The 112269-nt window shown below is 72.3% G+C and carries 117 protein-coding genes, 4 tRNA genes, 3 pseudogenes and 1 riboswitch (2 of these 125 only partly in view); of the genes and pseudogenes, 103 read left to right on the top strand and 21 right to left on the bottom strand.

The window, feature by feature from the left end:
- The 8 genes from ABZ783_RS15880 to ABZ783_RS15845 all read left to right on the top strand — a co-directional run.
- Positions 1 to 68: the 3' end of an NADH-quinone oxidoreductase subunit I gene (locus tag ABZ783_RS15880; protein ID WP_073837322.1), read on the top strand. It extends 532 nt beyond the left edge of the window; 68 of the gene's 600 nt are visible here — the last part of the coding sequence; its start codon lies off the left edge, out of view; it ends in the stop codon at positions 66 to 68.
- Positions 65 to 655: an NADH-quinone oxidoreductase subunit J gene (locus tag ABZ783_RS15875; protein ID WP_357438254.1), complete on the top strand. Its 591-nt coding sequence runs from the start codon at positions 65 to 67 to the stop codon at positions 653 to 655. The genes ABZ783_RS15880 and ABZ783_RS15875 overlap by 4 nt, the downstream gene beginning before the upstream one ends.
- Positions 652 to 1059, top strand: a complete 408-nt coding sequence (nuoK, locus tag ABZ783_RS15870) for an NADH-quinone oxidoreductase subunit NuoK (protein ID WP_357438251.1) — start codon at positions 652 to 654, stop codon at positions 1057 to 1059. Before ABZ783_RS15875 ends, nuoK begins: the two co-directional genes overlap by 4 nt.
- A complete protein-coding gene (locus tag ABZ783_RS15865; protein ID WP_357438248.1) occupies positions 1056 to 2981 on the top strand; it encodes an NADH-quinone oxidoreductase subunit L in 1926 nt (641 codons plus the stop codon). The genes nuoK and ABZ783_RS15865 overlap by 4 nt, the downstream gene beginning before the upstream one ends.
- Before the next feature lie 118 nt (positions 2982 to 3099).
- Entirely contained in the window at positions 3100 to 4605 is a 1506-nt protein-coding gene (locus ABZ783_RS15860; RefSeq protein ID WP_357438246.1) for an NADH-quinone oxidoreductase subunit M, read from the top strand.
- A gap of 55 nt (positions 4606 to 4660) precedes the next feature.
- The gene (locus ABZ783_RS15855) at positions 4661 to 6124 is read left to right on the top strand and encodes a proton-conducting transporter membrane subunit (protein ID WP_357438243.1); all 1464 of its coding nucleotides are present in this window, start codon (positions 4661 to 4663) and stop codon (positions 6122 to 6124) included.
- Between the two features lie 151 nt (positions 6125 to 6275).
- The gene (gene htpX / locus ABZ783_RS15850) at positions 6276 to 7154 is read left to right on the top strand and encodes a zinc metalloprotease HtpX (protein WP_357438241.1); all 879 of its coding nucleotides are present in this window, start codon (positions 6276 to 6278) and stop codon (positions 7152 to 7154) included.
- Between the two features lie 163 nt (positions 7155 to 7317).
- On the top strand, positions 7318 to 8580 hold the full coding sequence (locus ABZ783_RS15845; RefSeq protein WP_357438238.1) for an MFS transporter: 1263 nt from the start codon (positions 7318 to 7320) through the stop codon (positions 8578 to 8580).
- A 52-nt stretch (positions 8581 to 8632) separates the two neighbouring features.
- On the opposite strand, the pseudogene ABZ783_RS15840 reads toward ABZ783_RS15845, so the two are convergent.
- Together ABZ783_RS15840 and ABZ783_RS15835 are read right to left on the bottom strand one after the other, a co-directional pair.
- Positions 8633 to 8731, bottom strand: a pseudogene (locus ABZ783_RS15840) (DUF1275 domain-containing protein); the annotation flags it as partial.
- A 160-nt stretch (positions 8732 to 8891) separates the two neighbouring features.
- On the bottom strand, positions 8892 to 9386 hold the full coding sequence (locus tag ABZ783_RS15835) for a YajQ family cyclic di-GMP-binding protein (RefSeq protein ID WP_357438236.1): 495 nt from the start codon (positions 9384 to 9386) through the stop codon (positions 8892 to 8894).
- A gap of 149 nt (positions 9387 to 9535) precedes the next feature.
- Here ABZ783_RS15835 and ABZ783_RS15830 point away from each other — a divergent pair.
- Positions 9536 to 9619 (top strand) — tRNA-Tyr (locus ABZ783_RS15830).
- 189 nt (positions 9620 to 9808) lie between these two features.
- Positions 9809 to 10462 (top strand): class I SAM-dependent methyltransferase, encoded by a 654-nt coding sequence (locus ABZ783_RS15825; protein ID WP_357438235.1) that lies wholly within the window; start codon positions 9809 to 9811, stop codon positions 10460 to 10462.
- 116 nt (positions 10463 to 10578) lie between these two features.
- On the opposite strand, the gene ABZ783_RS15820 is transcribed toward ABZ783_RS15825, so the two are convergent.
- Positions 10579 to 11139, bottom strand: coding sequence for a DUF3592 domain-containing protein (locus ABZ783_RS15820; RefSeq protein ID WP_357438233.1), 561 nt, complete (start codon positions 11137 to 11139; stop codon positions 10579 to 10581).
- Between the two features lie 407 nt (positions 11140 to 11546).
- On the opposite strand from ABZ783_RS15820, the gene ABZ783_RS15815 reads away from it, so the two are divergent.
- The 57 genes from ABZ783_RS15815 (at position 11547) to truA (ending at position 55389) form a co-directional block, all read left to right on the top strand.
- Complete coding sequence (locus ABZ783_RS15815) at positions 11547 to 11705, top strand: hypothetical protein (protein WP_357438230.1); 159 nt, start codon at positions 11547 to 11549, stop codon at positions 11703 to 11705.
- A gap of 62 nt (positions 11706 to 11767) precedes the next feature.
- Positions 11768 to 14296 (top strand): bifunctional diguanylate cyclase/phosphodiesterase, encoded by a 2529-nt coding sequence (locus ABZ783_RS15810; RefSeq protein ID WP_357438228.1) that lies wholly within the window; start codon positions 11768 to 11770, stop codon positions 14294 to 14296.
- A 96-nt stretch (positions 14297 to 14392) separates the two neighbouring features.
- A tRNA-Thr gene (locus ABZ783_RS15805) sits at positions 14393 to 14465 on the top strand.
- 25 nt (positions 14466 to 14490) lie between these two features.
- Positions 14491 to 14563 (top strand) — tRNA-Met (locus tag ABZ783_RS15800).
- 130 nt (positions 14564 to 14693) lie between these two features.
- Positions 14694 to 14861 (top strand): 50S ribosomal protein L33, encoded by a 168-nt coding sequence (rpmG, locus tag ABZ783_RS15795; protein ID WP_013288652.1) that lies wholly within the window; start codon positions 14694 to 14696, stop codon positions 14859 to 14861.
- Positions 14862 to 14988: 127 nt separating this feature from the next.
- Positions 14989 to 15435, top strand: coding sequence for a MaoC family dehydratase N-terminal domain-containing protein (locus tag ABZ783_RS15790; RefSeq protein ID WP_357438225.1), 447 nt, complete (start codon positions 14989 to 14991; stop codon positions 15433 to 15435).
- Between the two features lie 3 nt (positions 15436 to 15438).
- Positions 15439 to 15831, top strand: coding sequence for a MaoC family dehydratase (locus ABZ783_RS15785; RefSeq protein WP_357438222.1), 393 nt, complete (start codon positions 15439 to 15441; stop codon positions 15829 to 15831).
- A gap of 125 nt (positions 15832 to 15956) precedes the next feature.
- Positions 15957 to 16029: transfer RNA gene (locus ABZ783_RS15780), tRNA-Trp, on the top strand.
- A 215-nt stretch (positions 16030 to 16244) separates the two neighbouring features.
- Complete coding sequence (secE, locus tag ABZ783_RS15775; RefSeq protein WP_357438220.1) at positions 16245 to 16646, top strand: preprotein translocase subunit SecE; 402 nt, start codon at positions 16245 to 16247, stop codon at positions 16644 to 16646.
- A 35-nt stretch (positions 16647 to 16681) separates the two neighbouring features.
- Entirely contained in the window at positions 16682 to 17398 is a 717-nt protein-coding gene (gene nusG / locus ABZ783_RS15770) for a transcription termination/antitermination protein NusG (protein ID WP_073837334.1), read from the top strand.
- 184 nt (positions 17399 to 17582) lie between these two features.
- Complete coding sequence (rplK, locus tag ABZ783_RS15765; protein ID WP_073837335.1) at positions 17583 to 18014, top strand: 50S ribosomal protein L11; 432 nt, start codon at positions 17583 to 17585, stop codon at positions 18012 to 18014.
- An 83-nt stretch (positions 18015 to 18097) separates the two neighbouring features.
- Entirely contained in the window at positions 18098 to 18814 is a 717-nt protein-coding gene (gene rplA, locus ABZ783_RS15760; RefSeq protein ID WP_073837336.1) for a 50S ribosomal protein L1, read from the top strand.
- A gap of 77 nt (positions 18815 to 18891) precedes the next feature.
- Positions 18892 to 19803 (top strand): ATP-binding cassette domain-containing protein, encoded by a 912-nt coding sequence (locus ABZ783_RS15755; protein ID WP_357438217.1) that lies wholly within the window; start codon positions 18892 to 18894, stop codon positions 19801 to 19803.
- On the top strand, positions 19800 to 20489 hold the full coding sequence (locus tag ABZ783_RS15750; RefSeq protein WP_357438215.1) for a hypothetical protein: 690 nt from the start codon (positions 19800 to 19802) through the stop codon (positions 20487 to 20489). Before ABZ783_RS15755 ends, ABZ783_RS15750 begins: the two co-directional genes overlap by 4 nt.
- A 445-nt stretch (positions 20490 to 20934) precedes the next feature.
- Positions 20935 to 21480: a 50S ribosomal protein L10 gene (rplJ, locus tag ABZ783_RS15745; RefSeq protein ID WP_073837339.1), complete on the top strand. Its 546-nt coding sequence runs from the start codon at positions 20935 to 20937 to the stop codon at positions 21478 to 21480.
- Between the two features lie 55 nt (positions 21481 to 21535).
- A complete protein-coding gene (rplL, locus tag ABZ783_RS15740) occupies positions 21536 to 21922 on the top strand; it encodes a 50S ribosomal protein L7/L12 (protein ID WP_357438212.1) in 387 nt (128 codons plus the stop codon).
- Between the two features lie 572 nt (positions 21923 to 22494).
- Entirely contained in the window at positions 22495 to 25926 is a 3432-nt protein-coding gene (locus ABZ783_RS15735) for a DNA-directed RNA polymerase subunit beta (protein ID WP_357438208.1), read from the top strand.
- An 81-nt stretch (positions 25927 to 26007) separates the two neighbouring features.
- Positions 26008 to 29895: a DNA-directed RNA polymerase subunit beta' gene (locus tag ABZ783_RS15730; protein WP_357438205.1), complete on the top strand. Its 3888-nt coding sequence runs from the start codon at positions 26008 to 26010 to the stop codon at positions 29893 to 29895.
- Positions 29896 to 30059: 164 nt separating this feature from the next.
- Complete coding sequence (locus ABZ783_RS15725; protein WP_357438202.1) at positions 30060 to 30428, top strand: hypothetical protein; 369 nt, start codon at positions 30060 to 30062, stop codon at positions 30426 to 30428.
- A 587-nt stretch (positions 30429 to 31015) separates the two neighbouring features.
- Positions 31016 to 31441: a hypothetical protein gene (locus tag ABZ783_RS15720; protein ID WP_357438524.1), complete on the top strand. Its 426-nt coding sequence runs from the start codon at positions 31016 to 31018 to the stop codon at positions 31439 to 31441.
- Positions 31442 to 32020: 579 nt separating this feature from the next.
- Positions 32021 to 32395, top strand: coding sequence for a 30S ribosomal protein S12 (gene rpsL, locus ABZ783_RS15715; protein WP_007465318.1), 375 nt, complete (start codon positions 32021 to 32023; stop codon positions 32393 to 32395).
- A 1-nt stretch (position 32396) separates the two neighbouring features.
- Positions 32397 to 32867 carry a 30S ribosomal protein S7 gene (gene rpsG / locus ABZ783_RS15710; RefSeq protein ID WP_073834936.1) on the top strand — a complete coding sequence of 157 codons (471 nt, stop codon included), beginning with the start codon at positions 32397 to 32399 and terminating at the stop codon, positions 32865 to 32867.
- 75 nt (positions 32868 to 32942) lie between these two features.
- Positions 32943 to 35039 (top strand): elongation factor G, encoded by a 2097-nt coding sequence (gene fusA / locus ABZ783_RS15705; protein WP_073834935.1) that lies wholly within the window; start codon positions 32943 to 32945, stop codon positions 35037 to 35039.
- 223 nt (positions 35040 to 35262) lie between these two features.
- The gene (gene tuf, locus ABZ783_RS15700; RefSeq protein ID WP_073834934.1) at positions 35263 to 36456 is read left to right on the top strand and encodes an elongation factor Tu; all 1194 of its coding nucleotides are present in this window, start codon (positions 35263 to 35265) and stop codon (positions 36454 to 36456) included.
- A gap of 354 nt (positions 36457 to 36810) precedes the next feature.
- Positions 36811 to 37119, top strand: a complete 309-nt coding sequence (gene rpsJ / locus ABZ783_RS15695; RefSeq protein WP_007073037.1) for a 30S ribosomal protein S10 — start codon at positions 36811 to 36813, stop codon at positions 37117 to 37119.
- An 11-nt stretch (positions 37120 to 37130) separates the two neighbouring features.
- Positions 37131 to 37796 carry a 50S ribosomal protein L3 gene (gene rplC, locus ABZ783_RS15690; RefSeq protein WP_357438199.1) on the top strand — a complete coding sequence of 222 codons (666 nt, stop codon included), beginning with the start codon at positions 37131 to 37133 and terminating at the stop codon, positions 37794 to 37796.
- A complete protein-coding gene (rplD, locus tag ABZ783_RS15685; RefSeq protein WP_148793469.1) occupies positions 37793 to 38443 on the top strand; it encodes a 50S ribosomal protein L4 in 651 nt (216 codons plus the stop codon). Before rplC ends, rplD begins: the two co-directional genes overlap by 4 nt.
- Complete coding sequence (rplW, locus tag ABZ783_RS15680) at positions 38440 to 38742, top strand: 50S ribosomal protein L23 (RefSeq protein ID WP_073834931.1); 303 nt, start codon at positions 38440 to 38442, stop codon at positions 38740 to 38742. Before rplD ends, rplW begins: the two co-directional genes overlap by 4 nt.
- A 12-nt stretch (positions 38743 to 38754) precedes the next feature.
- Positions 38755 to 39594 carry a 50S ribosomal protein L2 gene (gene rplB / locus ABZ783_RS15675; protein WP_148793471.1) on the top strand — a complete coding sequence of 280 codons (840 nt, stop codon included), beginning with the start codon at positions 38755 to 38757 and terminating at the stop codon, positions 39592 to 39594.
- A 15-nt stretch (positions 39595 to 39609) separates the two neighbouring features.
- Positions 39610 to 39891: a 30S ribosomal protein S19 gene (gene rpsS, locus ABZ783_RS15670; protein ID WP_007073032.1), complete on the top strand. Its 282-nt coding sequence runs from the start codon at positions 39610 to 39612 to the stop codon at positions 39889 to 39891.
- Positions 39892 to 39931: 40 nt separating this feature from the next.
- Positions 39932 to 40387: a 50S ribosomal protein L22 gene (gene rplV, locus ABZ783_RS15665; RefSeq protein ID WP_357438197.1), complete on the top strand. Its 456-nt coding sequence runs from the start codon at positions 39932 to 39934 to the stop codon at positions 40385 to 40387.
- Positions 40387 to 41256, top strand: coding sequence for a 30S ribosomal protein S3 (gene rpsC / locus ABZ783_RS15660; RefSeq protein WP_148793473.1), 870 nt, complete (start codon positions 40387 to 40389; stop codon positions 41254 to 41256). The genes rplV and rpsC overlap by 1 nt, the downstream gene beginning before the upstream one ends.
- Positions 41257 to 41259: 3 nt before the next feature.
- A complete protein-coding gene (gene rplP / locus ABZ783_RS15655) occupies positions 41260 to 41685 on the top strand; it encodes a 50S ribosomal protein L16 (protein ID WP_073834927.1) in 426 nt (141 codons plus the stop codon).
- Complete coding sequence (rpmC, locus tag ABZ783_RS15650; RefSeq protein WP_007073028.1) at positions 41685 to 41921, top strand: 50S ribosomal protein L29; 237 nt, start codon at positions 41685 to 41687, stop codon at positions 41919 to 41921. The genes rplP and rpmC overlap by 1 nt, the downstream gene beginning before the upstream one ends.
- Positions 41918 to 42196 (top strand): 30S ribosomal protein S17, encoded by a 279-nt coding sequence (gene rpsQ / locus ABZ783_RS15645; RefSeq protein ID WP_073834926.1) that lies wholly within the window; start codon positions 41918 to 41920, stop codon positions 42194 to 42196. The genes rpmC and rpsQ overlap by 4 nt, the downstream gene beginning before the upstream one ends.
- 98 nt (positions 42197 to 42294) lie before the next feature.
- Entirely contained in the window at positions 42295 to 42663 is a 369-nt protein-coding gene (gene rplN / locus ABZ783_RS15640) for a 50S ribosomal protein L14 (RefSeq protein WP_007073026.1), read from the top strand.
- A complete protein-coding gene (gene rplX, locus ABZ783_RS15635) occupies positions 42660 to 42980 on the top strand; it encodes a 50S ribosomal protein L24 (RefSeq protein WP_172896341.1) in 321 nt (106 codons plus the stop codon). Before rplN ends, rplX begins: the two co-directional genes overlap by 4 nt.
- A complete protein-coding gene (rplE, locus tag ABZ783_RS15630) occupies positions 42980 to 43549 on the top strand; it encodes a 50S ribosomal protein L5 (RefSeq protein ID WP_073834925.1) in 570 nt (189 codons plus the stop codon). The genes rplX and rplE overlap by 1 nt, the downstream gene beginning before the upstream one ends.
- Position 43550: 1 nt before the next feature.
- Positions 43551 to 43736: a type Z 30S ribosomal protein S14 gene (locus tag ABZ783_RS15625; protein WP_007073023.1), complete on the top strand. Its 186-nt coding sequence runs from the start codon at positions 43551 to 43553 to the stop codon at positions 43734 to 43736.
- Between the two features lie 70 nt (positions 43737 to 43806).
- Positions 43807 to 44214, top strand: a complete 408-nt coding sequence (rpsH, locus tag ABZ783_RS15620; RefSeq protein ID WP_013288624.1) for a 30S ribosomal protein S8 — start codon at positions 43807 to 43809, stop codon at positions 44212 to 44214.
- Positions 44215 to 44230: 16 nt separating this feature from the next.
- Positions 44231 to 44773 (top strand): 50S ribosomal protein L6, encoded by a 543-nt coding sequence (gene rplF, locus ABZ783_RS15615; protein WP_073834924.1) that lies wholly within the window; start codon positions 44231 to 44233, stop codon positions 44771 to 44773.
- Positions 44770 to 45159 carry a 50S ribosomal protein L18 gene (gene rplR, locus ABZ783_RS15610; RefSeq protein WP_073834923.1) on the top strand — a complete coding sequence of 130 codons (390 nt, stop codon included), beginning with the start codon at positions 44770 to 44772 and terminating at the stop codon, positions 45157 to 45159. Before rplF ends, rplR begins: the two co-directional genes overlap by 4 nt.
- A 33-nt stretch (positions 45160 to 45192) precedes the next feature.
- Positions 45193 to 45807, top strand: coding sequence for a 30S ribosomal protein S5 (rpsE, locus tag ABZ783_RS15605; protein WP_073834922.1), 615 nt, complete (start codon positions 45193 to 45195; stop codon positions 45805 to 45807).
- On the top strand, positions 45807 to 45989 hold the full coding sequence (rpmD, locus tag ABZ783_RS15600; RefSeq protein ID WP_302771512.1) for a 50S ribosomal protein L30: 183 nt from the start codon (positions 45807 to 45809) through the stop codon (positions 45987 to 45989). Before rpsE ends, rpmD begins: the two co-directional genes overlap by 1 nt.
- Positions 45989 to 46432: a 50S ribosomal protein L15 gene (gene rplO / locus ABZ783_RS15595; protein WP_148793479.1), complete on the top strand. Its 444-nt coding sequence runs from the start codon at positions 45989 to 45991 to the stop codon at positions 46430 to 46432. Before rpmD ends, rplO begins: the two co-directional genes overlap by 1 nt.
- A 235-nt stretch (positions 46433 to 46667) precedes the next feature.
- The gene (gene secY / locus ABZ783_RS15590) at positions 46668 to 47996 is read left to right on the top strand and encodes a preprotein translocase subunit SecY (RefSeq protein ID WP_073834920.1); all 1329 of its coding nucleotides are present in this window, start codon (positions 46668 to 46670) and stop codon (positions 47994 to 47996) included.
- Positions 47997 to 48650 carry an adenylate kinase gene (locus ABZ783_RS15585; protein WP_073834919.1) on the top strand — a complete coding sequence of 218 codons (654 nt, stop codon included), beginning with the start codon at positions 47997 to 47999 and terminating at the stop codon, positions 48648 to 48650.
- An 89-nt stretch (positions 48651 to 48739) separates the two neighbouring features.
- Positions 48740 to 49591, top strand: coding sequence for a type I methionyl aminopeptidase (gene map, locus ABZ783_RS15580; protein WP_357438192.1), 852 nt, complete (start codon positions 48740 to 48742; stop codon positions 49589 to 49591).
- Positions 49592 to 49858: 267 nt separating this feature from the next.
- Positions 49859 to 50359, top strand: coding sequence for a DUF1707 domain-containing protein (locus ABZ783_RS15575; protein WP_357438190.1), 501 nt, complete (start codon positions 49859 to 49861; stop codon positions 50357 to 50359).
- A gap of 268 nt (positions 50360 to 50627) precedes the next feature.
- On the top strand, positions 50628 to 50849 hold the full coding sequence (gene infA / locus ABZ783_RS15570) for a translation initiation factor IF-1 (protein WP_007073013.1): 222 nt from the start codon (positions 50628 to 50630) through the stop codon (positions 50847 to 50849).
- A gap of 93 nt (positions 50850 to 50942) precedes the next feature.
- On the top strand, positions 50943 to 51056 hold the full coding sequence (gene rpmJ, locus ABZ783_RS15565; protein WP_073834917.1) for a 50S ribosomal protein L36: 114 nt from the start codon (positions 50943 to 50945) through the stop codon (positions 51054 to 51056).
- Between the two features lie 263 nt (positions 51057 to 51319).
- On the top strand, positions 51320 to 51700 hold the full coding sequence (gene rpsM / locus ABZ783_RS15560) for a 30S ribosomal protein S13 (RefSeq protein ID WP_073834916.1): 381 nt from the start codon (positions 51320 to 51322) through the stop codon (positions 51698 to 51700).
- An 18-nt stretch (positions 51701 to 51718) separates the two neighbouring features.
- Positions 51719 to 52126 carry a 30S ribosomal protein S11 gene (gene rpsK / locus ABZ783_RS15555; RefSeq protein WP_007073011.1) on the top strand — a complete coding sequence of 136 codons (408 nt, stop codon included), beginning with the start codon at positions 51719 to 51721 and terminating at the stop codon, positions 52124 to 52126.
- Positions 52127 to 52140: 14 nt separating this feature from the next.
- Positions 52141 to 52767, top strand: a complete 627-nt coding sequence (gene rpsD / locus ABZ783_RS15550; RefSeq protein WP_357438186.1) for a 30S ribosomal protein S4 — start codon at positions 52141 to 52143, stop codon at positions 52765 to 52767.
- A 99-nt stretch (positions 52768 to 52866) separates the two neighbouring features.
- Positions 52867 to 53889: a DNA-directed RNA polymerase subunit alpha gene (locus ABZ783_RS15545; protein WP_013735931.1), complete on the top strand. Its 1023-nt coding sequence runs from the start codon at positions 52867 to 52869 to the stop codon at positions 53887 to 53889.
- Between the two features lie 34 nt (positions 53890 to 53923).
- Positions 53924 to 54481: a 50S ribosomal protein L17 gene (gene rplQ / locus ABZ783_RS15540; RefSeq protein WP_357438184.1), complete on the top strand. Its 558-nt coding sequence runs from the start codon at positions 53924 to 53926 to the stop codon at positions 54479 to 54481.
- A 74-nt stretch (positions 54482 to 54555) separates the two neighbouring features.
- A complete protein-coding gene (gene truA, locus ABZ783_RS15535; protein WP_357438181.1) occupies positions 54556 to 55389 on the top strand; it encodes a tRNA pseudouridine(38-40) synthase TruA in 834 nt (277 codons plus the stop codon).
- 25 nt (positions 55390 to 55414) lie between these two features.
- On the opposite strand, the gene ABZ783_RS15530 is transcribed toward truA, so the two are convergent.
- A complete protein-coding gene (locus ABZ783_RS15530; protein WP_357438179.1) occupies positions 55415 to 56605 on the bottom strand; it encodes a hypothetical protein in 1191 nt (396 codons plus the stop codon).
- A 127-nt stretch (positions 56606 to 56732) separates the two neighbouring features.
- On the opposite strand from ABZ783_RS15530, the gene ABZ783_RS15525 reads away from it, so the two are divergent.
- The 10 genes and pseudogenes from ABZ783_RS15525 to ABZ783_RS15480 all read left to right on the top strand — a co-directional run.
- Complete coding sequence (locus ABZ783_RS15525; protein ID WP_357438176.1) at positions 56733 to 57338, top strand: methyltransferase; 606 nt, start codon at positions 56733 to 56735, stop codon at positions 57336 to 57338.
- A 41-nt stretch (positions 57339 to 57379) separates the two neighbouring features.
- Positions 57380 to 59059, top strand: coding sequence for an ATP-binding cassette domain-containing protein (locus ABZ783_RS15520; RefSeq protein ID WP_357438174.1), 1680 nt, complete (start codon positions 57380 to 57382; stop codon positions 59057 to 59059).
- A 147-nt stretch (positions 59060 to 59206) separates the two neighbouring features.
- The gene (locus ABZ783_RS15515; protein ID WP_357438171.1) at positions 59207 to 60169 is read left to right on the top strand and encodes an aldo/keto reductase; all 963 of its coding nucleotides are present in this window, start codon (positions 59207 to 59209) and stop codon (positions 60167 to 60169) included.
- A 150-nt stretch (positions 60170 to 60319) separates the two neighbouring features.
- Positions 60320 to 60427, top strand: a riboswitch (TPP riboswitch).
- On the top strand, positions 60422 to 61048 hold the full coding sequence (gene thiE / locus ABZ783_RS15510; protein WP_357438168.1) for a thiamine phosphate synthase: 627 nt from the start codon (positions 60422 to 60424) through the stop codon (positions 61046 to 61048). Its footprint overlaps the riboswitch before it by 6 nt.
- Positions 61042 to 62136 carry a glycine oxidase ThiO gene (gene thiO, locus ABZ783_RS15505; RefSeq protein ID WP_357438165.1) on the top strand — a complete coding sequence of 365 codons (1095 nt, stop codon included), beginning with the start codon at positions 61042 to 61044 and terminating at the stop codon, positions 62134 to 62136. Before thiE ends, thiO begins: the two co-directional genes overlap by 7 nt.
- Positions 62127 to 62327 carry a sulfur carrier protein ThiS gene (thiS, locus tag ABZ783_RS15500; protein ID WP_357438162.1) on the top strand — a complete coding sequence of 67 codons (201 nt, stop codon included), beginning with the start codon at positions 62127 to 62129 and terminating at the stop codon, positions 62325 to 62327. Before thiO ends, thiS begins: the two co-directional genes overlap by 10 nt.
- Positions 62324 to 63103: a thiazole synthase gene (locus tag ABZ783_RS15495; protein WP_357438159.1), complete on the top strand. Its 780-nt coding sequence runs from the start codon at positions 62324 to 62326 to the stop codon at positions 63101 to 63103. Before thiS ends, ABZ783_RS15495 begins: the two co-directional genes overlap by 4 nt.
- Positions 63100 to 63678: pseudogene (locus ABZ783_RS15490) on the top strand (thiamine phosphate synthase); the annotation flags it as partial. The gene ABZ783_RS15495 and the pseudogene ABZ783_RS15490, both read left to right, overlap by 4 nt.
- Before the next feature lie 191 nt (positions 63679 to 63869).
- Positions 63870 to 64658, top strand: a complete 789-nt coding sequence (thiD, locus tag ABZ783_RS15485; RefSeq protein ID WP_357438156.1) for a bifunctional hydroxymethylpyrimidine kinase/phosphomethylpyrimidine kinase — start codon at positions 63870 to 63872, stop codon at positions 64656 to 64658.
- A gap of 43 nt (positions 64659 to 64701) precedes the next feature.
- Positions 64702 to 64989 (top strand): annotated as a pseudogene (locus tag ABZ783_RS15480) (phosphomethylpyrimidine synthase ThiC); the annotation flags it as partial.
- Positions 64990 to 65035: 46 nt separating this feature from the next.
- On the opposite strand, the gene ABZ783_RS15475 reads toward ABZ783_RS15480, so the two are convergent.
- The 4 genes from ABZ783_RS15475 to ABZ783_RS15460 form a co-directional block, all read right to left on the bottom strand.
- Entirely contained in the window at positions 65036 to 68380 is a 3345-nt protein-coding gene (locus ABZ783_RS15475; RefSeq protein ID WP_357438153.1) for a hypothetical protein, read from the bottom strand.
- Positions 68381 to 68454: 74 nt separating this feature from the next.
- The gene (locus ABZ783_RS15470; RefSeq protein WP_148793507.1) at positions 68455 to 68763 is read right to left on the bottom strand and encodes a cupin; all 309 of its coding nucleotides are present in this window, start codon (positions 68761 to 68763) and stop codon (positions 68455 to 68457) included.
- The gene (locus ABZ783_RS15465; RefSeq protein WP_357438521.1) at positions 68760 to 69710 is read right to left on the bottom strand and encodes an LLM class F420-dependent oxidoreductase; all 951 of its coding nucleotides are present in this window, start codon (positions 69708 to 69710) and stop codon (positions 68760 to 68762) included. The genes ABZ783_RS15470 and ABZ783_RS15465 overlap by 4 nt, the downstream gene beginning before the upstream one ends.
- 2 nt (positions 69711 to 69712) lie before the next feature.
- Positions 69713 to 70507, bottom strand: a complete 795-nt coding sequence (locus tag ABZ783_RS15460) for an ABC transporter ATP-binding protein (protein WP_357438151.1) — start codon at positions 70505 to 70507, stop codon at positions 69713 to 69715.
- A gap of 285 nt (positions 70508 to 70792) precedes the next feature.
- Between ABZ783_RS15460 and ABZ783_RS15455 the strand changes: the two genes are divergently transcribed.
- Together ABZ783_RS15455 and ABZ783_RS15450 are read left to right on the top strand one after the other, a co-directional pair.
- Positions 70793 to 71824 (top strand): ABC transporter substrate-binding protein, encoded by a 1032-nt coding sequence (locus ABZ783_RS15455; RefSeq protein WP_357438148.1) that lies wholly within the window; start codon positions 70793 to 70795, stop codon positions 71822 to 71824.
- A gap of 101 nt (positions 71825 to 71925) precedes the next feature.
- On the top strand, positions 71926 to 72756 hold the full coding sequence (locus ABZ783_RS15450) for an ABC transporter permease (protein ID WP_357438145.1): 831 nt from the start codon (positions 71926 to 71928) through the stop codon (positions 72754 to 72756).
- A 189-nt stretch (positions 72757 to 72945) separates the two neighbouring features.
- Here the strand turns inward: ABZ783_RS15450 and ABZ783_RS15445 are convergent, their stop codons facing one another.
- Positions 72946 to 74127, bottom strand: a complete 1182-nt coding sequence (locus tag ABZ783_RS15445) for an ABC transporter substrate-binding protein (protein WP_357438143.1) — start codon at positions 74125 to 74127, stop codon at positions 72946 to 72948.
- Positions 74128 to 74572: 445 nt separating this feature from the next.
- Between ABZ783_RS15445 and ABZ783_RS15440 the strand changes: the two genes are divergently transcribed.
- The 4 genes from ABZ783_RS15440 (at position 74573) to ABZ783_RS15425 (ending at position 79006) form a co-directional block, all read left to right on the top strand.
- A complete protein-coding gene (locus ABZ783_RS15440; RefSeq protein WP_357438139.1) occupies positions 74573 to 77569 on the top strand; it encodes a nitrate- and nitrite sensing domain-containing protein in 2997 nt (998 codons plus the stop codon).
- Positions 77566 to 77973 carry a roadblock/LC7 domain-containing protein gene (locus ABZ783_RS15435; RefSeq protein WP_073834895.1) on the top strand — a complete coding sequence of 136 codons (408 nt, stop codon included), beginning with the start codon at positions 77566 to 77568 and terminating at the stop codon, positions 77971 to 77973. The genes ABZ783_RS15440 and ABZ783_RS15435 overlap by 4 nt, the downstream gene beginning before the upstream one ends.
- 66 nt (positions 77974 to 78039) lie before the next feature.
- A complete protein-coding gene (locus ABZ783_RS15430; RefSeq protein ID WP_073834894.1) occupies positions 78040 to 78402 on the top strand; it encodes a DUF742 domain-containing protein in 363 nt (120 codons plus the stop codon).
- Complete coding sequence (locus ABZ783_RS15425) at positions 78383 to 79006, top strand: ATP/GTP-binding protein (RefSeq protein WP_357438135.1); 624 nt, start codon at positions 78383 to 78385, stop codon at positions 79004 to 79006. The genes ABZ783_RS15430 and ABZ783_RS15425 overlap by 20 nt, the downstream gene beginning before the upstream one ends.
- An 80-nt stretch (positions 79007 to 79086) precedes the next feature.
- On the opposite strand, the gene ABZ783_RS15420 is transcribed toward ABZ783_RS15425, so the two are convergent.
- The 5 genes from ABZ783_RS15420 to ABZ783_RS15400 are packed head-to-tail and all read right to left on the bottom strand — an operon-like array spanning position 79087 to position 86848.
- Positions 79087 to 80175, bottom strand: a complete 1089-nt coding sequence (locus ABZ783_RS15420) for a uroporphyrinogen-III synthase (RefSeq protein ID WP_357438133.1) — start codon at positions 80173 to 80175, stop codon at positions 79087 to 79089.
- Positions 80175 to 80591, bottom strand: a complete 417-nt coding sequence (nirD, locus tag ABZ783_RS15415) for a nitrite reductase small subunit NirD (protein WP_357438131.1) — start codon at positions 80589 to 80591, stop codon at positions 80175 to 80177. Before nirD ends, ABZ783_RS15420 begins: the two co-directional genes overlap by 1 nt.
- Complete coding sequence (gene nirB, locus ABZ783_RS15410) at positions 80588 to 83119, bottom strand: nitrite reductase large subunit NirB (protein WP_357438129.1); 2532 nt, start codon at positions 83117 to 83119, stop codon at positions 80588 to 80590. Before nirB ends, nirD begins: the two co-directional genes overlap by 4 nt.
- 35 nt (positions 83120 to 83154) lie before the next feature.
- Positions 83155 to 84615 (bottom strand): FAD-dependent oxidoreductase, encoded by a 1461-nt coding sequence (locus ABZ783_RS15405; protein ID WP_357438127.1) that lies wholly within the window; start codon positions 84613 to 84615, stop codon positions 83155 to 83157.
- Between the two features lie 37 nt (positions 84616 to 84652).
- Positions 84653 to 86848 (bottom strand): molybdopterin oxidoreductase family protein, encoded by a 2196-nt coding sequence (locus ABZ783_RS15400; protein ID WP_357438125.1) that lies wholly within the window; start codon positions 86846 to 86848, stop codon positions 84653 to 84655.
- A gap of 146 nt (positions 86849 to 86994) precedes the next feature.
- On the opposite strand from ABZ783_RS15400, the gene ABZ783_RS15395 reads away from it, so the two are divergent.
- From ABZ783_RS15395 to glmM, 7 genes are all read left to right on the top strand, one after another.
- Positions 86995 to 87690 (top strand): class I SAM-dependent methyltransferase, encoded by a 696-nt coding sequence (locus ABZ783_RS15395; protein ID WP_357438123.1) that lies wholly within the window; start codon positions 86995 to 86997, stop codon positions 87688 to 87690.
- 153 nt (positions 87691 to 87843) lie between these two features.
- Complete coding sequence (locus ABZ783_RS15390) at positions 87844 to 88104, top strand: DUF6364 family protein (RefSeq protein ID WP_265007346.1); 261 nt, start codon at positions 87844 to 87846, stop codon at positions 88102 to 88104.
- Positions 88094 to 88387 carry a type II toxin-antitoxin system PemK/MazF family toxin gene (locus ABZ783_RS15385; protein ID WP_357438120.1) on the top strand — a complete coding sequence of 98 codons (294 nt, stop codon included), beginning with the start codon at positions 88094 to 88096 and terminating at the stop codon, positions 88385 to 88387. The genes ABZ783_RS15390 and ABZ783_RS15385 overlap by 11 nt, the downstream gene beginning before the upstream one ends.
- A 122-nt stretch (positions 88388 to 88509) precedes the next feature.
- On the top strand, positions 88510 to 89880 hold the full coding sequence (locus ABZ783_RS15380; RefSeq protein ID WP_357438118.1) for a nitrate/nitrite transporter: 1371 nt from the start codon (positions 88510 to 88512) through the stop codon (positions 89878 to 89880).
- A 190-nt stretch (positions 89881 to 90070) separates the two neighbouring features.
- Positions 90071 to 90514 carry a 50S ribosomal protein L13 gene (rplM, locus tag ABZ783_RS15375; protein ID WP_073834885.1) on the top strand — a complete coding sequence of 148 codons (444 nt, stop codon included), beginning with the start codon at positions 90071 to 90073 and terminating at the stop codon, positions 90512 to 90514.
- A 20-nt stretch (positions 90515 to 90534) separates the two neighbouring features.
- Positions 90535 to 90999 (top strand): 30S ribosomal protein S9, encoded by a 465-nt coding sequence (gene rpsI / locus ABZ783_RS15370; RefSeq protein ID WP_030501567.1) that lies wholly within the window; start codon positions 90535 to 90537, stop codon positions 90997 to 90999.
- A 119-nt stretch (positions 91000 to 91118) separates the two neighbouring features.
- Positions 91119 to 92474, top strand: a complete 1356-nt coding sequence (glmM, locus tag ABZ783_RS15365; protein WP_357438115.1) for a phosphoglucosamine mutase — start codon at positions 91119 to 91121, stop codon at positions 92472 to 92474.
- A gap of 198 nt (positions 92475 to 92672) precedes the next feature.
- Here the strand turns inward: glmM and ABZ783_RS15360 are convergent, their stop codons facing one another.
- The 4 genes from ABZ783_RS15360 to ABZ783_RS15345 are packed head-to-tail and all read right to left on the bottom strand — an operon-like array spanning position 92673 to position 96613.
- A complete protein-coding gene (locus ABZ783_RS15360) occupies positions 92673 to 93782 on the bottom strand; it encodes a beta-eliminating lyase-related protein (protein ID WP_357438112.1) in 1110 nt (369 codons plus the stop codon).
- Positions 93779 to 94966 (bottom strand): pyridoxal phosphate-dependent aminotransferase, encoded by a 1188-nt coding sequence (locus ABZ783_RS15355; protein WP_357438109.1) that lies wholly within the window; start codon positions 94964 to 94966, stop codon positions 93779 to 93781. Before ABZ783_RS15355 ends, ABZ783_RS15360 begins: the two co-directional genes overlap by 4 nt.
- Positions 94967 to 95013: 47 nt before the next feature.
- On the bottom strand, positions 95014 to 95919 hold the full coding sequence (locus ABZ783_RS15350) for an MmpS family transport accessory protein (protein WP_357438106.1): 906 nt from the start codon (positions 95917 to 95919) through the stop codon (positions 95014 to 95016).
- Between the two features lie 4 nt (positions 95920 to 95923).
- Positions 95924 to 96613, bottom strand: coding sequence for a DUF305 domain-containing protein (locus ABZ783_RS15345; RefSeq protein WP_357438104.1), 690 nt, complete (start codon positions 96611 to 96613; stop codon positions 95924 to 95926).
- Positions 96614 to 96912: 299 nt separating this feature from the next.
- On the opposite strand from ABZ783_RS15345, the gene ABZ783_RS15340 reads away from it, so the two are divergent.
- A complete protein-coding gene (locus ABZ783_RS15340) occupies positions 96913 to 98688 on the top strand; it encodes a hypothetical protein (protein ID WP_357438102.1) in 1776 nt (591 codons plus the stop codon).
- A 247-nt stretch (positions 98689 to 98935) separates the two neighbouring features.
- Positions 98936 to 100849 carry a glutamine--fructose-6-phosphate transaminase (isomerizing) gene (gene glmS / locus ABZ783_RS15335; protein ID WP_073834880.1) on the top strand — a complete coding sequence of 638 codons (1914 nt, stop codon included), beginning with the start codon at positions 98936 to 98938 and terminating at the stop codon, positions 100847 to 100849.
- Between the two features lie 65 nt (positions 100850 to 100914).
- On the opposite strand, the gene ABZ783_RS15330 is transcribed toward glmS, so the two are convergent.
- Together ABZ783_RS15330 and ABZ783_RS15325 are read right to left on the bottom strand one after the other, a co-directional pair.
- Positions 100915 to 102624, bottom strand: a complete 1710-nt coding sequence (locus ABZ783_RS15330) for an alpha/beta hydrolase (protein ID WP_357438098.1) — start codon at positions 102622 to 102624, stop codon at positions 100915 to 100917.
- A complete protein-coding gene (locus ABZ783_RS15325) occupies positions 102621 to 102917 on the bottom strand; it encodes a type VII secretion target (RefSeq protein WP_357438096.1) in 297 nt (98 codons plus the stop codon). The genes ABZ783_RS15330 and ABZ783_RS15325 overlap by 4 nt, the downstream gene beginning before the upstream one ends.
- Before the next feature lie 222 nt (positions 102918 to 103139).
- On the opposite strand from ABZ783_RS15325, the gene ABZ783_RS15320 reads away from it, so the two are divergent.
- From ABZ783_RS15320 to ABZ783_RS15270, 11 genes are all read left to right on the top strand, one after another.
- The gene (locus ABZ783_RS15320; RefSeq protein WP_073834878.1) at positions 103140 to 103508 is read left to right on the top strand and encodes a holo-ACP synthase; all 369 of its coding nucleotides are present in this window, start codon (positions 103140 to 103142) and stop codon (positions 103506 to 103508) included.
- A 56-nt stretch (positions 103509 to 103564) separates the two neighbouring features.
- The gene (locus ABZ783_RS15315; protein WP_357438093.1) at positions 103565 to 105034 is read left to right on the top strand and encodes an NAD(P)H-hydrate dehydratase; all 1470 of its coding nucleotides are present in this window, start codon (positions 103565 to 103567) and stop codon (positions 105032 to 105034) included.
- 111 nt (positions 105035 to 105145) lie between these two features.
- On the top strand, positions 105146 to 106264 hold the full coding sequence (alr, locus tag ABZ783_RS15310; RefSeq protein ID WP_357438091.1) for an alanine racemase: 1119 nt from the start codon (positions 105146 to 105148) through the stop codon (positions 106262 to 106264).
- A 106-nt stretch (positions 106265 to 106370) separates the two neighbouring features.
- Positions 106371 to 107462, top strand: coding sequence for an alpha/beta hydrolase (locus ABZ783_RS15305; RefSeq protein WP_357438089.1), 1092 nt, complete (start codon positions 106371 to 106373; stop codon positions 107460 to 107462).
- A 13-nt stretch (positions 107463 to 107475) separates the two neighbouring features.
- Entirely contained in the window at positions 107476 to 107958 is a 483-nt protein-coding gene (gene tsaE / locus ABZ783_RS15300) for a tRNA (adenosine(37)-N6)-threonylcarbamoyltransferase complex ATPase subunit type 1 TsaE (RefSeq protein ID WP_357438086.1), read from the top strand.
- 59 nt (positions 107959 to 108017) lie between these two features.
- Positions 108018 to 108719, top strand: a complete 702-nt coding sequence (gene ung / locus ABZ783_RS15295) for a uracil-DNA glycosylase (RefSeq protein ID WP_357438084.1) — start codon at positions 108018 to 108020, stop codon at positions 108717 to 108719.
- Between the two features lie 118 nt (positions 108720 to 108837).
- Positions 108838 to 109689 carry a maleylpyruvate isomerase N-terminal domain-containing protein gene (locus ABZ783_RS15290; RefSeq protein ID WP_357438082.1) on the top strand — a complete coding sequence of 284 codons (852 nt, stop codon included), beginning with the start codon at positions 108838 to 108840 and terminating at the stop codon, positions 109687 to 109689.
- Between the two features lie 81 nt (positions 109690 to 109770).
- Complete coding sequence (gene tsaB, locus ABZ783_RS15285) at positions 109771 to 110448, top strand: tRNA (adenosine(37)-N6)-threonylcarbamoyltransferase complex dimerization subunit type 1 TsaB (protein WP_357438079.1); 678 nt, start codon at positions 109771 to 109773, stop codon at positions 110446 to 110448.
- Positions 110445 to 110897: a ribosomal protein S18-alanine N-acetyltransferase gene (gene rimI, locus ABZ783_RS15280; RefSeq protein ID WP_357438077.1), complete on the top strand. Its 453-nt coding sequence runs from the start codon at positions 110445 to 110447 to the stop codon at positions 110895 to 110897. Before tsaB ends, rimI begins: the two co-directional genes overlap by 4 nt.
- A gap of 5 nt (positions 110898 to 110902) precedes the next feature.
- Positions 110903 to 111949: a tRNA (adenosine(37)-N6)-threonylcarbamoyltransferase complex transferase subunit TsaD gene (gene tsaD, locus ABZ783_RS15275; RefSeq protein ID WP_357438074.1), complete on the top strand. Its 1047-nt coding sequence runs from the start codon at positions 110903 to 110905 to the stop codon at positions 111947 to 111949.
- Between the two features lie 15 nt (positions 111950 to 111964).
- Entirely contained in the window at positions 111965 to 112219 is a 255-nt protein-coding gene (locus tag ABZ783_RS15270) for a hypothetical protein (RefSeq protein WP_073834870.1), read from the top strand.
- Between the two features lie 36 nt (positions 112220 to 112255).
- On the opposite strand, the gene ABZ783_RS15265 is transcribed toward ABZ783_RS15270, so the two are convergent.
- A protein-coding gene (locus tag ABZ783_RS15265) for a hypothetical protein (RefSeq protein WP_357438071.1) crosses the window boundary here: on the bottom strand, positions 112256 to 112269 show its 3' portion. 283 nt of this gene lie beyond the right edge of the window; 14 of the gene's 297 nt are visible here — the last part of the coding sequence; its start codon lies beyond the right edge, outside the window; its stop codon occupies positions 112256 to 112258.

The following is a 112269-nucleotide window of genomic DNA, read 5'->3' as shown; positions in this document are numbered from 1 at the left end:
CGCGTCCGGCCCCGTCCCGGGTACGCCCGGAGCCCGGCACCGAGCAGGGCGGAGGCGCCGCGTCATGACCGGTGCGGACGTGCTGCTGGTGGCCCTCGGCGCGGTGGCGGTCGGCGCCGGCGCGCTGGTGGTGGGCACCCGGCACCTGGTCCGGGCCGGCCTCTGGCTGGTGGTCTGCCTGGGCGCGCTGGCCGGCGACTACCTGGTGCTCACCGCCGAGCTGGTGGCCTGGGTGCAGGTGCTGATCTACGTCGGCGCGGTGGTGGTGCTGCTGCTCTTCGCGGTGATGCTGACCAGGGCCCCGATCGGCGCCTCCGACGACCTGGACCGGCCGGGCTGGCCGGCCGCGCTGATCGGCGGCGGCAGCGGGTTGGGGCTGGCCGTGCTGCTGGTCCACGCGTTCCGCTGGTCCCGGGTCGACCTGCCCGCCGCGGGCACCGCCGACCGCCTGGGCGAGCAGGTCTTCCGCTCGTGGGTGCTGCCCTTCGAGCTGCTCTCGGTGCTGCTGCTCGCCGCCCTGGTGGGCGCGATCGTGCTGTCCCGCACCGACATCGGCCGGCCCGGCGCGCCCGGCGCCCAACGCCGACCGGCGGACGGCCCGCCGGCCCGGCCCGAGCCGGCCGGTGTGGTGGCTGACGAGGGCGGGCGCGCGTGAGGCCGGTCATCCCGTACGTCACCGCCGCGCTGCTGTTCGGCCTCGGCGTCTACGGCGTGCTGCGCCGCCGCAACGCCGTCCTCGTGCTGATGGCCGTCGAGCTGATGCTGAACGCGGTGAACCTGATCCTGGTCACCGCCGACACCACGGTCCGGGCCCAGCTGCCGCACTCCGGCCAGGTCTTCGCGCTCTTCGTGATCGTGCTCGCCGCCGCCGAGATCGGCGTGGGGCTGGCCATCGTGCTTCAGCTCTACCGGCTGCGGGCCAGCGTGACCGTCGACGACGTGCCGTTGACCGAGGTGTCGGTGCCCGTGCCTGCCGGCGCGACGGTCGAGCGGCCCACCGGCCCGGCGGGCCCGCCGTCGGGCGGGCCGGCCACCGACGCCCCGGAGGGGGAGAAGTGACCGGACTGCTCGCGGCGGCGCTGCCGGGCGTACCCCTGCTGGTGGGTCTGGTCGGGTTGCTGCTGCCGCCGTCGCCCAGGGGCGCGGCGACCGGAGAGGACCGGGCCCGGCGGGTGGCGATCGCGCTCGGCGTGACCGGCGCGGCGCTGGCGCTGCTGGCGGCGGTGGCCCTGCTGGTCCGGGTGGACCGCCCGGTCGAGGGCGCCACCACCTGGATCGACCTCGGCGGACTGACGGTCACCCTCGGCTACCGGCTGGACGGGGTGGCGGTGCTGGTCGCCACGGCGGTGGCCGCGGTGGCCCTGGCCGTGCAGGTCTACTCGATCGGCTACCTGAAGCGCGGGCCGCACGACGACGTCGAGGTGGACCACCGCTACCCGCCGTACGCGGCGCAGATCAGCCTGTTCACCGCCGCGATGCTGACCGTGGTGGTCTCCGGGGACCTGATCCTGCTGCTGGTCGGCTGGGAGGTGATGGGCCTCTGCTCCTACCTGCTCATCGCCCACGACCGGCGGCTGCCCGAGGCGCCGGCCGCCGCGGTGAAGGCGTTCCTGGTCACCCGGGTGGGGGACGTCGGCTTCCTGCTCGGCATCGCGCTGCTGGGCGTCGGCGCGGGCAGCTTCCGGATCGCGGACGTGCTGGCCCACGACTACTCCACCGCGACGCTCACCGCCGCGTGCCTGCTGCTGCTCGCCGGGGTGGCGGGCAAGAGCGCCCAGTTCCCGCTGCACACCTGGCTGCCGGATGCGATGGCCGGTCCCACCCCGATCTCCGCGCTGATCCACGCCGCCACCATGGTCGCCGCCGGCGTGTACGCGGTCGCCCGGCTCTTCCCGCTGTTCGAGCGGGCCCCGATCGCGCTGGCCGTGCTCGGGGTGATGGCGGCGATCACGCTGCTGCTCGGCGCGTTCGCGGCCACCGCCCAGGACGACATCAAGCGGGTGCTGGCCTGGTCGACGGTCTCCCAGATCGGCTACATGACCGGGGCGCTCGCCGTCGGCGCGCCCGCGGCGGCGCTGTTCCACCTGCTCACCCACGCCGCGTTCAAGGCGCTGCTCTTCCTCGCGGCCGGCGCGGTGATCCACGCCGTCGGCACCACCCTGATGTCCCGGATGGGCGGCCTCCGGACGGCCATGCCGGTGACCTTCTGGTGCACGGTGATCGGCCTCGGCGCGCTCGCCGGGCTGCCGCCGCTGTCCGGCTTCTGGAGCAAGGACGGCGTGCTCGCCGCCGCCGAAGCCGCCGCGCTGGAGGGCGGCGGCCCGAGCTACGCCTGGGTCGGCTGGCTCGTCTGGCTGGCCGGGCTGCTCGGCGTCGCCGTCACCGCCTGGTACGCCACCCGCCTGCTGCTGCGCGCCTTCCTCGGTACGTCCCGACTCCCGCTGGCCCATCCGCACGACCCGCCGGCGGTGCTGCGCTGGCCGGTGCTGCTGCTCGCGGTTCCCGCCGCACTGCTCGGGCTGGCCGCCTTCGCGCCGTGGTTCGCCGACCGCCTCCGCGAGCCGGCCGACCGCACCGGGGAGGCCGTCGAGCTGGTCCACCTCGCGCCGAACCTGCTGCTGCCGCTGGTGTTGCTGCTGGTCGGGGCGGGCGTCGCCTGGGCCGGCTGGCGTCGCGACCCGGCCGCCGACCCGGCCCGCTTCCTGGGTCCGCTGCGGCCGGCCTTCGCCCGGGCGTTCCGGCTCGACGACGTCCAGCACGCCCTCGTGGTACGCCCGACGACCGCGCTCGCCCGGGCTGTGCGTACCGGTGACGAGGTCGGGGTGGACGGCCTGGTGGAGGGGAGCGGCCGGGCCGCCGTCGAGTTGGGCGGCGGGCTGGCCGCCCTGCACCGGGCGGCGCTGCCGCGCGCGGCGGCCGGCGTGCTGGCCGGCGCCCTGCTCATCGGCCTCGCCGTGGCACTGATCGGGGTGTTGCCGTGAGCGCGAGGAGTGAGCCGGGTTTGCGAGCCCCGCAGTCGCGAACTGAGGGGGCGTCGGTGAGCGCGAGGAGTGAGCCGGGTTTGCGAGCCCCGCAGTCGCGAGCGGAGAGGCCGCCGGCATGAGTTTCGGAGAGTTCCTGCTGGTCGCGGTCCTCGCGCTGCCCGCGCTGGGCGCGGTCGCGGCGGCCGCCACCCCCGGCGACCGGGCCGGGCGCCTGGTCGGCACCGCCGCCGCGGCGCTGACCCTGCTCGCCGCGCTGCCGCTCCTCGGTGGGGACCACGGCTGGTTCGGCTACGGGCCGTCGCCCGCGGTGCAGCCCTGGCATCAGCTCGACCTGCCCTGGGTGCCCGGCCTGGACCTGCGCTTCCACCTCGGGGTGGACGGGATCTCCTGGCCGCTGGTGGTGCTGACCGCGCTGCTCACCCTGCTCTGCTGCGGCTACACGCTGTGGCGGGTGCCCGAGGGCGGTGGCAGCGGCCGGGCCCTGGTCGCGCTGCTGCTGGTGGTCGAGGTGGGCATCCTGGGCACCTTCCTCGCCCTCGACCTGGTGCTCTTCTTCCTCTTCTTCGAGGTCGTCCTCCTCCCGATGTACGCGATCATCGCCGGTTGGGGTGGCGAGGACCGGCGGCGGGCGGCCCGCAAGTTCGTCCTCTACACCCTCTTCGGTTCGGTGCTGCTGCTGGTCGGCGTCTACGTGGTGGTCGCCGCCGCGGGCACCGCCGACCTGGTGGCGCTGACCGGCGGGTCCGGGCTCTCCCGGGGCACCCAGCTCGCCGCGTTCACTCTGCTGGCACTGGCGTTCGCGGTGAAGAGCCCGCTCTGGCCGCTGCACTCCTGGCTGCCCGATGCGCACACCCAGGCGCCCACCGTCGGCAGCGTGATCCTCGCCGGGGTGCTGCTCAAGATGGGCACGTACGGCCTGATCCGGGTGGCGGTCGGGGTGGCCCCGGAGGGCGCCCGTTGGGCCGCCCCGGTGCTCGGGGTGCTCGCCGTGGCGGCGATCCTCGTCGGGTCCCTGGTCTGCCTCGCGCAGGACGAGTTGAAGCGGCTGATCGCGTACTCCAGCGTGGGGCACATGGGCTTCGTGCTGCTCGGGGTGGCCACGCTCACCGCCACCGGCCTGCAGGCCGCGCTGATCGGCAACATCGCGCACGGCGTGATCACCGGGCTGCTCTTCTTCCTGGCCGGGGCGATCAAGGACCGTACCCACACCGGGTCGCTCGCGGACCTGTCCGGGCTGCGCGAGACGGCGCCCCGGCTGGCCGGGCTGCTCGGCTTCGCGGCGGTCGCCTCGCTGGGGCTGCCCGGACTGGCCGGATTCTGGGGCGAGGCGTTCGCCGTGATCGCCGCGGTCCGGCGCGGTGGCGGGCTCTGGACCACGCTCGCGGTGCTGGCCGCGCTCGGCGGGGCGCTGACCGCCGCGTACTTCCTGCGGCTGCTGCGCCGGGTCAGCCACGGGCGGCCCAGTCCGGCGGTGGGGCGGCTCGCGCCGGGGCTGGCCGGGGCGGAGCTGACCGCCTGGGCACCGCTGGTGCTGCTCGCCCTCGCCGTCGGCCTGGCCCCGGCCCTCGTGCTGTCCTACGCCACCGGCCCGGTCAACGCCCTGCTGGCGGTCTTCGATTGAGCGCGGGGAGTGCGGCGGAGCGGAGCCCCGCAGTCGCGAACGAAGGTGAGCCCGGATGAGTCTGGTGCAGAGCGTGGATCACGTGGCGCTGCTGCCGGCGTACCTGGCCGCCGGCACCGCCGTACTCGTGCTCCTGGCCGACCTGCTGGTGGCGCGGGCCGCCGTCACCGTGGCCGTCGCCGCCACCGGCGCGGCGGCCACCGCGCTCGGCGCGGCCCTGGTCGGTACGGGGGACGAGCGGCGCACCTTCTGCGTCGGCCCTGACTGCTCGTACGTGTTCGGCGGGCGGGCGGCCCTGGTCGCGGCGGTCGTCGCCCTGCTCACCCTCGGCGTGCTGGCGTTGTCGGGTCCGCTGCTGCGGGCCGGCCGGATTCCGGTGGGGGAATACTGCTTCCTGCTCGCCTGCGCGATGACCGGCGGCGTGCTGCTCGGCGCGGCCGGCGACCTGATCACCCTGGTGGTGGCGCTGGAGACGCTCACTCTGCCGCTCTACGTCCTGGTCGGGCTGCGCCGGGGCAGCTTGGCCGGTGCCGAGGCGGCGGTCACCTTCTTCGTGGTCAGCGTGGTGGCGACCGCCCTGACCCTGCTCGGCGCGGCGCTGCTCTACGCGGTGACCGGCAGCCTGCACCTGGACCGGCTCGGCGCCACCCTCACCGCCAGCGCCGAGGTCCGCGATCTGCCGCTCACCACGGTGGCCGTGGCGCTGGTGGTGGTCGGGTTGGCGTTCAAGGTCGCCGCGGTGCCGTTCCACGCCTGGGCCCCGGCCACCTACGACGGCGCGCCGCTGCCGGTCGCCGCGTACCTGTCGACGGCGTCGAAGCTGGGCGGGGTGGTGGCCCTGCTCGCGGTGGTGCAGCGCGCCCTGCCGGCCACCGTCACCGGGCCGGTGCTCGCCCTGCTCGCCGTGCTCACCATGACCGTGGGCAACCTGGTGGCGCTGCGCCAGCGGCGCACGGTCCGGCTGCTCGCCTGGTCCTCGGTGGCCCAGGCCGGCTACGTCCTCGCCCCGCTGGGCGCGTTGGCGCTGGCCGCCGGCCGCACCGCCGACGCCCGCACCGCGGCGTACGCGGCGGCCGTCGCCTATCTCGTCTTCTTCGTGCTGCTGGAGCTGGCCGCCTTCGCGGCGGTGGTCGCGCTGCGGCCGGCGGACGGCGACGGCGGCACCCTCGCCGACCTGCGCGGGTTGGCTCGCCGCCACCCGTGGGTGGGCGGGGCGTTCGCGCTCGCGCTGGTCGGGCTGGCCGGGCTGCCGCCGGGGCTGGCCGGCCTGTTCGCCAAGGTGACCGTGGTCCGGGCCCTGCTGGCCGGGCACGCCGGTTGGCTGGCTCTGGTGGTGGCGGTGAACGCGGTGCTCGGCCTGGCCTACTACCTGCGCCTGGTGGCCACCCTCTACGCGGCACCCGGCGCGGCCACCGCCCGGCCGGCCCGGACGGTGGTCGCGGCCCTCGGGGTGGCCACCGCCCTCGCCGTGATGGTGGGCTTCGCGCCGCAGCTCGTGCTGGACCTGGCCGCCCGCTGAGCGGCGGTTTGTCCCTCGGTGCCCAGCCGGCACAGCCGTCGCACAGGAATCCTCAGCCAACTTTCAGTAATGGGCGGGATGGTTGACGGGTACCGGTGGTGTTGAACCGGTCAGCGGGCCCCGCGTGGATCCGCGCACCGAAGGAGCGATCGTGCATCACAACCGTCTCAAGACCGCAGCACTGCTCGGCCTGTTGACCTCGCTGATCCTCGCGGTCGGCTATTGGTTCGGCGGGAGCGGTGGCCTCGTCATCGCCGTCGTCGTCTCGTTGCTGATGAACGGCGTGACCTACTTCTACTCGGACAAGCTCGCACTGCGCTCGATGGGGGCGCAACCGGTCAGCGAGGCACAGTTCCCCGAGCTGTACCGGATGGTCCGTGAGCTGTCCACCCAGGCGGGCCAGCCGATGCCCCGCCTGTACGTCAGCCCCACCGCCCAGCCCAACGCCTTCGCGACCGGGCGTAACCCGCAGAACGCGGCGGTCTGCGTGACCCAGGGGATCGTCGAGATCCTCGATTACCGCGAGCTGCGCGGCGTGATCGGGCACGAGCTGTCCCACGTCTACAACCGGGACATCCTGATCTCCAGCGTGGCGGCCGGTCTGGCCGGCATCATCACCATGCTGGCCAACATCGCCTGGTTCATCCCGCTGGGCTCCTCCGACGACGAGGACGGCCCGAACCCGGCGGTGCTGCTGCTCACCCTGATCCTCGGCCCGATCGCGGCCACCCTGATCCAGTTGGCGATCAGCCGGAGCCGCGAGTACCAGGCCGACCAGTCCGGCGCGGAGCTGAGCCGGGACCCGCTGGCCCTGGCCAGCGCCCTGCGCAAGATCCACATGGGTACGCAGATGCGCCCGCTGCCGCCGCAGGGCCAGCTCACCAGCACCGCCCACCTGATGATCGACAACCCGTTCAAGCGGGGTGGCGGCATCGCCGCCATGTTCGCCACCCACCCGCCGATGGAGCAGCGGGTGGCCCGCCTGGAGCAGATGGCCCGCAGCGCCGGGCCGGTGCAGTTCCAGCGCTGACCGCGCTCGTCTCCGCCCGCGTCCCCGCCGGGACGCGGGCGGAGCCGTCTTCGGCCCCGCCCTGCCGGGCGATGTGAGCGAACCGACCATCCCCACCGCGAGTCGCGGCGTTAGGGTCAAAGGGGCTTCCGCTCATTACCTGTCTCCCCCCGGAGGTGCCTCCTTGGCCGCACTGCGCCAGTACCTGGGCGTCTGGCGGGTCCCCGGTGCACCGATGCTGCTGATCCTCGGCATCATCGGCCGCCTCGGGATCGGCATGACCCCGCTCGCGCTGCTGCTCGTGGTCGAGGCGGTGACCCACCGTTACTCCCTCGCCGCGGTCGCCGGCGGCATCTACGCGCTCGCCGGCGCCGCGCTCAGCCCGATCGCCGGGCGGATCGCCGACCGGGTCGGCCCCACGCCGGTGCTGCTGGCCACCGCGGTCGCCCACCCGCTCGCCCTCTTCGGCCTGCTCGCGGCCAGCCGGTCCGGGGCAGGCAACCTCGCCCTGATCTACCTGGCCGCCGGCACTGCGGGGGCCACCTACCCGCCGCTGACCGCTGCCATCCGGGGCGCCTGGAACGACCTCACCGCCCCCGCCACCGGCCGGGCCCACCTGCGCAACACCGCGCTCGCCGCGGAGACCTCACTCTTCGAGATCGTCTTCGTGCTCGGCCCGCTGCTGGTGGCCGGCTTCGTGCTGGCCGCCGACGCCGCCGCCGCGCTGGTCGGGTCCGCCGTGGTCACCCTGGTCGGCACCACCGCCGTCGCACTCGGCCGGGTGATGCGCGGCTGGCGTCCGCACCCGCAGGAGCACCAGGCGAAGGGCCTCGGCCCGCTGCGGGTCGGTGGCTTCCCGGCCCTGCTGCTCTGCGTCGCCAGCCTGGGCATCGCCTTCGGCGCCGCCGGCGTGATCGTCCCGGCCTTCGCCGGGCAGGCCACCGCCGACGACCCGGAGAGCCTGGCCGGGGTGCTGCTCGCCGTCTGGGGCATCGGCAGCGCGGTCGGGGGTTTCTGGTTCGGGGTACGCCGACCGGCAGTCAACATGACCCGCCAGTTCGCCTGGCTGCTCGGCGCGGTGGCGGCCAGCTTCGCCGTGTACGCGGTGATGCCGGCCCCGCTGGCGCTCGGCATCGCGCTGGTGCTCGGCGGGGCCACCATCGCCCCGGCGCTGACCCTGGAGAACACCCTGGTCGGCCGGATCGCCCCGGCCGGCATGCTGAACGAGGCGTACACCTGGGTGGTCACCATGTCGGTGGCGGCGAGCGCGGCCGGGGGATCGGTGGCCGGGCTGATCGTCGACCACGCCGGCGGCGTGCCCTGGGCCTTCCTGTTCGCCGGGGCAGCCGTCGCCGTCGGGGCCGCCGTCGCCGCACTGCCCGCCGGCCCCATCGCCCGCGCCGAGGCCACGGCCGTACGCGCCGAGCACGCGGCGGTCGCCGCCTGAGCGGTCGACCCTCGCGGGGATCGAAGCGGCGCCAGGCGGGTACAGCGCTGGCATGTTCGTCTTCTTCTCGAACCGGATCGGCTGCGTCGGCTCGATCCTGATCAGCGCGATCGTGACGGTGATCCTGCTGCTGATCTTCACCCGCTGAGCGGATCCGCTCCGCTATTGCTCGCCTGATATTGGACAGGTTGCGGCATTCCGGCGGGTCGGACGGCGCGACATCCGGGATCTGGTGCCGCTGGCGGCCGCCGATTCGGGCGCGGCGGTGTACGGCGGGCCGGCCGGCCCCGGAGCGGGGCCGGCCGGGATGCTCAGCGGTAGTTGGTGAACTGAAGGGCGACCCCGAAGTCCTCGCCCTTGAGCAGCGCGATGACGGCCTGGAGGTCGTCCTTCTTCTTGCCGGTGACCCGCAGTTGGTCGCCCTGGATCTGCGCCTGGACGCCCTTCGGGCCGTCCTCCCGGATCTTCTTGCTGATCGCCTTGGCCTTGTCCGAGTCGATGCCCTGGATCACCTTGGCGTCGATCTTGAAGACCTTGCCTGAGGAACGCGGATCGCCGGCGTCCAGCGACTTGAGCGAGATGTTCCGCTTGACCAGCTTCTCCTTGAAGACGTCCAGGGCGGCCCGGACCCGCTCCTCGGTCTCCGCCTGGAGGCTGATCGCCTCCTCCCCCGACCAGGAGACCTCCGCGCCGGTGCCGCGGAAGTCGAACCGCGTCGCGAGCTCCTTCTCCGCCTGGCGGAGGGCGTTGTCGACCTCCTGCCGGTCGACCTTGCTCACGATGTCGAAGGACGGGTTCGCTGCCATGCTCATGCTCCTGCTGTCCGGCGGTCTGTCCTGTTCCGTCCCCCGCTGACCAGCGGTGGGACCCCCTGACGGTACCCGGTTGCGGCGGCCCGGGGGGCAACCGCTATCCTTGCTACCGCTGCCGCGCGATAGCGTGGTGGTAACGCCCTGGCGGGTTGCCCGAGCGGCCAATGGGAGCGGACTGTAAATCCGTCGCGAAAGCTACAGAGGTTCGAATCCTCTACCCGCCACCAGGGATCGGCAAGGCCCTCAACCTACGGAAACGTCGGTTGGGGGCCTTCGTCGTCTCCTACCCGTGATGATCGTTGTCGCCCTTGGTCATCCGTCGGGCACGTACGGAGGCTGGGGTGGGGCGACCAACAGGCCCTTCGCGCCGACTCGGAGCCACGGGTCCAGGTCTTCCCGGAGGCGAGGAGGCGTCCGTGCACGACAACGAGCTGACCGACCGGTTGTCTTCTGCGGCCACCACCGAGGGCGATCCGGCCGGCTGGTTCGAGCGGCTCTACGCCGACGCCGAGCGGGGCGAGGCGGTCGTCCCGTGGGACCTCGACCGGGCGCATTCCCTGCTCAGCGAGTGGACCGACCGGACCCGGCCGGACGGATCTGGTCGGCGCGCCGTGGTCGTCGGGTGCGGCTTCGGCCGCGACGCCGAACATCTGGCCCGCCTCGGCTTCGCCACCGTCGCCTTCGACATCTCTCCCACGGCGGTACGGGAAGCCCGCCGCCGCCACCCGGACTCCCCGGTCCGGTACGAGACCGCCGACCTGCTCGACCCGCCGCACGACTGGCTGGGCGGGTTCGATTTCGTGCTGGAGAGCATGAACGTGCAGGCACTGCCGGTCGAGCTGCGGAAGCGGGCGATCCCGGCGGTCGGCCGGCTGGTCGCGCCGGGCGGGACGCTGCTGGTGATCGCGGCCGGCCGGCGGAACGACGAGGTCGTCGAGGGCCCGCCCTGGCCGCTGGCCCGGGCCGAGGTCGACGCCTTCGCGGCCGGCCCGCTGACCCCGGCCCGGGTCGAGGAGATCGTCGCCCCCGACGGTGGGATCCGTTGGCGCGCGGAGTTCCGCCGCGCCTGAGGTTGGCAGACGGGACGGGCATCCGGGCCGGAAGCACTCCTGCGGAAACGCAGGTCAAGGGCCTTCGTCGGGTCGGTGACCTGCCGAGGCCGTGGCGCCACCCGTGCCGGGGCCGGTCAGCGTCGGCTGCTCCGCTTGTGCTTGGAACGGCTGGTGAACCTGCCACTGCCCCCGATCCGGGCACTGGACCGGCGTGGCGGCGTACGCCGCGGGAACCAGTGGTCGAACGGGAGGCGGGAGAGCAGCAGCGGCACCGCCACGACCAGGATCCCGAACCCGACCACGCCCAGCCCGCCCTGAATGCGGCCCCGGTGTCCGCTGAGTTGGTCGAAGTCGGTGACGAAGTCTCCCGGATCATCGGGATTCACCCAGATCCTCACCTCGTCGCCGGGCGACCAGCACACCTCGACGCAGCCGACCTCCTGTTCGTACGTCCGGCCGGCCAGCTCGTATCGGAAGTACATGGTGGTTGATGCGCTCGTCCGGTTGCCGCCGGACTTGGTGACCCGGTCGTAGACCTTTGCGTTTGCCGGTGTGCCGCTGCCCCGCAGTTCCTTCTCCCAGTCGTCGAGCGCGTGCTGGGTGTGGAACGGCAGCCAGAGCAGCGCGCCGCCGGCCACGACCAGCAGGACGGCGCCGAGGGCCGGCCACACCGACGAGGGGCGTTGCGCGATCACCCGATCATCGTGGCCTGCCGGCGCAACTCTCGCCGGGTCGAGCGGGGTGACGGAAAGATGACGTCAGGGGTCTGGATTTCGACTCCACGCATGTATGGTGACCTATGGCCGGCGGTCCGGGGTGGCGCCAGGGGGAAGGGGCTGCCGACCTGCCGGGGGAGGCTACGGACGATGACCCCGGGGGCCGATGATCGATTTGCGGTTTAGGTCGGAATCCACAGTGAGCGAAGCGTTTCACCGGTCCGGGGCCGCCCTGATCTGGCCGGGTGTGCCGCAGGGCGTGGGCCGAACGGTGGAAGGAGTCCACCGCACGGGCCCGCCCGGCTGCCGGCGCTTTCCTATGTGCGAGCCCTGTGGCACGATCGTGGAACCCTAACCCCTGTGACGCCCCCCCGACAGGAGTAATCATGTCTGGTCAACGGTTGGGCCGACTGCTTGGCTCGGTCCTCGCGATCGCCGCCGCCGCGGCCATCGGGTTCAGCTTCGGGCACTACAGCGACACCGCTGGCGACCGCGCGAATGCGGACATCATCTGGACCGTCGCCCCCACCGACGGTGGTTACTGACTGACACGGGAAACATCTGACGGGCAAGGAGCCTGAGCAGCCCGAAGCCCGTAGGGAGCGCCATGGCTGGCCGTGAACGGTCGCGACGGAGATCCATCGATCACGCCTGGCTCATCACCGGACCGCTGGCTCTGTTCGCCGTCGTCTGCGCCACGATCACCGGGTTGGTTTCAGACGAGCCTTCCGGCGAGTGGGGGCTGGCTGCCGCATTGCTGGCGATCATGATCGCAGTTGGCATTCCGGTGCTCAACTTCGTGGTCCGGCGCCAGTCGTTCGGCATGACGCTGACCGAGATCCCACTCGTCGTGGCGCTCTTCCTGCTGCCGCCCCTGACGGTTGTGGTGATCTACACCGTCGCGTCGATGGTCACCCAGACGCGGCATCGCCTGCCGCCGGCAAAGTTCTGGTTCAACGTGGCCAAGGCGGCCGCCGGCACCTCCCTGGCCGTGCTCGTCCTCCAGGCCCTACCGCCCATGCGGGGGGTGGGGCCTGGCACGTGGATGATCCTGTTCACCGCCGTCGCCTCGGTCATCGTCGTCAGCTTCGCCGCCGTCGCCGGTGTGCACACCCTTCTCCAGGGGTGGCAGGCCGGGCGAGACGCGCTCCGCAGCGCCCCGGCCCCGTTGCTCACCGCCGCGATCAACACCTCGATGGGTCTGATGATCCTGATCGCGGTCAGAACCACGTGGTGGTCGGTGCTGTTGCAGGCGGCGCTGGCGGCGGCGCTGGTCCTGGTATACCGGTCCTACGCGCGGTTCTTCCGGCAGCACCGCACCCTCGCCCAGATGTACGACCTGACCCGGGCCACCGCCGAGCGCGGTCAGGACGGCACGCTTGCGGACGCCCTCCTCGGCCGGGTGCGAGCACTGATGCAGGCCGAGTACGCCACGCTCTGGTTGCCCGCGCAGGGTCGGCATCCCGAGTTGCTGCTCACCGCCCGGGTCGACGACCAGGGTCTGCTCGACGTGGTCTACACGCCCGCGGTGCTGCGGGAGCGGGCCGCGACGGAAGGCCGCACGGTGGCGGTCGGCCGTGCCTTCGGTGCGGAGCAAGAGGCCCGCCGGGCGGCAAGTGACGCCAACGTCAAGGACGTCATCGTGGTGCCACTGCGTTCTGGTCAGGCGGTCATCGGCACGCTTGAGGTCGTCAACCGGCTGAGCGACGTGGGCCACTTCACCCAGAGCGACATACCGGTCTTCGAGACGGTCGCCGCGCACGCCGCGGTCGCCCTGGAAAACTCCCGCCTGGTCGACCGGCTGCGGCACGACGCCAACCACGACGCGCTGACCAAGCTCGCCAACCGGCGCCGGGTCACCGCGGCGGTGGCCGAGGCGGTCAAGATCGCCGCACCGGGCGAGGTGGTGGCGCTGCTGCTGTTCGACGTCGACCGGCTGCGCCAGGTCAACGAGTCGCTCGGCCACGCGGCCGGCGACAAGGTCCTCGTCGAGGTCGCCGAGCGGCTGCGCGCCTGCGCGCCCTCGTCGGCCCTGGTCGGTCGCGCCGGCGGCGACGAGTTCCTGGTGACCCTGCGGCTGGAGAGCGCCGAGGCGGCGTTGGAGCTGGCCGGGCAGTTGCGGGAGCAGATCCGCGACGAGATGGTCTTCGACGCGCTCACCCTGGACGTGGACACCGCGGTCGGGGTGGCCGTGCACCCGGACCACGGCAGCGACGCGGTGACCCTGCTCCAGCGGGTGGACCTGGCGGCGACGGCGGCGAAGTCCGTGCCAGGCAGCGTGCAGCTCTACAGCCCGGCGCTGGAGTCCCGGTCGTTGCGCCGGCTCGGTCTCGCCAGCGACCTGCGTCGCGCACTGGACGCCGGTGCGCTGGAGGTCTATTTCCAGCCCAAGGTGACGCTGCGGGACCGGCGCCTGGTCGGGGTGGAGTGCCTGGCCCGCTGGGAGCACCCGGCGCACGGCACGGTGGCGCCGGACGACTTCGTGGCGGTGGCCGAGCACACCGGCCAGCTGGGCCGGCTCACCGAGTTCGTGCTCCGGGAGAGCCTGCGCCGCAGCCGGGACTGGAGCCACGGCGAGCGGGCGCTCGCCGTGTCGGTCAACCTCGCCGCCCGTACCCTCACCGACCAGCATTTCCCCACCCTGGTACGCGAGCTGCTGGACGAGTACGGCGTGCCGCCGCAGCGACTCACCCTGGAGATCACCGAGGCCGGGGTGCTGGACGGCACGGAACGTCCGATACCCACCCTGCGGCGGCTACGTGATCTCGGCGTCCGGCTCTCGGTGGACGACTTCGGCACCGGCAACTCGTCCCTGGCCCAACTGCGCCGGCTGCCGGTGCACGAGGTGAAGGTCGACCGTTCCTTCGTGCAGGGGATGGCGACCGATCCGGGTGACCTGGCGATCGTGAACGCCGTGGTGACGCTCTCCCAGCAGTTCGGCCTGGCCGTGGTGGCCGAGGGGGTGGAGAGCGAGCTGACCCTGGAGCTGCTCCAGGACATCGGCTGCGAGATCGGCCAGGGCTTCCTGTTCAGCCGGCCCCTGCCGTACGAGCGGCTGGAGGCCTGGTTCGGTGCCCAGGTCGAGCCCGAGACGATCTCCGTCGGTGACCTGCCGCGCCTGCGAGCGGTGCCCTGAGCTGTGGAAACGCGGCAACGGGGGATCCGATTTCACCTCGCGGGCGAGGTCGTGTACTGTTTCCCCTGCGCGGCACCCCACGGGGTGCTCGGGTAGGCCCCCTTAGCTCAGTCGGCAGAGCGTCTCCATGGTAAGGAGAAGGTCTACGGTTCGATTCCGTAAGGGGGCTCAAAGGGTCCGGCTGGACCCGCCACGGCGGTGTAGCTCAGATGGCAGAGCAAGCGGCTCATAATCGCTGTGTCGCCGGTTCAAGTCCGGCCACCGCTACTCTCGTCCTCCGGGTCACCCGGTGGTCGGTGGGATGGGCGCCACAGGCGCCCACTTTGCATGTCTGCGCCGTCAACGCGTAGGCTCATGCGCCGTAGTTGTTACCCGTTAGCGAGGAAGGCACTCCGCCGTGGCGAAGGCGACCGATGTCCGGCCGAAGATCACTTTGGCGTGTGTGGAGTGCAAGGAGCGCAACTACATCACGCGCAAGAACCGTCGTAACGACCCGGACCGCATCGAGCTGAAGAAGTTCTGCCCCCGGGACGGCAAGCACACGGTCCACCGCGAGACCCGCTGACCCACGGCCGGCTCCGCCGGCCCGGTCCCGCAGCATCTCCGAAACGCCGATCCGCACGGACGGACGGCGGCCCCGAGCCGCCAGCCCGCGCGGATCGGCGTTCGTGCTTTCCGTGTAGGTTCGCGACATGTCTCTGGACCCGTCCTTCGTCGGCCGGACCTACCCGCCGACCGCCCCCTATCAGGTGGGCCGAGAAAAGATCCGCGAGTTCGCCACCGCCATCGGTGCCACCGACCCGGCGTACCACGACCCCGAGGCCGCCCGGGCGCTCGGCCACCCCGACGTGGTGGCGCCGCCGACCTTCCCGGTGCTCGTGACCATGGCCGCCAGCCGGCAGATCATCGAGGACCCGGCGCTGGGCGTCGACTACAGCCGGGTCGTGCACGGGGACCAGCGGTTCGCGTACACCCGGCCGGTGGTGGCCGGCGACGAGCTGGTCTGCGTGAACACCATCGAGGAGATCACCAACCGGGGCGGGCACGGCTTCCTGACCACCCGTACCGACGTGAGCACCGCCGACGGCGAGCCGGTGGTCGCCGCCTGGTCCAAGATCGTCGTACGCGGGGAGGCCTGAACCGTGGAGCTGCCCACCCAGACGTTCCGGGTGACCCGTGCGGACCTGGTCCGCTACGCGGGCGCCTCGGGCGACTTCAACCCGATCCACTGGAGCGACCGGACCGCCACCAAGGTGGGCCTGCCCGGCGTGATCGCCCACGGCATGTTCACCATGGCGCTGGTCGGCCGGGCGGTCACCACCTGGGCCGGCGCGCCGGACGCGGTGGTCGACTTCGGCGTCCGGTTCACCCGGCCGGTGGTCGTGCCGGACACCGACGAGGGCACCGAGATCGAGGTCAGCGCGGTCGTCAAGGAGGTCACCGAGGACGGCCTGACCAGGCTCGAAGTCACCGCGACGTGCCTGGGGGAGAAGGTCCTGTCGCAGGCTCGGGCGACCGTCCGGACGCCCCGCTGAGGGGTCTGTCGACGCGCGAGGGGCAGACCGGTTGGGAAAGTCGCACGACTACCCGTACACTGGTCCGCCGTGGGGCAGTGACCCCTGCCCGGCACTGCGTGTCCGGGTGGGGTGAGTTGCCGCACAGGGGTGTAGCTCAATTGGCAGAGCAGCGGTCTCCAAAACCGCAGGCTGCAGGTTCAAGTCCTGTCACCCCTGCGCCTCAGGCCTGACCGTTCCCGTGGGTCGCGCCGTCCGCAGGGCGGCGTCCGGCCCGTGGTGGTGGCATCGGCGGGGTTGGTTCCGAGGCATTCGGGGCCCTCCCGGTCGGTCCGCCGGCCGCGGCCCGTCGCGGGACGGTTGGTCCGGCCGGCGTGACCACACGCCGCGCACGCCCATCGGCGTGCGACCCGACATCCCGCACGGAGGGCGAAGTGGCCGAGAACAAGCGGCGCGGCGAGGACGCCGACGACGAGCGTCTGCGTGACGACGCGGTCGTCGACGAGGCCGACGGCGAGGCCGAGGACGACGCCACCGACGCGGACGAGCCGGTCTCCAGGGGCGGCACCGCCACCCGCAAGCGGGCCCGCGCCGAGTCGACCGAGGGCCGGAAGACCCGGAAGGACACCGAGCGGATCGGGCTCTTCGCCCGCATCGCGCGGTTCTTCCGCGAGGTCGTGGCCGAGCTGCGTAAGGTCATCTGGCCGACCCGCAAGGAGCTGCTGACCTACACGGCTGTGGTGGTCACCTTCGTCGCGGTGATGCTGGCGATCGTGGCCGGCCTGGACTACGGCTTCGCGAAGGCGGTGCTGTGGGTCTTCGGCAACCCCAGCTGACCGGCTACCAGCGAGACAGACGGAAGTGAGCGAGCGTGCCTGAGTACGACGAGACCGCCGAGACCCGGGACGAGCAGTCTCCGGTGGCGACGGCGGCCAACGATGAGTCGGTCGAGGCCGCCAGCGCGCCGGAATTCCCGACCACCGAGCCGGAGCAGGAGTTCGACCCGGTCGCCGAGCTGCGCCAGAAGCTGCGCTACGCCCCCGGCGACTGGTACGTGGTGCACTCGTACGCCGGCTACGAGAACAAGGTCAAGACCAACCTCGAGACCCGGATCACGTCCCTCGACATGGAGGACTACATCTACCAGGTCGAGGTGCCGACCCGGGAAGAGGTCGAGGTCAAGAACGGCAAGCGGTCCCAGGTCCAGGCGAAGGTCTTCCCGGGCTACATCCTGGTCCGGATGGAGCTGACCGCGGAGTCCTACTCCTGCGTCCGGAACACTCCGGGTGTGACCGGCTTCGTCGGCGCGACCGACCGGGCCGACCGGCCGGCGCCGCTGAGCCTCGACGAGGTGCTGAAGTGGCTGGCCCCGGCGGTCGAGACCGAGCAGAAGAAGGCCAAGCCCGAGGTCAAGGTCCTCGACTTCGAGGTCGGTGACTCGGTCACCGTCACCGACGGCGCCTTCGCTTCGCTGCCGGCGACGATCAGCGAGATCAACGCCGACCAGCAGAAGCTCAAGGTGCTGGTGTCGATCTTCGGCCGGGAGACTCCGGTCGAGCTCAACTTCAACCAGGTCGCCAAGATCTGACGTACGTCGGCACCGGCGGGGGCCCCTGGGCCTGCCGCCGGTGCGTCGTTTCGCCGCCCCGCCGCACCTCGGCGGAGGGGCGACGGACGTCTGCGCTACCCTAGAACGTCGCCGTTGTCGCACCGTGCTGACCGTGCGCGCCCGCGGCCGGCGAGAATCCCAGTTCCAAGCCCCAGGAAGAGACATGCCTCCGAAGAAGAAGCTCGTCAAGACGTTCACGCTTCAGCTGCCGGCGGGCCAGGCCACCCCGGCGCCGCCGGTCGGCCCCGCGCTCGGCCAGCACGGCGTGAACATCATGGAGTTCTGCAAGTCCTACAACGCGCAGACCGAGTCGCAGCGGGGCGACATCGTCCCCGCCGAGATCAGCGTCTACGAGGACCGGACCTTCACCTTCGTGCTGAAGACCCCGCCCGCCGCCCGGCTGCTGATCAAGGCTGCCGGCGTGCCCAAGGGCTCGGGCGTCCCGCACAAGGAGAAGGTCGGCAGCGTGACCCGCGCCCAGGTGCGGGAGATCGCGGAGAAGAAGATGGCGGACCTCAACGCCAACGACCTCGACCAGGCTGAGAAGATCATCGCCGGCACCGCCCGGTCGATGGGCCTGAACGTCACCGACTGACCTCGGTCACCGCCCCACCCGATCAGTTCGTGGGAGGGCCTGCGGACGCCGCGGCCCGCCATAGACCACAGGAGTTACGAGAAATGCAGCGCAGCAAGAGCTACCGCAAGGCCGCCGAGGTCATCGACCGGTCGAAGCTCTACTCTCCCGCCGAGGCCGTCAAGCTGGCCAAGGAGTCCACCTCCGTCAAGTTCGACGCCACGGTCGAGGTCGCGATGCGCCTCGGCGTCGACCCCCGCAAGGCGGACCAGATGGTCCGCGGCACGGTCAACCTGCCCCACGGCACCGGTAAGACCGCCCGCGTGATCGTCTTCGCCGCCGGCGCGAAGGCCGAGGAGGCCGCCGCCGCGGGCGCGGACGAGGTGGGCACCGACGAGCTGGTCGCCCGTATCCAGGGCGGTTGGCTGGACTTCGACGCGGCGATCGCCACCCCGGACCAGATGGCCAAGATCGGCCGGATCGCGCGGATCCTGGGCCCGCGCGGCCTGATGCCGAACCCGAAGACCGGCACGGTGACCATGGACGTCGCCAAGGCCGTCTCGGACATCAAGGGCGGTAAGATCACCTTCCGGGTGGACAAGCACTCCAACCTGCACCTGATCATCGGCAAGGCCTCGTTCACCGAGTCTCAGCTGATCGACAACTACGCGGCGGTGCTGGACGAGGTGCTGCGGTCGAAGCCGTCCGCGGCCAAGGGCAAGTACCTGAAGAAGGTCACCCTCACCACCACCATGGGCCCGGGCGTCCCGGTCGACCCGAACGCGGTGAAGAACCTGACCGAGGCTCCGGCCGAGGCCTGAGCACGACAGCCCTGACGGGGCCCCGCCACTCACCTGGCGGGGCCCCGTTCGTCATTCCCGTATGGCAGGCTCGCCGCATGCGGCTGGAGGACGTCTGGTTGCGCTACCACCGGCGCGGTCCGTGGGTGCTGCGCGGCGCGGAGATGCGGATCGGCCCGGGCGAGGTGGCGGTGGTGCTCGGGCGCAACGGCGTCGGCAAGTCCACCCTGCTCCAGCTCGCCGCAGGCGTGCTCCGGCCGACCCGGGGTCGGGTGGTCGACCGTCCTGCGGCCGTCGGCTGGGTCCCGGAGCGGTTCCCCGCCGACCAGCCGTTCACCGTGGGTGGGTACCTCACCGGGATGGGGCGGCTGGCCGGTCTCTCCGGTCCGGCGGCCGACCGGGCGGTGCGGCACTGGGTCGACCGGCTCGGCCTGGCCCGGTTCCACGGGGTCAGGCTGCCCGAGCTGTCGAAGGGCACCGCCCAGAAGGTCGGGCTGGCCCAGGCGATGCTGCGCCCGCCCGGCCTGCTCGTCCTCGACGAGCCCTGGGAGGGGCTGGATGCCGCCGCCCGCGAGCTGGTGCCGGAGCTGATCGGCGAGGTGCTGGCCGGCGGCGGCGCGGTGCTGGTCAGTGACCACCGCGGCGAGACGGTGCGGCTGCCCGGCGCAGCGCGCTGGACGGTCGCCGACGGCGCCGTCACCGCGCAGGCGCCGACCGAGGGTGCGGCCATGGTGGTGGTCGAGCTGGCGGTACCGGCCGCGGGGGTGGCGGACGCCGTCGCCCGGTTGCGCGCCGCCGGCCACCACGTTCTCCGGGTACGCGACCACGCCGCCCCGCCTCCCGCCGCGCGGCCCGGTCACGACTCCCCATCCGCCCCGGCCGAACCAGCGTGCGACGGCGCGGGTGCACGACCCGACCGGGTCGCCGGCCCCGGTGCGCCGGTCGACGCCATGGCGACGCCCGGCGGCGGGACTGACGATGCCGGTCCCGCCCCGGAGGTGGCCCGGTGACCGCGCTGGTCCGACTGCGGCTGGCCGGCTTCCTGCGTACCGGACGGGCGCTGGCACCGGTGCTGGCCGGCCTGCTGGCCCTCGGCGTCCTCTACGGCGGCGGCCGGGCCCGGCCGGCGGAGGCGTACGGCGTCTCGGCGGTGGTGCTGTTCCCGGTGCTGGCCTGGCAGACCAAGATCCTGCTGGACGTCGAGCCGGACGTGCAGCGCCGGCTGGCCCGGGTGGTGATGGGCCCGGTCCGGGAGCGGGCCGCCGGCCTGCTGGCGGCGGCCGTGGCCGGGCTCGGCACGGTGGCCGTCGCGCTGGTCTTCCCCTGGTTGGTCGGCGGGGTGACCGGCGAGACCGGGCCGGGGGACCGGTCAGTGGCCGCCGGAGTGGCCCTCGGCCTCTGGGCCCACCTGCTCGCCCTGCCGGCGGCCGTGGCGCTGGGCGCCCTGGCCAGCCGGGCGATCACCCGCAGCGCCGGGTACGGCGTGGCGGTGCTCTCGGTCGGCGCGGTGGGTGCCCTGGTGCTGGGGCTGAGCGACTCGGTGCTGCCGTGGCTGGCGCCGCCGGTGATGCCGACCGCCCGGGCGCTGACCGGCGACCTGACCGCCTCGGCGGCGCTGCTCCTGAGCGCCTGGGCGCTGGTCTGGGCGGTGGTGGCCCTGGCCGGCTACGCCTGGGGCCGCCGTACCCGCGCCTGACCCGCCCGCCGGTCCGAGCCCCGAGCGGGCATGCTCGCCCTGATCACTCGGTGTGCCGCACACCGGCCTGTCCCGCCCGGGCGATGGCGCAACGGGCCGTACCCCGGGGTGGGTCATCAACCCGGGGTGAGGGTGACCGGGGGCACTCCGGGGGCGATTTGGAAGTAGCGGGACACGTCGCGTAACCTTGTCCCGTAGTTCCACCCAGAGACCGCTGGTCACCGTGCCCTGGCACGGTCGAAGGTCCCGCGATGACGGGCGACCCGCGTAGGGCGGCAAGCGAAAATCGGCGCTGTGCGTGGTCCGCCGACCATGCGCGTTGCTCCGGCCCTCGCCCCGTGCGCCCTGCGCCGGGGCTTTTCTCGTTGTCGTGATGCCTCCGCCGCCGTCGCGAGCGTCCGCTCGTCGCCGGCGTACCAGCTCCGAGTAACGAGAGAGGAGGGACATGGCGGACAAGCCGATCCGGGCCGACAAGGCCACGGCCGTCGCCGAGCTGACCGAGAGCTTCCGCAACGCGGGGGCGACCGTGCTGACCGAGTACCGCGGACTCACGGTTTCGCAGCTCACCCAGCTGCGGCGCTCGCTCGGCAAGGAGACCAGCTACACGGTCGCGAAGAACACGCTGGCCAAGCGTGCGGCGACCGAGGCGGGCATCTCCGGCCTCGACGAGCTGTTCTCCGGTCCTACCGCGCTGACTTTCGTTTCGGGCGACGTCGTCGAGGCGGCGAAGGGGCTTCGCGACTTCGCGAAGGCCAACCCGAAGCTCGTCATCAAGGGCGGTGTCTTCGAGGGCAAGGCCATTTCCGCGGCCGAGGTCACGAAGCTCGCCGACCTGGAGTCCCGCGAGGTGCTGCTGGCGAAGCTGGCCGGCGCCATGAAGGGCAACCTGAGCAAGGCCGCGGCCCTGTTCCAGGCTCCGCTCGCCAAGACCGCGCGTCTGGCGGCCGCCCTGCAGGACAAGCGCGAGAAGGAGGGCGCCGAGGCGGCCTGAGGCCCCGCGGCGCACCCACGTTCTTAGTTAAACCATTCAGGAAAGGACGCCAGACATGGCGAAGCTCAGCACCGACGAGCTGCTCGACGCGTTCAAGGAGATGACGCTGATCGAGCTCTCCGAGTTCGTGAAGCAGTTCGAGGAGACCTTCGAGGTCACCGCCGCCGCTCCGGTCGCCGTGGCCGCGGGCCCGGCCGCCGGTGGCCCGGCCGCCCCGGCCGAGGAGGAGAAGGACGAGTTCGACGTCATCCTCGACGCCGACGGTGGCAAGAAGATCCAGGTCATCAAGGTCGTGCGTGAGCTGACCGGCCTGGGCCTGAAGGAGGCCAAGGACCTGGTCGAGGCCGCGCCGAAGGCGGTCCTGGAGAAGGTCAACAAGGAGACCGCCGAGAAGGCCAAGGCCAAGCTCGAGGGCGAGGGCGCCAAGGTCACCCTCAAGTGACCTTGCGTTGACCTGACGCGCGTCCGGCTCACGTGAGCCGGGGCACACCGCGTCGCGGCGGGCGGTGATCCGGGAACGGATCGCCGCCCGCTGTGGTTGGTGGCATCCGGTGGGAGCGGCGTGAGCAGGGCGTCCAGGTCGTTCGCACCGGGTTCACAGCGGCGCCTGCCGGTAGCCCGTCGGTGGGAAAGACACCCCGAACGGTAACCGGCCCTTGACGCGGCACCGGGCTGCCAGGCACGCTGACACCAGCAAGACCTTCCGCGCTTGCAACGGCCACCTCTCGGGTATGGCAGCGGCAGCACCATCGCCGTGACACCCGAGCGGCCCGGCAGGAGCGTCGCGTTCCGAGCGGCCCGGTAGACCTGGTTTTCGAGGTCCCGAGGCAAGTTCCGCGACGATCCTGCGGGGTGGGCTGGACAGCGGTTAGCCTCTCGGCTACACTGCTAGTTTGCGCTGCCTTCCGACTTGACCCCTGCTCGGAAATGTCCGTTTGCGGATATTTCTGGTGGGGTCATTGGAGTGCACGCGTACCAGCCGTTCTGCAGCACCGGTCCTCGGAAGGACGCATCTTGGCAGCTTCCCGCCCTGCGAAGACCAGTCGTACGTCGAGCGCTTTTGCGCCCCGCCGAGTTTCTTTCGGCAGGATCACCGAACACCTCGAGGTCCCCAACCTCCTCGCCATCCAGAACGAGTCCTTCGACTGGCTCGTCGGCAACGAGGCTTGGCAGGGCCGGTCGGCGGACGACCCGCACGCACGCTCGGGTCTCGCGGAGATCCTCGACGAGATCAGTCCCATTGAGGACTTCTCCGGCACCATGTCGCTTTCCTTCTCGGCTCCGCGCTTCGACGAGGTCAAGGCCTCGATCGAGGAGTGCAAGGAGAAGGACCTGACCTACTGCGCCCCGCTGTTCGTGACCGCGGAGTTCACCAACAACACCACCGGCGAGATCAAGAGCCAGACGGTGTTCATGGGTGACTTCCCGATGATGACGCCGAAGGGCACCTTCATCATCAACGGCACCGAGCGCGTCGTGGTCAGCCAGCTCGTCCGCTCGCCGGGCGTCTACTTCGACAAGCAGCCGGACAAGACCTCCGACCGCGACCTCTCCAGCGTCAAGGTCATCCCGAGCCGGGGTGCCTGGCTGGAGTTCGACATCGACAAGCGCGACACGGTCGGCGTCCGCATCGACCGCAAGCGCCGGCAGGCCGTCACCGTCCTGCTCAAGGCCATCGGGTGGTCGGCGGAGCAGATCCGCGAGAAGTTCGGCTGGTCCGAGCTGATGATGACCACGCTCGAGAAGGACCACATCGGCGGCCAGGACGAGGCGCTGCTGGACATCTACCGGAAGCTCCGCCCGGGCGAGCCGCCGACCCGCGAGAACGCCCAGACCCTGCTCGACAACCTCTTCTTCAATCCGAAGCGGTACGACGTCGCCAAGGTCGGTCGTTACAAGTTCAACAAGAAGCTCGAAGTGGACGTGCCGATCACCACCGGCACGCTGACCGAGGACGACATCGTCGCCACCGTGGAATACCTCTGCCGGCTGCACGCCGGTGAGGAGGGCTACGAGGCCGACGACATCGACCACTTCGGCAACCGTCGCCTGCGTACTGTGGGCGAGCTGATCCAGAACCAGGTCCGGGTCGGCCTGTCCCGGATGGAACGCGTCGTCCGTGAGCGGATGACCACCCAGGACGTCGAGGCGATCACGCCGCAGACCCTGATCAACATCCGCCCGGTGGTGGCGGCGATCAAGGAGTTCTTCGGTACGTCGCAGCTGTCCCAGTTCATGGACCAGACCAACCCGCTGGCGGGCCTGACCCACCGGCGCCGGCTGAGCGCGCTCGGCCCGGGTGGTCTGTCCCGGGAGCGGGCCGGCTTCGAGGTCCGCGACGTGCACCCGTCCCACTACGGCCGGATGTGCCCGATCGAGACGCCGGAAGGCCCGAACATCGGTCTGATCGGCGCCCTGTCCACCTTCGCCCGGGTCAACCCGTTCGGCTTCATCGAGACGCCGTACCGGAAGGTCGTCAATGGTCGGGTCACCGACCAGATCGACTACCTGACCGCGGACGAGGAGGACCGGTTCGTCAAGGCGCAGGCCAACGCCCCGCTGAAGTCCGACGGGTCGTTCGCCGAGGACCGCGTCCTGGTCCGCCGTAAGGGCGGCGAGACCGAGGACGTGCCGCCGGAGGCCGTGGACTACATGGACGTGTCGCCGCGGCAGATGACCTCGGTCGCCACCGCGATGATCCCGTTCCTCGAGCACGACGACGCCAACCGCGCGCTCATGGGCGCGAACATGCAGCGCCAGGCGGTGCCGCTGGTCAAGGCCGAGTCGCCGCTGGTCGGTACGGGCATGGAGTACCGCGCGGCCGTGGACGCCGGTGACGTCGTCGTCGCCGAGGTCGGCGGTGTGATCGAGGACCTCTGCGCCGACTACATCACCGTCCACCAGGACGACGGCCACCGCCGGACGTACCTGCTGCACAAGTTCCGCCGCTCCAACGCCGGCTCCTGCGTCAACCAGAAGCCGGTCGTCTTCGAGGGCGACCGCGTCGAGGCCGGTCAGGTCATCGCCGACGGTCCGTGCACCGACGAGGGCGAGATGGCGCTCGGGCGCAACCTGCTCGTGGCGTTCATGACCTGGGAGGGCCACAACTACGAGGACGCGATCATCCTGTCGCAGCGCCTCGTGCAGCAGGACGTGCTCACCTCGATCCACATCGAGGAGCACGAGGTCGACGCCCGGGACACCAAGCTGGGTCCGGAGGAGATCACCCGCGACATCCCGAACGTCAGCGAGGAGATGCTCGCCGACCTCGACGAGCGCGGCATCATCCGGATCGGTGCCGAGGTCGTCCCCGGCGACATCCTGGTCGGCAAGGTCACCCCGAAGGGTGAGACCGAGCTGACCCCGGAGGAGCGGCTGCTCCGCGCGATCTTCGGCGAGAAGGCGCGTGAGGTCCGGGACACCTCGCTGAAGGTGCCGCACGGTGAGACCGGCACGGTCATCGGCGTGCGTACCTTCTCGCGGGAGGACGGCGACGAGCTGCCCCCGGGCGTCAACGAGCTGGTCCGGGTCTACGTGGCCCAGAAGCGCAAGATCCAGGACGGTGACAAGCTCGCGGGCCGCCACGGCAACAAGGGCGTCATCTCCAAGATCCTGCCGATCGAGGACATGCCGTTCCTGGAGGACGGCACCCCGGTCGACATCGTGCTGAACCCGCTCGGCGTGCCGTCCCGGATGAACATCGGCCAGGTCCTGGAGACCCACCTCGGGTGGGTGGCCAAGACCGGCTGGAGCGTCCAGGGCGACGACGAGGAGTGGAAGCGCCAGCTCCGTTCGATCGACGCGCACGAGTCCGAGCCGGACACCAACGTGGCCACTCCGGTCTTCGACGGTGCCCGCGAGGAGGAGATCGCCGGCCTGCTCGCGTCGACCCTGCCCAACCGGGACGGCGACCAGCTGATCGGGCGTACGGGCAAGGCGCGGCTGTTCGACGGTCGCTCCGGCGAGCCGCTGCCGGACCCGATCGCGGTCGGCTACATCTACATCCTGAAGCTCAACCACCTGGTCGACGACAAGATCCACGCCCGGTCGACCGGCCCGTACTCGATGATCACGCAGCAGCCGCTGGGTGGTAAGGCGCAGTTCGGTGGCCAGCGCTTCGGTGAGATGGAGTGCTGGGCGATGCAGGCGTACGGCGCCGCGTACGCCCTGCAGGAGCTGTTGACGATCAAGTCCGACGACGTCCTCGGCCGGGTGAAGGTCTACGAGGCGATCGTCAAGGGCGAGAACATCCCCGAGCCGGGCATCCCCGAGTCGTTCAAGGTGCTGCTCAAGGAGCTGCAGTCGCTGTGCCTCAACGTCGAGGTGCTGTCCAGCGACGGCGTGGCCCTGGAGATGCGCGAGACCGACGACGAGGTGTTCCGGGCCGCGGAGGAGCTGGGCATCGACCTGTCCCGGCGCGAGCCGAGCTCGGTCGAAGAGGTCTGAGGTGATGGTTCGGGGGCCGGTTCGCCGGCCCCCGAACCCGCCCGTTAGCTAGGCAGTACAGACGACGACATAGGGGACATAGTGCTCGACGTCAACTTCTTCGACGAGCTGCGCATCGGCCTCGCCACCGCCGACGACATCCGTCAGTGGTCCCACGGCGAGGTCAAGAAGCCCGAGACCATCAACTACCGCACCCTGAAGCCGGAGAAGGACGGGCTCTTCTGCGAGAAGATCTTCGGTCCGCAGCGGGACTGGGAGTGCTACTGCGGTAAGTACAAGCGGGTCCGCTTCAAGGGCATCATCTGCGAGCGCTGCGGCGTCGAGGTGACCCGCTCCAAGGTTCGCCGGGAGCGGATGGGTCACATCGAGCTGGCCGCTCCGGTGACCCACATCTGGTACTTCAAGGGCGTGCCGAGCCGGCTGGGCTACCTGCTGGACCTCGCCCCGAAGGACCTCGAGAAGATCATCTACTTCGCCTCGTACGTCGTGACGAGCGTGGACGCCGAGGCGCGTCACCGTGACCTCTCGACGATCGAGAACGAGATCCTGGCCGAGAAGCGGCAGGCCGAGAACAGCCGCGACTCGGAGATCGAGAAGCGGGCCGCCAAGCTCGAGGCCGACCTGGCCGAGCTGGAGGCCGAGGGCGCGAAGGCGGACGTCCGGCGCAAGGTCAAGGAGGGCGGCGAGCGCGAGATGCGCCAGATCCGCGACCGGGCCCAGCGCGAGATCGACCGCCTCGACGAGGTCCTCGACACCTTCCGCAAGCTCGAGCCCAAGCAGCTGGTCACCGACGAGCTGCTCTACCGCGAGCTGCGCGACCGCTTCGGCGAGTACTTCACCGGTGCCATGGGCGCCGAGGCCATCAAGGCGCTGGTCCAGAACATGGACCTCGACGCCGAGGCCGAGAGCCTGCGCGAGACCATCCGCACCGGCAAGGGCCAGCGGAAGATCCGGGCGCTCAAGCGGCTGAAGGTCGTCGCGGCGTTCCAGAACACCCGCAACTCGCCGCTCGGCATGGTGCTGGACTGCGTCCCGGTCATCCCGCCGGACCTGCGTCCGATGGTGCAGCTGGACGGTGGCCGCTTCGCGACCTCCGACCTGAACGACCTGTACCGCCGGGTGATCAACCGGAACAATCGCCTCAAGCGGCTGATCGACCTCGGCGCGCCCGAGATCATCGTCAACAACGAGAAGCGGATGCTCCAGGAGGCCGTCGACGCGCTGTTCGACAACGGCCGCCGCGGCCGGCCGGTCACCGGTCCGGGTAACCGCCCGCTGAAGTCGCTGTCCGACATGCTCAAGGGCAAGCAGGGCCGGTTCCGCCAGAACCTGCTGGGCAAGCGCGTCGACTACTCCGGCCGTTCGGTCATCGTGGTCGGCCCGAAGCTCAAGCTGCACCAGTGCGGCCTGCCCAAGCAGATGGCGCTGGAGCTGTTCAAGCCGTTCGTGATGAAGCGGCTGGTCGACCTCAACCACGCGCAGAACATCAAGTCCGCCAAGCGGATGGTCGAGCGGCAGCGGCCGGTCGTGTGGGACGTGCTGGAAGAGGTCATCGGCGAGCACCCGGTCCTGCTGAACCGGGCGCCGACCCTGCACCGGCTGGGCATCCAGGCCTTCGAGCCGCAGCTGGTCGAGGGCAAGGCCATCCAGATCCACCCGCTGGTCTGCACCGCGTTCAACGCCGACTTCGACGGTGACCAGATGGCGGTGCACGTGCCGCTGTCCGCCGAGGCCCAGGCCGAGGCGCGGATCCTGATGCTGTCGTCGAACAACATCCTCAAGCCGGCCGACGGCAAGCCGGTCACCATGCCCACCCAGGACATGGTCATCGGCCTCTACCACCTCACCCACCTGACTCCGGGTGGCCAGGGTGAGGGCCGGGCGTTCAGCTCGGACGCCGAGGCGCGGATGGCGTTCGACAACGGCGAGCTGCACCTGCAGGCTCCGGTCAAGATCCGGCTGCGGGACGTCGTCGGGGTCGACAACGGCGCCGGCGCCGAGCCGTGGGTCGCGCCCGAGGGCTGGGTCGAGGGCGAGCCGGTGACGGTGGAGACCACCCTGGGCCGGGTCCTGTTCAACGAGACGCTGCCGCCGGGCTACCGCTTCGTGAACTACGAGATCCGCAAGGGCCAGCTCTCCGCGATCGTCAACGACCTCGCGGAGCGCTTCCCGAAGGTGGCTCTCGCGGCCACCCTCGACGGACTCAAGGAGGCCGGTTTCCACTGGGCCACCTGGTCCGGCGTCACCATCGGCATGGAGGACGTCATCGCTCCGCCGCGCAAGCGGGAGATCCTGGAGCGGTACGAGAAGGAAGCCGACCGGATCGACAAGCAGTACCAGCGTGGTCTGATGACCGCCGAGGAGCGCCGCGGCGAGCTCATCGAGATCTGGACCAAGGCGACCAACGAGGTCGCCAAGGAGATGGACACCGCGCTGCCGCAGGAGAACCCGCTGTGGAAGATGATCAACTCGGGTGCCCGCGGTAACCTGCTCCAGCTCCGGCAGATCGCGGCGATCCGTGGTCTGGTGGCCAACCCGAAGGGCGAGATCATCCCGCGGCCCATCAAGGCCTCGTACCGGGAGGGTCTGTCCGTGCTGGAGTACTTCATCTCCACGCACGGTGCCCGTAAGGGTCTCGCGGACACCGCCCTGCGTACCGCCGACTCGGGTTACCTGACCCGGCGTCTGGTGGACGTCTCGCAGGACGTCATCATCCGCGAGGAGGACTGCGGCACCGACCGCGCCATCCCGATGCAGATCGGCGAGCGGATCGACGGCAAGCTGGTCGTGCACGAGCACGCCGAGACCAGCGTGCACGCCCGTACCCTGGCCGACGACATCAAGGGGCCGGACGGCACCGTGGTGGCCGAGCGGGGTCAGGACATCAACTCGATCCTGGTCGACCGGATCGTCGCGGCCGGGGTGGAGAGCGTCCGGGTGCGCAGCGTGCTCACCTGCGAGTCGAAGCTGGGCGTCTGCGGTGCGTGCTACGGCCGCTCGCTGCCGACCGGCAAGACGGTGGACGTCGGCGAGGCGGTCGGCATCATCGCCGCCCAGTCGATCGGTGAGCCGGGTACGCAGCTGACGATGCGTACCTTCCACACCGGTGGTGTCGCGGGTGAGGACATCACCCAGGGTCTGCCCCGGGTCCAGGAGATCTTCGAGGCCCGGGTCCCGAAGGGTAAGGCGCCCATCGCCGACACCCCGGGTCGGATCCGGATCGAGGACGGCGAGCGGTCGCGGAAGATCATCGTGGTACCGGACGACGGCAGCGACGAGATCGTCTACGACAAGATCTCCAAGCGGGTCCGGCTGCGAGCCCACGACGGCGACCACGTCGAGGTCGGCGAGAAGCTCACCGAGGGCACCATCGACCCGCACGAGCTGCTGCGCATCCTCGGCCCGCGCGCGGTCCAGGTCCACCTGACCCAGGAGGTTCAGGAGGTCTACCGCTCGCAGGGTGTGCTCATCCACGACAAGCACATCGAGATCATCATCCGCCAGATGCTCAAGCGGGTGACGGTCATCGACTCCGGCTCGACCGAGTTCCTGCCGGGTGTGCTGGTCGACCGGGCGCTCTTCGAGTCGGAGAACCGCCGGCTCGTCTCCGAGGGCGGCGAGCCCGCGGCGGGTCGCCCGGTGCTGATGGGTATCACCAAGGCCTCGCTGGCCACGGACTCCTGGCTGTCGGCGGCCTCCTTCCAGGAGACCACCCGGGTGCTGACGGACGCGGCGATCCACGCCCGCAGCGACTCGCTGATCGGCCTCAAGGAGAACGTGATCATCGGTAAGCTCATCCCGGCCGGTACGGGCATCAGCAAGTACCGCAACGTCCGGGTCGAGCCGACCGAGGAGGCGAAGGCCAAGGTCTACTCGATGACCGGCTACCCGGAGACCGACTACGGCTTCGGGCCGGCCAGCGGCCAGGCGGTGCCGCTGGACGACTTCGACTTCGGGTCGTACCGCTAAGCACCAGCAACGACGAGGCCCCCGGCACCCGCCGGGGGCCTCGTCGCGTCCGCGGCCAGGTCTCCCGTCGGGCGTGGTGCCGGTGCCCGCGACCCGCCGGCGACCGGTTGACGGTCTGCTCCTCCTGAGTGTCGGGTGCGGCGGGCCGGGGCATGATGGACGGCATGACGACCGCGCCCGGGCAGGTGCCCGTCGCCCAGCAGGGGCCGCGCCATCCGCTCGATCCTGAGCCGGTCCGCTCGACGAAGGCCCGCGCCGTCTTCGCCCTGGGGCTGATCGGTGGGCTGACCGGGCTGTTCATCGGCGGGGTGGTGCCGTCGACCATCGCCCTGTGGCTCGCCCGCCAGGCCCGGCGGGAGGCGTACGCCTCGGGCGGGTTCCTCACCGGTGCGGACTGGCTACGGCGCGGGGAGCGGCTGGCCTGGACGGGCCTGGTGCTGTGTGCGGTCGCGGTGGTGGTGGCCGTGGTGATCGGAGTGGTCCGGCTCGCGGACAGTCCCTTCGGGCACGACTACCCCCAGAACGTCGACTGACCGGGCGGGGGAGCGGCTCCGCGCCCGGGCCCGGCGGCGGGACCCGCGACGGTAGCCTGGCCGGTGTCCGCCGCGCGGCGGGTGAGCCATGTCGACAGGAGGACCACGTGACGGAGCCGGCCCCACCGCCGGGAGACGACCCGACCCGGTCCGTCGCCGGGCCAGCGGCCGCCGCGCCGACGCCGGGCCCGGACCCCACCAGCCCGTGGGCCGCGCCGAGGGTCGGGCCGGACGAGGGGCCGAGCGCGTCGCCGGAGGTCGCCAGCCCGGGGTACGCTCCGCCGCCGGCCGCCCCGCAGTCCTCCCCGCCGGGGCCGTGGCCGCCCGACGGCCCGTACCCGCCGGTCGGGGCGTCGGCCCCGGGTGCCTCGCCCGGCCAGCGGCCGGCTCCGCCCCATGTCGGACACCCCCTTCCGACCGGCCCCGGACCGCACCACGGGCCGCCGCCCGCCCCCGCCAGCTGGACGGGGCCCGGAGCGTACCCGGGAACCCCGCCGGTGCCCGCCCGCGGGTGGGCGGGCCCGGGCAGCGTGCCGCCCGGCGGCGCCTGGGCCCCGACGCCGCAGGCAGCCGGTCCGCGGCCGGGGGTGCTGCCGCCGCCCCCGCAGGAGGCCCCGCGCCCGCCGAAGCGGGTCGACCCGGTCCCCGGCACCCCGTTCGGCGTGGTCCACCTGGACGTGCCCCCGGTGACCTCGGGGCTCGCCATCGGCTCGTTGGTCTCCGGGATCGCCTCGATCCTGGTCTCGCTGCTGGTCTTCTGCTTCGGCATCGCCGGGCCGAACCTCGGCGGCGCCTGGGCGGCCGGGGCGTTCACGGTGCTCGGCGCGCTCGCCGGCGGCGCCGCCATCGTGACCGGGTTGCTGGCCCGCCGGCAGATCCGGCGCCCGGCACCGCCGCCGGGGGTCCGGTTCACCGGGCGGGGACTGGCCGTGGCCGGTCTCAGCTGCGGGGGAGTCGGGCTGCTGCTCAGCCTGCTCGGGCTCGGGGTGGCGCTGGTGGTGCAGCTCACGTGATCCGGTAGGCGGACGGGTCGAACAGCCGCCGCCAGGACACGATGGCGCCGAGTCCGGCGACCGGTCCGCCGGCCGACGAGGGAAGACCGCCGCGGTGGGGGGTCCGCCGGCCGGGCGGAACCGGGGCCCCCGGGTCGATGCGGGGCGAAGCCGGTACACTTGTCGCCGTGGTGCCCGTCGTGGGCGGGCAGGGAAGAGACGATCGGCCGGCGGACCGCGAGGCGGTTGAACCGGACCGCTCCGTTTTGACCTGCGCGGCTGTGGTAGGTACCCTTTCCCCTTGTGCCCGGGCATGCCCGGGCAATGCGTGCGTGCGCTGGCACCGGGATTCCGGTGATCGTGCGGCGGCACGACCAAGTCCAAGATCCGGTGTTTGGAATTTCCTGCGCCGGTGACAGAAACCCGGTACGACGCGCGAGCGGCGCACCGGGGCCGTGACCCGGGCGACACGCCCGACCGCGGGTGCTGGGACCCCCGTCAGGTGGCCCTGGTTGGAATGTAGGAGAGCCGTCCATCAGGTCGGCTAACGAGCAGACAGCGCGGTCGCCTCGCAGCGGCCGAAGGGAGCGGAGAAACCCGGTGCCCACCATCCAGCAGCTGGTCCGAAAGGGCCGCCAGGCCAAGACGACCAAGACCAAGACCCCGGCGCTGAAGGGGTCCCCCCAGCGGCGCGGCGTGTGCACCCGCGTGTACACCACCACCCCGAAGAAGCCGAACTCGGCGCTGCGCAAGGTCGCTCGTGTCAAGCTCAGCAGCCAGATCGAGGTGACCGCCTACATCCCGGGCGTCGGCCACAACCTGCAGGAGCACTCGATCGTGCTCGTCCGCGGTGGCCGGGTGAAGGACCTCCCCGGCGTGCGGTACAAGATCGTTCGCGGTTCGCTGGACACCCAGGGTGTCCGCAACCGCAAGCAGGCGCGCAGCCGCTACGGCGCGAAGAAGGAGAAGAGCTGACATGCCGCGTAAGGGACCCGCTCCGCGGAAGCCGCTGGTCGCTGACCCGGTGTACAACTCGCCGCTGGTCACCCAGCTGGTGAACAAGATCCTGCTGCGCGGCAAGCGCCAGCTCGCCGAGAGCATCGTGTACGCCGCCCTCGAGGGCTGCCGCGAGAAGTCCGGCACCGACCCGGTCGTCACCCTGAAGCGGGCGATGGACAACGTCAAGCCGACCCTCGAGGTGCGCAGCCGCCGCGTCGGTGGCGCCACCTACCAGGTCCCGGTCGAGGTCCGGCCCGCCCGGGCGACCACCCTGGGCCTGCGCTGGCTGGTCACCTACTCCCGCGCCCGGCGCGAGAAGACCATGGTCGAGCGGCTGATGAACGAGCTGCTGGACGCGAGCAACGGCCTTGGTGCCGCCGTCAAGCGGCGCGAGGACACGCACAAGATGGCCGAGTCCAACAAGGCCTTCGCGCACTACCGCTGGTAACACCTTGGTTCCGGCGCCCACGAGGCGCCGGAACCGCCACCAGTTGTGTCGAGACGACGATAAGTAGGGATTGAAGTGGCCGCCGCAGACGCGCTCGCCAACGTACGCAACATCGGCATCATGGCGCACATCGATGCCGGTAAGACCACTACCACCGAGCGGATCCTGTTCTACACCGGTATCACCTACAAGATCGGTGAAGTCCACGAGGGCGCTGCCGTCATGGACTGGATGGAGCAGGAGCAGGAGCGCGGTATCACCATCACTTCCGCCGCCACGAAGTGCGAGTGGAAGGGCCACACGATCCAGATCATCGACACGCCCGGCCACGTCGACTTCACGGTCGAGGTGGAGCGGTCGCTGCGGGTCCTGGACGGTGCGGTCGCGGTCTACGACGGCGTCGCCGGCGTGGAGCCGCAGACGGAGAACGTCTGGCGCCAGGCGGACAAGTACAACGTCCCCCGGATGTGCTTCGTCAACAAGCTGGACCGGACCGGTGCCGACTTCTTCCGCTGCGTGCAGATGATGATCGACCGGCTCAACGCCACCCCGCTGGTCCTCCAGATCCCGATCGGCGCCGAGGCCGACTTCATCGGTGTGGTCGACCTGATCGAGATGCGCGCCCTCACCTGGCGCGGGGAGACCCAGAAGGGTGAGGACTACGCGATCGAGGAGATCCCGGCCGACCTCGCCGACTCCGCCGCGGAGTGGCGCGAGAAGCTGATGGAGACCCTCGCCGACGTCGACGACGCGGTGATGGAGAAGTACCTGGAGGGCGAGGAGATCTCCGTCGAGGAGATCAAGGCCGCCATCCGCCGGGCCACCATCGCCGGCAAGGCCAACCCCGTCTTCACCGGCACCGCCTTCAAGAACAAGGGCATCCAGCCCATGCTCGACGCGGTCGTCGCGTACCTGCCGTCGCCGCTGGACATCCCGGCCATCGAGGGCACCGCGACCGACGGCGAGACCCCGATGCAGCGGAAGCCGTCCACCTCGGAGCCGTTCTCGGGCCTGGCCTTCAAGATCCAGACCGACAAGCACCTTGGCAAGCTCACCTACGTCCGGGTCTACTCCGGCGTGGTCGAGTCCGGGACCCAGGTGGTCAACTCCACCAAGGACCGCAAGGAGCGGATCGGCAAGATCTACCAGATGCACGCCAACAAGCGGGAGGAGCGCAGCTCCGCCAAGGCTGGCGACATCATCGCGGTGCAGGGTCTCAAGCAGACCACCACCGGTGACACGCTGTGCGACCCGGCGAACCCGGTCATCCTGGAGTCGATGACCTTCCCGGAGCCGGTCATCGAGGTCGCCATCGAGCCGAAGACCAAGGCCGACCAGGAGAAGCTCAGCACCGCCATCCAGCGGCTGGCCGAGGAGGACCCGACCTTCCGCGTCAAGCTGGATGAGGAGACCGGCCAGACGGTCATCTCCGGCATGGGTGAGCTGCACCTGGACATCCTGGTCGACCGGATGCGCCGCGAGTTCAACGTCGAGGCGAACATCGGTAAGCCGCAGGTGGCGTACCGCGAGACCATCCGCCGCACGGTGGAGAAGGTCGAGTACACCCACAAGAAGCAGACCGGTGGTTCCGGCCAGTACGCCCGCGTGATCGTGAGCATCGAGCCGCTGCCGCTGGACAACGACTCGCCGACCTACGAGTTCGCCAACGCCGTCACCGGTGGCCGCATCCCGCGGGAGTTCATCCCCTCGGTGGACGCGGGTGCCCAGGACGCGATGCAGTACGGCATTCTCGCCGGCTTCCCGCTGGTGGGTGTCAAGCTGACGCTGCTGGACGGCCAGTACCACGAGGTCGACTCGTCGGAAATGGCATTCAAGATCGCCGGTTCGATGGTGATGAAGGAGGCGGCCCGCAAGGCCGACCCCGCGCTGCTCGAGCCGATGATGGCTGTTGAGGTCACCACTCCGGAGGAGAACATGGGTGACGTCATCGGCGACCTCAACTCCCGGCGCGGCATCATCCAGGCGATGGAGGAGCGTCACGGCGCCCGCATCGTCCGGGCCCTGGTGCCGTTGTCGGAGATGTTCGGCTACGTCGGCGACCTGCGGTCGAAGACCCAGGGCCGGGCTAGCTACAGCATGCAGTTCGACTCCTACGCCGAGGTTCCGCAGAGCGTGGCGAAGGAGATCATCGCCAAGGCGACTGGTGAGTGACGCTCACCTGAGCTGATCCGATGAGCCGGGGCTGGTCGCGGGAGGGATCTCCCGCCCGCGGCCACCTCGGGCGAGTTGTGTGAATCCGGGCCTGTAGGCTTCATCGCCGCAGAACCCACAAAGGCTCTCCGGCCGTCAGGTCGGAAAGGCTGTCGACAGAGTCCTAAGCGCCGACCCGGCGCACCGGGGCGAACGAACCAAGAAAGTCCACAGGAGGACACCAGTGGCGAAGGCGAAGTTCGAGCGGACTAAGCCGCACGTCAACATCGGCACCATTGGTCACATCGACCACGGTAAGACGACGCTGACGGCGGCCATCACCAAGGTCCTGCACGACCAGTACCCGGACCTGAACCCGTACACGCCGTTCGACGAGATCGACAAGGCGCCGGAGGAGAAGGCCCGCGGCATCACGATCTCGATCGCGCACGTCGAGTACCAGACCGAGGCGCGTCACTACGCGCACGTCGACTGCCCCGGTCACGCCGACTACATCAAGAACATGATCACCGGTGCCGCCCAGATGGACGGCGCGATCCTGGTGGTGGCGGCGACCGACGGCCCGATGCCGCAGACCCGCGAGCACGTGCTGCTGGCCCGTCAGGTCGGCGTGCCGTACATCGTCGTGGCGCTCAACAAGAGCGACATGGTCGACGACGAGGAGCTCCTGGAGCTCGTCGAGCTCGAGGTCCGCGAGCTGCTCTCCTCGCAGGAGTACCCGGGTGACGACCTGCCGGTCGTCCGGGTCTCGGCGCTGAAGGCCCTCGAGGGCGACCCGGAGTGGACCGGGAAGCTCCTGGACCTGATGAACGCCGTCGACACCGCGATCCCGCAGCCGGAGCGCGAGACCGAGAAGCCGTTCCTCATGCCGATCGAGGACGTCTTCACCATCACCGGCCGCGGCACCGTGGTCACGGGTCGCGCCGAGCGCGGCATCCTCAAGCCGAACGAGGAGGTGGAGATCGTCGGCATCCGCGAGAAGTCGATGAAGACCACCTGCACCGGCATCGAGATGTTCCGCAAGCTGCTCGACGAGGCCCGCGCGGGCGAGAACGTCGGTCTGCTGCTCCGCGGCATCAAGCGCGAGGACGTCGAGCGCGGCATGGTCGTCATCAAGCCGGGCACCACGACCCCGCACACGGAGTTCGAGGCGACGGTCTACATCCTCTCCAAGGAGGAGGGTGGCCGCCACACCCCGTTCTTCCAGAACTACCGTCCGCAGTTCTACTTCCGGACCACGGACGTCACCGGCGTCGTCACGCTGCCCGAGGGTACCGAGATGGTCATGCCGGGCGACAACACCACGATGACCGTGAAGCTGATCCAGCCCATCGCGATGGAGGAGAACCTCAAGTTCGCGATCCGGGAGGGTGGCCGTACGGTCGGCGCGGGTCGCGTCACCAAGATCATCAAGTGAGCTGGGTAACCCCGATTAGCGTCGCCGCCGGTCGTGCGGCATACTAGTCAGGTTGCGTAACGACGGTCAGTCGCCTGCGTCCGGTGTCTGCTGGACCTCCGGGTGACCGACAGTCTCGCGTAGGGTGGTTGATCGCCCCTGGCGGTCAACCACCCTCGCGCGGCGTCCAGGTCGCGGTAACGCGATCGGCGCCATGACCCACCGCGTGGTCGGAGAACCGCTCCGGAGTCCCGGGGCGGAGCCCGGCCCACGGGCGCGACACGCCCGACCGCGGGGGTCGGCGGAAGTGGGCCTGTGCCAGCCGGTACAGGCGCCCGCAACACAGCGGCATCGAGAGAAGGAACAGAAGCCACCATGGCGGGACAGAAGATCCGCATCCGGCTCAAGGCCTATGACCACGAGGTCGTCGACTCCTCGGCTCGGAAGATCGTCGAGACGGTGACGCGTACCGGGGCGCAGGTCGCTGGCCCGGTGCCGCTGCCCACGGAGATCAACCGTTTCTGCGTTATCCGCTCGCCGCACAAGTACAAGGACTCGCGCGAGCACTTCGAGATGCGCACGCACAAGCGGCTGATCGACATCATCGACCCGACCCCGAAGACGGTCGACTCGCTCATGCGCCTCGACCTGCCGGCTGGCGTCGACATCGAGATCAAGCTGTAGGGACCGGACAAATGGACAGGCAAGTCAAGGGGATCCTGGGCGCCAAGCTCGGCATGACCCAGGTCTGGGACAACAACCGCGTTGTCCCGGTGACCGTGGTTCAGGCCGGCCCGTGCGTCGTGAGCCAGGTTCGTAGCGCCGACAAGGACGGCTACTCCGCGGTCCAGCTGGCGTACGGGGCCATCGACCCGCGCAAGGTCAAGAAGCCGATCGCCGGGCACTACGCCAAGGCGGACGTCGCGCCGCGCCGGCACATCGTCGAGCTGCGCACCGTCGACGCCGCGGACTACTCGCTGGGCCAGGAGGTCACGGTCGAGGAGTTCCCGGCCGGCGTCACCATCGACGTCACCGGCAAGACCAAGGGCAAGGGCTACGCCGGCCCGATGAAGCGGCACGGCTTCCACGGTCTGCGCGCCAGCCACGGTGTCGAGCGCAAGCACCGCTCGCCGGGCTCCATCGGCGCGTGCGCGACCCCGGGTCGCGTCTTCAAGGGCACCCGGATGGCGGGTCGGATGGGTGGCGTGCGCTACACCGTCCAGAACCTGACCGTCCAGGCGGTCGACACCGAGAACAACCTCCTGCTCGTCCGTGGCGCCATCCCCGGCCCCAAGGGCGCGCTGGTCCTGGTCCGTACCGCGGCCAAGAGCAAGGCGAAGAAGGGCGGTGCGGCCAAGTGACCACCGTTGACGTCCTCAGCGTCGAAGGCACCAAGAGCGGCTCCGTCGAGCTGCCGGCCGACATCTTCGACGCCCAGGCCAACATCGCGCTGATGCACCAGGTCGTGGTGGCTCAGCTCGCGGCGGCCCGGCAGGGCACGCACAAGGCCAAGACCCGCGGCGAGGTCTCCGGTGGAGGCAAGAAGCCGTACAAGCAGAAGGGCACCGGTCGTGCCCGCCAGGGCTCGACCCGCGCGCCGCAGTTCGCCGGCGGTGGCGTGGTCCACGGCCCGGTGCCGCGCGACTACAGCCAGCGCACCCCGAAGAAGATGAAGGCCGCCGCCCTGCGTGGCGCCCTCTCCGACCGGGCCCGCGCCGGCCAGGTGCACGTCGTCGAGGCGTTCGTCTCGGGCGAGAAGCCGTCGACCAAGGCCGCGCTGGCCACGCTCGCGAAGCTGACCGACGCCCGTCGCGTCCTGGTCGTGCTGAGCAGCACCGACGAGCTGAACTGGGTGTCGCTGCGCAACGAGCCGCGGGTGCACCTGATCGAGGCCGGCCAGCTCAACACGTACGACGTGCTGGTCGCCGACGACGTGGTCTTCACCAAGGAGGCCCTGGACGAGTTCCTGGGCGTTCCCGCCGAGACCACCGAGGAGGGTGGCAAGTGAGCACGATCGCCGATCCGCGCGACATCATCGTCGCGCCGGTCGTCTCGGAGAAGAGCTACAGCGAGCTGAACCGCAACTGGTACACCTTCCTGGTGCACCCGGACGCGAACAAGACCGAGATCAAGATCGCTATCCAGCAGATCTTCAACGTCCGCGTCCTGACGGTCAACACGCTCAACCGCGAGGGCAAGCGCAAGCGCACCAAGACCGGCTTCGGTCAGCGCAAGGCCACCAAGCGGGCGATCGTGAAGCTGGCTGACGGTGACCGTATCGAGGCCTTCGGCGGCCCGGTCAGCTGAGGGGTGTAGACAATGGCTATCCGTAAGTACAAGCCGACGACGCCGGGCCGGCGTGGCTCGAGCGTCGCCGACTTCGCCGAGATCACCCGGTCGACGCCCGAGAAGTCGCTGCTGGCCCCGCTGCCGAAGAAGGGCGGTCGCAACGCCCACGGCCGGATCACCACGCGGCACCACGGTGGCGGCCACAAGCGCCAGTACCGTCTGATCGACTTCAAGCGGGTCGACAAGGACGGCGTGCCGGCGAAGGTCGCGCACATCGAGTACGACCCGAACCGCACCGCGCGGATCGCGCTGCTGCACTACGCCGACGGCGAGAAGCGTTACATCATCGCGCCGAAGGACCTGAAGCAGGGCGACGCGGTGGAGTCGGGCCCGAGCGCCGACATCAAGCCGGGCAACAACCTGCCGCTGCGCAACATCCCGGTCGGTACCACGATCCACAACGTGGAGCTGCGTCCGGGCGGTGGCGCCAAGCTGGCCCGCTCGGCCGGCGTCGGTATCCAGCTGCTCGGCCGTGAGGGCGCGTACGCGACCCTCCGCATGCCGTCCGGTGAGATCCGGCGGGTCGACGTGCGCTGCCGGGCCAGCATCGGCGAGATCGGCAACGCCGACCAGTCGAACATCAACTGGGGTAAGGCCGGCCGGATGCGGTGGAAGGGCAAGCGCCCGACTGTCCGTGGTGTCGCGATGAACCCGGTCGACCACCCGCACGGTGGTGGTGAGGGTAAGACCTCCGGTGGTCGCCACCCGGTCAACCCGCAGGGTAAGCCCGAGGGCCGCACCCGTCGTAAGGGCCAGCCGAGCGACCGGCTGATCGTCCGCCGCCGCTACGCCACCCGCAAGCGCGGCTAACAGGAGAGCTGACAGATGCCTCGCAGCCTGAAGAAGGGCCCGTTCGTCGACGACCACCTGCTCAAGAAGGTGGAGACGCAGAACGACAAGGGCTCGAAGAACGTCATCAAGACCTGGTCGCGGCGCTCGACGATCATCCCCGAGATGCTCGGGCACACGATCGCCGTGCACGACGGACGCAAGCACGTCCCGGTGTTCGTGACCGAGGCCATGGTCGGGCACAAGCTCGGCGAGTTCGCGCTGACCCGCACGTTCAAGGGTCACGAGAAGGACGACCGGAAGAGCCGCCGGCGCTGACGCCGCGGGCATACGGATAGAGGAACAAGGGGTTACAGCGATGCCAGGAAAGGGCGACGCTCCGGTGCTTCCGGGCGCGCGGGCGGTTGCGCGGCACGTGCGCATCTCGCCGATGAAGGCGCGCCGGGTGGTCAACCTCGTCCGCGGCCTGCCCGCGAAGGAGGCGCTCACGGTGCTGCAGTTCGCGCCGCAGGCTGCGAGCGAGCAGGTGTACAAGGTGCTCGCGAGCGCGATCGCCAACGCGGAGAACAACGAGCGGCTGGACCCCGACGCGCTGCTCGTCAGCGAGGCGTTCGTCGACGAGGGCCCGACCATGAAGCGGTTCCGGCCGCGGGCGCAGGGCCGGGCGTACCGGATCCGCAAGCGCACCTGCCACATCACCGTGGCGGTCGAGGCGGTGGCGCCGGCCGCGCCGAAGAAGTCGGCGAAGAAGGCCGCTCCGGCCAAGCAGGCCGCGGCCGCCGAGGGGCAGAGCACGACGGAGGGTGCCGAGTAATGGGTCAGAAGGTTCACCCGACCGGATTCCGGCTCGGCATCTCGACCGACTGGAAGTCCCGCTGGTTCGCGGACAAGCTCTACAAGGACTACATCGGCGAGGACGTCAAGATCCGCCGGATGATGTCCAAGGGGCTGGAGCGCGCCGGCATCTCCAAGGTAGACATCGAGCGCACCCGGGACCGGGTCCGCGTCGACATCCACACCGCCCGGCCGGGCATCGTCATCGGCCGTAAGGGTGCGGAGGCCGACCGGATCCGGGGCGAGCTGGAGAAGCTCACCGGCAAGCAGGTTCAGCTGAACATCATCGAGGTGAAGAGCCCCGAGTCGGACGCGCAGCTGGTCGCCCAGGGCGTCGCCGAGCAGCTGTCCAGCCGGGTCAGCTTCCGTCGGGCCATGCGCAAGGCGATGCAGTCCGCGATGAAGAACCCGGTCTGCAAGGGCATCCGGGTGCAGGTCTCGGGCCGTCTCGGCGGCGCCGAGATGAGCCGGACCGAGTTCTACCGCGAGGGCCGGGTTCCGCTGCACACGCTGCGGGCCAACATCGAGTACGGCTTCTTCGAGGCCCGTACCACCTTCGGCCGGATCGGCGTGAAGGTCTGGATCTACAAGGGCGACGCCGTCCCGGGCCGGGAGGCTCCGGCCGAGGCCGGTCCGTCCCGCCCGCGCCGTGAGCGCGGCGAGCGTCCCGAGCGGCCGCGCCGTGGCCGGTCGGGTTCGTCCGGCACGACCGCCGGCGGCACCGAGGCCGGCCGGGCTGCCGCGACCACCATCGCGCAGCAGGCCGAGACGCCGAGCGGCGAGCCGATCGACAGCGGTGCTGTCGCCGCGGCCGCGTCGACTCCGGCAGAAACGCAGCAGGAGGGCTGACAGATGCTGATGCCGCGCAAGCCCCCGAAGGGCTTCCGCAAGCCGCACCACCCGGACCGCCACGGCGCGTCCAAGGGTGGTAACCGGGTGGTGTTCGGCGAGTTCGGGATCCAGGCTCTCGAGCCGGCGTACGTGACCAACCGCCAGATCGAGTCGGCGCGTATCGCGATGACCCGGCACATCAAGCGTGGTGGCAAGGTCTGGATCACGATCTTCCCGGACCAGGCCCTCACCAAGAAGCCGGCGGAAACCCGGATGGGTTCCGGTAAGGGTTCGCCCGAGTGGTGGGTCGCCAACGTCAAGCCGGGGCGGGTCCTCTTCGAGATGTCCTTCCCCAACGAGCAGATCGCGCGAGAGGCGATGCGTCGCGCGATCCACAAGCTCCCGATGAAGTGCCGCATTGTTACGCGCGAAGTGGGTGAATCCTGATGGCAGCGGGCGTCAAGGCCTCCGAGCTGCGTGAGCTCTCCGAGGAGGAGCTGGTCACGAAGCTGCGTGAGGCGAAGGCGGAGCTGTTCAACCTCCGCGTGCAGGCCGCAACCGGGCAGCTGGACAACAACCGGCGGCTGCAGGTCATCCGTCGGGAGATCGCCCGGATCTACACGATCATGCGTGAGCGTGAGCTGGGTCTCTCGGCCGCGCCGACTGAGGTGACTGCATCATGAGTGAGAACACCACCACCGCCGCCGCGCGGGCCCGCCGCAAGGTGCGTGAGGGCCTCGTGGTCAGCGACAAGATGGAAAAGACCGTCGTGGTCGAGGTCGAGGACCGGGTCAAGCACGCGCTGTACGGCAAGATCATGCGCCGGACCAGCAAGCTCAAGGTCCACGACGAGCAGAACTCCGCCGGGATCGGCGACCGGGTCCTGATCATGGAGACCCGGCCGCTGTCCGCCACCAAGCGGTGGCGGCTCGTGGAGATCCTCGAGAAGGCCAAGTAGCGAAGGCTCGAGCTCGGCCGGCATCGGTCGGGCGCAGGTTCCGCCAGGCTCCGGCCGCCTCTGGGCGGCCGGAGAACCGGCAGACATAGGAGATAGACGTGATTCAGCAGGAGTCGCGACTGCGCGTCGCCGACAACACGGGTGCCCGGGAGATCCTGTGCATCCGGGTTCTCGGTGGCTCCGGTCGGCGCTACGCGAGCATCGGCGACGTCATCGTGGCCACGGTCAAGGACGCGATCCCCGGTGCCGGTGTGAAGAAGGGCGACGTCGTCAAGGCCGTCGTCGTTCGCACCGCCAAGGAGAAGCGGCGGCCGGACGGCTCGTACATCCGCTTCGACGAGAACGCCGCCGTCATCATCAAGGACGGTGGGGACCCGCGCGGTACCCGTATCTTCGGCCCGGTGGGCCGGGAGCTGCGGGACAAGCGGTTCATGAAGATCATCTCTCTCGCGCCGGAGGTGTTGTGACCGTGAAGGTCAAGAAGGGCGACACGGTCGTCGTCATCGCCGGCAAGGACAAGGGCGCCAAGGGCAAGGTCATCGCGGCCTACCCGCGGCAGGACAAGGTCCTGGTCGAGGGCGTGAACCGGGTCAAGAAGCACACCCGCATCAGCACCACCCAGCGTGGCGCCAAGACCGGTGGCATCGTCACCCAGGAGGCCCCGATCCACGTCTCGAACGTGCAGGTCCTGGACTCCGACGGCAAGCCGACCCGCGTCGGTTACCGGATCGACGAGAACGGCCAGAAGGTCCGCATCGCGCGTAGCACCGGTAAGGACCTGTGATGACCACGGCTACCGAAACCAAGACCATGCCGCGCCTCAAGGAGCGGTACCGCAACGAGATCGTGGCCGAGCTGCAGAAGCAGCACAACTACGGCAACCCCATGCAGGTGCCGCGGTTGGTCAAGATCGTCGTCAACATGGGTGTCGGCGAGGCCGCTCGGGACGCCAAGCTGATCGACGGCGCGGTTCGCGACCTGGCCACCATCACCGGCCAGAAGCCGCAGGTGCGGCGGGCGACCAAGTCCATCGCGCAGTTCAAGCTCCGTGAGGGCATGCCGATCGGCGCGAAGGTGACCCTGCGCGGCGACCGGATGTGGGAGTTCCTGGACCGGCTGCTGTCCATCGCGCTGCCGCGTATCCGCGACTTCCGCGGCCTCGACGGGCGCAAGCTCGACGGGCACGGCAACTACACGTTCGGTCTGACCGAGCAGTCGGTGTTCCACGAGATCGACCAGGACAAGATCGATCGCCAGCGGGGCATGGACATCACGGTGGTCACGACCGCCACGACCGACGACGAGGGCCGGGCGCTGCTCAAGCTCCTGGGCTTCCCGTTCAAGGAGAACTGAGATGGCCAAGAAGGCGCTGATCCTCAAGGCGGCCGCGAAGCCGAAGTTCTCGGTTCGCGCGTACACCCGCTGCCAGCGGTGCGGGCGTCCGAAGGCGGTCTACCGCAAGTTCGGTCTCTGCCGGGTGTGCATCCGGGAGATGGCCCACCGCGGTGAGCTGCCCGGCGTGTCCAAGGCTTCCTGGTAATAGCTATTGCTCTTCGCCGTAGGCCCCGGGCGTGCCCGGGGAACCGCGGCGAGAAAGGCTGACGAATTCCATGACGATGACCGACCCGATCGCAGACATGCTCACGCGTCTGCGTAACGCCAACCAGGCGTACCACGACCGGGTGACGATGCCCTACTCGAAGATCAAGGCGAACATCGCCGAGGTCCTCAAGGCCGAGGGTTACATCGCCACCTGGTCGGTCGAGGAGCCCGAGGAGGGCGCCGTCGGCAAGCGACTGGTCGTCGAGCTGAAGTACGGCCAGAACCGGGAGCGGAGCCTGGCCGGCATCAAGCGCGTGTCCAAGCCCGGTCTGCGGGTTTACGCCAAGTCGGACGGGCTCCCGCGGGTGCTCGGCGGGCTGGGCGTGGCGATCATTTCGACGTCCCAGGGGCTGCTCACCGACCGGCAGGCCCGCAAGCGGAGCGTTGGCGGGGAAGTCCTCGCCTTCGTCTGGTAACGGGAGACAGGTAGAAATGTCGCGTATTGGACGTAAGTCGATCCCGGTGCCAGCCGGCGTCGACATCACGATCGACGGCCAGACCGTCAAGGTCAAGGGCCCGAAGGGCGAGCTGACCCACGTCCTCGCCGAGCCGATCACGGCGGAGCGGGGCGAGGACGGCGCGCTGCACGTCAACCGGCCGAACGACGAGCGCAAGGCCAAGGAGCTGCACGGCCTGAGCCGTACGCTGGTCGCCAACATGATCGTCGGCGTGACCGAGGGCTACCGCAAGAGCCTCGAGATCGCCGGCACCGGTTACCGCGTCACCGCCAAGGGCAAGGACCTCGAGTTCGCGCTCGGGTTCTCGCACCCGGTGCTCGTGCCGGCGCCGGAGGGCATCACCTTCACGGTGGAGAAGCCGACGCTGTTCCACGTGGCCGGCATCGACAAGCAGCAGGTCGGTGAGATCGCCGCCAACATCCGGAAGATCCGCCCGCCGGAGCCCTACAAGGGCAAGGGCGTCAAGTACCAGGGCGAGGTCATCCGCCGCAAGGCTGGAAAGGCAGGTAAGAAGTGAGCGCCACGCTGCTCAAGCGCCGCCGCGGCGTCGCCGCCAAGCGTGCCGTCGGGCGTGCGCGTCGGCACTTCCGGGTCCGCAAGAACATCAGCGGCACCGCCGAGCGTCCCCGCCTGGTCGTCACCCGCTCCCTGCGGCACATCGTCGCCCAGATCGTGGACGACACCAAGGGTCACACCCTGGCGTCGGCCTCGACCCTGGACGCCTCGCTGCGCGGCGCCGAGGGCGACAAGAGCGCCCTGGCCGGCAAGGTCGGCGCCCTGCTCGCCGAGCGGGCCAAGGCCGCCGGCATCTCGAAGGTCGTCTTCGACCGCGGTGGCAACCGGTACGCGGGGCGGGTCGCCGCGCTTGCCGACGCCGCCCGCGAAGCCGGGCTCGAGTTCTAGAAACCCCGTCACGAGAGAGAAGGAAGGCTGCTGATGCCAGGTCAACAGCGCCGTGGCGGCGGGTCCGGTGGCAACGAGGGTGGTCGCCGCGACAACCGCCGTGAGGGCGGCCGCGGAAACGCGCCCGTCGAGAAGACCCCGCACCTTGAGCGGGTCGTCGCGATCAACCGCGTCGCCAAGGTCGTGAAGGGTGGTCGTCGCTTCAGCTTCACCGCCCTGGTGATCGTGGGCGACGGCGACGGCACCGTCGGCGTGGGCTACGGAAAGGCCAAGGAGGTGCCCGCGGCGATCGCCAAGGGTGTCGAGGAGGCCAAGAAGCACTTCTTCAAGGTGCCGCGGATCGGCGCCTCGATCCCGCACCCGGTGCAGGGCGAGGACGCGGCCGGCGTGGTGCTGCTCAAGCCGGCCTCGGCCGGTACGGGCGTCATCGCCGGTGGTCCGGTGCGCGCCGTGCTGGAGTGCGCGGGCATCCACGACGTGCTCTCCAAGAGCCTCGGCTCGTCCAACCCGATCAACATCGTGCACGCCACGGTGGCGGCCCTGAAGGCGCTCGAGTCGCCGGAGGCGGTCGCGGCCCGTCGTGGTCTGCCGGTCGAGGACGTCGCGCCGGCCGCGATGCTGGCGTCCCGGGCGGGGGTGGCTTCCTGATGGCGCGCCTGAAGGTCACCCAGGTCCGGTCCGAGATCGGGACCAAGAAGAACCAGCGTGACTCGCTGCGTTCGCTCGGTCTCAAGCGGATCAACGACGTGGTGGTCAAGGAGGACCGGCCGGAGATCCGCGGCATGATCTTCGCGGTCAACCACCTCGTGAAGGTCGAGGAGGTCGAGTAATGACGATCAAGGTCCACCACCTGCGTCCGGCGCCGGGGGCCAAGACCGAGAAGACCCGGGTGGGTCGCGGTGAGGGCTCCAAGGGCAAGACCGCCGGCCGCGGTACCAAGGGTTCGAAGGCCCGGAAGAACATCTCGCCGGCGTTCGAGGGTGGGCAGATGCCCATCCACATGCGCCTGCCGAAGATGAAGGGCTTCAAGAACAAGTTCAAGGTCGTCTTCCAGGTGGTCAACCTGGACCGGCTCGCCGAGCTCTTCCCGAACGGCGGCCAGGTCGGCCCGGTCGAGCTGGTCGAGGCCGGCGCGGTCCGCAAGGGCCAGCCGGTCAAGGTGCTCGGCACCGGCGACCTCGGCGGTGTGGCCCTCCAGGTGTCGGCGCACGCGTTCAGCGCGTCGGCCAAGGAGAAGATCACCGCTGCCGGTGGCTCGGTCACCGAGCTGTAAGGCACGACACATGGCGCCCGCTCAGGTCCGCGTGACTGGGCGGGCGCCATGGTCTACCTGGCGAATGTGCGCCGGGTAACATCGGATTCGTTTTATGTAGCCGGGCGCATCTGCCCCGACCGGGATCGGGCTGTTAGAGTCCCATCCCAGCTATGGATATCGGGCACTCGCCCGGCACCCACCCCGGATCCGCCAGGAATCAGACCGGCGGCCCGCGTCGCGCAGGAGGAAGAAGTTGCTGTCCGCCTTTCTCAGTGCGTTCCGTACGCCTGACCTGCGCAAGAAGCTGCTGTTCACAGTAGGCATCATCGCGGTCTACCGGCTCGGCGCCACTCTGCCCAGCCCCGGCGTCTCGTACGGCAACGTCCAGAAGTGCCTCGACGCCATCCAGGGCGGCGGCACCGGCGTGCTGAACCTGCTGGACCTCTTCAGCGGTGGCGCGCTGCTGCAGCTCTCGGTCTTCGCGCTGGGCATCATGCCCTACATCACCGCGTCGATCATCCTGCAGCTGCTGACCGTGGTCATCCCGCGGCTGGAGCAGCTCCGCAAGGAGGGCCAGGCCGGCCAGGCGAAGATCACCCAGTACACCCGCTACCTGACCCTGGGTCTGGGCATCCTCCAGTCCTCGGCGTTCGTGGCGCTGGCCCGCTCCGGGCAGCTCTTCCAGAACCGCTGCGACCAGTGGCCGATCGTCCCCCGAGACACCGGCATCCCGGACTGGCTGACCCTGGGCATCCTGGTCATGACCATGACCGCCGGCACCGGTGTGGTGATGTGGCTCGGCGAGCTGATCACCGACCGCGGCGTCGGCAACGGCATGTCCGTGCTGATCTTCACCTCGATCGCCGCCCGGCTCCCCAGCGAGGGCTGGAAGATCAAGACCACCAAGGGCTGGGGGATGTTCCTCCTCGTCATCGCCCTGGTGCTGGTGGTCATCTGCGCGGTCACCTTCATCGAGCAGGCCCAGCGCCGGATCCCGGTGCAGTACGCCAAGCGCATGATCGGCCGGCGGATGTACGGCGGCACCTCCACCTACATCCCGCTGAAGGTGAACCAGGCCGGCGTCATCCCGGTCATCTTCGCCTCGTCGCTGCTCTACCTGCCGACGCTCGCGCTCCAGTTCTTCGACCAGACCAACCCGGGCAAGACCCAGGCCTGGATCCAGAACCACATCGTGAAGGCGAGCGCGCCGGAGCACATCGCGATCTACTTCCTGCTGATCATCTTCTTCACGTACTTCTACGTGTCGATCACGTTCAACCCGACCGAGGTCGCGGACAACATGAAGAAGTACGGCGGCTTCGTACCGGGCATCCGCCCCGGCAAGCCGACCGCCGAGTACCTCGACTTCATCCTCAGCCGGATCACCCTGCCGGGTGCGCTCTACCTGGGCATCATCGCGATCCTGCCGAACTTCTTCTTCATCTGGCTCGACAACCAGCAGTTCCAGAACTTCCCGTTCGGCGGCACCGCTGTGCTCATCATGGTCGGCGTCGGTCTGGAGACCGTGAAGCAGATCGAGAGCCAACTCATGCAGCGGAACTACGAAGGGTTCCTGCGGTAGATGCGACTCGTTCTGGTTGGCCCGCCGGGCGCGGGCAAGGGCACACAGGCGGAGTTCATCGCCGCTCACCTGTCGGTGCCGAAGATCTCGACCGGGGACATCTTCCGGGCGAACGTCTCCCAGGGCACCCCGCTCGGCGTCGAGGCCAAGCGATACATGGACGCCGGCAAGCTGGTCCCGGACGAGGTCACCATCAACATGGTGCGGGACCGGCTCGCCGAGCCGGACGCCAGTGAGGGCTTCCTGCTCGACGGCTTCCCCCGTACCACCCCGCAGGCCGCCGCGCTGGACAAGCTCCTCGCCGACCTCGGCACCGCGCTGGACCTGGTGCTGGAGCTGGTCGTCGACGACGACGAGGTGATCCGGAGGCTGTCCGGCCGGCGTACCTGCCGGGGCTGCGGCAAGATCTGGCACGTCGAGTTCGACGCCACCACCCGCGAGGGGATCTGCGACCGCTGCGGCGCCGAGCTGTTCCAGCGGGACGACGACAAGCCGGAGACCATCGCCGCCCGGCTCCGGGAGTACGCCGAGAAGACCGCGCCGCTGGTCGACTACTACGGCGCCCAGGGCAAGCTCGTCGGCATCGACGCGACCGGGCCGGTGGAGGACGTCACCGTCCGCGCCATCGACGCCCTCCGTTCCTACGGCGGCTGACGTCCCGCCGGCCTCTGGCGGATAGAGTGCGAACAGCGGGGTACGTGCGACGTGCCCCGCTGTTCCGCGCAACGAAAGGTAACGCCTCCATGCGTCGTCCCCAGCTGGACATCCAGCTGAAGACCCCCGACCAGATCGAGATGATGCGGGCTGCCGGTCTGGTGGTGGCCCGCGCGCTGCGTCGGATGCGGGAGGCGGTTGCCCCCGGTGTGAGCACGGCCGACCTGGACGCGATCGCCGAGGCCACCATCCGGGAGGCCGGTGCCGTGCCGTCGTTCAAGGGCTACCACGGCTACCCGGCGTCGATCTGTTCCTCGGTCAACGAGCAGGTGGTGCACGCCATCCCGTCGTCCAAGCAGGTGCTCCGCGAGGGTGACCTGATCTCGATCGACTGCGGCGCGGTGCTCAACGGGTGGCACGGCGACGCCGCGATCACCGTCGGCGTCGGCGAGGCCGACCCGGCCCTGCTGAAGATGGCGGCCGTGGCCGAGGACGCGATGTGGGCCGGGATCGCCGCCGCCGCCCGGGGTGCCGCCGGCGGGAAGGGCCGGCTCACCGACATCTCCCACGCGGTGGAGCACGCGGTCCGCAAGGCCGGCCGCTACGGCATCGTCGACGGGTACGGCGGGCACGGCATCGGCACCGAGATGCACCAGGACCCGCACGTGCTCAACCACGGGCGCCCCGGCAAGGGCCCCCGGCTGGTGCCCGGCATGGCGCTGGCGATCGAGCCGATGATCACCATGGGCTCGCCGCGTACGGTCGAGCAGGCCGACGGCTGGACGGTGGTCACCCGGGACGGCTCCGTGGCGGCGCACGTCGAGCACTCGATGGCCCTGCTGAACGACGGTGTGTGGGTGCTTACCGCGGAGGACGGCGGCCGGGCCCGGCTCGGCGACCTGGTCACCGCCCGCCAGCCGGCCGACTCGCCTGCGGTCTGACGGTTTCCGGGTGTCGGCCGCGCCGACCCTGCCTTCGCTAGGCACGTGTGAACGAGTCGGCGGCCGGGCGGTGGCGCCGGCGACACCTCGGGCTGCTGGCGGTTGCCCAGGCGGGGTGACGCCGGCCGGCGGGGAGTCCGATCCGTTCGCGGCATCCGGTTCCCAGCGTGCCGATTGGGCGTTCTCGGTCGATCGCAGGCCGCCTGCGCCGATCGTTCGGGCAGGGGCGTTACTGCGAAGTGGCCCGGCGCTGTCATGCTTGCCTTCATGGACGGGGAGAGGGAGATGCGGGCGGCCGACACCGACCGGCAGGCGACGGCGGAACGGCTCCGGACGGCCCTGGAAGAGGGCCGGCTCGACCTGCACGAGTACGACGAGCGGTTGGGCCGGACGTACGGCGCGAAGACGTACGCCGAACTGGCCGAGATCGTGGCCGACCTGCCGGGTCCGGCGCCAGCGCAGCGATCCGCCCTGGCGCCCGCACCGCCCGGCCCCCTGCCGGCGAGCGAGGGAGGGGCCGCCGCGGCGGCACGCCCGTCCGGCTGGCTGCTCGGGATCTGGTCGCCCTGGTTGCGGGTGGCCGCCGTGCTGATCCCGATCTGGCTGATCGTCTCGATCGGCTCCGGCAACTTCTCCGGCTACTGGCCGGCCTGGGTGCTCGGCCCTTGGGGCGCCCTCCTGCTGTTGCGGACGGTGGGCGTGTCCGACGGCGGGCCGCACCCGACCCAGCGCCGCCAGGCACGGCGGGAACGGTGGCGGGGCCGGTGACCGACGTGCTGTGGCCAGCGCCACAGCACGTCGCCGAGGCCGGATGGATTTCCACCGTCGAGTGGCCGGATGCGCGGCCGGTTTGGCGACGGCGCGCAGGCGGGCGTACACTTTCTGATCGGCGCACAGCGTCCACTCCGGCATGCCCACCCAGCGCTTCGGTGGGAGCTGGAGCCGCGGCTGGCGCGGGTTTCCTGATCTTGGTCAGTTCACCCGTGTAAGACGTTGTGGGCCGTCCGGAGCAACCGACGTCAGGACAGCGGAGGACATGCCGAAAAAAGACGGAGCCATCGAGATCGAGGGTCGGGTCATCGAGCCCCTGCCGAACGCCATGTTCCGCGTGGAGCTCGCGAACGGCCACAAGGTGCTGGCTCACATCAGCGGCAAGATGCGGCAGCACTACATCCGCATCCTGCCGGAGGACCGGGTCGTCGTCGAACTCTCGCCGTACGACCTGACCCGCGGGCGCATCGTCTACCGCTACAAGTAAGCCTGACGACGGCCGGGAAGTCCCCGTGTCCGTCTTCGACGTCCGGCGTCGCGCACCGTCGCGTCTCCGGGCCAGATGGGAAGTAAGGCAACCGTGAAGGTCAAGCCGAGCGTCAAGAGGATCTGCAACAAGTGCCGGGTGATCCGCCGGCACGGCCGGGTCATGGTCATCTGCCAGGACCCGCGCCACAAGCAGCGCCAGGGCTGAGCCGTTCCCGCCGACCGTGACGAGCGGCGGCGGAACAGGCCCGGGCGGCAGATCCCGACAAACACATCACCAGCTCGTCCCAGCCGCGAGCGGTACGCAGCGCGTACCCCCTCGTGGTGGACCCCCGGTCGGAGGCCGGGGCCCGCTCGGGCAGCGACCGATCCCGGTCGCCGGCGCGTGACGCCGGAAGGACAGGGACGGTCGGTAGCGGGGTGGGACGGGTCCACACCTCCGCCACAACATCACGAGGAGTACGCCCGCACATGGCACGTCTAGTCGGCGTGGACCTCCCCCGCGAGAAGCGGATGGAGATCGCGCTCACCTACATCTTCGGGGTCGGCCGTACCCGCGCCCTGGAGACGCTCGCCGCCACCGGCATCTCGCCGGACAAGCGCGCTCGGGACCTCACGGATGAGGAGCTGGTCCAGCTCCGTAATCACATCGAGGGCAACTACAAGGTTGAAGGTGACCTGCGCCGCGAGGTCGCCGCTGACATCCGCCGCAAGGTCGAGATCGGCTGCTACGAGGGCATCCGGCACCGCCGGGGCCTGCCCGTGCGTGGCCAGCGGACCAAGACCAACGCGCGGACCCGGAAGGGCCCGAAGCGGACCGTCGCCGGCAAGAAGAAGCCCGGCAAGAAGTAACTAGGAGCGCACAGACTTATGCCACCGAAGGCTCGTGCCGGAGCCGCCGTCAAGAAGGTCCGGCGCAAGGAACGCAAGAACGTCGCCCACGGGCAGGCGCACATCAAGAGCACCTTCAACAACACCATCGTGTCCATCACGGACCCGACCGGTGCGGTCATCTCCTGGGCTTCCGCGGGCCAGGTCGGCTTCAAGGGCTCGCGCAAGTCGACCCCGTTCGCCGCGCAGCTGGCCGCCGAGGCCGCCGCGCGTCGGGCCATGGAGCACGGCATGCGCAAGGTCGACGTGTTCGTCAAGGGCCCCGGCTCCGGCCGGGAGACCGCCATCCGCTCGCTGCAGGCCGTGGGCCTCGAGGTCGGTCAGATCTCCGACGTCACCCCGCAGCCGCACAACGGATGCCGTCCGCCGAAGCGTCGCCGGGTCTGAGAGGTTAGAGAGAGATGGCTCGTTACACCGGTGCTGACTGCCGCCGTTGCCGGCGGGAGAAGATGAAGCTGTTCCTCAAGGGCAGCAAGTGCGATGGTCCGAAGTGCCCGTTCGAGTCCCGGCCGTTCCCGCCCGGGCAGCACGGCCGCGGCCGCACCAAGGAGACGGAGTACCTGCTCCAGCTCCGTGAGAAGCAGAAGGCCCGCCGGGTCTACGGCGTGCTGGAGAAGCAGTTCCGCGGCTACTACGAGGAGGCCGTGGGCAAGCAGGCCAAGACCGGTGAGGTCCTCCTGCAGATCCTCGAGTCGCGGCTGGACAACGTGGTCTACCGGGCCGGCTACGCCAAGTCCCGGGACATGGCCCGTCAGCTGGTCAAGCACGGTCACTTCACGGTGAACGGCAAGAAGGTCGACATCCCGTCGTTCCGGGTCAAGGAGCACGACATCATCGAGGTGCGTGCGAAGAGCAAGGAGCTCACCCCGTTCCTGGTGGCGCAGGGTGAGGCCGGCTCGCGGACCGTCCCGGCGTGGCTGGAGGCCATCCCGAGCCAGCTGAAGATCCTCGTGCACTCGCTCCCGGCCCGCCAGGTGATCGACACCCAGGTCCAGGAGCAGCTGATCGTCGAGCTCTACTCGAAGTAAGAGCTCGTTGCGGTGGCCCGCCCCCTCGGGGGGCGGGCCACCGGAACAGTTTGTGTCGTGGGCGTCATATGGCGGGCGCCCCGGAAGAGAAGAGAAAAGATGCTCATCAGCCAGCGACCGACCCTCTCCGAGGAGTCGATCAACGAGACCCGGTCCCGGTTCACCATCGAGCCGCTGGAGCCGGGCTTCGGCTACACCCTGGGCAACTCGCTGCGGCGTACGCTGCTGTCGTCCATCCCCGGTGCGGCCGTCACCTCGATCAAGATCGACGGCGTGCTGCACGAGTTCACCACGATCCCCGGGGTCAAGGAGGACGTGGTCGAGCTCGTCATGAACATCAAGGAGCTCTGCGTCAGCTCCGAGCACGACGAGCCGGTCAGCATGTACCTGCGCAAGCAGGGCCCGGGCGACGTGACCGCCGGTGACATCCAGCCCCCGGCCGGTGTCTCCGTGCACAACCCGGACCTGAAGCTCGCCACCCTGAACGGCAAGGGCCGGCTCGACATGGAGCTGACCGTCGAGCGGGGCCGGGGCTACGTCACGGCGGCGCAGAACAAGCAGGCGGGCGCGGAGATCGGCCGGATCCCGGTCGACTCGATCTACTCGCCGGTGCTCAAGGTGACCTACCGGGTCGAGGCGACCCGGGTCGAGCAGCGGACTGACTTCGACCGGCTGATCATCGACGTCGAGACCAAGCCGTCGATGGGCCCGCGTACCGCGCTGGCCTCGGCCGGTTCGACGCTGGTGGAGCTGTTCGGGCTGGCCCGGGAGCTGGACGAGACCGCTGAGGGCATCGACATCGGGCCGTCCCCGCAGGACGCCCAGCTGGCGGCCGACCTGGCTCTGCCGATCGAGGAGCTGGACCTCACCGTCCGCTCCTACAACTGCCTCAAGCGCGAGGGCATCAACTCCGTTGGTGAGCTGATCGGGCGTACCGAGGCGGACCTCCTCGACATCCGGAACTTCGGTCAGAAGTCGATCGACGAGGTCAAGATGAAGCTCGCCGGGATGGGCCTGGGGCTGAAGGACTCCGCCCCGAACTTCGACCCGGCGCACGTCGTGGACGCCTTCGGCGAAGCCGACTACGACACCGACGACTACCGCGAGACCGAGCAGCTCTAAGTCCGGCTGCCGCCACATCTGAGGAGCACCAACAATGCCCACGCCCACCAAGGGCCCCCGCCTCGGCGGCAGCCCCGCGCACGAGCGGCTGATGCTGGCCAACCTGGCCACCTCGCTGTTCCAGCACGGCAAGATCCAGACCACCGAGACGAAGGCCCGGCGGCTGCGTCCGCTGGCCGAGCAGCTGATCACCAAGGCCAAGCGGGGCGACCTCGCCTCGCGTCGGCGGGTGCTGGCCGTCGTCAAGGACAAGGACGTGGTCTACACCCTGTTCGACCAGATCGCGCCCCGGTACGCCAACCGCAACGGTGGCTACACCCGGATCGTGAAGACCGGCCCGCGCAAGGGTGACGCCGCTCCGATGGCGATCATCGAGCTGGTGGAGGAGCTTCAGGTCGCCGAGCCGAAGGCGAACAAGAAGACCGCCGCCCGCAAGGCCGCGCAGCAGGACAAGGTCGAGGCCCTGGCCCCGGCCGAGGAGACCCCGGCGTCGGCCCCGGCCGACCAGGACTCCGAGCCGCCGGTGCACGTCTCCGGTGACACCGCTGCCGCCCGCGAGGACAGCGACGAGGCCAACGAGAACAAGGCCTGAGCAGAGGCAGCATCGTCGGGCCCGGCATCCCTTCGTGGGGTGCCGGGCCCGACGCCGTCAACGGGAGGTACGAGGTGGACGAGCGGACCCGGCTGCGGCTGGACGTCTCGTACGACGGCACCGGCTTCTCCGGCTGGGCCGCCCAGCCCACCCGGCGCACCGTCGCCGGGGTGCTGGTCGAGACGCTGGACCTGATCCTCGGCGCGGGCACCGCGACCGGGTTGACCGTGGCCGGCCGCACCGACGCCGGCGTGCACGCCACCGGGCAGGTCTGCCACCTCGACCTGCCGACCGCCGGGTGGCGGCAGCACGAGGGGGGCCTGCTGCGCCGCCTGGCCCGGCTGCTCCCGCCCGACGTGCGGGTACGCGCCATGACCGAGGTTCCGGCCGACTTCGACGCCCGCTTCTCGGCCACCTTCCGCCGCTACGAGTACCGCGTCACCGACGCTCCGTGGGGTGCCGAGCCGTTGCGCCGCACCGACACCCTCGCCTGGCCGAAGGCGCTGGACCTGGCGGCGCTGAACGCCGCCGCCGCCGGCCTGGTGGGGGAGCACGACTTCGCCGCGTACTGCCGGCGCAAGGAGAACGCCACCACGCTGCGCGAGGTGACCCGGCTGGACTGGCGGCGCGACCCGGACGGGATCCTGGTCGCCACGGTGCAGGCCGACGCGTTCTGCCAGGCGATGGTGCGTAGCCTGGTCGGCGCCATGCTGGTCGCCGGGGACGGTCGCCGGCCGGTGGAGTGGCCGGCCAGCCTGCTGAGCCGGCGAGAACGGTCCAGCGAGGTGACCGTGGCCCCGGCGCACGGGCTGACCCTGGTCGCCGTCGGCTATCCGGACGACCCCGCCGAGTACGCCCGCCGCGCCGATCTCACCCGCCGGCTCCGGGTCCCGGTCGCCGAGGGCTGACGTCCTTCCGGCGCCGGGCCGCCGGTCAGTTGTTGCGGGGACTCCGCTGGTCGGTCGCGTTCTGGCCGGCGCTGTCGTCGGTCTGCGGCTGGGTGGGCTGGCTGGCCACCCCGCCGTTCGCCCGGCGCTCCAGCACGCCGCGGTTCAGGTGGACCTCGATCAGGTCGTACAGGATGTCGCGCGCGTTGGCGTCGGTGGAGCTGATCCGCTGCCCGTCCGCGCGGGTGACCAGGCAGTAGGCGAGGTAGTGCCCGCGTACCTGCCAGCCCACCCGGGCGGCGGCCTTCGCCACGGCTTCGGTGCTGTTGTCGACCGACATGCCCTGCAGCCGGCCCTGCCGTTCGTCGAGCAGCTGCCGCATCCGGTCCCGGGCCCGCTGGGCGCTGGCCACGTCGGTCAGGTTGAACAGGCCGGCGGTGATCAGGTAGTCCCCGTCAGGGGAGCGGAGGGTCGCCCGGACCACCTGGTTGCAGCCGAGGCGGACGAGCAGGTCGGCGATCTCACCGGTCGCCGCGACCGCGCAGCTGCCGCTGGACTGCGACTTGAGCACCTGGTAGGCCGGCTGGCCGCTGGCTACCACGAGCTGCCGGCCCGGGAAGACCTCCTTGGCGGTGAGCGCCGACTGGTCGGTGTCCCGGGAGTCCAGGTCCTTCCCGTCGGCCGCGGCCGACTGCTCCACCACGGGCTGCCCGGTCTGCTGGCCGGCCTGCGGGTTGCCGGTCCGCTCCTGCAGCAGGGCGGCGACGGCCAGGCCGCAGAGCGCGAGCAGCACCAGCACGGCGGCGCCGCCGATCAGCACCTGCCAGGTCCGGCCGCCGCCGCGCCTGCGGATGGGCCTGGCGGGCTCGGCCAGGTCCAGCTCGTCGGCCGGGTGGGTGACGGGGGGCTCCGCGGCCGGCGCGGATGGGCGGCCCGGGGTGGTGGACACCGGCGGCGCTGCCTCCCGATGCGGTGCGGCGGTGGACGTCGGCGGCGGCGTCGGCCCGGTGGCCCGGGTGGCGACCGGAGCGGTCGCCTGCCGGGCCGCCGCCGGGGCCGGGGCCGGGGTGACGTCGACGGGCGGTCGGGTGCGCCGCACCGGCGGGGGCAGCGACGGAGTGGGGAAGCGGGACGGCGAGGGGCCCGCGGGTGAAGGTGCCGCGGGTACGGACGGCTCCGACCCGGGCCTCGGGTACTCCAGGAAGCCGTCCTCATCGGACTCGTACCGATACACCATGTGCGTTACCCTAGGACCCATTGTCCCTTTCGGGGGTAATATCGGGAAAATCAAGCGAAGTGGTGTCGCATCTACTTCGCCCACACCGTCGGCGGTGCCGTCCGGGGCCGGTGCGACAATGCCGGACGTGACCGGCGACCACTACTTCACCGCTGAACCCACGAGCGCCGCCCAGCCGCGCGAGGTCCAGTTCTCCGTCGCCGGGCGCGACTACACCCTCGCCTCGGCCGGCGGGGTCTTCTCCGCCGACCGGCTCGACCCCGGCACTGCCGTCCTGTTGCGCAAGGCGGAGCTGCCCACCGCCGCCACCACCGGCCCGCTGCTCGACGTCGGCTGCGGGTTCGGGCCGATCACCTGCGTACTCGCCACCAGCGCGCCGGCCGCCACCGTCTGGGCGGTCGACGTCAACCAGCGCGCGCGTGAGCTCACCGCCGCCAACGCCGCCCGGGTCGGGGCCGCCGATCGGGTCCGGGTCGCCGCGCCGGACGGGGTACCAGCCGACGTCTCCTTCGCCCAGATCTGGTCCAACCCTCCGATCCACATCGGCAAGTCGGAGCTGCACGGGCTGCTGCTGCGCTGGCTGCCCCGGCTCGCCCCGGACGGGGTGGCGTGGCTGGTGGTCGCCCGGCACCTCGGCGGCGACTCGCTGCACCGCTGGCTCGTCGAGCAGGGCTGGCAGGTCGAGCGGCACGCCAGCCAGAAGGGCTACCGGGTGCTGCGGGTCACCCGATAATCGAGTGTCGCCCGTGCCGTCCCCTCGGGCAGGATGCCCGCGTGGGATACGTGGACGTGGCAGGGGTCGGGCACTTCCTCCCGGACGGCCGGGAGCTCTTCGCCGAGGTGTCGTTCCGGGTCGGTGAGGGCGCCAAGGTGGCCCTCGTCGGGCCCAACGGCGCCGGCAAGACCACCCTGCTCCGGATGGTCGCCGGCGACCTGCCGGTGAAGACCGGCGCGATCGCCCGCTCCGGCGGTCTCGGCGTGATGCGGCAGTTCATCGGCATGATCGGTGACGACTCGGCGCTCGCCGACCTGGCCCTCGCGCTCGCCCCGCCGGCGTTGCGCGACGCCGGCCGCCGGCTCGCCGAGACCGAGGCGGCCATGCGGGCGGCCGAGGTCCGCGGCAAGTACAGCACCGCCGCCGGCAAGGCCCAGCTCGCGTACGCGGACGCGCTCGCGGCCTGGGGTGAGGTCGGCGGGTACGACGCCGAGGTGCTCTTCGACACCGTCACCACCATCGTCCTCGACCTGCCGTGGGATGCCGCCCGGGACCGCCCGGTGCGGACCCTCTCCGGCGGCCAGCAGAAGCGCTTCGCCCTCGAACTGCTGCTCCGGGGCACCGACGAGGTGCTCCTCCTCGACGAGCCGGACAACTTCCTCGACGTGCCGGGCAAGCGGTGGCTGGAGGCACGGCTGCGCGAGTCCGGCAAGTCGGTGCTCTACGTCTCGCACGACCGGGAGCTGCTGGCGCAGACCGCCGACCGGGTGGTCGCCGTCGAAGGTGGCAGCGCCTGGGTGCACCCGGGCAGCTTCGCGAGCTGGCACGAGGCGCGGGTGGCCCGGCACGCCCGCCTCGACGAGCTGCGCAAGCGCTGGGACGAGGAACACCAGAAGCTGCGCGAGCTGGTGCTGATGTACAAGCAGAAGGCCGCGTACAACTCCGACATGGCCTCGCGTTACCAGTCGGCGCAGACCCGGTTGCGCAAGTTCGAGGAGGCCGGGCCGCCGCCCGTACCCCCGAAGGACCAGGACATCCGGATGCGGCTGACCGGCGGGCGGACCGGCAAGCGGGCCGTGGTCTGCGAGCAGCTCGAGCTCGACGGCCTGACCTACCCCTTCGACCTGGAGCTCTGGTACGGCGACCGGGTCGCCGTGCTGGGCGCGAACGGGACGGGCAAGTCGCATTTCCTCCGCCTGCTGGCCCGCGGCGGGAGCGACCCGGACCCGGCCAACGCGCCGGTCGACGGCGCGGCCGCGCTCGCCCCCGTCGCCCACGGCGGGGTGGTACGACTCGGCGCCCGGGTCCGGCCCGGGCACTTCTCGCAGACCCACGACCGGCCGGAGCTGCTGGAGAAGACGCTGGTCGACATCCTCTGGCGGGGCGACGAGCACCGGGCCGGGATGGACCGGCACGCGGCGATGGCGGCGCTGTCCCGGTATGAGCTGGCCGGGCAGGGCGACCAGCGTTTCGGCACCCTCTCCGGTGGCCAGCAGGCCCGCTTCCTGGTGCTGCTGCTGGAGCTCTCCGGGGCCACCCTGCTGCTGCTCGACGAGCCGACCGACAACCTCGACCTGGCCTCCGCCGAGGCGCTCGAAGCGGGGTTGGCCGCGTTCGAGGGGACGGTGATCGCGGTGACCCACGACCGGTGGTTCACCCGCTCCTTCGACCGGTTCGTGCTGTTCCGCGGCGACGGCGAGGTGGTGGAGACCCCCGAGCCGGTCTGGGACGTCGGCTGACCGGGCCGTGCCTTCGCCCCGGGTCCGCCGCGAGTTCGGCGCGGCGGACCCGGGTGAGCGCCGCTGTGGAGCTGATGTCGTGACCGACTCACCGGGTCGTCCCCGACCTCGGGGCTCGACCAGTTGCGTTCCCCGCCCGGGCATAGGGTGGATCTCGTGAGTGAGATGACGTACCGCCGGCTGGGCGACTCCGGGCTCGTGGTGTCCGTGGTCGGCATCGGCTGCAACAACTTCGGCCGCAAGCTCGACCTCGACGGCACCCGGGCGGTGGTCGAGGCCGCCCTCGACGCCGGGATCAACTTCTTCGACACCGCCGACATCTACGGCGAGCCGCAGGGCAGCTCCGAGGAGCTGCTCGGGCAGGCGCTCAAGGGCCACCGCGACGACGTGGTGGTCGCCACCAAGTTCGGCATGGACATGCACGGCCTGAACGGGCCGGACTTCGGTGCCCGGGGTGCCCGCCGCTACATCGCCCGCGCGGTCGAGGCGTCGCTGCGCCGGCTCGGCACCGACCACATCGACCTGTACCAGATGCACGAACCCGACCCGGACACCCCGATCGACGAGACACTTGCTGCCCTGGACGACCTGGTCCGTGCCGGCAAGGTCCGCTACCTCGGCAACTCGAACTTCGCCGGCTGGCAGATCGCCGACGCCGACTGGACCGCGTCGTCGCAGGGCCGCACCCGCTTCATCTCCGCGCAGAACCACTACAGTCTGCTGGAGCGGAGCGTCGAGGCCGAGGTCATCCCGGCCTGCGAGCGGTTCGGCCTGGGCATGCTGCCGTTCTTCCCGCTGGCCAACGGCCTGCTCACCGGCAAGTACCACCGGGGCGAGGCGCCGCCCGCCGGCAGCCGGCTCTCCGGCGGCGGCCGGTACGCCGAGCGGCTGGCCGCGGCGGACTGGGACACCATCGAGGCGATCGAGGCGTACGCGGCGAAGCGTCGGATCTCGATGCTTCAGGTGGCCATCGGTGGACTCGCCGCCCGCCCGGCGGTGACCTCGGTGATCGCCGGTGCCACCACGCCCGAGCAGGTACGCGCCAACGCCGAGGCGGGTGCCTGGCAGCCCACCGACGAGGACCTGGCCGCCCTCGACGCCATCCTCTGACCCGGCTTTCCGCTGCCCCGGCGCCGTCCCACGGCACCGGGGCAGCGTGCTGTCCGCTCCGGCCTGCTGGCGGCACCCGTGGCGGCGGTGGGTGGGAAAAGTGCCACCCGGCCTTGGCGTGCCCGCGGCGGACGTCGTACGGTAGGCCACAAGTGACCCACGGGAGCCCGGTGCACCGGGCTGAGAGGGGGGCTGCAGCCCCCGACCGTCGAACCTGATCCGGGTAATGCCGGCGCAGGGAGGAGTGTTGCCGTGCCGTCCCTGGGACGTCTGCATCTGATCACCGACACCCGGCCGGGCCGGGATCCGCTCGCCGTGCTGCGCGCCGCCCTGCCGGTGGCCCGCGCCGAACTGGTCGTCCAGGTCCGGGTGGCGGACGGCGCCACCGACCGGGAGGCGTACGAACTGGCCGCCCGGGTGGTCGCGCTGTGCCGGCTGCACGGGGCGACCTGCCTGGTCAACGACCGGCTGCACGTGGCGCTCGCGGTGGACGCGGCCGGTGGCCACGTCGGCGCGGACGACCTGCCCGTGGCAGCCGCCCGCCACGTGCTCGGCTCCACCGCCGTGCTCGGCGCCACCGCTCGGGAACCGGGGGCCGCCGTCGCGGCGGTCGCCGCCGGAGCCAGCTACCTGGGCGTGGGCCCCTGCCACGCCACCGCCACCAAGCCAGGGCTGCCCGACCCGATCGGCCCCCAGGGGGTACGCGCGGTCGCCGGGGCGGTGGACGTACCGGTGATCGCGATCGGCGGGGTGACCGCCGCGCGGGTGCCGGCGCTGCGGGCCGCCGGGGCGTACGGGGTGGCGGTGGTCGGGGCGCTGTCCGAGGCCGCCGACCCGGCCCGGACCACCGCCGAACTGCTCGGGGCACTGGCGTGCTGACCCGGCCGGACGTCGCCATCGTGGGGGCGGGACCGGTCGGGCTGGCGATCGCGTGGCGGTGCGCGCAGCGCGGGCTGCGGGTGGTCGTCCACGATCCGGCACCGGGCTCCGGGGCGTCGCACGTGGCGGCCGGGATGCTGTCGCCGGTGGCCGAGGCGTACTTCGGCGAGCACGAGCTGACCAGGCTGCTCGCCGACTCCGCCGCCCGCTGGCCGGCCTTCGCCGCCGAGCTGACCGAGGACGCCGGCACCGACGTCGGGTACCGCACCGACGGCACGCTGGTGGTCGGGTTGACCGCCGACGACCTGGCCGAGGCGCGCTGGCTCTGGTCGTACCAGCAGGGGTTGGAGCTGCCGATCACGCCGCTGCGTCCCTCCGCGCTGCGGGACCGCGAGCCGGCGCTGGCCCCCCGGGTGCGCGGCGGCGCGGTCGCCCCCGGCGACCATCAGGTCGACCCGCGCCGGCTGGTGGCGGCGCTGCGCGCGGCGGCCGAGCTGGCCGGCGTCGCGCTCCGCCCCGCCCCGGTCGCCCGGCTCTCCGACGTGGACGCCCGGTTCACCGTGGTCGCCGCCGGGTGCGGCGCGGCGGCGCTCACCGGGCTGCCGGTCCGGCCGGTGAAGGGGCAGGTGCTCCGGCTCCGCGCGCCCGGTGGCGGCGCGCCGGGCTTCCGGCACGTGATCCGGGGGTACGCCGACGGCGAGTCGATCTATCTGGTGCCCCGGGACAGCGGCGAGGTGGTGATCGGGGCGACCGTCGAGGAGCGCACCGACACCGAGGTGACCGCCGGGGCGGTGCTCCGGCTGCTCCGCGCCGCCGTCGACCTGGTTCCCGAGCTGGCCGAGTACGACCTGGTCGAGGCGTCCGCCGGGCTGCGCCCCGGTACGCCGGACAACGCGCCGATCATCGGGCCGCTGCCCGGCCGGCCGGGCGTGCTCGTCGCCACCGGCCATCACCGGCACGGCATCGTGCTCACCCCGGTCACCGCCGACCTGATCACCGAGCTGATCGTCACCGGCGAGCCGGACCCGCTGCTCGCCCCGTTCATCCCGGACCGGTTCGTACCCGAGGAGGAGCCCAGATGGAACTGATCGTCAACGGCGCCGGGCGGAGCGTGCCCGGCGGAGCGACTGTCGCCGACGTGGTCCGGGAGGTCACCGACCAGCGGCGCGGCCTGGCGGTCGCGGTCAACGGCGAGGTGGTGCCGCGCGGCGGCTGGTCGGCGACCGCCCTGCACGACGGCGACCGGGTCGAGGTGCTCAGCGCCGCCCAGGGCGGGTGAGCGCCATGGCCCTTGAGATCGGCGGGACCGCGTTCGGCTCCCGGCTCATCCTCGGTACCGGCGGGGCGGCCAACCTGCACGTGCTGGAGCAGGCGATCCGCGCCTCCGGCACCGAGCTGGTCACCGTGGCGCTCCGCCGGGTCGACACCGCACCGGGCAGCGGCGGCGGCCTGCTCGACCTGCTCGACCGGTGCGGCGTACGGGTGTTGCCGAACACGGCCGGCTGCCACACCGCGTCGGAGGCGGTGAAGGTGGCCCAGCTGGCCCGGGAGGCGTTCGACACCGACTGGGTGAAGCTGGAGGTGATCGGCGACGAACGCACGCTGCTGCCCGACGGGGTGGAGCTGCTGCGCGCCGCCGAGGAGCTGGTGGCGGACGGGTTCACCGTGCTGCCCTACACCTCGGACGACCCGGTCCTGGCCCGGCGGCTGGCCGACGTGGGCTGCGCGGCGGTGATGCCGGCCGGCGCGCCGATCGGCTCCGGCCTGGGCGTGAGCAACCCGCACCACATCCGGCTGATCCGGCAGAGCGTCGACGTGCCGGTGATCCTCGACGCCGGCATCGGCACCGCCTCGGACGCCGCGCTCGCCATGGAACTGGGCTGCGACGCGGTGCTGCTGGCCAGCGCGGTCACCCGGGCCGCCGACCCGGTGGCGATGGCCACCGCCATGCGGTACGCGGTGGAAGCCGGGCGGCTCGCGTGCGGGGCGGGCCGGATCGCCCGCCGCTTCCACGCCCTCGCCTCCACCCCCGACGAGGGAAGGCCGGACCTGTGACCGCACCGTCCGGCCTGGTGGTGCTGACGGACCGGCGGGTGGCGCGGAAGCCGCTGCCCGAGGTGATCGCAGCGGCCGTGGGCGGGGGAGTGCGCTGGGTGGTGCTACGGGAGCAGGACCTGCCCCGCGCCGAGCGGGCCGCCCTCGCCGGCGAGCTGCGGGCGATCCTCGCCGAGGCGGGCGGCACCCTGGTCGTCGCCGGCTCCGACCCGCTCGACGGCGACGCCATCCACCTCCCCGCCGCCGGCCCGTATCCACCGCCGGTCGTCGGCCTCGTCGGCCGCTCCTGCCACGACGAGGCGGAGCTGCGCCGACTCACCACAGAGGACTACGTGACGCTGTCGCCGGTCTGGGCGACCAGAACCAAGCCGGGCTACGGCCCACCCCTGCTCCCGGGGCGACTCGCCGACCTGATTGAGCTCAGCCCGGTGCCGGCCCTGGCCCTCGGCGGCATCGAGACGCCCGAGCAGGTCACCGCGTGCCTCGAGGCGGGCGCCGTCGGGGTGGCGGTGCTGGGTGGCGTCATGCGCGCCGAGGATCCCGGCGTGGCGGCCGCCACGCTGACCGAGAGCTTCCACGAGGCGGTCACCCGGCCGACCGAGAACTATCGCGAGACAGTCACCCCCGTGCCGCAGAGCTGGCACGCCCCGACGGAGGTCTCCACGACGGGGCTGCGGCCGACCGTGCCCACGGAGGGATCAAGCCTGACCGCCCGGAGTGGGCACGGTCGGCCGCAGCCCTCAACAGCAACCACCCTGGGGGAGACGTGACACCGCGGACAGTCCTCACCATCGCCGGATCAGACTCCGGCGCCGGCGCGGGCATCCAGGCCGACCTCAAGGTCTTCGCCGCCCTCGGCGCGTACGGCACCAGCGTGATCACCGCGATCACCGCGCAGAACACCGGGGGCGTCGACGCCGTCCTGCCGCTGCCCCCGCAGACCGTCCGGGACCAGCTCGACAGCGTGCTCGGGGACTTCGCCGTGCGCGCGGTGAAGACCGGCATGCTCGGCACCCCGGCGGTCGCCGATGCGATCGCCGAGGCGGCGGAGGCGGGGCGACTGCCCCGGCTCGTCGTCGATCCGGTGCTGGTCGCCACCAGTGGACACCCGCTCGGGGTGGTGGAGGCGGTGCAGCGGCTGCTGCCGTACGCCGAGGTGGCGACACCGAACTGCGCGGAGGCCGCGGCCCTCACCGGACGCCCGGTGACCACGGTCGAGGAGATGGTCACGGCGGCCGAGGCCCTCGCGGCCGCCGGCCCGGCGCACGTGGTGGTGACCGGCGGCGACGTGGACGCCGCGGGTGAGTCGGTGGACGTGCTGGTCGGCGGCGGGGCGACCAGGCTGCTGCGGGGGCCCCGGGTGCCCACCCGGCACACCCACGGCACCGGCTGCTCGTTCTCGGCGGCGATCGCCGTCCGGCGGGCGGCCGGCGATCCGGTCCCGGTCGCGGTCACCGCCGCCAAGGAGTACGTCGCCCGCGCGCTGGCCGGCGCGCGGGACTGGGAACTGGGCGCGGGGTCCGGCCCGCTGGACCACTTCGGCTGGTCCGCTTGAGCCGACAGGAGGCTGCCATGCTGGCACGACCCAAGGTCTACGTCGAGGAGGGGCGCAGGCCTGGGCCGACGCGCTGTCCCGAGCCCGGTTCGAGTTCCGCTGGGAGGACCAGTTCAACCTCGCGCTCGATCCGGAGACAGCGCGGTCATACCACGACGCGACGCTCCCCGCCGAGCCGGCGAAGACCGCGCACTTCTGCTCGATGTGCGGGCCGAAGTTCTGCTCCATGAAGATCACCCAGGAACTGGCGGACTACGCGGCGCGCGGCATGCAGGACAAGTCCGCCGAGTTCCGTTCGGCCGGTTCCCGGGTCTACCTGCCGCTGGCCTGAGCGCCCCCGGTCCGGACCCGCCAGGTGGCCGGCCCGGACCGGAGGGTCAGTCGCGGTGGTGGCGGCCGCCGCGTAGCGTAGGGATGTCCTGCCCGTCGTCCGAGGCGAGTCCGGCGACCCAGTCGACGTACTCCTCGTCCTGCGCCAGCGACTCGGACTCGCGGCCCACGTCACCCGGCGTGCCCTTGGCCCGGTTACGCCGGAACAGGCCACGGAGCTTCGACCGTCCGTCACCCGGCTCCCCGCCCTCCTCGCCTGCGGTCGGGGATCCGGTGGTGTCGGCGTGCCGGCCGCCGGCCTGCGGGGCGTTCGGCAGGACGGGGGTCGCCTGCCGGGCGTTGGCGAAGGCGTCCCACCGGGCGTCCCGGCCCAGGTCCGGCAGGGCCCGGTGGCGGGGACGCGGCATCGGCTCGATCCGGGTTGCCCCGGTCGGCGCCTCCGTCCGGTCCGGAGTGCCCGTCGTGCTGCCGGTGGCACCGGTCGGGTCGCCGCCGCCGCTGCCCGGCCCGGCACCGTCCCGTGGGCCGACCGGTTGGCTGGGCGGGACTGCCACCGGGCCGGTCGGCAGGGCTTCGTCCGGCCGATCCGTCACGTCCTCGAAGATCGGGAAGCGCGGGCGCGGCGACGCCGGTGCGTCGGCCGGCCCGGGCAGGCCGGTCGCCGCAGGCTCGTCGTCGGAGAAGAAGTAACTCCGGGTCCGGCGTCCACCCTCGTTGGTCTGGGGATCCGCCGTGGCGTCGGCCGGCTCGGCACCGAACAGCGGCGTCCGGCCGCCGGGCAGCTGGTCGACGTCGCCGGCCGCCCGGGGGGCCGGCGGCGCCGCCGGAGACGCCGAGCGCGCCGGTACGTCGACCGCCGGCGCAGCCGGGTGCGGGTCGGCCGGGGGCACCTCCGGCGTCGCCCGGGCGTGCGGCGCCTCGATCGGGGCCGGCTGGGCCGGGTCCGCCTCGATCCGGGGCGCGCGGTCCGGGGCCGCCTCGGGCGAGGCCGTCCGGGCTGGCCTCCGGTGGGCCCGGGTCGCTTGGGCCGGCTTCGCCTCGGTGGGGGTCGCCGCGCCGGGCGTGCCTTCGGCCGGTTTCGCCTCCGTCGAGGCCGCCGCGGCGGGCGTGCCTTCGGTCGGCTTCGCCTCGGTGGAGGCCGCCGAGCTGGGTGCCGCCTCGGCTGGGGTCGCCCCGGTCGACGGGGCCGGGACGGGGCTCGCCGCGCCGGCCGGGGACGTTGCGGTTGCCGGGCCGGTACGGGTCTTGCGTCCGCGCCTGGATCGGCTGCCCGGGCGGGTGCTCGTCGAGCCCGGATCGCCGGCACCGGCCGCCTCCTCCGCCGCCGAGGGGTTCGCCGGCGCGGCTGCGGCCGGCTCCTGCCCGACCTGGACCGGCGCGGCGGCGTCCACGGCAGGCGAACCCGTTCGCGGGCCCGTTTGGGCGTCGGCCAGCCTGCCGCTGACCGCTTCGGCTGGGACCGCCTTGGCCGCGGCCGGCGCCGGTGGCGGTTGCCGGCGGGACCGGCGGCCGGCAGTCGGTCGCGCGGCGGGTGCGGGGGTCGCCGAGTCGTCTCCGTCCGCCCGCGCCGGCGCCTCGTGGTCGGGCCGGCCGCCGCCCGGTGGAACGGTGGGCGACGTCGTGGCTGCCTCCCCGAGTGGCGTGCTGTGGTCCGGCTGCGGCTCGGCCGGCGTTTCGGCCCGCGGCGACGGCGCCGCGCCCGCGAGCGCCGCGACGTCCGGCGACGGCACCCGCTCCGGAAGCGTCGCCGGGGCCGGGGCCGGGGCCGGGGCCGGGGTCTGGGCTGGGGCTGGGGCTGGGGCGGCGGCGGTCGACTCGTGCGGCTTGACCGCCTGGTCCGGTGCCGGGCGGCCGGCGGCGAGCACGTCGATGGCGGCGGTGCGCCGCCGCGGGGGCAGCAGCCCGGGCACCGGCAGAGTCTGCGTCAGGTCGTCGGCGTCCCGCACAGCCCCGGGCACATCACTGCCGGCGTCGCCGGCCGGGCTCGGCGAAGCCTCCGGCTCCGGCCCGGCAGCGGCGGCCCCGGCGAGGGAACCCGGCTCGTCAGCGGAGCTGCGCTCGTCGGCGCCACTCCGGCCGGCCGGGGTGGCGGGCTCAACGGAGGCGGCGTGGTCGGCGGCAACGGTGTGGTGGCCAACGCCGGCGCGGTCGGCGGAGGTGCTGGAGCCCTCGATCTCGATGGGCCCGGCCGGGGCCGGGCGGTCCTCGAACGCGGTGTGCTCGGCAGAAACCGTGCGGTCGTCCGGGCCGGTGCGGTCGGGGGTCGTCCGGTCGGCCCGGAGCCGGTGGGCCGGCCGGGGCGACGGCGTGAGAGCGGAGGCCCGCGGCCAGTCCCAGTGGGCGGGCGTGGGGGCGCCGGCACTCCGGGGGGTCGGCTCCCGTCCGGCCTCGCGAAGGCTCGACTGGACGGCCGTACCTTCGGCAGCCGCCAGGGAGTCGGTGGCCGGCTCCGCAGCGAAGCCCGGGTCGCCGGGACCGGCGGGCGACGACGGCAGGGGCTGGAGGATGTCGGTCGGCTCGATCGCGGTGGTTTCGGTCTCCGCGACCGGCCGGCGCAGCACCGTCGTGGCGGCCGAGCCGAGCGCGCCGGCGGCCACCGCGACCAGCGCCCCGTAGTAGGGGGCGAGCTGGTAGTGGTCGGTCGCGACGCCGGGGCCGGCGGTTAGGTACGCGAAGGCCAGCAGGACCGGGCCGGCCGCCCCGGCCGCCCCGCCGACGAGCGGGGAGTGCCCGCGCCGGCGGGCCAGCGCCCCGACCGCCGCGCCGGCCAGCAGGGCCACCGTGGGCATGATCAGCGCGGCCAGGCGTTGCGCCGGCGCGGGGTCCAGCCAGGACGGTTCGAGGACCCCCAGGCGTACGCTGAGCAGCGGCCCGGTCGAGGCCACCGACGGCGCGGCGGAGACCAGCGCGAGCAGCCAGACGGCCCCCGCGGAAAGCGCGATGTTCCAGCCCAGCGGCGGCTTGAGCAGGACGGCGATCGCGGCGCCCGCCCCGACCACCGCGCCGAGGATCGCGCAGATGCCGACCGCCCACACCGGCTCGATGGTGCCGCCGAGTTCGGCCGCGCGGGCCGGCTGCATGCACAGTGGTGCGACGACGATCGCGCCCAGGGCGGCGGCACCGGCGACGGCGAGCTGTTCGCTGGTGCCGCCGGGCAGCCCGTCCCGCCGGGCGAACCGTTCGGTGAGGACGGCGCCGGTCACCGCGGCGATCGCCGCGAACCAGGCGACCCAGACGAGCTGGGCCGGCCACCGGTTGACCGAGCCGTCGATGAACGCGCCGTTGAGGCGTACGACGCCGAACCCGTATGCGATGCCGAGCTGGCCGGCCCCGGCCAGCAAGCTCACCACGAGCGCCGTGAGCAGCAGCCTGCCCCACGTCCGAAAGGCCATGTCCGGCACGTTACGGGCAGGTGGGGTCGATCGCCACTTACCACTCTGGGTGCGGCGCGCTGGTGTCGGGGTGGTTACTTCAGCTCGACGAGGCGGGCCAGGTAGGTGGTGTCGCCGACGTTGGTCAGCATGTGCACGGCGCCGGGGTCGCGATAGACCACCCCGCCGGTCGGCTCGTCGGCATCGATGGTGGTGCCGTCGATGGTCTGCACCACGTTCTTCGCGCCCTGGATCGCGACCACCAGGTACGGGTGGTCGTGCCGGTGCAGCGGCTGCCGCTCGCCCGGCTCCAGGCGGATGTGCCAGACCCGCACCTTGTCGTTCTCGAAGACGATCTCCTGGCCCACGGGGCCGAGTTCGAGGTCGGCGGAGAGGTCGGTCATCGGGTTCCGTCCAGTTGGGGGAGCACCTCGGCGGCGATGAGCTCCAGGTGGTCGAGGTCGTCGAAGTCGATCAGGCGCAGGTGCACCCGGGTGGCGCCGACGGCGGCGAACTCGCCGAGCCGGTCGACGAGTTGGGCGGGGGAGCCGATCACCGGATCCTCCGGGGGGAGGGCGCTCTTGACGTGCAGCGGCGCCGCCCGGCGCTGCGCCTGCGCGTCGGTACGGCCGATGGCCACCACCACCCCGGCGGAGAGCACCAGCGGCGACCGCCCCGACTCGGCGCGCCCGGTCCGGTCGCACGCCTCGCGTACCCGGTCGTATGCGGCGGCCGTCTCGGCGACGGACTTGAACGGCAGGTTGAACTCGTCGGCGTACCGGGCGGCCAGCTCCGGGGTGCGCTTGGGGCCGCGCCCACCGACGATCACCGGCGGGCCGGGCCGCTGCACCGGCTTGGGCAGCGCGGGCGCGTCGAGGAGCTGGTAGTGCTGGCCGGCGAAGCTGAACGTCTCGCCCGCCGGGGTACGCCACAGCCCGGTGATGATCTCCAGCTGCTCGGCCAGCCGGTCGAACCGCTCCGCGACCGGGGGGAACGGGATGCCGTACGCGGTGTGCTCCCGCTCGTACCAGCCCGCGCCGAGGCCCAGCTCGACCCGGCCGCCGCTCATCTGGTCGACCTGGGCGACCAGCACGGCCAGCGGCCCGGGCAGCCGGAAGGTGGCCGAGCTGACCAGCGTGCCGAGCCGGATCCGGGAGGTCTCCCGGGCCAGCGCGGCCAGCGTCAGCCAGGCGTCCGTGGGGCCGGGCAGGCCCGGGTCGTCGCCCATCGACCGGTAGTGGTCGGCCCGGAAGAAGCCCTCGAAACCGGTCTCCTCCACCCGCCGGGCGAAGCGGATCTGGTCGTCGTAGCTGGCTCCGCGGTGCGGCTCGGTGAACACCGACACCCGCATGGTCACTGCCGGGCCGTCCCGGCCGGCTCCGGCTGCGCGGGCGCGTCCCGCTCCATCAGCAGCTCGTGCAGGTCGGCGCTGATCCGGGCCACGTCGGCCAGGTGCGCGTGCCGGCCGAGGGTGCGCGGCCGGGGGACGTCCACCTCGACCACCTTGCGGATCCGGCCGGGGCGCGGGCTGAGCACGACCACCCGATCGGCGAGCAGCACCGCCTCGTCGATGGAGTGGGTGACGAAGACGATGGTCGCCTTCGTCTCCATGTGCACCCGCTGGAGTTCGCCGGAGAGTTCCTCCCGGGTGAGCGCGTCGAGCGCCGAGAAGGGCTCGTCCATGAGCATCACGCGCGGTTCGCCGATCAGCGACCGGCACAGCGAGACCCGCTGCTGCATGCCGCCGGAGAGTTCGTGCGGCAGGCGCTTCTCGAAACCGCCGAGCCCGGCCATCGCCAGCAGCTCGCGGGCCCGGTCCCGGTGCTTCGTCCGGCTCCAGCCGAAGATCTCCACCGGCAGCAGGACGTTGTCCAGCACCGAACGCCAGGGCAGCAGCGCGGGCCGCTGGAACAGCATGGCGATGTCCCGGCGGGGCTTGGTGATGGGCGTCCCGGCCACGGTGATCTCGCCCGCGGTGGCCGGGAGCAGGCCGGCGATCATGCGGAGCAGTGTCGACTTGCCGCAACCGGAGCGGCCGAGGATGGCGACGAACTCGCCTTCCGCGACGTCGAGGTCGATGCCGCGCAGGGCTTCGACCCGTCCCGAGCGGCCGTCGAAGGTGCGGGACACCCCGGACAGTCGGATCATCTCCCGCCGGCTCCCTTCCACGTCGCGAACGTGAGCCGGGCAAGCGTAGCGGGATCGACTTCGCGTAGCACCGTCCGGGGTAGACGGCAGTCCGCTTTCCGTCAGGCAACTTCGTTTCCGTTCCGCAACCCGGACGCCCGACTGAGGTCAACCAGCTTCTCGTACGCTGTTGCGCGCGAATAGTCCCCTCACGACGGACCGGTCGGCTGTCCCCTCCGGCCGGCACCGTCGAACCACGACCCGCCCAGGCAGATATGGCCTGGTCGGAAAGGACATGGTGCATAAATGAGAAGGCTGACCCGTACGGTCGCCGCCGCCGCGCTGGCCACCGCCCTCGCCCTCGTCGCCGGCTGCAGCGGCGACTCGGACAAGTCCGCGGACACCAAGAACGCGGCCAGCGGCACCCTGCAGAAGGTGACCTACCTCACCTCGTTCGGCAACTTCGGGCGTGACTCGTACGCCTGGGTGGCGAAGGAGAAGGGCTTCTTCAAGGAGGCCGGCTTCGACGTGGACATCAAGCCCGGCCAGGGCACCGGCCAGGTCATCCAGACCATCACCGGCGGCCAGGCCGACTTCGGCCCGATCGACCTGACCGGCGGCATCCTCCAGATGGGCAACGGCGAGGCCAAGGACTTCGTCGCGGTGGCGGCGATCCAGCAGCGCACCATGGCCGCCATCGTCTCGGTCGAGGGCAAGAACATCGCCACGCCGAAGGACCTGGAGGGCAAGCGGCTCGCCGACACCAAGTTCTCCGTCGTGTACAACCTCTTCCCGACGTACGCCAAGCTGGCCGGGATCGACGCCAGCAAGGTGACCTGGGTCAACAATGACGCGCAGGCGCTGATCGGCATGCTGGGCTCCGGCTCGGTCGACGGCATCGGGCAGTTCGTCGTCGGCCAGCCGACCGTCGCGGCGGTGACCAAGAAGACGCCGGTCGTGCTGCCGTACAGCAACGTCATGCAGGACCTCTACGGCAACGCGCTGATCACCTCGGCGAAGATCGCCAAGGAGAAGCCGGAGATGGTCAAGAAGTTCACCGCGGCGCTGCTCAAGGGCCTCGAGTACGCCCTCGCCAACCCGCAGGAGGCGGCGGACATCCTGAAGAGGAACGTGGACGCCACCAACCCGGCCGCGGCCAAGGCCGAGCTTGAGCTGATGGCCGCGTACGTCCGGTCCAGCAACTCCGGCACCGCGATCGGCACCCTGGACAGTGGCCGGGTGGCCAAGTCCATCGCGCTGCTCCAGGGCGCGGGCGCGCTCAAGCAGAACATGACCCCCGACCAGATCATCGACTTCAACCTCGCGCCGAAGGCCTGACCGGGCCAGCTCGGACTACGGGGGTGCGCCTCGCCGGGGTTCCGGCGAGGCGCACCCCCTTCGCGTGCCGGTCGGCTGACCGGCCGAGAGAGGAGGACACCTTGACGCAGTTGACGGAGGCAGGGCCGGGGGCGCCAGCGCAGACCCCGCCCGTCCCGCGCCGGTCGGCCGTACGCCCGACCATGGTGCTGCTGCCCGCGCTCGGGCTGGTGATCACGCTGGCCGCCTGGTGGCTGGTCACCTCGCTGCACCTGATCCACCAGGCGGTGCTTCCCCCGCCGCAGTCGGTGTGGCGCTCGCTGACCGGGTCGGCGCACGTGCTGCTGCCGGCGCTGGGGATCACCACCTGGATGACCCTGCTCGGCTTTCTGCTCTCGTCGGCCGTCGGGGTATTGATCGGCATGGCCCTGGCCGCCTCCCGCCGGGTGGAGCGGATGTTCGCGCCGCTGCTGGTGGCGGTCAACGCGGTGCCGAAGATCGCCTTCGGGCCGCTGCTCGTGGTCGCCGTGGGCTGGGGGGAGAAACCCATCCTGACCATGGTGTTCCTGCTCTGCTTCTTCCCGATCGTGCTGTCCACCGCGACCGGGCTGACCACCACTCCGGCGGACCTCGCCGAGCTGGGCCGGTCGCTCAACGCGTCGTGGTGGCAGGCGTTCCGGAAGGTGCGCTTCCCGGCCGCGCTGCCGCAGATCTTCGTCGGGCTCAAGGTGGCCATGCCGCTCGCCGCGATCGGCGCCGTGATCGGGGAGTTCTACTCGGACCAACCCGGGCTGGGCCAGCAGATCATCCAGTACAACGGCACCGGCGACTACCCGACGGCATGGGCGGCGATCGTGCTGGTGGCGCTGATGAGCATCGTGCTCTACTCCGCCCTCACCCTGCTCGAGCGCCTGGCCCTCCCCTGGGTCAGAGCCACCACCTCCGCCAGGTAACCACCACAAGGCACGCACGCGATTCACAACGCCGACAGTGGACCGGACGCCGACCGTAGACACCCGAGATCAACCAAGCGGGGGCGGACGGCGCGGAACCAGCGACGGTGTGGCCCCAGCGCAACCGGCGGAGGGATCAAGCCTGACCGCCCGGAGCCGGTTGTGCTGGGGCCACACCCACCAGAGCGACTAACCAGCGAGCCGCCAACGCCCACCCCGAGCCACCAGCGTCGTCAGCGCCTGCGGCATCAGCCCGGAGTGGTTGTCCGGCGTCATCCGGATCGGGCCGGAGAGGCCGTCGAGCTGCGAGGTCTCCAGGACGTCGCGCAGGGCGTCCCGGTTCACCTTGCCGGCCGCGCTGCCGGAGCGCAGCTCGGCGTCCGCGATGAGCTGCACGGCGTCGGCCGCGAACGAGGAGATGCCGTGGTAGCCGCCGTAAAGGGCGGTGTAGCCCTGGAACCACTGTCGCCGGGCCGCCTTGGCGGGGGTGGTGGCGATGACGTCGTCGATCACCATGGTCTGGGTGAAGATCAGCGTCGCCTGTTCCGTCGACTTGGCCGAGGCGCCGAGGAAGAGGTCGCCCGCCGCCGCGGCGTCGAAGAAGAGCGACCCGGGGTAGCGGTTCTCCCGGGCGTTGTCGGCCGCGAGCGAGGCCTGCTCCGGTGACGTCCAGATGACCAGTGCCTGCGGCTTCTTCGCAACCAGTTGCGAGACCTGGCCGCTGACGTCGGTGTCGGTGGGCCGTACCGCCTCGGCACGGAGCAGCCGGATGCCGGCCTTGCCGAACTCGCGGCGCAGCGCGGTCAACCCTTCCTGGCCGGACTGGTCGGCGCTGTGCAGCACGGCCACCTTGCGGAGGCCCTTCCGGGCCAGTTCGGCGGTGAGCGCGGCAGCGCTGTCGCCGGCGTTCGGCGCCAGCTTGAAGACGTATTTGCGCTCGGCGACCGGTTCGGTGACGGCGCTGGCGGACGCCAGCGCGATCGTGGGAATGCGCTTCTCGCCGATCGTCCGGGCGGCGCCGACCGCGCAATCGTTGCAACCGCCCATGATGACAGCGCTGATCCGCGAGTCATTGGCGAAATCGTTGATGTTGCGCAAGGATTCGGCGGCGTCCGAGCGGTTGTCCTTCACCTGGAGCTCGATCTTTCGGCCGCCGAGTGCGCCGGAGGAGTTCAGCTGGTCCACCTTCAGTTTCAGCGCGCGTTGGTACACCTTGCCCACCGGCGCGGAGCCGCCGGACAGTTCGAGGTCCGCCGCGATGACGATGGGGCCGATGTCCTGCTGCTCCCCGCCGAACTGGCAGCCGGTGAGCGTGGTGGCCAGCACGGCCGATGCGAGCGCCGCGATGCTCGCGGAGCGGATGGGGCTCAACTCAGTCCTCCAGGTGCGGCGTGGGCGCGGGCCCGATCACCGCCGCTTGTCCGTCCTCAGTGGAGAAACGGGATTGGTCTGCCGTACGGTGTGCGCGAAGCCTGCAAAACCTTGCCAATGCCAGGCCCTGTGGTCAAGCGCGCTGCCGGGAGTTGCGTGGGACGGTCGTCCCACATGCTGGGGGCACGGACCGTTAACCGGTAATTACTGCGCAGATACGAATGACCACCTTGGAGTTACATGCCCTGTTCAGGGGCTTGAGGAAATGAAGGTAATAGTTGACCGGATCAGGGGTTGGGCCGCCGCCGACCGTTTCCTGTCTCACTGCGGCTTCCCAAGTCGGATCTCTTCTGATGAAATTCCGCCCGTGCCGCGCGTGGCGCTGGCCGCTGCACCAGGCACGGGTCGGCGGGTCAAGCGTGGAAGAAACGACGGAGGCGATGTCGTGAGCACCGGACCTACGACCCTGCCCGAGAGCACTGACGCCGATCAGCGGAACCGGCGACGGAGGCTGCCTCGGCTGCGAGACGCGCGGATCCGTTCCAAGCTCGCTCTCATCCTGGTTGTTCCGGTGGCAGCCGTCATCGCACTGGCGACCATCCGACTCGTCTCGATCGGCGAGGGCGCGTACGACGCCACCCGGATCCGGTCGCTGACCGCGCTGTCGATCGACGTGTCGGCGCTGGCCCAGGACCTGCACAAGGAGCGGATGGCGGCGGCCGCGTACCTGGCCGGGGCGGAGCAGAAGCCGGACGACTACAACCTGCGGGTACGGAGCACCGACGAGCGGATCGCGGCGTACCAGGAGGAGCGGATCGGGCTCGGCGACGTGCCGGCCTCGGTCCGCAGCCGGCTCAAGGTCATCGACGACCACCTGGCCGCCCTGAACGGCACCCGGCAGGAGGTCCTGGACCGGCAACAGATGCCGGTGGCAAAGGCGACCCTGCGCTACGGCATCATCCTCGGCGACCTGGTCGCGTACGGCGACACCCTCGCCCAGCAGCCCGGCGCGGAGGGCATCGCCGATGCCCGGCGGGCGGTGGCCGCGTTCGCCCACGCCAAGGCGGAGGTCGCCGAGGAGCAGGCGGTGGTCTTCACCGCGCTCGCCGCCGGCCGGATCGACGAGGAACAGTTCTCCTCCTTCGTCGGCACCCTGACCGCCCAGCAGGAGGCGCTGATCGCCTTCTCCCAGGCCGCCGAGCCGGCACAGCGTGCCCTGGTGGACAGCACGGTCTCCGGTGACGCGGTGCAGCTCGCCGACCGGGTCGCGAACGACGTGTCCCGTTCGGTCAACAAGGCCCCGCTGGTCGGTCGGGACGACGCCTCGGCCGCCATGGGTGCGGTCAACGACCTGATGCGGTGGGCCGAGATCCAGCTCCAGAACCAGCTGCTCGCCGACGCCGACGGGGTCCTGTCGGCCGTCATCCGGCAGGCCGTCGTGGAGAGCCTGATCGTCCTGCTCACCCTGTTCATCGCGGTGACCCTGGCGGTGGTCCTGGCCCGTTCGCTGAACGAGTCGCTGCGCCGGCTGCGCGAGGGCGCCCTGGCGGTGGCGAACCACGACCTGCCGGACGCGGTCAACCGGCTGCAGAACGTCAACGCCATCGGCGACGGTGGCGTGGACGAGATCGTCCAGCAGGTCCGGGACCCGATCCAGCTGACCAACCGCGACGAGGTCGGCCAGGTTGCGGCGGCCTTCAACGTGGTCCACCGGGAAGCGGTCCGGGTGGCGGCCGAGCAGGCGGCGCTGCGGACCAGTGTCTCGGCGATGTTCCTCAACCTGGCCCGGCGCTCGCAGAACCTGGTCGACCGGATGATCGGCGAGCTGGACGCGATCGAGCGGGGCGAGGAGGACCCGAAGCGGCTGGCCCAGCTCTTCGAACTCGACCACCTGGCCACCCGGATGCGCCGCAACGACGAGAACCTGCTGGTGCTGGCCGGCGCCGACTCGGCCGTGCCGCGCCGGGACGACGCGCTCCTGGTCGACGTGCTGCGGGCCGCCCAGTCCGAGGTGGAGCTCTACAACCGGATCGAGTTCGGCACCGTCGACACCGACATCTCGGTCGCCGCGCACGCGGTCAACGACGTGGTCCGCCTGGTCGCCGAGCTGCTGGACAACGCCACCCGGTTCTCGCCGCCGAACACCACGGTGGTCGCGGACGGCCGACGGATCCGGGACTACGTGCTGATCCAGGTCGAGGACCGCGGCCTCGGCCTCAGCGACGAGCAGCTCGACTCGCTGAACCGGCGGCTGGCCGCTCCGCCCACGGTCGACGTGGCCGCGTTCCGGCTGATGGGCCTGGCCGTGGTCAGCCGGCTCGGCGCCCGCTACGGCATCCGGGTCGAGCTGCGCCGCAACGTCGAGGGCGGCACCGTCGCCCAGGTGACCCTGCCGAACTCCACCGTGGTGCTGCCGGCGAACCGCGGCCCGGCCCAGCTGAGCCGGCCGCGCCAGCCGCTCGCCGTCGAGCAGGCCCCGCTGAATCCGGTGGGCCACGCCGCGGAACCGCTGGCCGGCGCGGGGCGGACCACCACGGCCACGCTCACCGACCAGTGGCGGACCCCCACGCCGCCTGCCCGCTGGCAGTCGCTGGACGAGGCGCGGGACACCGGCCCCGCCGTGCAGGTCGGGGGCGTGACGGGCGCGCTGCCGCCCGTGCTGCCGCCCGCCCCGGCGACCCCCGTCTCCGGTGCCGGCTACGCGGTGGGTGGACCCACCCTCGGGTACCCCGCGCTCGCCCCGCTGCCGAAGCGGACCCCGGGCGGGGAGGTGGCCGCAACCAGCGCGCCGGCCACGCCTCCCGGCCCCACCTCCGCGCCGCCGGCGTACCCCGCCGTGTCGGCGTACCAGCCGCTCGCGTCGGCCCCGCCGGTTGACATCGCCAAGCCGGCCCCGGCCGCGCCACTGGCGGCCCACCCGACCGAGGCGCCGATCTTCCGGGAGATGGAGGCGGTCTGGTTCCGCTCGCACGGCGAGGACGAGACCACGATCTTCGCCCGGCCCCGGTTCGACGACGACCCGCCGGCCGCCCCGAAGCGATCCGCCACCGCGCCGCCGCTGCCGACCCGTACCCCGGGCGCCCAGGCGTCGGCGATGGCCTCGCCACCGCCGTACACCCCGCCGCCCGCCGCCGTGCCCCCGCCCGCGCCGCCGGCGATCGACCCGGACGCCTGGCGGACGGCGGCCGACGACGGTTGGGCGCGGGCCAGCCAGGCCGCGGAGCCCAGCACCGGCGGGATCACCCGCTCCGGCCTGCCGAAGCGCGTGCCGCAGGCCCAGCTCGTTCCCGGTGGCATCGAGCCGAAGGGCGGCCGGTCCCGCGCCAAGCGCACGCCGGATGAAGTACGCGGTCTGCTGTCGGCCTACCACCGTGGTGTGCAGCGGGGGCGGACGGCCGGCGCGGACCTGAACAGCAACTCGACCAAGGAGACGAACCGATGAACAGGCCAGCGGCCATGCAGGACATGGGTTGGCTGCTCACCAACTTCGCCGACAGCGTGGCGGGCATCGCCCACGTGGTGGCGGTGTCCGCGGACGGGCTGCTGCTCGCCTCCTCCCGCGACCTGCCGGCGGACCGAGCCGACCAGCTCGCCGCGATCACCTCCGGCGTGGTGAGTCTGACCGAGGGCGCCGCGCGGATGTTCAGCGCCGGCGGGGTGCTCCAGACGGTCATCGAGATGGACAGCGGATACCTGTTCCTCATGTCGATCAGCGACGGCTCCTCGATGGCGGTGCTGGCCGCCCGGAGCTGCGACGTGGGCCAGGTGGGCTACGAGATGGCGCTGCTGGTGGAGCGGGTCGGCCAGGCGCTGGTCCCGCTGCCGCGGGATGCTGTCCGGTCCTGACCGGCGTTCGATGTGACCTGGTGACCGGGAGCCGACCGGCTCCGTACGGAGGGAGGTGATCGCGAGATGGAACCACGGCGGGATCCGCGTGGGGCGCTGGTGCGACCGTACGCGGTCACCCGCGGCCGCACCGAGCCGTTGCAGAACATCGCGTTGGAGGCGGTGCTCTCCTGCACGCCCACACAGTCGGCCGAGGCGCGGTTCGCCGGGCACGACAAGTACCGCATCGCGCTGGTCTGCGAGGGCCGGGCGCAGTCGCTCGCGGAGATCGCCGCGTACACCCGGATGCCGCTGGGCGTCACCCGGGTGCTGGTCGCCGACCTGGTGGCCGAGGGCCTGCTGACGCTACACACTGCCGCTCCCGCGACGGGGTTCCAGGAGCGGATGAACTTGCTGGGAAGGGTGCTAAGTGGACTTCGCGAACTATGACCCCGCCGGGGCGAGCCGCAGCCGGGAGATCATCTCCGCGAAGATCGTGGTCGCGGGTGGCTTCGGGGTGGGCAAGACCACCCTGGTCGGCGCGATCTCCGAGATCACGCCGCTGACCACCGAGGCGCTGATGACCGCGGCCGGGGTGGGCATCGACGATCCGTCGAAGGTGCCCGGCAAGGAGACCACCACGGTCGCCATGGACTTCGGCCGGATCACCATGGCCCAGGACCTGATCCTGTATCTCTTCGGCACGCCGGGCCAGACCCGTTTCTGGTTCATGTGGGACGAGATCATCCGGGGTGCGGTGGGCGCCACGGTGCTGGTGGACACCCGGCGGATCAGCGACGCGTTCGCCCCGCTGGACTACTTCGAGAACCGCAACCTGCCGTACGTGGTGGCGCTGAACCGGTTCGACGGCGCCGCGCAGTACGAGCTCGAGGAGGTCCGCGAGTCGCTGGCCATCTCGCCCGACGTGCCGCTGGTGATGTGCGACGCCCGGCAGCGCGAGTCGGTCAAGCAGGTGCTGGTGACCGTGGTCGAGCACGCCATGCTCCGGCTGCAGGCCGAGCACGACCGGGGCTACCCGGCCTCGGTCGGCTGACCGCCCGCCCGTCCCGTCCGTAGCCGGACCGGACGGGCGGCTCGGCCGGGTCGGTGCGCCGAAGGCAGCCCCCGCTGCCGTCAGTCCACGCGGAGGCGGTAGCCGCGCTTGACCACGGTCTGCACCACCCGGGGCGCCGTCAGTCCGACCCGCAGCCGGGCGACCGCCATCTCCACCGCATGCTCGTCCGCGCCCCGGGGCAGGGTACGCAGCAGGGCGGTGCGGGACAGCACCTTGCCGGGCGACGCGGCGAGCGCCCGCAGCACCGCCATCGGGGCCGGCGCGAGCGGCCGCAACTCCCCGTCGACCACGGCGGCGTGCCCGCGCAGCGTCAGCTGGTGCCCGCCGGCCCGCACGGTCACCGTCCGGCGGGGCAGCTCGTCCACGATCGTCCGCACCAGGGCGCCCAGCCGGGCCCGGCTCGGGGCGGCCACCGGCACCCCCCGCCGGACCAGCGGTTCGGCGGTGACCGCGCCGACGCAACCGGCCAGCACGTCCCCCCGCAGCGCCGCCAGCACCGTCTCGGTGCGGTCCCCGGCCGCCCGCAGCAGCGCCTCCGCCGCCGGGGCGGAGGTGAACGTGACCGCGTCGACCATCCGCCCCGCGACCAGGTCGATCAGCCGGTGCAGCGGAGCCGGGTCGGTCGGCGGCGCCCACCGGTAGACCGGTACCTCGAGCACCGTGGCACCGGCCGCTTCCAGCGCTTCGGTGCACTCCGGCTGCCGCTCGCCGTGCAGTTGGAGAGCGACGACCTGGCCGGCCACGCCGCGCCGGACCAGGTGGTCGATCACCTCGTCGCAGCTCTCCGAGGCCGGGGACCAGTGCTCGCGCAGCCCGGCGGCCCGGATCGCGCCGGTCGCCTTCGGGCCGCGGGAGACCACGTAGGACTGGGCGAGCGCGGCACGCAGGGGCTCGCCCAGGCCCCACCCCTCGGCCGCCTCCAGCCAGCCGCGCATCCCGATGCCGGTGTTGGCCATCAGCACGTCCGGCGGGCGGTCGAGGCAGGCCCGGGTGGCCTCGCGCAGGTCGGTGTCGTCGGCCAGCGGCACGATCCGCAGGGCCGGGGCGAGCACCACCCGCGCGCCGCGCCGCTGCAACAGCGCGGCCAGCTCGTCGCGTCGCCGGTCGGCGGTGACCCCGATGGTGAAGCCGGCCAGTTCCTCCCGCATCACTCCTCCTGCCGCAGCCGCACCTCGACCTGCCCGTCCCGGCAGCGCACCTCGTGTCGCCGCAGCGCCACGTCCGGGAGGTCCAGGCACCACCCGGTCCGTAGGTCGTAGACCTGCTTGTGCAGCGGGGAGGCCAGCGTCGGCACGCCGCCGCGGCTGCCGACGATCCCCCGGGACATCACGTACGCGCCGCCGACCGGATCGAGGTTGTCGACCGCGTACAGCTCGCCGCCGGTCCGGACGAGCGCCACCTGCACGCCGTCGACCAGCGCGGCCATCCCGCGATCGGGGTCCAACCGGTCGAGCGGGCAGACCGACGTCCAGTCGAGCCTCCTGGTCGCGTCACCTCGCTGCGCCCGGCGTCGCGACGAGGTCAAGAGGCTGGGCGGACCAATTCGCTCGCTGCGCTGGCTCATCGGCGTACCTCCGGAAGGCCGAGCGCCACGGGCTGGCGGCGGCGGTCGGCGCCGGCCGCCGGTGGTGCGCCGCGCGCGGGCACCGGCTGGCCGCGTTCGACGGTGAACGTGATGGACGGATCGGGCACGTCGGGGGCGTTGACGAACGAGGTGAACCGGCGCAGCCGCTCCGGGTCCGCCAGCACGTCCCGCCACTCGTCCGAGTACGACGCGACGTGCCGCGCCATCGCCGCGTCCAGTTCGGCGCAGAGCCCGAGCGAGTCGTCCACCAGCACCGAGCGCAGGTGATCGAGCCCGCCCTCCATCGCCTCGAGCCAGGCGGCGGTGCGCTGCAACCGGTCGGCGGTCCGGATGTAATAGATCAGGAAGCGGTCGATCAGCGTGACCAGCTCGTCGGTGCTCAGGTCGGTGGCGAACAGGTCGGCGTGCCGGGGCCGGAAGCCGCCGTTGCCGCCGAGATAGAGGTTCCAGCCCGTCTCGGTGGCGATGACGCCGAAGTCCTTGCCGCGCGCCTCGGCGCACTCCCGGGCGCAGCCGGAGACCGCCGCCTTGAGCTTGTGCGGGGCGCGTAGTCCCCGGTAGCGCAGCTCCAGCGCCACGGCCAGCCCGACCGAGTCCTGCACCCCGTACCGGCACCAGGTCTCACCGACGCAGGACTTCACCGTGCGCAGGGCCTTGCCGTACGCGTGGCCGGACTCGAAGCCGGCGTCGATCAGCCGGCGCCAGATCTGCGGGAGCTGCTCGACCCGGGCCCCGAACAGGTCGATCCGCTGCCCGCCGGTGATCTTGGTGTACAGCCGGAAGTCCCGGGCCACCTCGCCGATCACGATCAGCTTCTCCGGGGTGATCTCCCCGCCCGGGATCCGGGGCACCACCGAGTAGCTGCCGTCCCGTTGCAGGTTGGCCAGGAAGTGGTCGTTGGTGTCCTGGAGGGACGCCTGCTCGCCGTCGAGCACGTGCCCGGTGCCGAGGGAGGCGAGGATCGAGGCCACCACCGGCTTGCAGATGTCGCAGCCGCGCCCCCGCCCGTGCTCGGCGATCAGCTGCGAGAAGGTGCGGATGCCGCGGACCCGGACGATGTCGAACAGCTCCTGCCGGCTGGCGTCGAAGTGCTCGCAGAGCGCGGTGGACTGCCGCACCCCGGCCGCGTCGAGGAGCTGCTTGAGCATCGGTAGGCAGGAACCGCAGCTCGTACCGGCCCGGGTGCACGCCTTCAGCGCTGGCACGTCCCCCGCCCCGCCCGCGATCGCCGCGTCGATGTCCGCCCGGGTCACCGCGTTGCAGGAGCAGACCTGGGCCGCGGCCGGCAGCGCGCCGACCCCGGCGGGCGCGCCGCCGGCCGGCGCCAGCAGGGCCAGCGGGGGAGCGGGCAACGGCCCGCCGACACTCGCCCGCAATGTCGGGTACGCGCTGGCGTCGCCCACCAGGACGCCGCCGAGCAGCGTGCGCGCGTCGTCGGAGAGGACCAGCTTGGCGTACGTGCGGGTGGCCGGGTCGGTGAAGGTGACGTCGAGGCAGCCCGGGGTGGTGCCGTGCGCGTCACCGAACGAGGCCACGTCCACCCCGAGCAGCTTGAGCTTGGTCGCGGTGTCCGCGCCGGGGAAGGTGGCCGCCCCGCCGAGCAGACGGTCGGCGACCACCTCGGCGGTCGCGTACCCGGGAGCGACCAGGCCGTGGCAGGTGCCGTCCACCGCCGCGCACTCGCCGACCGCCCAGATGCGTTCGTCCGCCGTCCGGCAGGTGGCGTCGACCAGCACCCCGCCCCGGGGCCCGAGCGGCAGGCCCGCCGTCCGGGCCAGCTCGTCCCGCGGCCGGATGCCGGCGGCCACCACGACCAACTCGGCGTCGACCGTACGGCCGTCGGAGAGCTCCAGCGTGGCGACCGCGCCGTCCGGGCCCGGGCGCAGCGCGGTGGTGGCCACCCCGAGGTACGGGGTGACGCCGAGCTCCTCGACGTAACGGCGGAGCATCGCCCCGCCTGCCTCGTCCACCTGTACCGGCATCAGCCGGGGTGCGAACTCGACCACGCTGGTGGACAGGCCCAGCAGGCGTAGGGCGTTCGCCGCCTCCAGGCCGAGCAGGCCGCCGCCGATCACCGCCCCGGTCCGCCGGCCCCGGGCGTGCTCCCGGATCGCGGCCAGGTCGTCCAGCGTCCGGTAGCCGAACACCCCGGGCAGGTCGGCGCCGCCGACGGGCGGCACGAAGGCGTACGACCCGGTGGCCAGCACCAGGGCGTCGTACGGGTGGCTGCCGGTCGCCGTGGTCACCACCCGCCGCGTCCGGTCGATCCCGGTGGCCGGCTCGTCCAGGTGCAGCACCACCCCCTCGTCGGGAGTGTGCAGGTTCAGCTCCGCCGCGCCGACCCCGTCGAAGAAGGCCGAGAGCCGGACCCGGTCGTACGCCGGCCGCCGCTCCTCGGCGAGCACCGTCACTCGCCAGCGCCGGTCGTGGTCCCGGGCCCGCAACGCCTCGACGAAGCGTTGCCCGACCATGCCGTTGCCGACGACCACCAGATTGCCGCCCCGCATGCCATCACCTCCGCTTTCCCGTCCCCGCACTCCGTTCATCGCGTCACCGCCACCGGGTCCGCCTCGGCGAGCCAGTCGGCGATGCCGGCCACCGCGTCCCGGCAGCCGCCGCAGCCCGTCGCCGCCCGGGTCGCCGCCGACAGCTCCTCGACGGTCCGGGCGCCGGCACGCCAGCACGCCACCAGCGCACCCTTGTGGACGTCGTTGCACTGGCACACCGTGGCCGCGTCCGGCATCAGCGCCGGGGACGCGGCGGGGGTGGCCGGGGTGGCGCCGAACGCCCGCCCGAGCAGTAGCGCCCGGCGGTCCGCGGGCACCGGGTCACCCCGGTCGAAGAGCTGCACCACCGTGCCGACGGCCGGGTTGTCGCCGAGCAGGATCGCCCCGGTCAACCGGCCGTCGCGGATCCGCAGCCGGGCGTACGTGCCGCGGGTCGGGTCGGCGAAGGTCAGCTCCTCGACCGGTCCGCCGTCATCCGGGGCGGTGCCGGCGGGCGGTGTGCCGTCGGCGGTGTCACCCATCGCGGCGAGGTCGATGCCGGCCGCCTTGAGCCGGGTCACCACCGGCCGCGGCCGGTACCGGGCGAGCGGGTCCTCGCCGCCCAGCACCTCGGCCACCACCCGGGCCTGCGCCCAGGCCGGGGCGACCAGCCCGGTCAGCGCCCCGGCGTGCTGGGCGCAGTCGCCGATCGCCGAGATGTGCCGGTCGCTGCTCCGCAGCCGGTCGTCCACCAGCACGCCCCGATCCACGGCCAGCCCGGCCGCGGCGGCCAGGGCGGTGTCCGGGCGTACGCCGCAGGAGAGCACCAGCAGGTCGGCGTGGAGCGAGCGGCCGTCGGCGAGGTCGAGGCGGACCCCGTCGGCGTCGGCGGCCACCCCGGTCGCCGGGACGGCCAACGCGGTCCGTACGCCCAGCCCGGCGAGGGTGCCGGCGAGCACCGCCCCGGCGGTCGGGTCGAGCTGTCGTTCCATCAGCCATCCGGTCGGGTGGACCACGGTCACGTCCAGCCCCCGGGCGGCGAGCCCGCGCGCGGCTTCCAGCCCGAGCAGCCCGCCGCCGAGCACCAGGGCGCGGCGGGCGCCCCGGGCGGCGGCGAGGATCCGCCGGCAGTCGTCCAGGGTGCGGAACGGGACCACCCGGTCGGGCAGCGGGTCGAGCCCGGGCAGCGGCGGCACCACGGCCCGGCTGCCGGTGGCGAGGACCAGATGGTCGTAGCCGTGGCGATCGCCGTCGGCGGTGCGTACCTCCCGGGCGGCCCGGTCGATCGCGGTGACCGCCAGCCCGGTCCGGACGTCCACGCCCTGCCCGGCGACCTCGGCCAGCTCCACGTCCGGCTCGTCGATCTTCCCGGCCAGCAGGGCGGAGAGCATGATCCGGTTGTACGCCCGGTGCTGCTCCGCCCCGAGCACGGTGACCTTCCGGTCGCCGTCCCGCGCGTGCAGCTCGGCGGCGAGCCGCGCGCCCGCCATCCCGTAGCCGACGATGACCACTCTCACGGCGACTCCGCCGCGCTGTGCCGGATGATTCGCTCGCTCATGCCTTCTCCACCCGGACCGCGCAGATCTTGAATTCCGGCATACCGGAGACCGGGTCGACGGCGTCGTTGGTGACCGAGTTGGCGCGGGCCGCGCCCGGCCAGTGGAACGGCGCGAAGACGGTGTCCGGCCGGATCGTTGGGCTGAGCCGGGCCGGCGCCCGCAGCTCGCCCCGGCGGGAGACGACGCGCACCTCGTCGCCCCCGGCCACGCCAAGCCGGTCGGCCAGGTCCGGGTGCAGCTCGACGAAGCCCTCCGGGGCGGCCCGGCGCAGCGCGTCGACCCGCCGGGTCTGCGCGCCGGACTGATAGTGGGCGAGCACCCGGCCGGTGGTGAAGTGCAGCGGGTACTCCGCGCACACCTCCTCCGCGGCCGGTCGGTGCGTCACCGGGTGGAACCGGGCCCGCCCGTCCGGGGTCGGGAAGGACTCGGTGAAGAGCCGGGGGGTGTCCGGCCCGTCCGGGTCGGGGCAGGGCCAGAAGACACCCTCGTCCCGTTCGACCCGCTCCCAGGTCACCCCGGCGTAGTCCGCCGGCCCGCCGGCCGAAGCCCGGCGCAGTTCCTCGAAAACGGCGCGCGGATCGGCCGGGAAGCCGTGCCCGCCGGCCGCGTTGCCCCCGCCGCTGGCAGCGGGCCCGGGCGTTGGGAAGGGGTCAGTGCGGTGCGGAGTGCGATGACGAAGGGCCCCAGCGTGCAGTCGGGCGGCCAGGCCGGCGAGGACGGCCAGGTCGGTGCGGACCCCGGGCGGCGGCTCGCGCAGCGCCCGCCGGCGGAGCACTCGACCCTCCAGGTTGGTCATCGTGCCGTCCTCCTCGGCCCACTGCGCGACGGGCAGCACCACGTCGGCCAGGTCGGCCGTCTCGGAGCGCACGAAGTCGGCCACCACGAGCAGGTCGAGGGCGCGCAGCCGGGACTCGACCCGGGCCGCCCGGGGCGCCGACACCACCGGGTTGGAGCCGAAGACCAGCAGCGCCCGGGGGCCGGTCGCGGTGCCGAGCGAGTCCAGCAGGGCGTACGCGGGCACCCCGGGCCCGGGCAGGTCGTCGGCGGGTACGCCCCAGACCCGCGCCACGTGCTCTCGGGCCGCCGGGTCGTCGATCCGCCGGTACCCGGGGAGCTGGTCGGCCTTCTGCCCGTGTTCCCGCCCACCCTGGCCGTTGCCCTGCCCGGTGAGGCAGCCGTACCCGGAGCCGGGGCGGCCGGGCAGGCCCAGGGCGAGCGCCAGGTTGATGAACGCGCTGACCGTGTCGACGCCCTTGGCGTGCTGTTCCGCGCCCCGCGCGGTGAGGATGATCGCGCGGTCCACGGTGGCGAGCGCCCGAGCGGTCGCCTCCAGGTCGGCCACCGGTACCCCGGAGAGGCGTTCCACCTCGGCCGGCCAGTACCCGGCCACGGTCCGCCGGACCTCGTCGAAGCCGCTGGTCCGGTCGGTCACGTACGTCCGGTCGAGCCAGCCCTCGGTGAGCGCCACGTGCAGCAGTGCGTTGGCCACCGCCAGGTCGGTGCCGGGCAACGGCTGCAGGTGCCGGTCGGCCTGCCGGGCGGTGGCGGTGAGCCGGGGGTCGACCACGATCAGTTGGCCGCCCCGGGCGCGCTGGTCGGCGAGGTGCCGCAGCAGCGGCGGCATGGTCTCGGCCGGGTTCGCGCCGACCAGCAGCAGGGTGTCCGCCCGGCCGAGGTCGGCGAGGGGGAAGGGCAGCCCCCGGTCGACGCCGAAGGTGCGCAGCCCGGCCGCCGCGGCCGAGGACATGCACCAGCGGCCGTTGTAGTCGATGTGCCGGGTACGCAGCGCCACCCGGGCGAACTTGCCGAGCGCGTACGCCTTCTCGTTGGTCAGCCCGCCACCGCCGAAGACCGCGACCGCGTCCGGCCCGTGCCGGTCCTGGACGGCGCGGATCCCGGCGGCCACCCGGTCGAGGGCCTCGTCCCAACTCGCCGGGCGCAGCGGCGCGCCGGGCCGGTCCCGCAGCAGCGGGGTGGCCAGTCGGTCGGGGTGGTCGAGCAGTTCGGCGGCGGTCCAGCCCTTCTGGCACAGCCCGCCCCGGTTGGTGGGGAAGTCGCGGGGCACGACCTCGATCCGCCCCTCGGCCTCGCGCAGCACCATGCCGCACTGGAGCGCGCAGTACGGGCAGTGCGTGGCGACCTCCCGGCGATGAACCCCCGGTCGCGTCGTCACGCGGGCACCCTGTGTCATGCCGGGAAAGCGTGCCGGCGGGCGGTTTCCGGTCCGGGTCCCGTCTGTTTCGGTCCTGTCAAGAGCGCCTCACACCGCACGGGAGTGACGGACCGGATGGTCAGGTTTAGAATATGAGACGGAAATCCTGAATAATGGGAGGCGCGATGAGTGTGGCGGACGCGTTCGACGCGGTGGCGGGGAGCTACGACGAGGCCCGGCGCCGGCTGGTGCCCTGCTTCGACGCCTTCTACGGCACCGCGGTCCAGGTCGCCGCACCGCCGCTGCGGGCGGCGCACGCGTCGGGGCGTACCCCCGAGGTGCTGGACCTGGGCGCGGGCACCGGCCTGCTCTCCCTGTTGGTCGCCGCGGCGGTGCCGGGCGTCCGGCTGACCCTGGTCGACGCCGCCCCGGGCATGCTCGCGGTGGCCGCCGGCCACCTGGCCGCCCGGGGGGTGCCGCACCGGACGGTGCTCGCCGATCTGACCGACCCGCTGCCCGCCGGCCGCTACGACGCGGTGGTCTCGGCCCTGGCCATCCACCACCTAGCCGACGACGGCAAGCGGGCGCTCTACCGGCGGGCGGCCGAGACGCTGGTGCCCGGTGGGGTGTTCGTCAACGCCGAGCAGGTCGCCGGCCCGACCCCGGCGCTGGACCGGCGCTACGACGAGGTCTGGACGGCCCGGATCACCGAGCTGGGCTCGGACGCCGAGGAGATCGCCGCGGCCCGGGAGCGGATGCGGCACGACCGGCCGGCGCCGGTGACCGACCAGTGCCGCTGGCTCACCGACGCCGGCCTGGCCGACGTGGACTGCTTCTTCAAGGAGTGGCGGTTCGCCGTCTTCGGCGGCCGCCGCCCGTGACGGTCGGCGCGGCTCGACCGCCGCGTCGAGGCCGGCCAGCCTGAGTGCCCACGGGGGGTGTCCCGTCCGCCCCGCCCGTGCCCCGGTGTCCGGTTCGCCGACGGGCGCGAGTGGGGATGACTGCTGGTCATACCAGTGGGTAATCTGTCCGGCATGACCGCCAAGGTGACGTTGTCGTTCTCGGACGAGACGATCGAGGAGGCGCGCCGGTTCGCCAAGCGGGAAGGGCTCTCCCTCTCCGCCTGGATGGACCAGGCCGCCCGGGAGAAGGCGCTGCGCGAGGTCTTCACCGCGCACGCCGCCGCCGTCGGCCGCGCCGGCCTGGATCTGGAGTCCGCGGCCCTGGCCGACGCCCAGGAGGCCGCGATGGTCGACGACGCCCTCTTCGGCGGCGGACGTCCGCGTGCTGCGTAGGGGAGAGATCTGGCGCATCTCCGGCGCCCGGGAACGGCTCGGACTGGTGATCAGCTCCGACGTCTACAACTCCACCGACGTACCGATCGTGATCGTGGCCGAGGTGGTCGAGGAATCGTTGCTGCGGGACTCGCCCCTCGCGGTGGCCATGGGCGGTTACGTGGTGATGCCCGACCGGCTCTCGTCGCCCATGAAGAAGTGGTTCACCGAGTGCGTGGACGTCGCCGACACCGAGACCATGCAACGGGTCGGCCGGGCGCTGCGCATCCTCCAGGAGCTCTGACCGGCTCACCGCCGGCTCCCGGCGGACGTGCGGTCTCCGTTTCCGGCCCGACCCGGGACGGGCACGGCCGGGAAACCAGGCGTTCCTAGCGTCCCCCTCGTCATCGACGAGGAGGAGTCGCCGTGAGCACGCTCGCTTCCCCCCGGGCCCCGGCCCCCGACGCCGGGCGCCGGCGGTCGATCACCGACTGGCGCCCCGAGGACCCCGGGTTCTGGGACACCGCCGGGGCCCCGATCGCCCGCCGCAACCTGTACGTCTCGATCTTCGCCGAGCACGTCGGCTTCTCCGTGTGGAGCCTCTGGTCGGTGACGGTGCTCTTCCTCGGCCCGGAGTACGGTATCGACCCGGCCGGGAAGTTCCTGCTCACCGCCGTGCCGGCCGCGCTGGGCGCGGTGCTGCGGCTGCCGTACACGCTGGCGGTGGCCCGGTTCGGCGGGCGGAACTGGACCGTCGTCAGCGCGCTGCTGTTGCTGGTGCCGGCGGTGCCGATGGCGCTGCTGATCGAGCCGGGGGTGTCGTACTCGACACTGATGGTGCTGGCCTGCCTGAGCGGGGTCGGCGGGGGCAACTTCGCCTCGTCGATGGCGAACATCAACCTGTTCTTCCCGGACCGGCTCAAGGGCCGGGCGCTCGGGCTCAACGCCGGCGGCGGGAACCTCGGCGTGCCGGCGGTGCAGCTCGTCGGGCTGGCCGTGCTGGCCACCGCCGGGGCCGCGTACCCCCGGCTGGTGCCGGCGGTCTACCTGCCGCTGATCGTGCTCGCGGCGCTCGCCGCGGCGCGCTGGCTGGACAACGTCCCCGGGGCGCGCAACGAGCCGGGGGCGCTGCGCGCCGCCGCCCGCGACCCGCACACCTGGGTGATGTCGCTGCTCTACGTGGGCACCTTCGGCTCGTTCATCGGCTTCGGGTTCGCCTTCGGCCAGGTGCTCCAGCTCCAGTTCCACGACCGGTTCCCGACTCCGGTCGACGCCGCCTGGCTGACCTTCCTCGGGCCGCTGATCGGCTCGCTGATCCGGCCGGTCGGCGGCCAGCTCGCCGACCGGCTCGGCGGAGCCCGGGTCACCTTCTGGAACTTCGCGGCGATGGCCGTGGGCGCCACGCTGGTGCTGTACGCCGCGCGCGAGCGGTCGTTCCCGCTCTACCTGGTCGGGTTCCTGGCGCTCTTCGTGTTCTCCGGGATCGGCAACGGGTCGACGTACAAGATGATCCCGGCGATCTTCCGGGCCCGGGCCGCCGCCGAGGCGGAGCGGACCGGAGAACGGTCGGCGGCCGAGCGCCGCAGCCGGCGGCGGTCCGGGGCGCTGATCGGCATCGCCGGGGCGGTCGGCGCCTCGGGCGGGGTGCTGGTCAACGTGGCCTTCCGGCAGTCCTTCCTCGCCGCCGGGACCGCGGACGCGGCCTACCTGGCCTTCATCGGCTGGTACGCGCTCTGCTTCGCGGTGACCTGGGTGGTGTACCTGCGGCCGGGGCCACGTAAGCTGTCCGGCGTGTGACCTGCGCCATGGTGGAAGCGCGGGCCGCGCGGGGAGCACCCCGTTTTGACCTGCCGCCGGGCGGCCGGGTATCGTTGCCTGCTGTTGTACGACATTCAGAGGCGTGCCGCATCAGGTACGCTTGGTCGTTCGTGCGCGCCTGGTCACCTCGGCGCGCGACCCCAGACCGACGACGAGACAAGGTAGACCTGTGCGTACGTACAGCCCGAAGCCGGGTGAGATCGAGCGTCAGTGGCACGTCATCGACGCCTCTGATGTCGTGCTGGGCCGCCTCGCGACCCACGCCGCCACGCTGCTGCGTGGCAAGCACAAGCCGACTTTCGCGCCGCACGTCGACACGGGCGACTTCGTCGTCATCGTGAACGCGGGCAAGGTCGCGCTGACCGGCAACAAGCGCCAGCAGAAGATCGCTTACCGCCACTCCGGTTACCCGGGTGGTCTGAAGCAGGTCGGCTACGAGGAGCTGCTCACCAAGCGTCCCGAGCGGGCCATCGAGCTGGCCGTGAAGGGGATGCTCCCGCACAACAAGCTCGGCCGTCAGATTCTCAAGAAGCTGAAGGTCTACGCCGGTGCCGAGCACCCGCACGGCGCGCAGCAGCCGGTGCCGTTCGAGATCAAGCAGATCGCGCAGTGAGCGCGGGCGAAGGAAGCAGCATGACCGACATCACCGCCACCGAGGTTGCCCCTGAGGCCACCGAGGCGCCGGCGCCCGTCGCCCGCGCGCCTCGTGGCGACCGCCCGATCCAGACCGTGGGTCGGCGCAAGGAGGCCATCGTCCGGGTTCGCATCGTCCCCGGCAGCGGCAAGATCACCTGCAACGGCCGTGACCTCGAGGCCTACTTCCCGAGCAAGGTGCACCAGCAGCTGATCAAGGACCCGCTGGTGACCGCCGAGAAGGCCGAGGCGTTCGACGTGATCGCCAACCTGCGGGGTGGCGGCACCACCGGCCAGGCCGGCGCGCTGCGCCTCGCCATCGCCCGGGCGCTGATCGTCAGCGAGCCGGACGACCGCCCGGCCCTGAAGAAGGCCGGCTTCCTGACCCGTGACGCCCGGGTCAAGGAGAGCAAGAAGTACGGCCTCAAGAAGGCCCGTAAGGCTCCTCAGTACTCGAAGCGCTGATCATCAGCAGCGCCTTGTACTTCTGACGGACGGCCGGGTCCGCCTCCTCTACGGGGAGGTGGCCCGGCCGTTCGCTTTTCCTCTCCTCGCAACGGCAGTTCCTTCGGAGGTTGGCGGGTATGGGTCGGTTGTTCGGCACGGACGGCGTACGCGGGCGGGCGAACGCGGATCTCACCCCGGAGTTGGCGCTCGCGGTGGCGGTCGCCGCCGCGCACACACTCGCCGAGTCGGACAAGAGCCATCCGCCGCTCGCCGTGGTCGGCCGGGACACCCGGGCCAGCGGCGAGATGCTGGAGGCCGCGGTGGTGGCCGGGCTCACCAGCGCCGGCGCCAACGTGGTACGCGTCGGCGTGCTGCCCACCCCGGCGGTGGCGTTCCTCACCGCGGAGGCCAAGGCCGACCTGGGCGTCATGCTCTCCGCCTCACACAACCCGATGCCGGACAACGGGATCAAGCTCTTCGCCGCCGGCGGGCACAAGCTGCCCGACGAGATCGAGATGCGGATCGAGGCGGCGGTCGAGGCGAACGCCACCACCGCCTGGGAGCGGCCGATCGGCGCCGGGGTGGGCCGCGTGCACGACCTGCTCGACGGCGCCGACCACTACGTCCAGCACCTGGTCGGCACCGTGCCGCATCGGCTGGACGGGATCAAGGTGGTGGTCGACTGCGCCAACGGCGCGGCCGCCGAGGTCGCCCCGGTGGCGTACCAGGAGGCCGGCGCCGAGGTGATCGCGATCTGCGCCGAGCCGGACGGGCTCAACATCAACGACGACTGCGGCTCCAACCACCTGGACGCGCTGCGGGCCGCCGTGGTGGAGCACGGCGCGCACCTGGGCATCGCCCACGACGGCGACGCCGACCGGTGCGTGGCGGTCACCGCCGACGGCGACGAGGTCGACGGCGACCAGGTGATGGCGATCCTCGCCCTGGCCATGCGGGAGGCCGGCGCGCTGACCGAGGACACCCTGGTCGCCACCGTGATGAGCAACCTCGGCCTGAAGCTCGCCATGTCCGCCGAGGGCATCCGGCTGCTCGAGACCAAGGTCGGCGACCGGTACGTGCTGGAGGAGCTGCGCGCCTCCGGGCTGGCCCTGGGCGGCGAGCAGAGCGGCCACATCGTCATGCCCGCGTACGCCACCACCGGCGACGGGGTGCTCACCGGGCTGCACCTGATGTCCCGGATGGCGGCCACCGGCAAGTCGCTCGCCGAGCTGGCCGCCGTGGTCACCAAGCTGCCGCAGGTCCTGATCAACGTGCCGGTGGGCGACCGGACCGTGGGCTCCGCCGCGCCAGCCGTCCGGGCCGAGGTGGAGCGGGCCGAGGCCGAGCTGGGCGAGACCGGCCGCGTGCTGCTGCGCCCCTCCGGCACCGAGCCGCTGGTCCGGGTCATGGTCGAGGCGGCCACCGAGACCACCGCCCGGTCCGTGGCGGAGCGGATCGCCGAGCAGGTACGCACCGCCAGCCCGGCCGGCTGACCGCCGTTCCGGCCTCGCTCAGGGGGCCGGGCGGGCGCCGGCTGACACCGCTGTCTGTCTCCTGTGGAGCCGAGTCGTTGACGACATCAGCTCCAAAGGGAGAGAGGGGCGATGGTCCCGGCGGCTCGGGCCATCCTGGCGACCAGCTCCAGCCGGGCGGCGAGCAGGTGCCCCCGCCGCGCCCGGGACGCCCGGTGGTCAGCGCGGCGGCAGCCGGCGCAGGAAGCGGTCGGCCAGGTCGACCACCTGGTCGGCGTCCAGTTCCAGCGCCGGGGCGGCCACCGTCACCTCGGCCAGCGCGATGCCGGGCACCTCGGTGTCCCGCCAGCCGCCGACGAACCAGGCCTTCTCCTCCTCGGCGAGCGCGAGGTTGGCGGCGTTGAGCGCGTCCGCCGGGTGCGGCAACCAGAGCCGGAACTGGTGCGTGTGCGGGGGCGCCGGGTGCACCCGGGCGCCGGGCAGGGTGGCCAGCGCCGTCGCGACCACCTCTGCGTGCGCCACGTAGCCGGCGAGCCGGGGCAGCTCGTGGGTGAGGCCGGCGAGCGCGGCCAGGGCGGCCGGCGACTGCTGGAAGAGGTTTCCGCCGTAGCGGTGCCGCCAGGCCCGGGCGTAGCGGACCAGCTCGGCGGAGCCGGCCAACGCCGCACCGGAGTGCCCGCCGAGGGACTTGTAGAACGAGACGTACGTGCTGTCGGCCAGGGCGGCGACCTCGGCCGGTGAGCGTCCCAGGTGGACGGTGGACTCCCAGAGCCGGGCACCGTCCAGGTGCACCCGGGCGCCCCGTCGCCGGGCCGCCTCGACCACCGCGACCAGCTCGTCCCAGGTCGGCAGGACGAACCCGGCGTCACGCAGCGGCAGCTCCAGCAGCAGCGTGCCGATCGGCTCGTCGAGCCCGGCGATCTCCTCGGCGGTCGGGTTGCGCGGCGCGTCCGTGGTGCGTACCGGCCGCAGACCGCCGAGCACGGCGGGCGCGTCCCGCTCGTGCAGCATCGGGTGACTGAGCGGGTGCAGGCCGACGCCGTTGCGTCCGGTCAGCTCGGCACCGTACCGCATGGCGACCTGCTGGGCCAGCGTGCCGGTGGGGAAGAAGGCGACGGCCTCGGCGCCGAGCAGTTCACCGACGCGGCGTTCCAGCTCCTCGACCGCCCCGCCCTCGCCGTAGAAGTCGGGCAACAGGTCGTCGGTCGTGATCGCCCGGAGCGCCTCCAGCTGCTCGGCCACGGAGGCCGGCGGCCTGCCGGAGAGCACCGTGTCGCAGCTGCGCTGCGCCGCCATCCGGCGTAGCCGGCCGGCGTTCGGGTCGGTCATCGGTTCCCCTTCAGTTGGCGCAGCCGGTCCACCGCCTCGGTCAGCACCTCCGGGCGCTTGCAGAAGGCGAACCGGACCAGCCGCCGCCCCGCCTCGGCATCGTCGTAGAAGACCTGGTTCGGCACGGCCACCACACCGCAGCGCTCCGGCAGCGATCGGCAGAACTCGACCCCGTCCCGGCCGCCGAGCGGGGAGACGTCGGCGGTGACGAAGTATGTGCCCTCGGGGGCGAGCACGTCGAACCCGGCGTCGGTGAGCCCGGCGACGAGCTGGTCCCGCCGTCGCTGCAGGCCGTCCCGGAAGTCGGTGAAGTAGGCGTCGGGCAGGCCGAGCGCCAGCGCGACGGCCGGTTGCAGCGGCCCGGCGTTGACGAAGGTGAGGAACTGCTTCACCCGCAGCACCGCGGAGACCAGTGGGGCGGGCCCGCTCACCCAGCCGACCTTCCAGCCGGTGCAGGAGAAGGTCTTGCCGGCCGAGGAGATGCGCAGCGTCCGCTCCCGCATCCCGGGAAGCGTCGCCAGCGGTACGTGCGGGGCGGCGGCGTCGGTGAAGACCAGGTGCTCGTACACCTCGTCGGTGACCGCGTACGCGCCGTGCTCCTGGCACAGCTCGGCGACCAGGGCCAGCTCGTCGCGGGTGAACACCTTGCCGGTCGGGTTGTGCGGGGTGTTCAGCAGCACCAGCCGGGTACGCGGCCCGAACGCGGCGCGCAGCTCCGCCGGGTCGACGGCGTACCGGCCGTCGGCGGCGGGACGGAGCGTGACCGGGCGGCGGACGGCACCGGCCAGCGCGATCGAGGCCGCGTACGAGTCGTAGTACGGCTCGAAGCAGACCACCTCGTCACCCGGCTCGCAGAGGGCGAGGATGCTGGCGGCGATCGCCTCGGTGGCGCCGGCGGTCACCACGATCTCGCCGTCCGGGTCGTACGTCAGATCCCAGAAGCGGCGCTGGTGGGCCGCGACGGCTGCGCGCAGCGCCGGGATCCCCGGGCCCGGCGGGTACTGGTTGTGGCCGGAGCGGAGTGCCTCGGCGGCCGCCGCGAGCATTTCCGGCGGGCCGTCGGTGTCCGGGAAGCCCTGGCCGAGGTTGACCGCCCCGGTGCGCACGGCCAGCGCGGACATCTCGGCGAAGATGGTGGTGCCGAACGGCCGCATCCGGGCCACCAGCGGATCGGTCGTCGTCACGCGGGCCAGCCTACGGCCCGGCGCCCGCGTCGCACGACTCGCCGGTCTCACCACCCGAAGCAGGTCGCTATCGCTCCCGACGAGCTCGAATCCCGGGAGACGACCTTCCCGTCGATGGTGATCTGGCAGGTGATCGGGTCGCCGCCCCGGTTGGCGGGCAAGGCGACGATCTGCACCCGCTGCCGGTCGTTGGCGGTGAATGCCAGCCGCCACGGCGACTGCACCTCGTCGACCTGGAGGAAGTCGCCGTTGGCGTCGTAGAACTGGACGTTCACCGCTTCGGTGCCGGTCACCTCGTACACCACCTCGAACCGGCCCGGCCCGCCCGACGGGGTGGTGGCGGGGCTCGGTTGCCCGGCGGTGGCGTCCTCCTCCGGCTCGCCGTAGCCCGGGTCGCCGTAGGGCTCCCCGGACGTCACCGGATCACCGAACGAGTTGCCGAGCACGCCCAGGCCGACACAGCCGCAGAAGAGCAGCACCAGGACGGTTGCCACCCCGACGATGATCGCCGCGATCTTGCCGCCGTTCGTCCGGGTCGGCGGCATCCCCGGGTACGCGTACGGCGGCGGGTAGCCGGCCGGGGGCCAGCCGGGTGCGGCGTACCCGGGCCAGGGGTGAGCCGGCGGCGGGACCGGGGTGACGGGCGGGACGGCCGGTCGCGGCGCGTCGGCGGAACCCGGCGGCCCGGTGCGGGCCGGGTCGGCGGTCGCGTCCGGCTGGCCGGTGTTGCCCGGCGTCCCGATGCCGCCCGCCGTGCCCGCCCCGCCCGTCGGGCCGGGTGTGCCGGTCGAGCCGGGCGACCAGGGGGTCGGCGACCACGGCGCCTGCGGCACCCAGGGCTGGGGGCCGGCGAGCGGATCGGGTGGTGTCCAGGGCGCGGGCGCCGGTGGGGTGGTGGGATCGGTGTGGCCCCCGTCGGCCGACGGCTGGGGGGTCGGCGTTGGCTCGGACATCAGGTCAGCTCGCAGGGGGACGGGTGCCCAGCGCCTCGCGCATCCGCTTGATCTCAGCGCCCTGCTCCACGGTGACACTGCTGGCCATCTCGTTGAGGACGCCGTCGACTCCGAGCGCCAGCACCTCGCCCGCCATGTCGATCGCGCCCTGATGGTGCTCGACCATCATGGTGACGAACATCCGGTCGAACTCGGCGCCCCGGGCGGCGGTGAGCTGATCCAATGCCTCCGCTGACTGCATGCCGGCCATGCCGTGCTGGTGGCCGGGGCCGGAGTTCCGGTTCAAACCCCGGTCCGTCAGCCAGGTCTCCAGTGTCTTGATCTCCGGTTCCTGGGCCGCCAGGATCCGGTCCGCAATGATCTTGAGCTGCGGGTTCTTTCCCCGGTCCGCCACCAGCTTGGCCATCACGAGCGCCTGCTCGTGGTGCGGAATCATCATCGTCACGAACCGGACGTCGGCGTTGTTGTACGACGGGCGCGGCACGGGCGGCATCTCATTTGCCGGGAGGGTCTTCGCCGGCTCGCCGGGAGCCCCGGGCAGCAGCACCGGTGCGGTTGCCTTCGGCAGGCCGGGCAGGGCGAGCGATTCGGGCGGGCTCGCCTTCGCCGCCGGTTTCGGCTGGTCGTCGGGCCACCAGACGACCGCCGCGGCCCCGGCGGCCACCATGGCGAGCACGGCCAACTCGACCAGCACAATCGCCCGCGACCGTCCAAAAAGAGATCGGAACCGTACACCTAGCACAACTCGACTCCCGCCGTCCGCCCGAGGATGGCCGGGATCGTAACGCGGCGTTGACCTGCACCGGGAAGATCGCGGGCAGCGAAAAGGTTCGATTGGTCCCACCTGCGGTTATTCGTGCCGTCGCACCGCCACCACATTCACTGAACCGTGACCACAAGCGAGCGTTTAGTGTGAGCTGGGTCACAATCTTGTCTCGAACGCCAGGTTATCGTCCCGACACCCTGCTCAACCCGATGACGAAGGGTGTCCATATGTTCCAAGCAACCCCACGAGGGAGCCGAAGGCTGACCGTCAGCCTTGCCGCCACAGGCGCCCTTTTCCTGACCACCGTGGTGGCTGCGGCGCCGGCGAGCGGCGCCACCGATTCCACCGAGAACACCGACATCTGCGAATCGTTCCGGGCGGCCGGGGACAACTTCGCCGAGTACTGCATCGGCGAGGAGGCGGCCAACGACGTGGCCGCCACCAACACCATCCCGGGCGTCGACGAGATCGCCAGCACCGCGAACCTCCGGCAGATCGCCAACATCCCGAAGTTCGGCGGGTTCGCCAGCGAGGGGACGTACAACTCGGACCTGGCGTTCCAGGGCAACTACGTCTTCGCCGGCAACTACGCGGGCTTCAACGTCTTCGACGTCAGCAACCCCAGCTCGCCTCAGGTGGTCAGCCAGGTGGTCTGCCCCGGCTCGCAGGGCGACCCGTCGGTCATCGGCAACCTGCTGTTCTTCGCGGTCGACCAGCCGAGGACCGACGACTCGTGCAGCAGCGCGGTCGGTTCGGTGAGTCAGGAAAGCTCCTGGGAGGGCGTCCGGATCTTCGACATCAGCGACAAGGCGAACCCGCGGTACATCAAGTCGGTCCGGACCGACTGCGGTTCCCACACGCAGACGCTGGTGCCGAGCAAGGACGGCAAGAACGCCTACATCTACGTCCAGTCGTACGGCCCGCCCTCGAACGGCAGCGGGGCGTACTGCAAGCCGCCGCACGACAAGATCTCGATCATCAAGGTGCCGCTGGACAACCCGACCGCTGCCGCGGTGGTGGCCACCCCGGTTCTCTTCCCGGGAGCCACCGGCGCCAACTCCACCAGCGGCTGCCACGACATCACCGCCTACCCGGAGCTTGACCTGGCCGCCGGCGCCTGCATGGGCGATGGCGTCCTGATGGACATCTCCGACCGGGAGGCGCCGCGGATCATCAGCCAGGTCCGGGACACGAACTTCGCGTTCTGGCACTCGGCCACGTTCAACAACGCCGGCAACAAGGTCATCTTTACCGATGAGCTCGGCGGCGGCAGCAGCGCGATCTGCACCAGCAGCTACCGGACCAACCAGGGCGCGGACGCGATCTACGACATCGTCGGCTCCGGTGCCGACCGCAAGCTGGTCTTCAAGAGCTACTTCAAGATCCCGCGGCTGAACACCACCCGAGAGAACTGCGTTGCGCACAACGGCTCGCTGATCCCGGCCATGGGCCGCGACATCATGGTCCAGGCGTGGTACCAGGGCGGCATCTCGGTGATCGACTTCACTGACTCGGCCAACCCGGTCGAGCTCGCCTACTGGGAGCGGGGCCCGCTCTCGGAGACCCGCAACATCCTCGGTGGGGCCTGGTCGACGTACTACCACAACGGATACATCTACTCGAACGACATCCAGAAGGGCCTCGACGTCCTCAAGCTGGACGACCCGCGGACGAACAACGCCCGGGCGGTCGCGTTCGAGGAGCTGAACGTGCAGACCCAGCCCAGCTACCCGGCCTGCACCACCGTCCTGACCAACAGGCAGAACGGTGGGCTCGACATCAAGTCCGGCATCACCTGCCTCGACGGGGTGACCGTCAACGGCGCCACCAAGGTCGCGCCGGGCGCCGGTCTGATCGCCTTCAACTCGACCCTCAACGGCTCGGTCGCCGCGACCGGCGCCTCCGTGGTGTCGATCGTGGAGAGCAAGGTGAACGGCTCGGTGGACGCCATCGGCGGCACCGTGCGGGACAGCGCGGTCACCGGATCGGTGAAGACGAGCTGACCCACCGGCACACTCAAGGCACGACAGCTCCGGCCCGGCGGCTCCGCCGGGCCGGAGCCCTTTTGTTTCCGGCCACTGGCCGTGGCGCCCGAAGCGGGGGGCTGGCGGGTGGGCCCTCCCATGCGTCGCTCGTTGGTGGGGATTTGTCCGATCCTTGCCCTCTGACCATCAGTTCGCTCAGATTCAGTGATTGTTTACCCGGCTTCCGAGCACGCGTGGTGAGCGAAACTGGGTTAGGCTGCGGACCATGTGTGGAATCGTGGGTTACGCCGGCGCGCGCCCGGCGCTCGGCATCGTGCTGGACGGACTGCGGCGGCTGGAGTACCGCGGCTACGACTCGGCCGGGGTGGCCGTCGTCTGCGACGACGAGCTGCTGATCGAGAAGAAGGCCGGCAAGCTGGCCAACCTGGAGAAGGTCCTGGCCGAGCGCGCGGCCACCGATCCGGAGTCCTGCGCGGCCAGCCCGATCGGCATCGGCGACGGCACCACCAGCATCGGCCACACCCGCTGGGCCACCCACGGCGGGCCGACCGACCGCAACGCCCACCCACACCTGTCCCCCGACGGCCGAGTCGCCGTGATCCACAACGGCATCATCGAGAACTTCGCCCGGCTCCGCGCCGAACTGGAGGCCGAGGGCGTCGAGTTCGCCAGCGACACCGACACCGAGTGCGCCGCCCACCTGCTCGCCCGGTCGCTGGCCGGCCTGCGCGCGGCGGGCGAGGTCGACAGCCCGCAGCTGCTCGCCTCCGCCATGCGGCTGGTCTGCCAGCGGCTGGAGGGCGCGTTCACCCTGCTCGCCGTCGACGCCGGGATCCCCGGCGCGGTGGTCGGCGCCCGGCGCAACTCGCCCCTGGTCGTCGGCCGTGGTGACGGCGAGAACTACCTGGCCAGCGACGTGGCCGCGTTCATCGAGCACACCCGCGACGCGGTCGAGCTGGGCCAGGACCAGATCGTCCTGATCACCCCGGACGACATCGAGATCACCGACTTCGCCGGCCAGCCCGCCACCGGCAAGGACTTCCACATCGACTGGGACTCCTCCGCCGCCGAGAAGGGCGGCTACGACTGGTTCATGCTCAAGGAGATCGAGGAGCAGCCGCAGGCCATCGCCGACACGCTGCTCGGCCGGCTCACCGAGACCGGTGAGATCGCCCTCGACGAGGTCCGGCTCAGCGAGCAGGACCTGCGCGACGTCGACAAGATCTTCATCGTCGCCTGCGGCACCGCCTACCACTCCGGCCTGGTCGCCAAGTACGCCATCGAGCACTGGACCCGGATCCCCTGCGAGGTGGAGCTGGCCAGCGAGTTCCGCTACCGCGACCCGGTGCTGGACCGCTCCACGCTGATCGTGGTCATCTCGCAGTCCGGTGAGACCATGGACACCCTGATGGCCCTGCGCCACGCCAAGGAGCAGAAGGCCCGGGTGCTCGCCATCTGCAACACCAACGGCTCCACCATCCCGCGCGAGTCCGACGCCGTCCTCTACACCCACGGCGGCCCGGAGATCGCGGTCGCCTCGACCAAGGCATTCCTCACCCAGCTCGTCGCCTGCTACCTGATCGGCCTGCACCTGGCCCAGGTACGCGGGATCAAGTTCGCCGACGAGGTGGGCGCGGTCGTCGAGCAACTCCAGGAGGTGCCGGGCAAGCTGCGCGAGCTGCTCGACCGGATCGAGCCCGTCCGGGAGCTCGCCCGTGACCTGAAGTCCGAGCCGACGGTGCTCTTCATCGGCCGGCACGTCGGCTACCCGGTGGCGCTGGAGGGCGCGCTGAAGCTCAAGGAACTGGCGTACATGCACGCCGAGGGCTTCGCCGCCGGCGAGCTGAAGCACGGCCCGATCGCACTGATCGACAAGGGCACCCCGGTCATCTGCATCGTGCCGTCGCCGATCGGCCGGGGCATGCTGCACGACAAGGTCGTCTCCAACATCCAGGAGGTACGCGCCCGGGGCGCCCGCACCATCGTGATCGCGGAGGAGGGCGACCAGGCGGTCGTCCGCTACGCCGACCACCTGATCTACGTGCCGCGGGTGCCGACGCTGCTGGCGCCGCTGGTGACCACGGTGCCGCTCCAGGTGCTCGCCGCCGAGATCGCCGCCGCGCGCGGGCACGATGTCGACCAGCCGCGCAACCTGGCCAAGTCGGTCACGGTCGAGTAGTCCACCCCGGCCAGGCCCCTCCGCTCCCGGGTGGAGGGGCCGCGTCGTCTCCGTACCCGCCGCGCTCATCGGCCCAGCACGATCCGGGCCATCCCGTCCAGCGCCGGGTTGCCGGGCTCCCAGTAGCCGGTGTGGCCGTACCGGCCGCTGGGGAAGCGCCGGCCGCCGAAGCCGGGGTCGCTCGGGTCGCGCCCGAACCACAGCCCGGGATCGTGCCGGTCGAGCACCGCCGCCACCGGGCCGAGGGGCGTCCCCGCCAGCACCGCCCGGCGGGCCAGCTCGTCCGGCGGCCGGGCCAGCCGGATCACGTCGTCCGGCGCGGTGCTGGCCCAGACCTGCCCGGGCGGCATCCGCAGCTCGCTCGCGTGGTCGACCCCGGCACCGGGGGAGCCGACGAAGACCAGCGCATCGGCGCTCAGCCCGTGGTCGCGGGCGGCGGTGCCGACCACCAGCGAGCCGTAGTTGTGGCCGAGCACGGTCTGCCGGGCCGGCGGGCCGTCGTGCGAGGCGCGCAGCCCTTCCTGGAACCGGTGCAGCGCCGGCCCGGCGTCCTCCGCCTGCCGGGCCCCGGCCGCCTCGAGCAGGTGGTCCGGCGCGTCGTAGTCCAGCCAGAGCACGGCCGCCGTCTCCTCGCCCGGGCCGAGCGCCGTGCACCGCTCCAACACCCGCGCGGCCCGGCCCAGCTCGCCGGGGGCGTCGGCGAGGTCCGCGGTCATTCCAGGGACGTACGTCAGCACGGCTGCCGCCCGGTCCGGGTTGCCCAGCGCCACCACCGCGCGCCCGTCCCCGGCCGGATCGAGCCCGAGCAGGTACGCCCGGGGCGCCCTCGCCTCGTCCAGCCGCTCGGTGAGCCCGTCGAGGCCGCGCAGGGCCGCCTCCAGCCGGGCGAGCCGGGCCAGCCGGGCCAGCTCGGGCGGCCCCAGCGGCAGCGGACGCAGCAGCCCCACGCGGGCAGCGACCAGCCCCGCCCGCCGTTCGCCCAGCAGCAGCCGGTTGGCCTGATCCCGGGCTGCCACCGGCACCCCGTCGAGGTGACCGATGCGGGCCGGCTCGTGGCCGACCAGCCAGCGGCGCTCGGCCGGGGTGAGCCCCGCCCACCAGCGGCTCACCTCAGCCGGCCCGGCGCCGGGTGCCGGTCGCGCGCCGGGCGGGACGCTCACCCAGCCGGTGGCCGCCGCCGTGCTGAGCTCGCCCAGCCGGGCGGCGGCCTCCCGGTCCGCGCCACCGGCCAGCGCCAGTGCGGCCCGCAGCTCGGCCGCCACCTGGGCGACCCCCGGCCCGGCCGGGGCGCGGCGCGGGTGGGCCGGATCGGGCCGGACCGCACCCACCCGGTCCACCAGCAGGCCGCCCGCGTCGGCGTGCGCCACGGCGGCGGCGAGCCGGGCCTTCGCCGTGGCGAGCCGGGCGGCGAACTCGGCGAGCACCTGGTCGACCTCGACCAGCGCGGGCAGCACGTCGGTCAGTGCGCCGCGCAGCGCCCCGATCCGGCCCTGCGCCGCGCCGGCGGCCCCGCCGGACCAGCCGGGCCGCAGCGCGGCCACTCGGGCGTCCAGCCCCCGCCAGGCCGCCCCGCCCCGGGTCCAGGCACCCGGGTCGGCTGCCCAGAGCTGGGCGTATCCGACCGGAGCGGAGGTATCACCGGCCGGCGCCCGCGCGCCGGATGCGGACCCCGGCCGCGCGGCCTCCCGGCGCAGGGTCGGCGCGTCGCCCGGGCCGGCCGGACCGGGTCGGGCGGGCGTGGAGCGGGCTGCCGAGGTGCTGGCGGGGCCCGTCACCGGGGGATCCCGGCCAGCCGGCGGGCGGCCCGCTCGTCGGTCGCCTGGTAGCCGTCGGCGGCGCCGCGGACCGCGTCGGCGGTGCTCGCCACCCGGGCGGCGAGCGCCCCGGACCACCGGTGCACCGCTGCCTCCAGCTCGGCCAGCGCGGCCCCGGCCCGCCAGCCGTCGGCCGGCACCACCAGCCCCGGCGTGCCGGCCAGCCCGTGTGCCAGCCGGTACGCGTCGTCGCCCAACTGCCGGGCGACCCCGCGCAGCAGCTCCGGCTCGACGGTGAACGGCTCCTCGGTCATCGGCGGACTCCCCCGGACAACGGGCCGCCGGCGGGGCTCACCGGCGGCGGAACCAACGGTCGCCTGCAGGACCAGGCAACCGGGACGCTAGGCGTCGTCCGCGCACCCCCACCGGCCCTGTGGACAGCCGGCGGCGGCCGTACCCCCGGGTTGTCCACAGGCGTTGTCCACCGCGCAGCCGGCGGCTAATGTGCGGCCGCGACCGCCGGTAGGGTGAGGTCCGTGATCGTGGCTGTCGGCATCGACGTCGTGCTGGTGGACCGGTTCGCCCGGGCCCTGGCACGGACCCCGCTGCTCGCCGACCGCCTGTTCACCGAGGCCGAGCGGTTCACCCGCTCCGGCAACCCGCGCTCGCCCGAGTCGATGGCCGCCCGGTTCGCGGCCAAGGAGGCGGTGGCCAAGGCGCTCGGCGCGCCGGGCGGGCTGCGCTGGCACGACTGCGAGATCGTGCCGGATCCGGACGGCCGGCCCTGGCTGACCGTCTCCGGCACGGTGGCCGCCGCCTCGGCCGACCGCGGGATCAACCGCTGGCATCTGTCGTTGTCGCACGACGGCGGGATCGCGTCGGCGATGGTGGTCGCGGAGCGGTGAGGCGACCGGCGGGCTGGCCGGCCCGCCTGGCGAAACAACGGACGGGACGGGGTGGCATGAGACCGGTGTGGCGGGTCGCGGACGTACGCGCGGCGGAGGCCGGCCTGCTGGCCACCCTGCCGCCCGGGGCGCTGATGCAGCGGGCCGCCGCCGGGCTGGCCCGCCGCTGCGCCCTGCTGCTCTCCGATCGGGGCGGCGTCTACGGTGCCCAGGTGCTGCTGCTGGTCGGCTCCGGCGACAACGGCGGCGACGCCCTGTACGCGGGCGCGCACCTGGCCCGCCGGGGCGCCGCGGTTTCGACTCTGCTGCTCAGTCCCGGCCGGGCGCACGCCGAGGGGCTGGCCGCGCTGCGGGCCGCCGGCGGGCGGCTGGTGGACCGGCCGCCGGCCGTGGTGGACCTGGTGCTGGACGGCATCGTCGGGATCGGCGGCACCGGCGGGCTGCGGGAGACCGCCGAGCAGCTCGCGGCGAGCCTGGCGGGGCGCTCCGGGCGGGACGGTGCCCGGGCCACCGTGGTGGCGGTGGACGTGCCGAGCGGCGTCGCGGTGGACACCGGCCACGTGCCGCTCACCGCCTCCGGCCGCCCGTGCGCGGTGCGCGCCGACGTGACGGTCGCCTTCGGGGCGTTGAAGCCGGCCCTGGTGGTCGGCCCGGCCGCCGCGCTCGCCGGGCACGTGGACCTGGTCGACATCGGGCTGGGGCCGTGGCTGCGCGGGACCCCCGCGCTGCGGGTCACCGAGTGGTCGGACGTGGTCGACTGGTGGCCGCGGCTCGGCCCGTCCTCGGAGAAGTACAGCCGGGGCGTGGTCGGCGTGGCGACCGGCTCGGCCACGTACCCCGGGGCGGCGGTGCTCTCGGTGGGCGGCGCACTGGCCGGTCCGACCGGCATGGTCCGGTACGCGGGCGGGGCCCGCGCGGAGGTGCTGCACCACCACCCGTCGGTGATCGCCACCGGCCGGGTCGCCGATGCCGGCCGCGTGCAGGCCTGGGTCTGCGGCTCCGGGTTGGGCACCGGCGAGGAGGCCGCCACGGAGCTGCGGGCCGTGCTCAGCGCGCCGGTGCCGGCGGTGCTCGACGCCGACGCGCTCACCCTGCTGGTCGACGGCGCGATGGCGGACCTGCTGCGCAAGCGGGACGCGCCGATCGTGGTGACTCCGCACGACCGCGAGTACGCCCGGCTCTGCGGAGAGACCCCGGGCGCGGACCGGGTGTCGGCCGCGCTGCGGCTGGCCGCCTGGATGAACGCGGTGGTGCTGCTCAAGGGCGACCGGACGATCATCGGCACCCCGGCCGGCCGGGCGTACGTCAACCCGACCGGCACCCCGGTGCTGGCCACCGGGGGCACCGGCGACGTGCTGGCCGGGCTGCTCGGCGCGTTGCTCGCGGCCGGGCTGCCCGCCGAGCGGGCGGCCGCCGCGGCGGCGTACCTGCATGGGCTGGCTGGCCGGGAGGCGGCCCGGGGTGGTCCGGTGACCGCACCCGACGTGGCCACCGCGCTCCGCCCGGTGATCGCCCGCCTGGGCTGACCGCGGCGGCCCACCGGCGCGGCCGGCGGACGGGTGTGTCCGCGGGCGTGCCAGCGGGCGGACCACGCGGCTCCGGGCCAGGGTGATCACCGGCGGAAGTAGGCTGGGGGCATGTGGCAGTCGGAGGTGCGCGTCGACCTGGACGCGATCCGGGAGAACGTGGCCCACCTGAGGGCGGGCACCAGCGCCGAGCTGATGGCGGTGGTGAAGGCCGACGGGTATGGCCACGGCATGGTGCCGGCCGCCCGCGCCGCGCTCGACGCCGGCGCGGACTGGCTCGGGGTCTGCACTCTCGACGAGGCGCTCAACCTGCGCCAGGCGGGGATCACCGCGCCCGTGCTGGCCTGGCTGCTCGCGCCGGGGCTGCCGTTGCACGACGGCGTCGCGGTCGGCGTCGACCTGGGCTGCGCCAGCCTCGCCCAGCTCGACGAGATGATCGAGGCGAGCGGCCGGGCGGAGCGCCCGGCCCAGGTGCACCTGAAGATCGACACCGGCCTGGCGCGCGGCGGGGCTACCGTCGCCGACTGGCCCGCCCTGCTGGAGGCCGCCGCGAAGGCCGAGGCCGACGGCCTGGTCGAGGTGGTCGGGGTGTGGAGCCACTTCGCGTACGCCGACTCGCCCGGCCACCCCACCATCGACCGGCAGCTTGCCGTCTTCCACGAGGGGCTGGCCATGGTCGAGAAGGCGGGGCTGCGCCCCCGTTACCGGCACCTGGCCAACTCGGCCGCCACCCTGACCCGCCAGGACACCCACTTCGACCTGGTCCGCCCCGGTCTGGCGGTCTACGGCCTGTCCCCGGTGGCCGGCGAGCAGTTCGGGCTGCGCCCGGCGATGACCGCCCGGGCCCGGGTGATGCTGACCAAGCGGGTCCCGGCCGGCACCGGCGTGTCGTACGGCCACACCTACCTCACCGAGCGGGAGGCCAACCTGGCCGTCATCCCGCTCGGGTACGCCGACGGGGTGCCCCGGCACGCCTCGAACACCGGTCCGGTGCAGCTCGGCGGCAGGCGGCGGACCATCTCCGGCCGGGTCTGCATGGACCAGTTCGTGCTGGACTGCGGCGACGACGAGGTGGCGGCCGGCGATGTGGCGACCCTCTTCGGCAGCGGCGCGGCCGGCGAGCCCACCGCCGACGACTGGGCCGAGGCGGTCGGCACGATCAACTACGAGATCGTGACCCGGTTCGGCGGGGTCCGGGTGCCCCGCGTCTACGACGGCGAACGACCGTGAGCGCGAGGACGCGCGTTCCGGGGCGGCTCGCGTGGGACGCGGCCGAGCCGGAATGCGCGCATGAGCCGGGGTTGCGAGCCCCGCAGTCGCGAACCGAGACAGCACCGTGAGCGGACGCTTCCGTGTCCCGCGGCCGCGGACCGCCGCCGGGCGGGTCGCCGGAGTGGTCGGCGCCGCCGTCGGTGTCGCCGCCGCGGGGCTCGCCGCGGGCGTGGTGAGCGAGCGGGTCCTGACCCGCCGCCTCAAGGCCGACCCCACCGACCGGTACGCGCAGGAGGACTTCGGCCAGCAGCGGTGCGACGAGTCGTTCCTGCTGGAGATGCCGGACGGCACCGACATCCAGGTGGAGGTGGTCGAGCCGACCCGGCCGGTCGCCGGGCACCCGACCGTCGTGCTGGTGCACGGCTTCTGCCTGGACATGGGGACCTTCCACTTCCAGCGCCAGCTGCTCGCCGCCCGGGGCGACTACCGGGTCGTCGCGTACGACCAGCCCGGGCACGGCCGCTCCGGGAAGCTGGAGACCGGCGAGTACGACCTGGCCAGGTTGGGCCGGACCCTGCGCCGGGTGCTCGACGAGGTGGCCCCGGAGGGGCCGCTGGTGCTGGTCGGGCACTCGATGGGCGGCATGACGATCATGGCGCTGGCCGAGCTCTACCCGGAGCTGTTCGGCGAACGGGTGGTCGGCACGGTGCTGATGGCAACCTCGGGCGGCCTGCTCGCCGAGACCAAGCTGGTGGCGCCCGCGCTGCTCGGCCGGGTCGGTGCCCCGATGCTCTACATGATGAGCAACGCCACCCGGTACGGCGGCACGATGATCGACAAGGCCCGGAAGTCGACGTCCAACGTCGCCTGGCTGCTGACCCGCCGGTACGGCTTCGGCACCGCGAAGCCCAGCCCGGCCCTGGTGTCGTACGTCGAGAAGATGAACTCGCGGACTTCGGCCGACACGGTCACCCGCTACCTGCGCACGCTGGCCACCCACTCGCGCTTCCCGGCGCTGGCCGCGCTGGCCGGCACGCCGGTGCTGGTGATCGTGGGGGACAAGGACATGATCACCCCGGTGACCCACTCCGAGGAGATCGTCCGGCGGCTGCCGCACGCCAAGTTCGTGAAGATCCACGACAGTGGGCACGTGGTGATGCTGGAGCACGCCGATGAAGTGAACACGGCACTGGAACAGTTCCTTGCCGAACTCTGATCCTGGAGGCGCGGTGACCGTCGTCGTGGAGCTGAAGACGGTCGACGACACCCACGAGTTCGGCCGCCGGCTGGCCGGCGTGCTGCGCGCCGGTGACCTGCTGCTGCTCAGCGGCCCGCTGGGTGCCGGCAAGACCGCGTTGACCCAGGGCATCGGCGCCGGCCTCGGCGTACGCGGCGACATCACCTCGCCGACCTTCGTGATCGCCCGGGTGCACCGGCCGGACCCGGCCCGCGGCGGGCGGGTGACCCTGGTGCACGCCGACGCGTACCGGCTGGGGGAGTCCGCCGACCCGCGGGCCGAGATCGACGACCTGGACCTGGACGCCTCGGTGGACGAGGCGGTCACCGTGGTCGAGTGGGGCGAGGGGATGGTCGAGCAGCTGGCCGACGCGCACCTGCGGGTCCGGATCGACCGGCGGGAGGACGACACCCGGGTGGTGACGTGCGAGCCGGTCGACGGCGACTGGGCGCAGCGTCTCGCCACCCTCGACTGAGGACTGTCACACCCGGCTCCTACAGTGCCCGGGACCGATCAATCCGGCGAAAGGTTGCCATGCCCCAGGACGCCCCCACCCTCGACCTGCTGGCGCGCCTCCCCGACCCGTGGCGGGCAGCGCTCACCCCGCACCTCGATCCGGCCCGCACCGCCACGCTGGCCGAGTTCGTCGCCGGGGAATACGCGACCCAGACCGTCTTCCCGCCGGTCGAGGACCTGTTCTCCGCCTACCGGCTGTGCGGGCCGGCCGAGTGCCGGGTGCTGATCCTCGGGCAGGACCCCTACCACAGGGCGGGGCAGGCGCACGGGCTCAGCTTCAGCGTGCGCGAGGGGGTGGCGGTGCCGCCGTCGCTGCGCAACGTCTTCAAGGAGCTCGGCGAGGACCTCGGCGTGCCGAAGCCGAGCAGCGGCAACCTGACCGGCTGGGCGGCGCAGGGCGTGCTGCTGCTCAACTCGGTGCTCACCGTCCGGCAGGCCACCCCCGGCTCGCACGCCAACCGGGGCTGGGAGGAGTTCACCGACGCCACCATCCGGGCCCTGGACGCCCTCGACCAGCGGGTGGTGTTCCTGCTGTGGGGCGGCTACGCCCGCAAGAAGGCGGCCCTGGTCACCAACCCACGGCACGTGGTGCTGGAGGCCGGCCACCCGAGCCCGATGAACCCGCGCGGCTTCCTGGGCAGCCGGCCGTTCAGCGCGGCGAACAAGGCCCTCGCCGACGCCGGCCTACCCACCATCGACTGGGAACGCTCCGCCGGCTGACGGTCCGGGCCTGGGCCGCCAGCGCGGCCCGGACCCGGACCGTCATCGACGTAGGGCTATCGCTTCGTGGCGTACGGTAGTAGGCTCGGCCCCGGTTGCGACAAACGGGGAGGAAGCGGTGTCGACGACCATCACCCCGGGCGGCTGGTCGACGGCCCCGGCCGCGCTGGCGGCGAACGCCGACCGGTTCCTCGCGCTGGCCGGCTCCGTCCGGCCCGACGCCATGGTGACCGCCGACTGGACGGTCACCGACACCCTGGCCCATCTGGTGTCGCTGGCCTGGTACTACGTCCGGCTGGTCGACCCGGCCACCGAACCACTGCCGATTCCCGGCCTCGACGAGCAGCTTCCGCTGGTCACCGTCGACACGGTGGCCGACGCCAACGACCTGGTGCTCCGGCACCTGGCCGACCGTGACCCCGCGCGTCTGCTCGACCGGCTGCGCGGGGACGTCGACCGGCTGCTGGCGCGCTGCGCGGGCCGCGGGCCGGACGAGGTGGTGCCCTGGCTCGGCGACGCCCGGGTGCCGCTTGCCGGCCTGCTCGCCCACCTGGTCAACGAGCTGCTCGTGCACGGCCACGACATCGCCCGCGCGGCGCACCGGCCGTGGACCCTGCCACCGCGGGACGCCGCGCTGTTCCTGGAGCTGTTCATGGCCGGGGTGGTCCGGCACGGCTACGGCCGGCTGCTCGACGGCGTCGACCCGCCCCGGCGGCCCCGGATCGTCGTGCGGTTCACCTCCGCCTGGTCGACGCCCCTGACGCTCGTCCTGGACCACGGGCGGGTGCGGTTCGCCGAGCCGGCGGAGCGGCCGGACGTGGCCATCCGTTTCCATCCGCCGACGTTCAATTTGATGATGTTCGGCCGGGTCAGCCGGGCCCGCGCGGTGCTCACCGGCCGGGTCCGGATCGGCGGCCCGCGACCCTGGCTGCTGCCGTCGTTCCTCCGGATCTTCCGCACGCCGAGCTGAGCCCGCCGGCCCACCCGCGTGCCGTCCGGCGGGGAGGGGCGTCACCGCCGGTAACCGCAGCGGCGGCTACGCTGGCACATTGTGCTCGTACTCGTGGTGGACTCCTCGACGCCCGCGGTGACCGCGGCCCTGGTCGAGGTCTCGGCGGACGCGGTCGCGGCCCGCACGCAGCGGTGCACGGTCGACGCTCGGGCGCACGGGGAACTGCTCGCCCCGCAGGTCGACGCGGTGCTGGCCGACGCCGGCGCTCGCGCCGCCGACCTGGCCGCGATCGTCGCCGGGCTCGGCCCCGGGCCGTTCACCGGGCTGCGGGTGGGCCTGGTCACCGCCGCCACCATGGGCCAGGTGCTCGGCATCCCCACGTACGGGGTCTGCTCGCTGGACGGGATCGGCCACCCGGTGGCCGCCGGCGAGCCGGTCCTGGCAGCCAGCGACGCGCGGCGCCGTGAGGTCTACTGGGCCGTCTACGACGGCGCCGGTCAGCGGATCGCCGGGCCGAACGTGGACGCCCCGGCGGTCGCCGCGGAGCATGCCCGGGGCCTGGCCGTCACCGTCGCGGTCGGCGACGGCGCCCACCGGTACGCGGACGTCCTCGGCCTGCCGGTGCGCGGCGAGCCGCGCTATCCGGACGCGACGGCGCTGGCCCGGCTCGCCGCCGAGCGGATCCGCGCGGGCGCCCCGAGCGAGCCGCTCACCCCGCTCTACCTGCGCCGCCCGGACGCCGTCGCGGCGACCGGCCACAAGCCGGTCCTGCCGTGACCGGGGTACGGCTCGGCCGGTTCCGTTGGTGGCACATCGACCAGGTGCTTCCGCTCGAGGCGGACCTGTTCGGCGCCGAGCAGTGGTCCCCGGCGATGTTCTGGAACGAGTTGGCCAACGGGCACTGCTACCTGGTGGCCACCGACGCCGACGGGACCGTGCTCGGCTACGCCGGGCTGCTGGTGGCGCCGCCCGACGAGGCGTGGGTGCAGAACATCGCGGTCCGCCGCGACGCGCAGCGCCGGGGGATCGGCCGGGCGCTGCTGGAGGCGCTGCTCGCCGAGGCGGCCCGGCGCGGCGTGCGCAGCACGCTGCTGGAGGTCGCCGCGGACAACGGCCCCGCGCAGCGCCTCTACGCGACATACGGCTTCGAGCCGATCGGCGTGCGCCGCGGCTACTACCAACCGAGCAACACCGACGCGCTGGTCATGCAGCGCAACGAGGACTGACGAGCATGGCTGACGAACCCCTGATCCTCGGCATCGAGACCTCCTGCGACGAGACCGGCGTCGGCATCGTCCGCGGGCACACCCTGCTCGCTGACGCGCTGGCCTCCAGCGTCGAGCAGCACGCCCGGTTCGGCGGCGTGGTGCCCGAGGTGGCCAGCCGCGCTCACCTGGAGGCCATCGTGCCGACCATGGACCGGGCGCTGAAGCAGGCCGGGGTGACGATCGCGGACATCGACGCCATCGCCGTCACCTCCGGGCCGGGCCTGGCGGGCGCGCTGCTCGTCGGGGTCGCCGCCGCCAAGGGGTACGCGGTCGCCGCCGAGAAGCCGGTGTACGGGGTGAACCACCTCGCCGCACACGTCGCGGTGGACAAGCTCGAGCACGGACCGCTGCCCGAGCCGGCGATCGCGCTGCTGGTCTCGGGCGGGCACTCCTCGCTGCTGCGCGTCGACGACCTGGCCCGGGGGGTGACCCCGCTCGGCTCGACCATCGACGACGCCGCCGGCGAGGCGTTCGACAAGGTGGCCCGGCTGCTCGGGTTGCCGTTCCCGGGCGGCCCGTGGATCGACCGGGAGGCGCGGGCCGGTGACCCGGCGGCGATCGCCTTCCCGCGTGGCCTGACCGCGCCCAAGGACCTGGCCGGCCACCGCTACGACTTCTCCTTCTCCGGGCTGAAGACCGCGGTGGCCCGCTGGGTGGAGGCGCGGCAGCGGGCCGGCGAGCCGGTCCCGGTCGCCGACGTGGCCGCGTCCTTCCAGGAGGCGGTCTGCGACGTGCTGGTCGGCAAGGCGCTGGACGCCTGCCGGAGCAGTGGCATCGAGACGCTGGTGATCGGCGGCGGGGTGGCGGCCAACTCGCGGCTGCGGGCGATGGCCGAGGACCGGGCGGCCCGGCACGGCATCCGGGTGCGTACGCCCCGCCCGAACCTCTGCACCGACAACGGCGCCATGGTGGCCGCGCTGGGCTCGCACCTGGTCGCCTCGGGCGTCGCCCCGAGCCGCCTCGACCTGCCCGCCGACTCCGCGATGCCGCTGACCGTGGTCAGCGTGTGAGCGGGAGGGGCTGACGTGATCGTCCGGATGTGGGAGGCGAGGGCCGAGCCGTACGGCTTCGCCGATCTGATCACCTGGGTCTGCGAGACGGTGCTGCCCGAGTTCGAGCACGACCCGCTGCACCTGTCCAGCGAGGTGTTCTCCTCCACCGACCACCGCCTCGTGGTCATCTCCAAGTGGCGGAGCAGCCCGCGGGACCTGCCGGACCCGCCGCCGACCCTGGTCGCCCGCCCGCCGCACGCCTGGGACTTCACCCAGGTCGATCGCTGACAACTGTTGAACGAGCCGGCGGTCGACCGGGGTGGGTCAGGCGCGCAGGG

The sequence above is a fragment of the Micromonospora sp. NPDC047738 genome (assembly GCF_040642675.1).
Classification (GTDB): domain Bacteria; phylum Actinomycetota; class Actinomycetes; order Mycobacteriales; family Micromonosporaceae; genus Micromonospora.
The sequence above is the reverse complement of the archived record's forward strand: the minus strand, read 5'-3'. Positions and strand labels throughout refer to the sequence as shown.

Excerpts from the sequence above, each read along its gene's own strand:
- ABZ783_RS15860 (WP_357438246.1), top strand. The coding sequence starts at position 3,100 with ATGAGTTTCGGAGAGTTCCTGCTGGTCGCGGTCCTCGCGCTGCCCGCG.
- ABZ783_RS15465 (WP_357438521.1), bottom strand. The coding sequence starts at position 69,710 with ATGCGGGTGTCGGTGTTCACCGAGCCGCACCGCGGAGCCAGCTACGAC.
- ABZ783_RS15420 (WP_357438133.1), bottom strand. The coding sequence starts at position 80,175 with ATGCGGGAGGAACTGGCCGGCTTCACCATCGGGGTCACCGCCGACCGG.
- rplO (WP_148793479.1), top strand. The coding sequence starts at position 45,989 with ATGACGATCAAGGTCCACCACCTGCGTCCGGCGCCGGGGGCCAAGACC.
- ABZ783_RS15625 (WP_007073023.1), top strand. The coding sequence starts at position 43,551 with ATGGCCAAGAAGGCGCTGATCCTCAAGGCGGCCGCGAAGCCGAAGTTC.
- alr (WP_357438091.1), top strand. The coding sequence starts at position 105,146 with ATGTGGCAGTCGGAGGTGCGCGTCGACCTGGACGCGATCCGGGAGAAC.
- ABZ783_RS15835 (WP_357438236.1), bottom strand. The coding sequence starts at position 9,386 with ATGGCAGCGAACCCGTCCTTCGACATCGTGAGCAAGGTCGACCGGCAG.
- rpmD (WP_302771512.1), top strand. The coding sequence starts at position 45,807 with ATGGCGCGCCTGAAGGTCACCCAGGTCCGGTCCGAGATCGGGACCAAG.
- map (WP_357438192.1), top strand. The coding sequence starts at position 48,740 with ATGCGTCGTCCCCAGCTGGACATCCAGCTGAAGACCCCCGACCAGATC.
- ABZ783_RS15475 (WP_357438153.1), bottom strand. The coding sequence starts at position 68,380 with ATGGCCTTTCGGACGTGGGGCAGGCTGCTGCTCACGGCGCTCGTGGTG.
- rpsS (WP_007073032.1), top strand. The coding sequence starts at position 39,610 with ATGCCTCGCAGCCTGAAGAAGGGCCCGTTCGTCGACGACCACCTGCTC.
- rpsC (WP_148793473.1), top strand. The coding sequence starts at position 40,387 with ATGGGTCAGAAGGTTCACCCGACCGGATTCCGGCTCGGCATCTCGACC.
- ABZ783_RS15790 (WP_357438225.1), top strand. The coding sequence starts at position 14,989 with ATGTCTCTGGACCCGTCCTTCGTCGGCCGGACCTACCCGCCGACCGCC.
- ABZ783_RS15575 (WP_357438190.1), top strand. The coding sequence starts at position 49,859 with ATGGACGGGGAGAGGGAGATGCGGGCGGCCGACACCGACCGGCAGGCG.
- ABZ783_RS15470 (WP_148793507.1), bottom strand. The coding sequence starts at position 68,763 with ATGACCGACCTCTCCGCCGACCTCGAACTCGGCCCCGTGGGCCAGGAG.
- ABZ783_RS15460 (WP_357438151.1), bottom strand. The coding sequence starts at position 70,507 with ATGATCCGACTGTCCGGGGTGTCCCGCACCTTCGACGGCCGCTCGGGA.
- ABZ783_RS15585 (WP_073834919.1), top strand. The coding sequence starts at position 47,997 with ATGCGACTCGTTCTGGTTGGCCCGCCGGGCGCGGGCAAGGGCACACAG.
- tsaD (WP_357438074.1), top strand. The coding sequence starts at position 110,903 with ATGGCTGACGAACCCCTGATCCTCGGCATCGAGACCTCCTGCGACGAG.
- ABZ783_RS15810 (WP_357438228.1), top strand. The coding sequence starts at position 11,768 with ATGGCTGGCCGTGAACGGTCGCGACGGAGATCCATCGATCACGCCTGG.
- ABZ783_RS15315 (WP_357438093.1), top strand. The coding sequence starts at position 103,565 with ATGAGACCGGTGTGGCGGGTCGCGGACGTACGCGCGGCGGAGGCCGGC.
- ABZ783_RS15855 (WP_357438243.1), top strand. The coding sequence starts at position 4,661 with ATGAGTCTGGTGCAGAGCGTGGATCACGTGGCGCTGCTGCCGGCGTAC.
- rpmC (WP_007073028.1), top strand. The coding sequence starts at position 41,685 with ATGGCAGCGGGCGTCAAGGCCTCCGAGCTGCGTGAGCTCTCCGAGGAG.
- rpsQ (WP_073834926.1), top strand. The coding sequence starts at position 41,918 with ATGAGTGAGAACACCACCACCGCCGCCGCGCGGGCCCGCCGCAAGGTG.
- rplF (WP_073834924.1), top strand. The coding sequence starts at position 44,231 with ATGTCGCGTATTGGACGTAAGTCGATCCCGGTGCCAGCCGGCGTCGAC.
- rplJ (WP_073837339.1), top strand. The coding sequence starts at position 20,935 with ATGGCGGACAAGCCGATCCGGGCCGACAAGGCCACGGCCGTCGCCGAG.
- rpsG (WP_073834936.1), top strand. The coding sequence starts at position 32,397 with ATGCCGCGTAAGGGACCCGCTCCGCGGAAGCCGCTGGTCGCTGACCCG.
- ABZ783_RS15755 (WP_357438217.1), top strand. The coding sequence starts at position 18,892 with ATGCGGCTGGAGGACGTCTGGTTGCGCTACCACCGGCGCGGTCCGTGG.
- rpsJ (WP_007073037.1), top strand. The coding sequence starts at position 36,811 with ATGGCGGGACAGAAGATCCGCATCCGGCTCAAGGCCTATGACCACGAG.
- ABZ783_RS15430 (WP_073834894.1), top strand. The coding sequence starts at position 78,040 with ATGGAACCACGGCGGGATCCGCGTGGGGCGCTGGTGCGACCGTACGCG.
- thiS (WP_357438162.1), top strand. The coding sequence starts at position 62,127 with ATGGAACTGATCGTCAACGGCGCCGGGCGGAGCGTGCCCGGCGGAGCG.
- ung (WP_357438084.1), top strand. The coding sequence starts at position 108,018 with ATGCCCCAGGACGCCCCCACCCTCGACCTGCTGGCGCGCCTCCCCGAC.
- ABZ783_RS15325 (WP_357438096.1), bottom strand. The coding sequence starts at position 102,917 with ATGACCGAGGAGCCGTTCACCGTCGAGCCGGAGCTGCTGCGCGGGGTC.
- ABZ783_RS15350 (WP_357438106.1), bottom strand. The coding sequence starts at position 95,919 with ATGTCCGAGCCAACGCCGACCCCCCAGCCGTCGGCCGACGGGGGCCAC.
- rplP (WP_073834927.1), top strand. The coding sequence starts at position 41,260 with ATGCTGATGCCGCGCAAGCCCCCGAAGGGCTTCCGCAAGCCGCACCAC.
- rplA (WP_073837336.1), top strand. The coding sequence starts at position 18,098 with ATGCAGCGCAGCAAGAGCTACCGCAAGGCCGCCGAGGTCATCGACCGG.
- rpsH (WP_013288624.1), top strand. The coding sequence starts at position 43,807 with ATGACGATGACCGACCCGATCGCAGACATGCTCACGCGTCTGCGTAAC.
- rplC (WP_357438199.1), top strand. The coding sequence starts at position 37,131 with ATGGACAGGCAAGTCAAGGGGATCCTGGGCGCCAAGCTCGGCATGACC.
- ABZ783_RS15395 (WP_357438123.1), top strand. The coding sequence starts at position 86,995 with ATGAGTGTGGCGGACGCGTTCGACGCGGTGGCGGGGAGCTACGACGAG.
- ABZ783_RS15530 (WP_357438179.1), bottom strand. The coding sequence starts at position 56,605 with ATGGTGTATCGGTACGAGTCCGATGAGGACGGCTTCCTGGAGTACCCG.
- ABZ783_RS15455 (WP_357438148.1), top strand. The coding sequence starts at position 70,793 with ATGAGAAGGCTGACCCGTACGGTCGCCGCCGCCGCGCTGGCCACCGCC.
- rpsK (WP_007073011.1), top strand. The coding sequence starts at position 51,719 with ATGCCACCGAAGGCTCGTGCCGGAGCCGCCGTCAAGAAGGTCCGGCGC.
- ABZ783_RS15340 (WP_357438102.1), top strand. The coding sequence starts at position 96,913 with ATGTTCCAAGCAACCCCACGAGGGAGCCGAAGGCTGACCGTCAGCCTT.
- glmS (WP_073834880.1), top strand. The coding sequence starts at position 98,936 with ATGTGTGGAATCGTGGGTTACGCCGGCGCGCGCCCGGCGCTCGGCATC.
- ABZ783_RS15435 (WP_073834895.1), top strand. The coding sequence starts at position 77,566 with ATGAACAGGCCAGCGGCCATGCAGGACATGGGTTGGCTGCTCACCAAC.
- rplL (WP_357438212.1), top strand. The coding sequence starts at position 21,536 with ATGGCGAAGCTCAGCACCGACGAGCTGCTCGACGCGTTCAAGGAGATG.
- rplE (WP_073834925.1), top strand. The coding sequence starts at position 42,980 with ATGACCACGGCTACCGAAACCAAGACCATGCCGCGCCTCAAGGAGCGG.
- rpsM (WP_073834916.1), top strand. The coding sequence starts at position 51,320 with ATGGCACGTCTAGTCGGCGTGGACCTCCCCCGCGAGAAGCGGATGGAG.
- rpsI (WP_030501567.1), top strand. The coding sequence starts at position 90,535 with ATGACCGACATCACCGCCACCGAGGTTGCCCCTGAGGCCACCGAGGCG.
- ABZ783_RS15360 (WP_357438112.1), bottom strand. The coding sequence starts at position 93,782 with ATGACCGACCCGAACGCCGGCCGGCTACGCCGGATGGCGGCGCAGCGC.
- ABZ783_RS15725 (WP_357438202.1), top strand. The coding sequence starts at position 30,060 with ATGACGACCGCGCCCGGGCAGGTGCCCGTCGCCCAGCAGGGGCCGCGC.
- rplB (WP_148793471.1), top strand. The coding sequence starts at position 38,755 with ATGGCTATCCGTAAGTACAAGCCGACGACGCCGGGCCGGCGTGGCTCG.
- nirB (WP_357438129.1), bottom strand. The coding sequence starts at position 83,119 with ATGCGGGGCGGCAATCTGGTGGTCGTCGGCAACGGCATGGTCGGGCAA.
- nirD (WP_357438131.1), bottom strand. The coding sequence starts at position 80,591 with ATGAGCCAGCGCAGCGAGCGAATTGGTCCGCCCAGCCTCTTGACCTCG.
- ABZ783_RS15545 (WP_013735931.1), top strand. The coding sequence starts at position 52,867 with ATGCTCATCAGCCAGCGACCGACCCTCTCCGAGGAGTCGATCAACGAG.
- infA (WP_007073013.1), top strand. The coding sequence starts at position 50,628 with ATGCCGAAAAAAGACGGAGCCATCGAGATCGAGGGTCGGGTCATCGAG.
- ABZ783_RS15390 (WP_265007346.1), top strand. The coding sequence starts at position 87,844 with ATGACCGCCAAGGTGACGTTGTCGTTCTCGGACGAGACGATCGAGGAG.
- ABZ783_RS15400 (WP_357438125.1), bottom strand. The coding sequence starts at position 86,848 with ATGACACAGGGTGCCCGCGTGACGACGCGACCGGGGGTTCATCGCCGG.
- glmM (WP_357438115.1), top strand. The coding sequence starts at position 91,119 with ATGGGTCGGTTGTTCGGCACGGACGGCGTACGCGGGCGGGCGAACGCG.
- rplV (WP_357438197.1), top strand. The coding sequence starts at position 39,932 with ATGCCAGGAAAGGGCGACGCTCCGGTGCTTCCGGGCGCGCGGGCGGTT.
- ABZ783_RS15815 (WP_357438230.1), top strand. The coding sequence starts at position 11,547 with ATGTCTGGTCAACGGTTGGGCCGACTGCTTGGCTCGGTCCTCGCGATC.
- rpsD (WP_357438186.1), top strand. The coding sequence starts at position 52,141 with ATGGCTCGTTACACCGGTGCTGACTGCCGCCGTTGCCGGCGGGAGAAG.
- rpsE (WP_073834922.1), top strand. The coding sequence starts at position 45,193 with ATGCCAGGTCAACAGCGCCGTGGCGGCGGGTCCGGTGGCAACGAGGGT.
- rplQ (WP_357438184.1), top strand. The coding sequence starts at position 53,924 with ATGCCCACGCCCACCAAGGGCCCCCGCCTCGGCGGCAGCCCCGCGCAC.
- ABZ783_RS15875 (WP_357438254.1), top strand. The coding sequence starts at position 65 with ATGACCGGTGCGGACGTGCTGCTGGTGGCCCTCGGCGCGGTGGCGGTC.
- rplK (WP_073837335.1), top strand. The coding sequence starts at position 17,583 with ATGCCTCCGAAGAAGAAGCTCGTCAAGACGTTCACGCTTCAGCTGCCG.